General features: G+C 36.8%; 111 protein-coding genes (2 of these 111 cut by a window edge). 59 read left to right on the top strand and 52 right to left on the bottom strand.

All coding sequences use genetic code 11. The annotated features are described in order from the left end of the window. On the bottom strand, window positions 1-568 hold the 5' portion of the coding sequence (locus ABDJ41_RS00805; RefSeq protein ID WP_349783829.1) for an Mrp/NBP35 family ATP-binding protein. Its footprint begins 524 nt before the window's first position; the window shows 568 of its 1092 coding nt (coding positions 1-568); the start codon lies at window positions 566-568; its stop codon lies beyond the left edge, outside the window. Window positions 569-683: 115 nt separating this feature from the next. Here ABDJ41_RS00805 and ABDJ41_RS00800 point away from each other — a divergent pair, with 115 nt between their 5' ends. Genes ABDJ41_RS00800 through ABDJ41_RS00790 form a run of 3 tightly spaced genes read left to right on the top strand, consistent with a single transcriptional unit; the run spans window position 684 to window position 4122 of the window. Further along, a complete protein-coding gene (locus ABDJ41_RS00800; protein WP_349783828.1) occupies window positions 684-2840 on the top strand; it encodes a transglycosylase domain-containing protein in 2157 nt (718 codons plus the stop codon). 9 nt (window positions 2841-2849) lie between these two features. Continuing rightward, entirely contained in the window at window positions 2850-3410 is a 561-nt protein-coding gene (gene hpt / locus ABDJ41_RS00795; protein ID WP_349783827.1) for a hypoxanthine phosphoribosyltransferase, read from the top strand. Window positions 3411-3462: 52 nt separating this feature from the next. Next, the gene (locus ABDJ41_RS00790; RefSeq protein ID WP_349783826.1) at window positions 3463-4122 is read left to right on the top strand and encodes a phosphatidylserine decarboxylase family protein; all 660 of its coding nucleotides are present in this window, start codon (window positions 3463-3465) and stop codon (window positions 4120-4122) included. 86 nt (window positions 4123-4208) lie between these two features. On the opposite strand, the gene ABDJ41_RS00785 is transcribed toward ABDJ41_RS00790, so the two are convergent. The 8 genes from ABDJ41_RS00785 to ABDJ41_RS00750 form a co-directional block, all read right to left on the bottom strand. Beyond that, window positions 4209-5312, bottom strand: a complete 1104-nt coding sequence (locus ABDJ41_RS00785; protein WP_349783825.1) for a mechanosensitive ion channel family protein — start codon at window positions 5310-5312, stop codon at window positions 4209-4211. A gap of 7 nt (window positions 5313-5319) precedes the next feature. Continuing rightward, window positions 5320-6546, bottom strand: a complete 1227-nt coding sequence (locus tag ABDJ41_RS00780; protein ID WP_349783824.1) for a Glu/Leu/Phe/Val dehydrogenase dimerization domain-containing protein — start codon at window positions 6544-6546, stop codon at window positions 5320-5322. Between the two features lie 90 nt (window positions 6547-6636). Further along, window positions 6637-6984: a 50S ribosomal protein L19 gene (gene rplS / locus ABDJ41_RS00775; protein WP_349783823.1), complete on the bottom strand. Its 348-nt coding sequence runs from the start codon at window positions 6982-6984 to the stop codon at window positions 6637-6639. 198 nt (window positions 6985-7182) lie between these two features. After that, window positions 7183-7464, bottom strand: coding sequence for a hypothetical protein (locus tag ABDJ41_RS00770; protein WP_349783822.1), 282 nt, complete (start codon window positions 7462-7464; stop codon window positions 7183-7185). Continuing rightward, window positions 7452-7736, bottom strand: coding sequence for a hypothetical protein (locus tag ABDJ41_RS00765; protein WP_349783821.1), 285 nt, complete (start codon window positions 7734-7736; stop codon window positions 7452-7454). Before ABDJ41_RS00765 ends, ABDJ41_RS00770 begins: the two co-directional genes overlap by 13 nt. Window positions 7737-7882: 146 nt before the next feature. Continuing rightward, window positions 7883-8560, bottom strand: coding sequence for a tRNA (guanosine(37)-N1)-methyltransferase TrmD (gene trmD / locus ABDJ41_RS00760; RefSeq protein WP_349783820.1), 678 nt, complete (start codon window positions 8558-8560; stop codon window positions 7883-7885). A 14-nt stretch (window positions 8561-8574) separates the two neighbouring features. After that, window positions 8575-9102: a ribosome maturation factor RimM gene (gene rimM, locus ABDJ41_RS00755; RefSeq protein WP_349783819.1), complete on the bottom strand. Its 528-nt coding sequence runs from the start codon at window positions 9100-9102 to the stop codon at window positions 8575-8577. Between the two features lie 71 nt (window positions 9103-9173). Next, on the bottom strand, window positions 9174-9743 hold the full coding sequence (locus ABDJ41_RS00750) for a 30S ribosomal protein S16 (protein WP_349783818.1): 570 nt from the start codon (window positions 9741-9743) through the stop codon (window positions 9174-9176). A 171-nt stretch (window positions 9744-9914) separates the two neighbouring features. Here ABDJ41_RS00750 and ABDJ41_RS00745 point away from each other — a divergent pair, with 171 nt between their 5' ends. Then, window positions 9915-10238, top strand: coding sequence for a YbjQ family protein (locus ABDJ41_RS00745; protein WP_349783817.1), 324 nt, complete (start codon window positions 9915-9917; stop codon window positions 10236-10238). Between the two features lie 44 nt (window positions 10239-10282). Here ABDJ41_RS00745 and pfkA read toward each other — a convergent pair whose 3' ends face one another. After that, window positions 10283-11263 carry a 6-phosphofructokinase gene (gene pfkA / locus ABDJ41_RS00740; protein WP_349783816.1) on the bottom strand — a complete coding sequence of 327 codons (981 nt, stop codon included), beginning with the start codon at window positions 11261-11263 and terminating at the stop codon, window positions 10283-10285. 59 nt (window positions 11264-11322) lie between these two features. After that, window positions 11323-12057, bottom strand: a complete 735-nt coding sequence (locus ABDJ41_RS00735; protein WP_349783815.1) for a biotin--[acetyl-CoA-carboxylase] ligase — start codon at window positions 12055-12057, stop codon at window positions 11323-11325. Between the two features lie 81 nt (window positions 12058-12138). Between ABDJ41_RS00735 and rsfS the strand changes: the two genes are divergently transcribed. Genes rsfS through ABDJ41_RS00715 form a run of 4 tightly spaced genes read left to right on the top strand, consistent with a single transcriptional unit; the run spans window position 12139 to window position 16473 of the window. Beyond that, entirely contained in the window at window positions 12139-12513 is a 375-nt protein-coding gene (rsfS, locus tag ABDJ41_RS00730) for a ribosome silencing factor (protein WP_349783814.1), read from the top strand. Window positions 12514-12540: 27 nt separating this feature from the next. After that, window positions 12541-14628 (top strand): ATP-dependent zinc metalloprotease FtsH, encoded by a 2088-nt coding sequence (gene ftsH, locus ABDJ41_RS00725; protein WP_349783813.1) that lies wholly within the window; start codon window positions 12541-12543, stop codon window positions 14626-14628. Between the two features lie 53 nt (window positions 14629-14681). Continuing rightward, a complete protein-coding gene (locus ABDJ41_RS00720) occupies window positions 14682-15335 on the top strand; it encodes a LutC/YkgG family protein (protein ID WP_349783812.1) in 654 nt (217 codons plus the stop codon). 55 nt (window positions 15336-15390) lie between these two features. Beyond that, window positions 15391-16473 (top strand): 3-oxoacyl-ACP synthase III family protein, encoded by a 1083-nt coding sequence (locus tag ABDJ41_RS00715; RefSeq protein ID WP_349783811.1) that lies wholly within the window; start codon window positions 15391-15393, stop codon window positions 16471-16473. Here the strand turns inward: ABDJ41_RS00715 and ABDJ41_RS00710 are convergent. From ABDJ41_RS00710 to ABDJ41_RS00690, 5 genes are all read right to left on the bottom strand, one after another. Further along, complete coding sequence (locus ABDJ41_RS00710) at window positions 16470-17963, bottom strand: tetratricopeptide repeat protein (RefSeq protein WP_349783810.1); 1494 nt, start codon at window positions 17961-17963, stop codon at window positions 16470-16472. The two genes, ABDJ41_RS00715 and ABDJ41_RS00710, sit on opposite strands and share 4 nt — an antisense overlap. Window positions 17964-18056: 93 nt before the next feature. Next, complete coding sequence (locus ABDJ41_RS00705; RefSeq protein WP_349783809.1) at window positions 18057-18800, bottom strand: zinc ribbon domain-containing protein; 744 nt, start codon at window positions 18798-18800, stop codon at window positions 18057-18059. Next, on the bottom strand, window positions 18800-19897 hold the full coding sequence (locus tag ABDJ41_RS00700) for a Nif3-like dinuclear metal center hexameric protein (RefSeq protein ID WP_349783808.1): 1098 nt from the start codon (window positions 19895-19897) through the stop codon (window positions 18800-18802). Before ABDJ41_RS00700 ends, ABDJ41_RS00705 begins: the two co-directional genes overlap by 1 nt. 26 nt (window positions 19898-19923) lie before the next feature. Further along, window positions 19924-20265 carry a TM2 domain-containing protein gene (locus tag ABDJ41_RS00695; protein WP_349783807.1) on the bottom strand — a complete coding sequence of 114 codons (342 nt, stop codon included), beginning with the start codon at window positions 20263-20265 and terminating at the stop codon, window positions 19924-19926. Between the two features lie 10 nt (window positions 20266-20275). Further along, entirely contained in the window at window positions 20276-20608 is a 333-nt protein-coding gene (locus ABDJ41_RS00690) for a DUF2752 domain-containing protein (RefSeq protein ID WP_349783806.1), read from the bottom strand. 130 nt (window positions 20609-20738) lie between these two features. Here ABDJ41_RS00690 and mfd point away from each other — a divergent pair, with 130 nt between their 5' ends. Then, window positions 20739-24080: a transcription-repair coupling factor gene (gene mfd / locus ABDJ41_RS00685; protein WP_349783805.1), complete on the top strand. Its 3342-nt coding sequence runs from the start codon at window positions 20739-20741 to the stop codon at window positions 24078-24080. Window positions 24081-24089: 9 nt separating this feature from the next. Then, window positions 24090-24308 (top strand): DUF3820 family protein, encoded by a 219-nt coding sequence (locus tag ABDJ41_RS00680; RefSeq protein WP_349783804.1) that lies wholly within the window; start codon window positions 24090-24092, stop codon window positions 24306-24308. Window positions 24309-24565: 257 nt separating this feature from the next. On the opposite strand, the gene ABDJ41_RS00675 is transcribed toward ABDJ41_RS00680, so the two are convergent. Beyond that, window positions 24566-25375 carry a phosphatidate cytidylyltransferase gene (locus tag ABDJ41_RS00675; protein WP_349783803.1) on the bottom strand — a complete coding sequence of 270 codons (810 nt, stop codon included), beginning with the start codon at window positions 25373-25375 and terminating at the stop codon, window positions 24566-24568. Further along, window positions 25372-26271, bottom strand: a complete 900-nt coding sequence (locus ABDJ41_RS00670; protein ID WP_349783802.1) for a CPBP family intramembrane glutamic endopeptidase — start codon at window positions 26269-26271, stop codon at window positions 25372-25374. Before ABDJ41_RS00670 ends, ABDJ41_RS00675 begins: the two co-directional genes overlap by 4 nt. A gap of 62 nt (window positions 26272-26333) precedes the next feature. Here ABDJ41_RS00670 and dusB point away from each other — a divergent pair, with 62 nt between their 5' ends. Further along, on the top strand, window positions 26334-27341 hold the full coding sequence (dusB, locus tag ABDJ41_RS00665; RefSeq protein WP_349783801.1) for a tRNA dihydrouridine synthase DusB: 1008 nt from the start codon (window positions 26334-26336) through the stop codon (window positions 27339-27341). Window positions 27342-27377: 36 nt separating this feature from the next. Further along, entirely contained in the window at window positions 27378-27764 is a 387-nt protein-coding gene (apaG, locus tag ABDJ41_RS00660; RefSeq protein WP_349783800.1) for a Co2+/Mg2+ efflux facilitator ApaG/CorD, read from the top strand. Window position 27765: 1 nt separating this feature from the next. Here apaG and ABDJ41_RS00655 read toward each other — a convergent pair whose 3' ends face one another. Further along, window positions 27766-28458: a zinc metallopeptidase gene (locus ABDJ41_RS00655; RefSeq protein ID WP_349784721.1), complete on the bottom strand. Its 693-nt coding sequence runs from the start codon at window positions 28456-28458 to the stop codon at window positions 27766-27768. A gap of 221 nt (window positions 28459-28679) precedes the next feature. Between ABDJ41_RS00655 and ABDJ41_RS00650 the strand changes: the two genes are divergently transcribed. Next, window positions 28680-29999, top strand: a complete 1320-nt coding sequence (locus ABDJ41_RS00650) for a DNA recombination protein RmuC (RefSeq protein WP_349783799.1) — start codon at window positions 28680-28682, stop codon at window positions 29997-29999. Window positions 30000-30013: 14 nt separating this feature from the next. Here ABDJ41_RS00650 and thiL read toward each other — a convergent pair whose 3' ends face one another. Further along, the gene (gene thiL / locus ABDJ41_RS00645) at window positions 30014-31054 is read right to left on the bottom strand and encodes a thiamine-phosphate kinase (protein WP_349783798.1); all 1041 of its coding nucleotides are present in this window, start codon (window positions 31052-31054) and stop codon (window positions 30014-30016) included. 43 nt (window positions 31055-31097) lie between these two features. Further along, window positions 31098-32090, bottom strand: coding sequence for a quinolinate synthase NadA (gene nadA, locus ABDJ41_RS00640; RefSeq protein ID WP_349783797.1), 993 nt, complete (start codon window positions 32088-32090; stop codon window positions 31098-31100). A gap of 600 nt (window positions 32091-32690) precedes the next feature. Between nadA and nadB the strand changes: the two genes are divergently transcribed. Together nadB and ABDJ41_RS00630 are read left to right on the top strand one after the other, a co-directional pair. Further along, the gene (gene nadB, locus ABDJ41_RS00635) at window positions 32691-34277 is read left to right on the top strand and encodes an L-aspartate oxidase (RefSeq protein WP_349783796.1); all 1587 of its coding nucleotides are present in this window, start codon (window positions 32691-32693) and stop codon (window positions 34275-34277) included. Between the two features lie 3 nt (window positions 34278-34280). Then, window positions 34281-34790, top strand: coding sequence for a gamma carbonic anhydrase family protein (locus ABDJ41_RS00630; protein WP_349783795.1), 510 nt, complete (start codon window positions 34281-34283; stop codon window positions 34788-34790). On the opposite strand, the gene ABDJ41_RS00625 is transcribed toward ABDJ41_RS00630, so the two are convergent. The 5 genes from ABDJ41_RS00625 to ABDJ41_RS00605 form a co-directional block, all read right to left on the bottom strand. Further along, entirely contained in the window at window positions 34791-36419 is a 1629-nt protein-coding gene (locus tag ABDJ41_RS00625; protein ID WP_349783794.1) for an Ig-like domain-containing protein, read from the bottom strand. It lies immediately after the preceding gene. A gap of 164 nt (window positions 36420-36583) precedes the next feature. Continuing rightward, window positions 36584-38446 carry a tRNA uridine-5-carboxymethylaminomethyl(34) synthesis enzyme MnmG gene (gene mnmG, locus ABDJ41_RS00620; RefSeq protein WP_349783793.1) on the bottom strand — a complete coding sequence of 621 codons (1863 nt, stop codon included), beginning with the start codon at window positions 38444-38446 and terminating at the stop codon, window positions 36584-36586. A gap of 144 nt (window positions 38447-38590) precedes the next feature. Then, complete coding sequence (locus ABDJ41_RS00615; protein WP_349783792.1) at window positions 38591-40453, bottom strand: ABC-F family ATP-binding cassette domain-containing protein; 1863 nt, start codon at window positions 40451-40453, stop codon at window positions 38591-38593. A gap of 568 nt (window positions 40454-41021) precedes the next feature. Next, window positions 41022-41456, bottom strand: coding sequence for an rRNA maturation RNase YbeY (ybeY, locus tag ABDJ41_RS00610; protein WP_349783791.1), 435 nt, complete (start codon window positions 41454-41456; stop codon window positions 41022-41024). Between the two features lie 10 nt (window positions 41457-41466). Continuing rightward, complete coding sequence (locus ABDJ41_RS00605; RefSeq protein WP_349783790.1) at window positions 41467-44781, bottom strand: hypothetical protein; 3315 nt, start codon at window positions 44779-44781, stop codon at window positions 41467-41469. Between the two features lie 148 nt (window positions 44782-44929). Here ABDJ41_RS00605 and ABDJ41_RS00600 point away from each other — a divergent pair, with 148 nt between their 5' ends. Further along, window positions 44930-45727 (top strand): glycerophosphodiester phosphodiesterase, encoded by a 798-nt coding sequence (locus tag ABDJ41_RS00600; RefSeq protein WP_349783789.1) that lies wholly within the window; start codon window positions 44930-44932, stop codon window positions 45725-45727. Between the two features lie 66 nt (window positions 45728-45793). Here ABDJ41_RS00600 and ABDJ41_RS00595 read toward each other — a convergent pair whose 3' ends face one another. From ABDJ41_RS00595 to ABDJ41_RS00585, 3 genes are all read right to left on the bottom strand, one after another. Further along, entirely contained in the window at window positions 45794-45985 is a 192-nt protein-coding gene (locus ABDJ41_RS00595; protein WP_008241764.1) for a cold-shock protein, read from the bottom strand. A gap of 98 nt (window positions 45986-46083) precedes the next feature. After that, a complete protein-coding gene (locus ABDJ41_RS00590; protein WP_349783788.1) occupies window positions 46084-47022 on the bottom strand; it encodes a hypothetical protein in 939 nt (312 codons plus the stop codon). Window positions 47023-47066: 44 nt separating this feature from the next. Beyond that, window positions 47067-48260, bottom strand: a complete 1194-nt coding sequence (locus ABDJ41_RS00585; protein WP_349783787.1) for an aspartyl protease family protein — start codon at window positions 48258-48260, stop codon at window positions 47067-47069. An 88-nt stretch (window positions 48261-48348) separates the two neighbouring features. Here ABDJ41_RS00585 and ABDJ41_RS00580 point away from each other — a divergent pair, with 88 nt between their 5' ends. Continuing rightward, the gene (locus ABDJ41_RS00580) at window positions 48349-49662 is read left to right on the top strand and encodes a D-alanyl-D-alanine carboxypeptidase/D-alanyl-D-alanine-endopeptidase (RefSeq protein WP_349783786.1); all 1314 of its coding nucleotides are present in this window, start codon (window positions 48349-48351) and stop codon (window positions 49660-49662) included. Window positions 49663-49673: 11 nt separating this feature from the next. Here the strand turns inward: ABDJ41_RS00580 and ABDJ41_RS00575 are convergent, their stop codons facing one another. Genes ABDJ41_RS00575 through porX form a run of 4 tightly spaced genes read right to left on the bottom strand, consistent with a single transcriptional unit; the run spans window position 49674 to window position 53682 of the window. After that, window positions 49674-50357 (bottom strand): M15 family metallopeptidase, encoded by a 684-nt coding sequence (locus tag ABDJ41_RS00575; RefSeq protein WP_349783785.1) that lies wholly within the window; start codon window positions 50355-50357, stop codon window positions 49674-49676. Between the two features lie 12 nt (window positions 50358-50369). Then, the gene (locus ABDJ41_RS00570) at window positions 50370-51596 is read right to left on the bottom strand and encodes an alanine dehydrogenase (protein WP_349783784.1); all 1227 of its coding nucleotides are present in this window, start codon (window positions 51594-51596) and stop codon (window positions 50370-50372) included. Between the two features lie 60 nt (window positions 51597-51656). Further along, entirely contained in the window at window positions 51657-52082 is a 426-nt protein-coding gene (gene tsaE / locus ABDJ41_RS00565; protein WP_349783783.1) for a tRNA (adenosine(37)-N6)-threonylcarbamoyltransferase complex ATPase subunit type 1 TsaE, read from the bottom strand. Between the two features lie 46 nt (window positions 52083-52128). Next, complete coding sequence (gene porX / locus ABDJ41_RS00560; RefSeq protein ID WP_349784720.1) at window positions 52129-53682, bottom strand: T9SS response regulator signal transducer PorX; 1554 nt, start codon at window positions 53680-53682, stop codon at window positions 52129-52131. A 105-nt stretch (window positions 53683-53787) separates the two neighbouring features. On the opposite strand from porX, the gene ABDJ41_RS00555 reads away from it, so the two are divergent. From ABDJ41_RS00555 to ABDJ41_RS00520, 8 genes are all read left to right on the top strand, one after another. Next, window positions 53788-55011 carry an HD domain-containing protein gene (locus tag ABDJ41_RS00555; RefSeq protein ID WP_349783782.1) on the top strand — a complete coding sequence of 408 codons (1224 nt, stop codon included), beginning with the start codon at window positions 53788-53790 and terminating at the stop codon, window positions 55009-55011. Between the two features lie 119 nt (window positions 55012-55130). Further along, window positions 55131-56204, top strand: a complete 1074-nt coding sequence (gene lpxD / locus ABDJ41_RS00550; protein WP_349783781.1) for a UDP-3-O-(3-hydroxymyristoyl)glucosamine N-acyltransferase — start codon at window positions 55131-55133, stop codon at window positions 56202-56204. A 2-nt stretch (window positions 56205-56206) separates the two neighbouring features. Further along, window positions 56207-57616, top strand: coding sequence for a bifunctional UDP-3-O-[3-hydroxymyristoyl] N-acetylglucosamine deacetylase/3-hydroxyacyl-ACP dehydratase (locus tag ABDJ41_RS00545; RefSeq protein ID WP_349783780.1), 1410 nt, complete (start codon window positions 56207-56209; stop codon window positions 57614-57616). After that, window positions 57613-58398: an acyl-ACP--UDP-N-acetylglucosamine O-acyltransferase gene (lpxA, locus tag ABDJ41_RS00540; RefSeq protein ID WP_074611404.1), complete on the top strand. Its 786-nt coding sequence runs from the start codon at window positions 57613-57615 to the stop codon at window positions 58396-58398. Before ABDJ41_RS00545 ends, lpxA begins: the two co-directional genes overlap by 4 nt. 12 nt (window positions 58399-58410) lie before the next feature. Next, entirely contained in the window at window positions 58411-59025 is a 615-nt protein-coding gene (locus ABDJ41_RS00535) for an ABC transporter ATP-binding protein (protein WP_349783779.1), read from the top strand. A gap of 157 nt (window positions 59026-59182) precedes the next feature. After that, on the top strand, window positions 59183-59743 hold the full coding sequence (efp, locus tag ABDJ41_RS00530; RefSeq protein ID WP_349783778.1) for an elongation factor P: 561 nt from the start codon (window positions 59183-59185) through the stop codon (window positions 59741-59743). A 323-nt stretch (window positions 59744-60066) separates the two neighbouring features. Continuing rightward, on the top strand, window positions 60067-60627 hold the full coding sequence (locus tag ABDJ41_RS00525) for a 5-formyltetrahydrofolate cyclo-ligase (protein ID WP_349783777.1): 561 nt from the start codon (window positions 60067-60069) through the stop codon (window positions 60625-60627). A 106-nt stretch (window positions 60628-60733) separates the two neighbouring features. Further along, window positions 60734-62521 (top strand): OmpA family protein, encoded by a 1788-nt coding sequence (locus ABDJ41_RS00520; protein ID WP_349783776.1) that lies wholly within the window; start codon window positions 60734-60736, stop codon window positions 62519-62521. 61 nt (window positions 62522-62582) lie between these two features. Here the strand turns inward: ABDJ41_RS00520 and ABDJ41_RS00515 are convergent, their stop codons facing one another. The 4 genes from ABDJ41_RS00515 to ABDJ41_RS00500 are packed head-to-tail and all read right to left on the bottom strand — an operon-like array spanning window position 62583 to window position 66315. Then, window positions 62583-63563 (bottom strand): formimidoylglutamase, encoded by a 981-nt coding sequence (locus ABDJ41_RS00515; RefSeq protein WP_349783775.1) that lies wholly within the window; start codon window positions 63561-63563, stop codon window positions 62583-62585. After that, complete coding sequence (hutI, locus tag ABDJ41_RS00510; protein ID WP_349783774.1) at window positions 63563-64807, bottom strand: imidazolonepropionase; 1245 nt, start codon at window positions 64805-64807, stop codon at window positions 63563-63565. Before hutI ends, ABDJ41_RS00515 begins: the two co-directional genes overlap by 1 nt. A gap of 2 nt (window positions 64808-64809) precedes the next feature. Next, complete coding sequence (locus ABDJ41_RS00505) at window positions 64810-65580, bottom strand: exodeoxyribonuclease III (protein WP_349783773.1); 771 nt, start codon at window positions 65578-65580, stop codon at window positions 64810-64812. Window positions 65581-65592: 12 nt separating this feature from the next. Next, window positions 65593-66315: a peptidylprolyl isomerase gene (locus tag ABDJ41_RS00500; protein WP_349783772.1), complete on the bottom strand. Its 723-nt coding sequence runs from the start codon at window positions 66313-66315 to the stop codon at window positions 65593-65595. Between the two features lie 144 nt (window positions 66316-66459). On the opposite strand from ABDJ41_RS00500, the gene ABDJ41_RS00495 reads away from it, so the two are divergent. Together ABDJ41_RS00495 and ygiD are read left to right on the top strand one after the other, a co-directional pair. Continuing rightward, a complete protein-coding gene (locus ABDJ41_RS00495) occupies window positions 66460-67032 on the top strand; it encodes a YceI family protein (protein WP_349783771.1) in 573 nt (190 codons plus the stop codon). A 133-nt stretch (window positions 67033-67165) separates the two neighbouring features. Then, complete coding sequence (gene ygiD / locus ABDJ41_RS00490) at window positions 67166-67993, top strand: 4,5-DOPA-extradiol-dioxygenase (protein ID WP_349783770.1); 828 nt, start codon at window positions 67166-67168, stop codon at window positions 67991-67993. Between the two features lie 2 nt (window positions 67994-67995). Here the strand turns inward: ygiD and ABDJ41_RS00485 are convergent, their stop codons facing one another. After that, window positions 67996-69396: an aldehyde dehydrogenase family protein gene (locus ABDJ41_RS00485; RefSeq protein WP_349783769.1), complete on the bottom strand. Its 1401-nt coding sequence runs from the start codon at window positions 69394-69396 to the stop codon at window positions 67996-67998. Window positions 69397-69455: 59 nt separating this feature from the next. On the opposite strand from ABDJ41_RS00485, the gene ABDJ41_RS00480 reads away from it, so the two are divergent. The 5 genes from ABDJ41_RS00480 (at window position 69456) to ABDJ41_RS00460 (ending at window position 74351) form a co-directional block, all read left to right on the top strand. Then, the gene (locus ABDJ41_RS00480) at window positions 69456-70643 is read left to right on the top strand and encodes an FAD-dependent oxidoreductase (protein WP_349783767.1); all 1188 of its coding nucleotides are present in this window, start codon (window positions 69456-69458) and stop codon (window positions 70641-70643) included. A gap of 95 nt (window positions 70644-70738) precedes the next feature. Next, window positions 70739-72994, top strand: a complete 2256-nt coding sequence (locus tag ABDJ41_RS00475) for a S9 family peptidase (protein ID WP_349783765.1) — start codon at window positions 70739-70741, stop codon at window positions 72992-72994. A gap of 152 nt (window positions 72995-73146) precedes the next feature. Further along, a complete protein-coding gene (locus ABDJ41_RS00470; protein WP_349783763.1) occupies window positions 73147-73779 on the top strand; it encodes a peroxiredoxin in 633 nt (210 codons plus the stop codon). A gap of 15 nt (window positions 73780-73794) precedes the next feature. Beyond that, the gene (locus tag ABDJ41_RS00465; protein ID WP_349783761.1) at window positions 73795-74103 is read left to right on the top strand and encodes a thioredoxin family protein; all 309 of its coding nucleotides are present in this window, start codon (window positions 73795-73797) and stop codon (window positions 74101-74103) included. Beyond that, complete coding sequence (locus tag ABDJ41_RS00460; RefSeq protein ID WP_349783759.1) at window positions 74103-74351, top strand: DUF6952 family protein; 249 nt, start codon at window positions 74103-74105, stop codon at window positions 74349-74351. The genes ABDJ41_RS00465 and ABDJ41_RS00460 overlap by 1 nt, the downstream gene beginning before the upstream one ends. Before the next feature lie 87 nt (window positions 74352-74438). Here ABDJ41_RS00460 and ABDJ41_RS00455 read toward each other — a convergent pair whose 3' ends face one another. The 5 genes from ABDJ41_RS00455 to ABDJ41_RS00435 form a co-directional block, all read right to left on the bottom strand. After that, on the bottom strand, window positions 74439-77027 hold the full coding sequence (locus ABDJ41_RS00455; protein ID WP_349783757.1) for a phosphoenolpyruvate carboxylase: 2589 nt from the start codon (window positions 77025-77027) through the stop codon (window positions 74439-74441). Window positions 77028-77260: 233 nt separating this feature from the next. After that, window positions 77261-78808, bottom strand: coding sequence for a DHA2 family efflux MFS transporter permease subunit (locus tag ABDJ41_RS00450; protein WP_349783755.1), 1548 nt, complete (start codon window positions 78806-78808; stop codon window positions 77261-77263). A 3-nt stretch (window positions 78809-78811) separates the two neighbouring features. Then, complete coding sequence (locus tag ABDJ41_RS00445; RefSeq protein WP_349783753.1) at window positions 78812-79855, bottom strand: HlyD family secretion protein; 1044 nt, start codon at window positions 79853-79855, stop codon at window positions 78812-78814. Between the two features lie 19 nt (window positions 79856-79874). Then, window positions 79875-81191, bottom strand: coding sequence for a TolC family protein (locus ABDJ41_RS00440; protein ID WP_349783751.1), 1317 nt, complete (start codon window positions 81189-81191; stop codon window positions 79875-79877). Further along, the gene (locus ABDJ41_RS00435) at window positions 81181-81807 is read right to left on the bottom strand and encodes a TetR/AcrR family transcriptional regulator (protein ID WP_349783749.1); all 627 of its coding nucleotides are present in this window, start codon (window positions 81805-81807) and stop codon (window positions 81181-81183) included. Before ABDJ41_RS00435 ends, ABDJ41_RS00440 begins: the two co-directional genes overlap by 11 nt. Window positions 81808-81954: 147 nt before the next feature. Here ABDJ41_RS00435 and ABDJ41_RS00430 point away from each other — a divergent pair, with 147 nt between their 5' ends. Together ABDJ41_RS00430 and ABDJ41_RS00425 are read left to right on the top strand one after the other, a co-directional pair. Further along, window positions 81955-82137, top strand: a complete 183-nt coding sequence (locus tag ABDJ41_RS00430) for a hypothetical protein (protein WP_349783747.1) — start codon at window positions 81955-81957, stop codon at window positions 82135-82137. 29 nt (window positions 82138-82166) lie between these two features. Continuing rightward, window positions 82167-82724 carry a DUF2911 domain-containing protein gene (locus tag ABDJ41_RS00425; RefSeq protein WP_349783746.1) on the top strand — a complete coding sequence of 186 codons (558 nt, stop codon included), beginning with the start codon at window positions 82167-82169 and terminating at the stop codon, window positions 82722-82724. A gap of 29 nt (window positions 82725-82753) precedes the next feature. Here the strand turns inward: ABDJ41_RS00425 and ABDJ41_RS00420 are convergent, their stop codons facing one another. From ABDJ41_RS00420 to ABDJ41_RS00410, 3 genes are read right to left on the bottom strand one after another with little or no spacing between them, the layout of a single operon-like run. Then, window positions 82754-83176 (bottom strand): hotdog fold thioesterase, encoded by a 423-nt coding sequence (locus ABDJ41_RS00420; protein ID WP_349783744.1) that lies wholly within the window; start codon window positions 83174-83176, stop codon window positions 82754-82756. Beyond that, window positions 83173-83676, bottom strand: coding sequence for a DinB family protein (locus tag ABDJ41_RS00415; protein ID WP_349783742.1), 504 nt, complete (start codon window positions 83674-83676; stop codon window positions 83173-83175). The genes ABDJ41_RS00420 and ABDJ41_RS00415 overlap by 4 nt, the downstream gene beginning before the upstream one ends. Beyond that, the gene (locus ABDJ41_RS00410) at window positions 83654-84871 is read right to left on the bottom strand and encodes a sensor histidine kinase (protein WP_349783740.1); all 1218 of its coding nucleotides are present in this window, start codon (window positions 84869-84871) and stop codon (window positions 83654-83656) included. Before ABDJ41_RS00410 ends, ABDJ41_RS00415 begins: the two co-directional genes overlap by 23 nt. A gap of 307 nt (window positions 84872-85178) precedes the next feature. Between ABDJ41_RS00410 and gltX the strand changes: the two genes are divergently transcribed. The 8 genes from gltX to ABDJ41_RS00370 all read left to right on the top strand — a co-directional run bounded on the left by gltX (window position 85179) and on the right by ABDJ41_RS00370 (window position 94609). Then, window positions 85179-86687 (top strand): glutamate--tRNA ligase, encoded by a 1509-nt coding sequence (gene gltX / locus ABDJ41_RS00405; RefSeq protein WP_349783738.1) that lies wholly within the window; start codon window positions 85179-85181, stop codon window positions 86685-86687. A gap of 71 nt (window positions 86688-86758) precedes the next feature. Beyond that, window positions 86759-87598, top strand: a complete 840-nt coding sequence (ypfJ, locus tag ABDJ41_RS00400) for a KPN_02809 family neutral zinc metallopeptidase (protein ID WP_349783736.1) — start codon at window positions 86759-86761, stop codon at window positions 87596-87598. Window positions 87599-87703: 105 nt separating this feature from the next. Next, on the top strand, window positions 87704-88849 hold the full coding sequence (locus ABDJ41_RS00395; RefSeq protein ID WP_349783734.1) for a hybrid sensor histidine kinase/response regulator: 1146 nt from the start codon (window positions 87704-87706) through the stop codon (window positions 88847-88849). Continuing rightward, the gene (locus ABDJ41_RS00390) at window positions 88842-92444 is read left to right on the top strand and encodes a response regulator (protein WP_349783732.1); all 3603 of its coding nucleotides are present in this window, start codon (window positions 88842-88844) and stop codon (window positions 92442-92444) included. Before ABDJ41_RS00395 ends, ABDJ41_RS00390 begins: the two co-directional genes overlap by 8 nt. A gap of 7 nt (window positions 92445-92451) precedes the next feature. After that, window positions 92452-92844 (top strand): response regulator, encoded by a 393-nt coding sequence (locus tag ABDJ41_RS00385; RefSeq protein WP_349783730.1) that lies wholly within the window; start codon window positions 92452-92454, stop codon window positions 92842-92844. A gap of 3 nt (window positions 92845-92847) precedes the next feature. After that, entirely contained in the window at window positions 92848-93669 is an 822-nt protein-coding gene (locus tag ABDJ41_RS00380; protein WP_349783728.1) for a CheR family methyltransferase, read from the top strand. Beyond that, window positions 93651-94232 carry a chemotaxis protein CheB gene (locus tag ABDJ41_RS00375; protein ID WP_349783727.1) on the top strand — a complete coding sequence of 194 codons (582 nt, stop codon included), beginning with the start codon at window positions 93651-93653 and terminating at the stop codon, window positions 94230-94232. The genes ABDJ41_RS00380 and ABDJ41_RS00375 overlap by 19 nt, the downstream gene beginning before the upstream one ends. Window positions 94233-94243: 11 nt before the next feature. Continuing rightward, window positions 94244-94609, top strand: coding sequence for a response regulator (locus ABDJ41_RS00370; RefSeq protein WP_349783726.1), 366 nt, complete (start codon window positions 94244-94246; stop codon window positions 94607-94609). Here ABDJ41_RS00370 and ABDJ41_RS00365 read toward each other — a convergent pair. Further along, the gene (locus tag ABDJ41_RS00365) at window positions 94602-96278 is read right to left on the bottom strand and encodes a DUF8614 domain-containing protein (RefSeq protein ID WP_349783724.1); all 1677 of its coding nucleotides are present in this window, start codon (window positions 96276-96278) and stop codon (window positions 94602-94604) included. The genes ABDJ41_RS00370 and ABDJ41_RS00365 overlap by 8 nt on opposite strands. 117 nt (window positions 96279-96395) lie before the next feature. Here ABDJ41_RS00365 and ABDJ41_RS00360 point away from each other — a divergent pair, with 117 nt between their 5' ends. Then, window positions 96396-97232 carry an N-acetylmuramoyl-L-alanine amidase gene (locus ABDJ41_RS00360; RefSeq protein WP_349783722.1) on the top strand — a complete coding sequence of 279 codons (837 nt, stop codon included), beginning with the start codon at window positions 96396-96398 and terminating at the stop codon, window positions 97230-97232. A 45-nt stretch (window positions 97233-97277) separates the two neighbouring features. Here the strand turns inward: ABDJ41_RS00360 and ABDJ41_RS00355 are convergent, their stop codons facing one another. Then, on the bottom strand, window positions 97278-98939 hold the full coding sequence (locus ABDJ41_RS00355) for a glutamine--tRNA ligase/YqeY domain fusion protein (protein ID WP_349783720.1): 1662 nt from the start codon (window positions 98937-98939) through the stop codon (window positions 97278-97280). Between the two features lie 80 nt (window positions 98940-99019). Here ABDJ41_RS00355 and ABDJ41_RS00350 point away from each other — a divergent pair, with 80 nt between their 5' ends. From ABDJ41_RS00350 to ABDJ41_RS00325, 6 genes are all read left to right on the top strand, one after another. Continuing rightward, window positions 99020-99439, top strand: a complete 420-nt coding sequence (locus tag ABDJ41_RS00350; RefSeq protein WP_349783718.1) for a cobalamin B12-binding domain-containing protein — start codon at window positions 99020-99022, stop codon at window positions 99437-99439. Window positions 99440-99442: 3 nt separating this feature from the next. Continuing rightward, window positions 99443-100225: an enoyl-CoA hydratase/isomerase family protein gene (locus ABDJ41_RS00345; protein ID WP_349783716.1), complete on the top strand. Its 783-nt coding sequence runs from the start codon at window positions 99443-99445 to the stop codon at window positions 100223-100225. 160 nt (window positions 100226-100385) lie between these two features. Further along, entirely contained in the window at window positions 100386-101786 is a 1401-nt protein-coding gene (locus tag ABDJ41_RS00340) for a sigma-54-dependent transcriptional regulator (protein WP_349783714.1), read from the top strand. 251 nt (window positions 101787-102037) lie between these two features. Further along, window positions 102038-102307, top strand: a complete 270-nt coding sequence (locus ABDJ41_RS00335) for a YtxH domain-containing protein (RefSeq protein WP_349783712.1) — start codon at window positions 102038-102040, stop codon at window positions 102305-102307. A 21-nt stretch (window positions 102308-102328) separates the two neighbouring features. Continuing rightward, window positions 102329-102718, top strand: a complete 390-nt coding sequence (locus ABDJ41_RS00330; protein ID WP_349783710.1) for a phage holin family protein — start codon at window positions 102329-102331, stop codon at window positions 102716-102718. After that, complete coding sequence (locus ABDJ41_RS00325) at window positions 102702-103148, top strand: hypothetical protein (RefSeq protein ID WP_349783708.1); 447 nt, start codon at window positions 102702-102704, stop codon at window positions 103146-103148. The genes ABDJ41_RS00330 and ABDJ41_RS00325 overlap by 17 nt, the downstream gene beginning before the upstream one ends. Window positions 103149-103214: 66 nt before the next feature. Here ABDJ41_RS00325 and aspS read toward each other — a convergent pair whose 3' ends face one another. Beyond that, window positions 103215-104960: an aspartate--tRNA ligase gene (gene aspS, locus ABDJ41_RS00320; RefSeq protein ID WP_349783706.1), complete on the bottom strand. Its 1746-nt coding sequence runs from the start codon at window positions 104958-104960 to the stop codon at window positions 103215-103217. Window positions 104961-105150: 190 nt separating this feature from the next. On the opposite strand from aspS, the gene ABDJ41_RS00315 reads away from it, so the two are divergent. From ABDJ41_RS00315 to ABDJ41_RS00300, 4 genes are all read left to right on the top strand, one after another. Continuing rightward, complete coding sequence (locus ABDJ41_RS00315) at window positions 105151-105942, top strand: TerC family protein (protein ID WP_349783704.1); 792 nt, start codon at window positions 105151-105153, stop codon at window positions 105940-105942. 9 nt (window positions 105943-105951) lie between these two features. Then, window positions 105952-107001: a nucleoid-associated protein gene (locus ABDJ41_RS00310; RefSeq protein WP_349783702.1), complete on the top strand. Its 1050-nt coding sequence runs from the start codon at window positions 105952-105954 to the stop codon at window positions 106999-107001. Window positions 107002-107182: 181 nt separating this feature from the next. After that, entirely contained in the window at window positions 107183-108727 is a 1545-nt protein-coding gene (locus ABDJ41_RS00305; protein ID WP_349783700.1) for an MFS transporter, read from the top strand. Between the two features lie 11 nt (window positions 108728-108738). Continuing rightward, window positions 108739-108987, top strand: a complete 249-nt coding sequence (locus ABDJ41_RS00300; protein ID WP_349783698.1) for a DUF6814 family protein — start codon at window positions 108739-108741, stop codon at window positions 108985-108987. A 59-nt stretch (window positions 108988-109046) separates the two neighbouring features. On the opposite strand, the gene ABDJ41_RS00295 is transcribed toward ABDJ41_RS00300, so the two are convergent. Beyond that, window positions 109047-110231: a class I SAM-dependent rRNA methyltransferase gene (locus tag ABDJ41_RS00295; RefSeq protein ID WP_349783696.1), complete on the bottom strand. Its 1185-nt coding sequence runs from the start codon at window positions 110229-110231 to the stop codon at window positions 109047-109049. A gap of 189 nt (window positions 110232-110420) precedes the next feature. On the opposite strand from ABDJ41_RS00295, the gene ABDJ41_RS00290 reads away from it, so the two are divergent. From ABDJ41_RS00290 to ABDJ41_RS00280, 3 genes are all read left to right on the top strand, one after another. Next, window positions 110421-110756, top strand: coding sequence for a tRNA-binding protein (locus ABDJ41_RS00290; protein WP_349783694.1), 336 nt, complete (start codon window positions 110421-110423; stop codon window positions 110754-110756). 15 nt (window positions 110757-110771) lie between these two features. Continuing rightward, window positions 110772-111245: a nucleoside deaminase gene (locus ABDJ41_RS00285; RefSeq protein WP_349783692.1), complete on the top strand. Its 474-nt coding sequence runs from the start codon at window positions 110772-110774 to the stop codon at window positions 111243-111245. A gap of 119 nt (window positions 111246-111364) precedes the next feature. Further along, window positions 111365-111970 (top strand): superoxide dismutase, encoded by a 606-nt coding sequence (locus ABDJ41_RS00280; protein WP_349783690.1) that lies wholly within the window; start codon window positions 111365-111367, stop codon window positions 111968-111970. Window positions 111971-112040: 70 nt separating this feature from the next. Here the strand turns inward: ABDJ41_RS00280 and ABDJ41_RS00275 are convergent, their stop codons facing one another. Both ABDJ41_RS00275 and fcl read right to left on the bottom strand, forming a co-directional pair. Further along, on the bottom strand, window positions 112041-112973 hold the full coding sequence (locus ABDJ41_RS00275) for a hydrogen peroxide-inducible genes activator (RefSeq protein WP_349783688.1): 933 nt from the start codon (window positions 112971-112973) through the stop codon (window positions 112041-112043). A gap of 39 nt (window positions 112974-113012) precedes the next feature. Next, window positions 113013-113942, bottom strand: a complete 930-nt coding sequence (fcl, locus tag ABDJ41_RS00270; RefSeq protein WP_349783686.1) for a GDP-L-fucose synthase — start codon at window positions 113940-113942, stop codon at window positions 113013-113015. Between the two features lie 184 nt (window positions 113943-114126). Between fcl and trmB the strand changes: the two genes are divergently transcribed. The 3 genes in view from trmB to ABDJ41_RS00255 are tightly spaced (at most 51 nt apart) and all read left to right on the top strand, a layout consistent with a single transcriptional unit that may run on beyond the window. Next, window positions 114127-114777 (top strand): tRNA (guanosine(46)-N7)-methyltransferase TrmB, encoded by a 651-nt coding sequence (gene trmB, locus ABDJ41_RS00265; RefSeq protein WP_349783684.1) that lies wholly within the window; start codon window positions 114127-114129, stop codon window positions 114775-114777. A gap of 14 nt (window positions 114778-114791) precedes the next feature. Then, window positions 114792-115118 carry an MGMT family protein gene (locus ABDJ41_RS00260; RefSeq protein ID WP_349783682.1) on the top strand — a complete coding sequence of 109 codons (327 nt, stop codon included), beginning with the start codon at window positions 114792-114794 and terminating at the stop codon, window positions 115116-115118. Window positions 115119-115169: 51 nt separating this feature from the next. Further along, on the top strand, window positions 115170-115343 hold the start of the coding sequence (locus tag ABDJ41_RS00255) for a DNA-3-methyladenine glycosylase I (protein WP_349783680.1). 387 nt of this gene lie beyond the right edge of the window; the window shows 174 of its 561 coding nt (coding positions 1-174); its start codon is at window positions 115170-115172; its stop codon lies beyond the right edge, outside the window.

Below are 115343 nucleotides of genomic sequence, written 5' to 3'. Positions count from 1 at the left end.
CACGCCATGGTACGGCCTGATCTGGATCCGCAAAAAAACCAAGTGAAAGTAATTTAATGCCATATTTTTCAATAGGCATAATCAAAGTTTTACCGTCTTCAGTTTCCCTCGCCGAGGGTTTTGCTCCAACCAGGTCAAACATAATCGGTACTGAAGGCCCATAAATATCTGCATCTATCAATCCAACTTTCGCACCGTCGGCAGCGAGTGTAATCGCCAGGTTACTGGCAACCGTAGATTTGCCTACACCGCCTTTCCCTGAAGAGACCAGAACAATATTCCTGATAGCTTTCAGTTGGGTTGTATCCATCGGCTTAGTCACTCTTGAAGTAATATTGATATCTATTTCGGCCTCCTGACTCACAAAATGCTTAACAGCATTCATACATGCATTTTTCAGCATATCTTTCATCGGACAGGCAGGAGTAGTCAATTCCAGAGTAAAACTTACTTGTTTTCCGGATATTTTTAAATCTTTGATCATGTTCAAAGTCACTAGATCTTTTTTAAGGTCAGGGTCCTCAACATTTCGCAAAGCTGCTAAAACTTGTTCTGGGCTAATAATCATTAGCCAAATTTAACAAAAGACCACCACAATAAATTTTAAATGCCCCTTTTTATTGTAATTTTAACACGAAATAAACATTTGAGTTTAACGTTAGCAATAAAATCTATTTTATAGCATGCATCTTCCTAAAATAAACATCCCTAAAAAGTACATTAAAGCCGGAGCGTGGGTATTGGGGATATTTCTTCTTTTGCTGACCATTACCGGCATTATTGCCTATAATAAGAGGGAAGCCCTCTTGAAAAAAATGATGGCTAAAGCCATAAATAAAGCAGATAAGGATTACGGACTGGAAGTGAAAATTGCTGAATATGGGTTTAACGGACTTAGCACCGTTCACATGAAAAACGTCTCTGTAGTCCCTAAAGATAGAGATACGCTTAGTACAATCTCTGACATGACTATTGGTGTTAAACTGTTTCCTTTAATTTTTGGTGATGTTAAACTATCAAAGATAGATTTACACACAGGAAAGTTAAATATTGTTTTCCGTGATACCCTAAGCAACCTGGATTTTTTCCTGAAAAGGAAAAAGAAGGATGATACGGAAAAGAAAACAAAAGCAGATCTATCTAATCTTGCACATGACCTGCTCAACCAGGTGTTGTATAAGATTCCTGACAATATGACTATTAAAGATTTTTTGTTGAATATAAATGATAATGACACAGCAAAACTTACTTTCCTAACGACTCGAGCGACTATTGATGATGGCGAATTAAATTCAACCATTTTAGTGAACGACAGGGAGTCGACCTGGCATGTCAATGGGATTGTCAAACCCGGAAAGAAACAAATGGACATTATGCTTTTTGCAGATAATAAAAAAGTAGAGCTTCCTTATCTAGAAAGAAAGTTACGTGCAAAATTTAGTTTCGATACAGTACGGACAGAAATGAAAAATGCAGATTATAGTGGTAATGATTTTAAAATATCGGGCTCCTGGTCAATTAAAAACTTATTGATCAATCATCCAAAAATCGCCTCTAATGATATCGTAATTGCTGATGCTAAAATTGATGCAGATATGCTGATTGGGAAAAATTATGTTGCATTGGATAGTACGTCTACGATATTTCTAAAGAAAGCTGCAATTCATCCCTATTTGAAATATACAATCTCACCTAATAAAATTTATGAGGTCAAACTTCATGCACCAGAACAAGATGCACAAGAGATTTTGAGCGCATTTCCACAGGGGCTGTTCGAATCACTCGATGGCATGCAGGTGAAAGGAAAAATCCGCTACGACCTTAATTTTTACCTTGATAGTTCCTTGCCTGATAGTGTAAAGTTTACTTCTGCACTTACGCCAACAAATTTTAAAATCCTAAAATGGGGCAAAACAGACCTGCAAAAAATAAATAAAGATTTTATTTACACTCCATATGAAAGAGGTAAGCCAATGCGTGATATTTTAATTGGCCCTGCTAACCCAAACTACGTTTCGCTTTCTGAGGTATCAAGCAATTTTAAAAATGCCATTCTCACTTCCGAAGACCCCTCGTTCTTTAGTCATAAAGGATTTGTACAGGAATCAATCAGAAAATCCATTGCAGTAAATTTTAAGGCAAAGAAATTTGTTCGGGGCGGCAGTACCATTTCTATGCAGCTGGTAAAAAATATCTTCCTGAGCCGACAAAAAACACTTTCCCGTAAAGCTGAAGAAATTCTAATAGTATGGTTAATAGAAAATAACAATTTAGTTAGCAAAAACCGTATGCTGGAAGTGTATTTCAATATCATCGAAATGGGCCAGAATATTTACGGAATTGGAGAGGCAACAAGATATTACTTTGGCAAACGACCTTCCGACCTTAATATTGGAGAAGGTATCTTCCTGGCCAATATCGTTCCCAGACCTAAAATTGCTTTATACAAATTTAAAGATGATGGAGGCCTTAAAGACTACCTTTATCCTTACTTTAAATTTATTGGAAAGATTATGGCAGGTAGAGGCCTGACCCCTGTAGACAGCAATGGTTACGGCTTTTATAATGTTCATTTACGCGAAGGCTTAAGGAAATACATATTACCAGACTCCACCAGCATTGATACCAATGAATTAGATAGTGATGACCCACTACCTGCTATCGAAACCCAGGATGCCTCAAAAAACTTATTCGACCGGCTATTTGGCCGCCATAAAAAAGACACCACCAACGTGCACCCCGCTAAAGCAGATACAACCAAATCAAGAAAGGAATTGAGGCAAGAGCGTAGGGAGCAACGAAAAAAAGAAAAAGAGCAGGAGAAAAACCCTCCGTTTTAGCATTAAAGTATGACCAATCAAATTCAAATAGAGGATAAGACCTTTGAAATCCTTTTAGAAAAGCACAATATTAGTAAGCGTACGCGACTAATCGGCATACAAATGAATGTGGACTATGAGAACAAGTGCCCCATATTTATTGGCGTGTTAAATGGCAGCTTTCTCTTCATGGCAGACCTATTAAGAGAAATCGAGATCCCCTGCGAAATTGGCTTTATAAAAGTGTCGTCCTATGAAGGAACCGCTAGCAAAGGAATCGTTAAACAAGCTTTCGGCCTTCCAGGCAACCTTCACAACCGTGATGTAATTATTGTAGAAGACATTGTAGATACAGGCCTGACACTTAATTATGTCCTGGATGAGGTACGTAAGCAAGGTCCTGCATCAATAAAAGCCTGCACACTATTATTAAAACCAGAAGCCCTGATTGCTCCAATAAAAGAACTGGAATATACCGCTTTTGAAATCCCTAATGAGTTTGTAGTAGGCTATGGTTTGGACTATGATGGACTTGGAAGAAACCTCAAAGATATCTACCGGGAAAAAACTGTTCCCTCTCATTTACTATAAATGTAGTTTTTTTTTCACAATTTTGTTGCAAATAAATATTTAAGCAATACCAATGACCATACACAAAGAAGGTTACACCACCATCGCATTATCAGTTCTATTTATTTTTATCCTGAATGCATTTATTGATTACAGATATGCAGACATAACCTGGTTAAAGTGGTTAATCTATATCCTCTCATTCGCATTATTCATTATTGTACTTCAATTTTTCAGAAACCCTTCACGCACTTTTACCAATGGGGAAAACCTGGTAATCTGCCCGGCAGATGGTAAAGTTGTGGTTATTGAAGAAACTGAAGAAGGGGAATACTTTAAAGACAAAAGACTACAGGTATCTATATTCATGTCGCCAGTAAATGTGCATATCAATAGAAACCCCATTTCTGGCGTAGTTAAATTTTTCAAATATCACCCTGGAAAATATTTAGCTGCCTGGAATCCAAAATCATCAACCGAAAACGAAAGAACAACAGTAGTTGTTGAACATAAAAATGGAACTCCTGTTTTATTCAGACAAATTGCTGGAGCATTGGCCAGGAGAATAGTATGGTATGTGAAAGAAGGTGATCAAGTAGAACAAACCAAAGAATTTGGATTTATCAAATTCGGCTCCAGAGTCGACATCTTTTTGCCTGTGGGCACCAAGGTTAACCTAGAGCTTAATCAGATCGTAAAAGGCGGGATTACCGTGCTAGCGGAGCTTTCGTAAGATACAACCAAAATCCTATATAAAAAGGCTGGTAAAAATAATTTACCAGCCTTTTTTAATGCGTTAATATTCTTCTGATCTAGAATTTAATGATCCGAAATTGATCTTTGTGTTGGATAAGCAAAGTCAGACCTGTACATTTTGACGATTTCAATCAGCTTGAAATTGATCTCTTCCTTTATCCTTACATATTTATTAAAGTCCATGTTATTTACCAGGTAAACCACCTGAATATTTAAAGCAGAATCTCCAAAGCTATCAAATGTAGCATAACCATCCTTTGTATCTGGATGAGCCGTCAGGAAGTCTCCTATAGCTTTAATGATCTTTTTAATATCAGCACTATCAGTTTCATAAACAATTCCAACATGAAAGTTTACCCTTCTATAGTTCCTTAATGTAACGTTTTCAAGTACACCATCAATCATTGCCCTATTTGGGATAACAATCGTTGTTTTATCCGGACTAATCAGCCAAGTACTTCTGAAACCGACCTTTTCAATTGTCCCTTCTATACCATCCACCTTTACCACATCGCCAACAGTAAATGGTTTATCCAAGAATATTGTAAATGAACCAATTAGATTTTCCAGACTCTCCTTTGCAGCAAGCGCAATTGCAATACCACCAATGCCCAGACCAGTAATCAATGTCAATACATTTACCTCGAAAACAAATCCAAGCAGTACAAAAAAACCTAAAAAACAGATTAATGTTTTAGTTAATTCCTTTAAAAAAGGTACCAATTGATCATCAGCTTTATTATTCGTAATTGAAGCTTTATGCTTAAGTACAAAAGCTATAAAATCTATAATCCTTAAGATGATCCAGAAAATAGAAAGAATAATTAGGAACAGAAAGATCTTATCCAAAAAATCACCAATAGTTACGGCCGCTTTCGTTTTAGACCTATGCCATAATACATGATTCAGCGGATGAGTCAGATTGTTAATTGCAATGTATATCGTACAAAATGTAATAAACGACTCTATCGGCTTTATAAGCAAAGAAACAAATGTTTCCCCTCTTATGTCTTCTGCAAACTTTTTAAAAACCTTAAAAAGAGCAAGACTAAAAAACCTGGAAACTAATCTTTTGAACAGCAGTCCAAGTAAAATAACTACAACAAAAATGCAATATTGCTTAATGGTATTACCCCAGAAAATTTGTTCAAAAAATTGATTATCCACTTTATATCTATATTAATTGTTTCAACGCAATTTCGAATGCTGTTTTGGAAAGCTGTGTTTTCGCATCAGATTCATCATATACCGCTTTCATAGCAGTAAAAATCACATTAGAAGCATCTGTAAAAATAGCATCATCACTCATTTCTACATTCTTTTGCATCAAATAAGCAAAAACCCTTGCCATACCACAATTCGCAATAAAATCAGGAATTACAGCAACATGGTCATCAACATGCTCCATAATACTTCCAAAGAAGATTTCCTTATCTGCAAAAGGAACATTCGCACCGCATGCAATCACCTCCAGCCCGCCAGCAATCAACTGGTCAACTTCAGCTTGTTGTACAAGCCTTGATGCCGCTGCAGGAACAAATATTTCAGCTCCTACATTCCATATCTGCTTACTCGCTTCTTCAAATGAAATAAGGTCCGAAGAAACCAGGGTATTGCCAGCCCTGTTGTTGAACAACTCTAAGATTTCTTCTTTACTAAATCCATCTGTCTTAATTAAACCTCCAACACGGTCTATAATACCAACAATTTTCACACCATTTTGTGCCAGATAATAACCAGCAGCAGCGGCAACATTTCCCCAGCCTTGAATAACAGCTCTCTTACCAGATAATTCACCTCCCCAGATGCCGTAAAAATGTGCTATTGATGCAGCGACACCAAAGCCTGTAATCATATCAGCAACTTTGTATTTTCTTTTTACATCCGGAGTATAATTTAAATCTTCAAGTACTTTTGATACACCATAACGCAATTGTCCAATCTGATGGATCCGTTCATTCTCCCTGGCATGATAATGACCATTAATTACACCTTCCTGAGGATGCCATAAGCCATAATTCTCCGTAATAGGAATAACTTCATGAATCTCATCAATATTCAAATCTCCACCTGTGCCATAGTAGTTTTTCAACAGAGGCATTACTGCCTTATACCAACGCTCTAGTACTTCTTTCTTTCTTGGATCAGCAGGATCAAAGTTTATTCCTGATTTTGCACCTCCTATAGGCGGACCAGATACTGTAAACTTAACCTCCATCGTTTTTGCTAAAGATTCTACTTCTCTTTTATCCAAACCTTTACGCATCCTGGTTCCACCTCCGGCGGCGCCACCACGAAGAGAGTTGATCACTACCCAGCCTTCAGCCTCAGATTCCTTGTCTTTCCATTCAAAAACAATTTCAGGACGCTTCTCCTCAAATTTTTTTAACAGTTCTTTCATTATATATTTAAGTTAGTTGGCGCAAATATATACAAACAAAAAAACCTCACCGACATGATCGGTGAGGTTATATATCTTTTGTTAAAAAAATTAAATTCTTTTAGATTTGATACGAGCGGCTTTACCAGTTAATTCGCGCAAATAGAATAGTTTTGCTCTGCGAACCTTACCATGGCTGTTCACTTCGATTTTAGCGATATTAGGAGAGTTAATAGGGAATATACGCTCTACACCTACGCCGTTAGACATTTTACGAACGGTAAACGTTTCGCTTGCACCAACACTATTACGTTGTAATACTACGCCTTGGTAAATTTGAATACGTTCTTTATTACCTTCGCGAATTTTATAGTGAACACTCACTGTATCTCCTGATTTGAAGGCAGGAAACTCATTTTTTGCGATTACCTGCTCTTCAACAAATTTTACTAAATCCATGATTTTAAGCTATTAAGCCGACTTTTTGTTGTTTGAAAATCGGACTGCAATATTAGGAAATATATTTTAAAAATAAAAGCCTTTTTTATTTTTTTCCACATTCTTTGACATTTCCACAATTCAAAATAAAAGACATCTTCAATCAATTTTATTAAAAAAATAACATATAGGCCTAAAAAAGCCATATTGCGCTTACTATTAACCTTGATCTTCGTAAATTAATGTTTTTAATTTTTTTCCCGTGATCACAGAATTCTCTAATCCCCCTCTTTTCATACTAAATAGAATTTCCATTTTTCTCACGATCTCATAAGGAATGTCAGTTGCGGAACCAAGCTTAATACTCCGGTAATTATGAAAAGTATTCAAAGAGATATCCAACTCTTTTGGTATAATCCTCCTTGCAGCAGAATACTCGTAAACATTTAAACCATATAAGTATTCATTTATCCTATATTTATACTTATTTATCTGGTCCATTCTTCCTGTTGTAAAAGCTCAGTTAATGTTTTACACTTTAACTCTTTATTAATCAGACCTCCCGCCTTCAGATCAAATAACTTCTCAAATAGAATCACCTTTTCATGCGGAATGTCCTGAATATCATTAATCAGGATATTTCTGTAATTATGAAAGGTATTGGTAGAAACCCCTAAAACACCAGGAATAATTTTTACAGCCTCCCTATATAATGGGACAGGCAATCGTAACAAAAAATCATTGATCTTATACTTTCTAGCTTTATTATGCATAAAATGTTCTCGTTAGTTCACACTATGTTTTTTAGTGTGAACTTACTAAAAACAAACTCAATAACCAAAATATTTTATAAAAATAAGCGCAAAAAACTAAAAATACTTAGTGAATTTTGCTAAATATTTTACATCAATTATTCCGATTAATCTTCCAGAAGATCCGGTCTGCGATTTTGAGTGCGGATTACCGCCTGTTCATGTCGCCATTCATTTATTTTAGCTTCATGTCCACTCAGCAAAACATCTGGAACTTTATGACCTCTCCAATCAGCAGGCCTTGTATAAACTGGAGCATCGAGCAATCCCCCTTGAAAACTATCAGACAAAGCAGATGTTTCATCATTTAGCACCCCTGGAATTAAACGTATTATTGCATCAACAAGTACTGCAGCAGGCAATTCTCCCCCTGACAAAACATAATCACCAATGGAGATCTCACGTGTAACAAACAGATCACGAATCCGCTGATCAATGCCCTTATAATGCCCACACAGAATTATAATATTTCCTTTACCAGAAAGCTCATTTGCAATAGTCTGATTGAACGTTTCTCCATCAGGACTCATAAAGATCACTTCATCATACTCACGCTCTTGCTTAAGCGCTTCGATACAGCGAGCAAACGGATCAATAGACATCACCATGCCACTTCCACCTCCATAAGGATAGTCGTCTACACTTTTTTGCTTATTTGTAGCATAATCTCTTAAATTATGAACAACAATTTCAGCAATTCCTTTCTTTTGAGCCCGCTGGAGTATAGAGTGAGCAAATGGACTAACCAATAGATCAGGTAAAACAGATATAATGTCGAAACGCATTTTGTAAAGTTATATTAATTTGACAGATATATATCCAATAAGCCTTCGGGTAAATCGACCAGCAAAGTTTCTTCATCTTCGTCAATCTCCACAATCATATCTTCGTTTAAAGGAAACATAACTTCAGTTCCTTTATATAATACTGTAGCAACAAATTGTTGAGGGTATTCATTCACATCAATGATTTCACCTAACTCTCCCTGCGTTTCATCCGAAACAGTAAAGCCTTTTAAATCAAAGTAATGGAATTCATCATCAGAACGGTCTGGCATTTTAGTTAATGGCAGATAAATCTTCTTTTTAACTAATACCTGTGCTTTATCTATATGATCAACGTCATCGAAATAAAGATTTCCTGTGTTGTTGTTTTGCAGCTTGCAGGCCGACACAAAAAACGGCACCATTTTACCATTTATCTCAGCAAAAACCACATCCAAATCCAGCAACTCCGGCTCATCATATTCAAAAAATAACTGAACCTCTCCTTTTAACCCTTTTGTTTTGGTTATATACCCTATGTAAAACGCTTCTTCTTGTATCATATACTTTAAATAAAAATAGCGAAGAAATTCATAAGAATGAATCCTTCGCTATCCAGTCAGCATAAAAAATACTATGCTTCTTCTTTGTTTTCTTCAGCAGCAGGAGCAGCTTCTTCAGTAGCAACCTCAGCAGCAGGAGCCTCATCAGCCACTTCTTCTTCAGCTACAACTTCTTCAACTACAGGTGCATTTTTAATTGCAAGAGCAGCAGCACGATCAGCATTTTTCTTAGCTTCAGCAGCTAAAGCCGCTTTTTTAACTTCTTCTTTCGATTTAGTTAAGCCATCTTTTTTACCTTCGATACGACCTTCTTTTGCACTTAACCACTCAGCGAATTTAACTTCAGCCTGTTCAGCAGTTAATGCTCCTTTTTTAACACCACCTTCTAAGTGTTTTTTGTATAAAACACCTTTGTAAGAAAGAATAGCACGACAAGTATCCGTAGGCTCAGCACCTTTGTTTACCCAGTCTAAAGTTTTGTCAAAATTAATTTCGATAGTTGCAGGATTGGTGTTTGGGTTGTAAGAACCTAAACGCTCAATAAATTTACCATCTCTTGGTGAACGGGAATCCGCTACCACTACGTGGAAAAAAGGTTTCCCTTTTTTACCGAATCTTTGCAATCTGATTTTAGTTGCCATTTCTTCTTTTTGTTTATGTATTCAACATAGTTCCCGGAGCTCCATGCTTGCGGGGATGCAAAAGTAAGTAAAATACTAATGATTAACAAGATGCAGCAATTTAAAAATCTTTTTCCCTAAATTGAGTGTAACATTAAATCACTAAGGACGTCAAAATTAAAAAGAATCACTATGCTAATTACAACAACAAATGCCATTGAAGGTAAAAAAGTAGTTAAATATATCGGCCTTGTCAGTGGGGAAACCATAATAGGCGCAAACATATTCAAAGACCTGTTCGCAGGTATCCGCGATATAGTAGGTGGAAGATCCGGTTCTTATGAACAAGTATTAAGAGAAGGAAAACAAACCGCGGTTAATGAAATGCAACAGCATGCAGCAGCACTGGGCGCCAATGCTATTATTGGTGTGGACCTGGATTATGAAACCGTAGGTAGCGGTGGAAGTATGTTAATGGTTGCAGCAACCGGTACGGCTGTAATCATAGAAGATTAAAAAAGAGAATAAATATAAGAGGGTGCCTTTTGACACCCTCTTTGTTATAAAGATAAAATCTCAACCAGTTTTAACCAGGCCGGACTCACTTCCTGTGCATCAATATGCTTTATAGCATGATCAAATGGAGTAAATACTAATTCTCTGTTTACTTGTCCAATCATCACGCCAGAGTGACCGCTAACCAATCCTTCAACAGCTGCAACCCCTAAACGACTAGCTAATACCCGATCCATACAGCTTGGTCTTCCACCACGCTGAATATGACCCAGAATAGAAACCCTGATATCATAATTAGGAAATCTCTTTTTTAAAACCTCTCCAACATTGAATGCACCCATTTCATCTCCTTCAGCAACAACAATAATTTTTGAAGCCTTATCCTTACGCCCGTTCTCCAACCGGTTAATTAAGCCATCAACTCCAATATTTGTTTCGGGAATAAGAATTGCTTCAGCACCTACTCCTATTCCACTTCTTAATGCAATCAGACCTGAATCCCTTCCCATCACTTCAACGATAAATAAACGATCGTGAGATTCTGCAGTATCTCTGATTTTATCAACAGCATTAATAACAGTATTGATCGCCGTATCGTAGCCAATTGTAAAATCTGTACCCTGCAAGTCATTATCTATAGTGCCCGGTAACCCTACAATTGGGAAATTAAACTCAGTAGAAAAAAGATTTGCACCAGTAAAAGTACCATCACCACCAATTACTATTAATCCATCTATATTATGTTTCAACAATTGCTGATAAGCCTGCTCTCTTCCTTCCGGAGTACGGAAAGCATCACTACGTGCAGTTTTTAAGATTGTTCCTCCACGCTGAATAATATTGGCAACCGACTTACGGTCCATATCAATGAAATCACCATGAACCAACCCTTCGAATCCTCTTAAAACTCCTGTAACTTTTAAGTCGTAGTAAATTGCCGCTCTAACAACTGCCCTAATGGCAGCATTCATTCCGGGAGCATCACCCCCTGAAGTTAATACTCCAATATTTTTAATCTTGTTCATTTATTTTAAAGACGATTTAAGCTTCTTGAATTACAAGGCCGTGAAAATAGTTATAATCTTTATATGTTGTTCAAAAATTCCACTTCTTTAAAATTATATTGCTTTTCAATGCCATTGCTTTTGATGACCAGTAACCCTCCGGGGGCAATGGCAGTAATTACCCCTTCAAAGATTCTGTTCTCATGCTGGTAAAGTCCATTTTCATTAAATCTGTATAAGCCTTTAAGGTAATTTTCCTGTAAAAGATTAAAGCCTCCAGATTTTAATTTTAGGTACTGACTCTCAACATGGCTACATATTTCTTTTAAAAGCTCCATTAAATTAACATCCCGTTGTAAAATTTTGCAGACAGAAGTAGCTCTGTTTTTGAGTGCTGGTTCAAAAATTAACTGGTTTACATTGATTCCGATCCCAATAATACTTGCTTTAAAATTAACTCCAGACAATATATTTTCTATTAAAATTCCACCAGTCTTTTGCTGATCATAATACAGATCATTAGGCCATTTCACTTTTAACAAAGGACCTAAAAATACCCTTAATGCATCTCTAATCCCTACGCTTACAGCCATATTGAGCATAAACTGATCCTTTATCTGCAAGAATGTGGGACATAAATATATGCTAAAAGTAAGGTTCATTCCGGGCTCTGTATACCATGTGTTGTCCTGTTGCCCTCTACCGGCAAACTGATAGTCTGCCATAATAACAGTCCCTTCGGGTAATGGCTCGGAATTTGACACCCTATCCTTTAAAAAGTTATTGGTAGAATCAACCTCAGATAATCTAATCAAATTTTGACCAACAAATAATGTTGAAAAAGTGTTATTTTGCAAGTTGATTGTATATTTGTTTATCAAAATTAAAACATTTTAATGGTAAAAAAGAAAATTGGAAACCTTTCTACATTCCTCTCAGAGATCGCTGTACATGGCATACAGGAAAAAAAAGGAAACGACATTGTAAGGTTAGACTTAAGGGGGCTAAACAGTTCTGTTTCTGATTATTTTATCATCTGCAATGCAGATTCCGCAACACAAGTAAAAGCAATTGCCGACAGCGTAGAAAAAGAAATCTATAAAAATACGCAAACGAATCCCTGGAGAAAAGAAGGTCAGGATCATGCTGACTGGATTATCCTTGATTATTTTGACATAGTAGTACATATATTTAAAACTGAAAAGCGCGAATTTTATGGAATTGAAGACCTTTGGGGTGATGCCTTGTCTACTTCCTATCAAAGCGCATAATCATTCAACCCCATTTTTTGACTTATAATGAAAGAGAATCCAAATACGAAGCCCAAGTTGATTAAGAGAATTCCTAATATTCCTAAAAAACCTCAAAAAGGTTCAAAATTCAACATATTCTGGGTATATGCAGCTATTATTTTAGGCCTGATCATGCTACAGGTGATGTTTAGTGGTGATACCGCTAAAACCATTTCGTACCACACATTTGAGAAAGAAATGTTGATCCCTGGTGATGTAGAAAAAATCATTGCTTACAAGCATGAGGATGTAATTAAAGCTGAAGTCTTTATTAAAAAGGACAAATTAAAGCAAGAAAAATACAAACAATATCTGAGCAAAAATAACTTTGGTGCCGCAGAGGGACCAACCGTTTATTTTAACGCCGGGTCAATGGATGGATTAGATGCCGATTTAAAAGAATCTCAAAAAAACATTCCTCCGGATCAGCAAATCCGTGCAGAAAAGCAAACAAGACAGAGTTCATTTAACTCCTGGTTCTTAACCATTATCCTACCTGTATTGTTATTTATAGGTTTCTGGATATTTATTATGCGCCGTATGGGCGGTGGTGCCGGCGGTGGTGGCGGACAAATTTTTAATATCGGAAAATCTAAAGCCACTCTATTTGATAAGGAAAGCCAGGTAAACGTTACATTTAATGATGTAGCAGGCCTTGAAGAAGCTAAAACAGAGGTAATGGAAATTGTTGATTTCCTCAAAAACCCAAAAAAATACACCAATCTGGGAGGTAAAATCCCTAAAGGAGCGTTATTAGTAGGCTCACCTGGTACTGGTAAAACACTTTTAGCAAAAGCCGTTGCAGGTGAAGCACAAGTGCCATTCTTCTCTCTATCCGGATCTGATTTCGTAGAGATGTTTGTTGGTGTCGGAGCATCACGTGTGCGTGATTTGTTTAAACAAGCCAAAGATAAAGCACCTTGTATCATCTTTATTGATGAGGTGGATGCTATTGGTCGTGCTCGTGGTAAAAACAGCATGATGGGCGGTAATGACGAACGAGAGAATACATTAAACCAGTTATTGGTTGAAATGGATGGTTTCGGTACAGATTCTGGAATTATTATTCTTGCAGCAACCAACCGTCCTGACGTTCTTGATGCGGCATTACTTAGACCCGGACGTTTTGACAGGCAGATTTCTATTGATAAACCAGATTTAGTTGGCCGTGAACAAATCTTTAAAGTTCACCTTAAGCCCATTAAAACAGATGAAATTGTTGACGCCAAAAAACTTTCAGCACAAACACCTGGATTTGCAGGTGCGGAAATTGCGAATGTTTGTAATGAAGCAGCTTTAATTGCTGCTCGCCGTAACAAAGAATTTGTAGATATGCAAGATTTCCAGGATGCAATTGACCGTGTAATTGGTGGTTTAGAAAAGAAAAATAAAATCATCTCTCCAGAAGAGAAACGAATAGTAGCTTACCACGAAGCAGGTCATGCTATTGCAGGTTGGTTCCTTGAACATGCTGATCCATTGGTAAAAGTATCTATCGTTCCCCGCGGTGTTGCAGCCCTTGGTTATGCGCAATATTTACCAAAAGAACAATTCTTATATACTACAGAGCAGCTAACTGACGGCATGTGTATGACGATGGGTGGACGTGTAGCAGAAGATATTGTTTTCGGTAAAATATCTACCGGAGCACAAAATGACCTGGAAAGAATTACCAAACTTTCATACGCTATGGTTACCATTTATGGTATGAACAGCACAATAGGGAACGTTTCTTTCCATGATCCGCAAAACGAATACAATTTCAATAAGCCATACTCTGAAAAAACATCAGAAATGATTGACCATGAAGTACGTACGATTATTGAAGGGGTATACACAAGAACAAAAGACTTGTTAACAGAAAAAAGAGAGGGTTTAGAAAAACTAGCTCAGAAATTAATAGAAAAGGAGATTCTTTTCCAGGCCGATTTAGAAGAAATTCTTGGCAAACGTCCTTTCGACAATCGCACTACATACGATGAGTTTGTGAATGGAACAGGTGATCAAAAACCTGCCGCAGAAGGATTGGTGCATGATGGTGTAAGTCAAGCCGACCCTGCAACACCAATAAACCCGGCACAAACAGAATCTTAATTACAATATTTATGGGGCTGCCGTTTAAAAAACGGCAGCAAATCCATTTTTTTATGCAGGAAAACATTTCTTCAAAAGAGCTCATGCTAAAAAAGATAAGAAAAGCCCTTCTGGAAAGAAGAGACAACCCTTATCCTAATTTAGAAGATACCCCTCTTTATTCTGAAAATGAAGACCATAGGGAGTACCCCGAAATCTTATTTGCAGAGCAGCTTACAGCAGTTTCAGGAAATTTCATTTACTGCGAAAACGGAATAGAATTTATTGAGAATATACTTCAGCTGGCCGAAAGGTTTAACTGGAGAAAAATTTATTGCTGGGAGCCTGAATTGCAAGACCTGCTTGCTACCTACGAATTCCCTTTTTATCAGACCGATAAAGACTTTGAAATGGCTGAGGTTGGAATAACACTTTGTGAAGCGTTAATTGCCCGCAGCGGCTCTATCATGGTCTCTAATCAGAATGCAGCAGGAAGAAGGTTAAGCATATTTCCTCATCATCATATTGTAATTGCCCGGACGGGTCAAATGGTCATGGATCTGAAAGACGCATTTAAACTCATCAAAAATAAATATGGTACAGAAATCCCTTCAATGATCAGTACCATAACAGGTCCAAGCAGAACAGCTGATATTGAGAAAACTTTAGTTCTCGGTGCACATGGCCCTAAAGAATTATTCGTATTTTTAATTGACGATTTTTCTTAATCTAATAAATTAATCTTAATTTTATACTGTACACCAAAACAGTATATGGTTCAAAATGGGCATTAAAACAACGTTAAACTCGGTTATAACGGGTACAGGAAGCTATATTCCGAAAAACATTATCTCTGGAAATGCCTTTTTAAACGCTTCGTTTTACGACAATGGCGTAAAACTGGAAAAAGAAAACACTGAGATTATCAGCAAATTTTCAGAAATCACGGAAATCAATGAGCGTCGTTATATTGATGAAGATCAAGTTAGCAGCACCATTGCCGCGATTGCCGCACAAAGGGCAATTGATGACGCTAAAATCGATAAAGAAACACTTGATCACATCATATTCTGTCACAACTTTGGTGATGTTAAAAGCGGCAGCAACCGTATGGATATTCTGCCATCACTTGCCGCAAAGATAAAACAGGCCTTACAAATAGAAAACCCGGATTGTGTTGCTTACGATCTTATTTTTGGTTGTCCGGGATGGGTACAAGGAGCAATTCAGGCCAATTATCTGATCCAAAGTGGGGATGCTAAACGAGTAATGGTAATCGGTGCAGAAACACTATCCAGGATTATTGATCCGCATGATCGTGACAGCATGATATTTTCTGATGGTGCTGCAGCTGTTATTTTTGAAGCACAGGAAGACGAAGAGCCTTTAGGAATCATTGCACATAAAACTCAGACTTATGCTGCCAGTCATGGCTCATTACTGGTTATGGGTAAGAGCAATAATCCTGAAGAACAAAATGGCAACGCCTATCTGAAAATGAATGGCAGAAAGCTTTATGAATTTGCAGTAACGACTGTTCCTCATGTAGTAAAAAAAGCGATAGATAAAGCGGGAATCAGTATAGAAGATATTAAAATTGTCTTCATTCATCAGGCAAATGGTAAAATGGATCATGCTATTATGAAGCGTGTATTTAAGTTATACGGGCTTGATACTGTTCCTGAAAACTTAGTTCCTATGACCATTTCATGGCTTGGAAATAGCTCGGTAGCGACTATCCCTACCTTATTGGACCTGGTAAGAAAAGGTAAAGTCGAAGGATACAAAATAACCAAAGGTGAATATGCTATATTTACGTCTGTAGGCGCAGGAATGCACATCAATGCCTTTGTATATCGCTTCTAATTTATCAATTTTAAGCTATCTCTTGCCTCGCTTTCAATACTGTTTTCATATTGATGCCCTTTCATATTGATTGCCGTATTGAAGCTGGCTTTGGCTTGATTATAATTTCGCATCTTCATATAAATCTTACCCATAAATAATGCAGAATTCGCAGCGAAGTATGCTTTAAGCCCCTTCCCATAATTAACGGCCTTCTGGTAATTTTCAATGGCAGCATCTTTTTTCCCCAGTTCATCATTGTTCCTGCCTAGCCGGTAAAAATACTCTGTTCTATCTTTAACCAGATTCAAATCCGTTTCTTTAATGCCTGAAAGCACCTCTAGTGACTTCGTGTAATATCCACCATCAAACAGTAGCCGGGCCTTTAACAAAGCCGTATTTGGGATCGGAGACCCTACTTCATTCATTGCCTGCTTATCTCGTTCATTAAATGTATACCCAGAGCTCTTTACTTTTGCAGCATACTGATTATATCCTTTTAAATCACCAGAAATCAATTCGATCCAACCCAAATGCAGGTAAGCATCTTTTATATAATTTACTCCTTTATTGTTCTGTAAAAACCTATTAAAATAACTAGCAGCATTTAAATCCAGTTTATTTAGCTTCGCAATGCCCATTAAATAATCCAGATAAGGGAAAGGCTGGTACTGCTGCCCCGATGGCCTGTTTGCTAATGTAGTGATTGCTTCTTCATTATGCCCTCTTTTAGTGCTTACATAAGCTTTAAGATAAGATTTCAATAAACTGGAATCAGACACCCTCTCAAGGTATTTCGTCGTTTCTGCGTACGCATTTGAGCTATGAGCAACGTCTACTAAAACAAATGAATAGTAAAATACTACTTCCTCATAAAATGGCTCATAAACAGACTTAGGTAAACCTGCTGCCAATCTTTGCATTATGGTCACTCCTGTTTTAACATCTCCTTTAATCCCGAAAGTAGAAAGTGTACGCTTCATGAACCCCTCAGGCAAACTTCCAAGCACAGCATTAACTATACCCAAACCTTTTGCATTTAAGGGAAACCCCGGATATTTCTTAGCATTATCATGCAGATATGAGTTCGCTTTTTTGATTTCCAGGGCTGCATTAAACTGCTCACCAAACCGTGCCCTTATTAATGCCCACTGGAGATTAATTTCTGCCTGTGCATATAAACTATAGGGAGACTGCTCTGTATCATCTTCTATTTGATTTAGACGTATACTTTTATTGCCTTTTAAACGATCGAAATCAGTCTTACTGGCCATAGTCAGCAGTTGAAAAAAATCTATATAATTTTCTAGCAAGGGCACAAAAGAATTGTCCGGATTAGCTTTCTTTTCGGTACCAACTAATTGTCTGGCAGCATTTAGTTTCAGCTCAAATATAAATCCGTAAGCTTTCTGACAGTTCGCATTAAAATCAAATTTAGCAAACAATGCTCCGGGTAAAATCAATAGGAAAACCGTTAAATAAATATTCTTTCGTAAAAATGGTCTTTGCATATTTAAGTACTGATAAATGAACTGTGGTTAAATATAGACACAAAAAAAGGTCAGATGGAATTTCTGACCTTTTTTATATATTTTGAATACTTCTTATGCCGAAGCTACTTCTTGTGTTAATGCCTCATCAACTAAAATCCTTCCGCAATGCTCACAAACGATTATTTTTTTGCGTTGACGAATATCTAACTGACGTTGAGGTGGAATCTGGTTAAAACATCCCGAACATGAATCACGATCGATAGTAACAACAGCCAATCCATTATTAGCATTACCTCTTAATCTTGTGTACGCTACCAACAGCCTTTCATCAATCTGATTCTCAGCCTTTTCTACTTTCTTAAGTAAAGCTTGCTCATCTTTTTCAGTCTCTGCTGTAATAGTTTCCAACTCACCTTTTTTAATCTCAAGGTCTTTTTTTCTTGATTCTAAATCAGCTAAAGCTTTATCATAAATTTCAGTTTTTGATGTAATTTCAAATCCGAACTCTCTGATTTTCTTCTCACAAACCTGAATTTCTAACGTTTGTATCTCAACCTCTTTAGTTAAAGCATCATATTCACGATTGTTTTTAACATCTTTTAATTGAGTTTCATATTTTTTGATCAGGCCTTGAGCATCCTTGATCATATTTTTACGCGTTACAATTGCATCTTCCGTATCATCCAATTCACCTTTGAATTTTTGAATCCGGGTTTCCAGACCTGCAACATCATCTTCTAAATCGGACACTTCCATTGGAAGTTCACCACGAATCTGAAGTATTTTATCAATTTGGGTATGCAGGGTTTGTAACTCGTATAATGCTTTTAGCTTTTGCTCTACAGTTTGTTCCATTAAATGAAATAATTTATTGGGTTTGTGTTATGCTCCGTTAAACGGATTGCAAAGTTAGGAAATTTTTCTTGAATAATATCTATCAACAAATCTGATGTAAATTGTTCACTTTCAAAGTGTCCGATATCTGCGACCATTAGTTTTTCATCAGCATCAAAAAACTCATGGTATTTAAAATCAGCAGTAACAAAAGCATCTGCCCCCGCAGCAATGGCTTCTTTAAGTAAAAAGCTGCCAGAACCACCACATACCGCCACTTTACGTATCTTTTTAGGTAAAATACGAGTATGCCTGATTACAGTTGCATCCATGTTATCTTTTACCATTCTTAAAAAGTCATGCCCATCGAGGCTTTCATCCAACCATCCAATCATCCCTGCACCAACATTATCCAATTTATTATCTAATGGATAAATATCATAAGCAACTTCTTCATAAGGGTGATGCTCAAATAGGGCAAGCATTACTTTTCTTTCATCCTGAACCTTAAAAATGGTTTCAATTCTAACTTCTTGTTCCTGGTGCTGTATACCTACCTCACCAACAAACGGGTCTGTTCCCTCTCCCCCTTTAAATGTCCCGAATCCTTCGGCATTAAAACTACATTCGCTGTAATTGGAAATATTCCCAGCCCCGGCAGCAAAAAGAGCATCTCTTAGAACTTCAGATTGAGGAACAGGGCAAAAAGTGACTAATTTCTTTAAGACTGTAGTTTTCGGACTTAAAATCTTTGTGTTTTTTAAACCCAGTCGGCCACTAATTACACCATTTACTCCATATGCAACATGATCCAGATTGGTATGTATAGCATATAAAGCAATATTATTTTTTATAGCCTTCAGCACCACCCGCTCAACATAATTTTTCCCGGTAATCTTTTTCAGCCCCTTAAAAACAATTGGATGATGCGTAATGATCAAATTACAATTGTGTAAAATTGCTTCATCAACAATACTTTCTATACAATCTAAAGCAACAAGTGCAGCATGAATTTCCTCATTTGGATCTCCTACAATCAAGCCTGAGTTGTCATAATCCTCCTGATAGTTTAATGGAGCAAAGGCCTCCAGATGCTTTATTAAAACAGATAACCTCATAATCTGTAAATATACAATAGATTTAATTATTGCAGGTTACCCATTCTTACCAATTGCATACTTTCAAACACCATTTTCTGATTGTATTCGTAAGCCAGACTTTTGTGATTGATCAGATCTATAATTGTACCAATAAAACACAATCCTGCAGTACAAAAGTATAAAATACCCATACCAATCTGACCTACCAAAAATCTGGATAAGCCAAAAACGAAGAAGCCAAGAATACAATACAAGATCATATCATCCGGGTTTCTTCTTTTCCCACTATAAACCATCAAAAAAGCCCTTAATTGTTGTTCACTAAATCCTGTAGTTGCACTTTGCAAATAAGAAAACTCCTGTGGCGAGATGCCTGGTAGTGACATAAACGGTGAATCAAACATATCCTTCCTCCTTATATTTTAAGTTTAATACCTTTCGGTTATTCAATTTTATTTTAATCAGAACCATTATCCGGTTCAAAATGATAAGCAATGCAGGAATTCCAAACCAATGCTCATTCAGGCTTGCCTGAAAATTACCCTGGAGTAAATACCCTATCGACTTGCCTATTCCACAACCAGGACACCAACTAATGCCCATATTTGACAATGGACAAAGGGTAAAATGCTGATCGCCTTCATGCACATGCAAGTCTGCAGTTCCAAGTAACAATAATGCTGTTATCCAGAAAAGAAGTTCAAAAGGAAGACATATTAATATTTTCATCTTATGCCGTTAAAAATTTAAAGGTATGTACTTCTTTCAAATATCTATCTTCCCCACTCCTTTTATCCTTTGATCAAGGAGTTGAAATATTGTTACATTTAAAGACCATCATAAATCCTACATTTGTATTGTGAATATTCGCGACCTGATTAACAGATACAAAACAGACGAGCGTATTGTAGCATTGGCGAAAGCTCTTAATGCGGGCAAAGGCTCTAAAATTCAGCTGAAAGGCTTGGTAGGCTCTGCCGATGCAACAATTGCAATTGCGTCGTATTTTTTATTACATAAACCTCAGCTATTTATTCTTCCTGACAGAGAAGAGGCTTCTTATTTTCTGGCCGACCTTGAAAGTATACTGGATAAGGAGGTATTACTTTTCCCATCTTCATTCCGTAAAGCTTTTGATTTTACTCAGGTAGATACGGCAAATGTCCTGGCAAGAGCAGAGGTATTGAATGAACTGAACCATCAGTCTGAATACGGAAAAATCGTTGTTTCATATCCAGAGGCTATTGCTGAAAAGGTAATAGACCGGGCGGTATTAGAGAAAAACACCCTTGAAATCAGCCTGAACGCTAAATTAGGTATCGATTTCATTAACGAATTTCTGATTGATTACGACTTCAACAGGACTGAGTTTGTTTATGAACCCGGACAGTTTTCCATCCGAGGGGGTATCGTTGATATATTTTCATTCTCCCATGATCTTCCTTATCGAATTGAGTTCTTTGGGGATATCGTGGAAAGCATCCGCACATTTGAAATTGAAAGTCAGCTTTCTGTTGAGGATGTAAAAACACTGACTATCATTCCTAATGTACAGTCCAAATACCTTACAGAAAACAACATCAGTATCCTTGATTATATTGAAAAAGATACCCAGTTATGGTTTAAAGATGTAGAATTCACTTTAGACATTGTAAAAAGCGGCTATAAAAAAGCAGTCGAACTTTGGAAAGCACTTCCTGCAAAAGACAAAGAAGAAAATCAGGATTGGATAGATCCTAAATTTGCCTTTACTGACGAGAAAATGATGGGGGATATGTTCCATGATTTTGCATTGGTCGAATTCGGAAAACAGTTTTTCTATAAAACTGAGCATGTTTTTCAGTTCGAAACCAAACCTCAACCTTCTTTTAATAAGGATTTTAATCTACTTATTCATAACCTTAAAGAGAATGAAAAAGAGGGTATACACAACTTTATTTTCAGTTCTTCCGTTAAGCAAACAGAACGTTTATACGCCATATTAGATGATATTGATAAAACCGCAAAATTTACTCCGGTAAATATTCCTTTGAGGGAAGGTTTTATTGATGCACAGCAGCAACTGGCTTTCTATACTGATCATCAGATTTTTGATCGCTTTTACAAGTATAAACTCAAAAGAGGTTATCAACGTAGCCAAGCCATTACCTTAAAGGAATTAAGAGATCTGAAACCAGGTGATTTTGTAACACATATTGACCATGGAATAGGGAAGTATGCAGGCCTTGAAAAGGTAGAGGTAAATGGTAAAACGCAGGAAATGATCAGGTTGGTATATGCAGACAACGATCTCCTGTATGTAAATATCAACTCATTAAACAGGATTGCAAAATACAGTGGTAAGGAGGGAACAGCTCCAAAAATGAACAAACTAGGTACTGAAGCCTGGGATAAACTCAAAAAAACCACTAAAAAAAAAGTTAAAGACATTGCTCGTGATCTGATTAAGCTTTATGCTTTAAGAAAATCCCAGGTAGGTACAGCTTTTAGTCCGGATGGTTATCTGGAAACTGAATTAGAGGCTTCTTTTATTTATGAAGATACCCCTGACCAGGAAAAAGCCACTGCTGATGTTAAAAAAGATATGGAAGCGCCACATCCGATGGATAGGCTGGTTTGTGGTGATGTTGGTTTTGGTAAGACAGAAATAGCTATCAGAGCTGCTTTTAAAGCAGTTGCAAATGGTAAACAAGCTGCTGTTCTGGTTCCAACAACCATTCTTGCACTACAACATTTTAAGACATTTTCAGGCCGCTTAAAGGAGTTTCCATGTACTGTAGACTACATAAACCGTTTTAAAACCAATAAGCAGATAAAAGAAACTTTAGCTAAACTAGCTGAAGGTAAAGTAGATATCGTCATTGGTACTCATAGGCTGCTCAGTAAAGATGTAAAATTCAAAGATCTGGGCATTATGATTATTGATGAGGAACAGAAATTTGGAGTAAGCTCAAAAGAAAAATTAAGAGCCCTTCGTGTAAATGTAGATACATTAACCCTTACGGCAACACCGATTCCAAGGACATTACATTTTTCTTTAATGGGAGCCAGGGATTTATCCATCATGAGTACACCACCCCCAAATAGGCAGGCTGTAAATACAGAATTGCATGTCTTTAACGACAAACTTATACAGGAAGCAGTACAGCATGAACTAGATAGGGGCGGACAGGTATTTTTTATTCATAACCGGGTTAATGATTTACCACAATTGGGTGGCTTGATTAAAACATTGGTACCTAAAGCACGTATTGGTATAGCGCACGGACAATTAGACGGCGATCAGCTGGAAGATGTAATGCTGGATTTCATTAACGGTGAAAAGGATGTATTAGTAGCTACAACCATTATTGAAGCAGGCTTAGATATCCCAAATGCCAATACCATTATCATCAACCATGCTCATATGTTTGGTCTGAGCGATCTTCACCAGATGAGGGGCAGGGTAGGCCGATCGAATAAAAAAGCTTTTTGTTATTTATTGAGCCCGCCATTATCAACCTTAACTTCTGAAGCCCGTAAAAGACTTAGCGCAATTGAAGAGTTTTCAGACCTTGGGAGCGGTTTTAATATTGCTATGAGGGATTTGGATATCCGTGGTAGTGGAAATCTGTTAGGTGCAGAACAAAGTGGCTTTATCGCTGAAATAGGTTTCGAAATGTATCATAAAATTCTGGATGAAGCCATTCAGGAACTTAAAACGGATGAGTTCAAAGATCTTTTCAAAGAAGAACCTCTTCGTCCATTCGTTAATTTTACACAAATTGATACTGATCTGGAGCTTTATATTCCAGATGATTATGTCACCAATATTACAGAAAGATATAATCTCTATACAGAACTTTCAAAAATTGAAGATGAAACACAATTAAAAGCTTTTGAACGCTCTTTAAAAGATCGTTTTGGACCAGTGCCAAAGCCAGTAAAAACGATGCTCAATGTATTAAGGTTACAGTGGGTAGCTAAAAAACTAGCTTTTGAAAAGATAACCTTCAAAAAAGGGGTTTTACGTGGGTATTTTATCTCTGATAAACAATCGGCATTTTTTGATTCAATAATGTTCAATAAAATATTGCACTTTGCGCAAATGCATCCCCGTATATGTAATCTTAAAGAAGTCAAAGATTCATTGCGTATTGCTTTTGATAACCTTAATACGGTTGATGAAGCTGTAGAAATGCTGCAAATGGTAGTCAACTAAACTGTTAAAATGAATCCTAAGCTATTACAAGACCTGGTTACCATGCAAATGCCTTTTGGCAAATATAAGGGACGTATCATGTGCGATTTACCTGAATCTTATCTCGTATGGTTTCAACAAGAAGGCTTTCCTCCGGGAAAGCTTGGAGAGATGATTGCTACATTATATGAAATCAAATTGAATGGCTTAGAATACCTATTAGAGCCTTTAAAAAAGAAGAGATATTAATTAATATCTCGAAAATTCTGCAATTTTATCAATATTTAAACCGACGTAACCACTTAACAGTTAAGTAATTACATATGTATGCATAATAGTAAGTCCATAGTAGGTCCATAGTAACTCCATGTTAGGTCCATGTTTTACTATATAAACATGGATTTAGTATAATATTATCATTGAGTTTTTATGGATTTGGAACGGACCAAGACAAAGCCTTATTACTGTTTCATCCCAATTTTAATATAAAACTGAAATAAAGAGCTCTAGTGAAGAATTAGATACAGATATACATAAACGATAGGTGCAGCAATTAAAAGACCGTCAAAACGATCTAAAAAGCCTCCATGGCCTGGCAGTATGTTTCCTGAATCCTTTACATCCAGACTACGCTTCAGCATAGATTCAACCAAATCTCCAAGTGTTCCAAATGAGACAATCAAAACTGCCATTCCTCCTAATACAAAAGGACTCAGTTCTGTAAAGAAAAATGAAATAATATAAGATACCAATACACTGGTCAAAACCCCACCAAAAAAACCTTCCCATGACTTTTTAGGTGAATGTCTTTCAAATAATTTTGTCTTTCCCATCTTCATTCCAAACAAATATGCACCAGTATCACTAGCCCAGAGCATCAGTAAGAAAGATAGTGGCAAATGATAATTATAAGTTGCATGGTTCTGTATAAATCCTAAAGAATAAAAAAAACAAAATGGAATAATTACATAAATAATACCCACATAGGTATAAGCAATATTTGTAAATGGAGATTTATCTCTTTTATATAATTCTGCAATAAATACAGAGAAAATAACAGGTATAATTAACAGCATAAACTTGATTTCAAGCTGTAACAACTGATAACTAGCCGTAATTAAGAATATTAGTGCCGATAAAAATAAAGCAAAGTATTTATGTGGTTTGATCCCGGCAGTCTTAATCATATTGAAAAATTCAAACAGTGCAGCCAGGCTTAAAATAAGGTAAAAAAAAGTAAAGGTATAACCACCTAAAAAAATGGAACCTAACATTACAATTGTAAAAAAGAAAGCAGTTATTGCTCTTGTTTTCATTCAGTTTTTGTTTTAAAATATCTAAACAGCAGAAAAGTTAATATGGCACTGATGATGTAACCATACCAGGCAATATTCAAAGTTTTATCAGCTTCCGACAAAGGTATATTGTTTTTTTGCATATACCATGCTGCACATACAGCATAAGCGTTATTTACAAAATGTCCAAACATGGCATACCATAAACTGCCACTCCAGAAATACAAATATCCAAAAGTTGCTCCCAGCAAAAGACGTGGTATAAATCCATAAAACTGCATATGAATAGCACTGAATATGAATGCAGAAAACCAAATAGCTACATGCGGATTGCTAAACATACGTCCAAAAGCACGTTGCAAACCTCCTCTAAACATCAGTTCCTCAGCTATGGCAGGCAATAAAGCAATCATTCCAATATTGATGATAAAAACTCCAATATTTTCCATTTTTAACAATGCCAGAGTAGTTTTCATAGCTTGATCTTCGGCATTTTTCATCCATAGTTCCACTCCTTTTAAAGACTCGGGAAATACCATATTCTTATTGAACCGAGTTACCAATTCCAAAAGAGGAACAGCGCAAATCATCAATACAACAACCAGCAGTAATAATTCAATTTTAGGCTTTTTAAAACCGTAAAATACATTGGTCTTCTGTCCCTCTGTTTTAGCTAATAAAAGAGCCGGTACAAGAAACAAACCTATCTGTTGCGTAGAAAGTAATATCCTTTGAGCAGCAATATAATAAGCTTCACCACTTGATAACCAGGCCATATCAGTTAAAATACTGCCACCGTATTGTAAATATACAAGGCCAAAACCTATGATAGAAAATACAATCATGCCTAAAATTGCATAAATAACCAACATCATTATCTGTACCAGAGGTCCGTTTTCTTCCCTTGTATTTTGCATAGAGTTCATTATTCCTATAATTTGTACCTTTGTACCGAAAAATTTGGCTTGAAGATAGAGAAATGTCCGTAAAGATAGGAAATATTGATTTGGGAGAATTCCCTTTATTACTCGCACCTATGGAAGATGTGAGTGACCCTCCATTTCGTTTTGTTTGTAAACAAAGTGGGGTGGATATGATGTATACGGAATTTATTTCTTCAGAAGGATTGATCAGAGATGCTGCAAAAAGCAGGGCCAAACTTGATATTTTCGAATACGAAAGACCTATAGGTATCCAGATATTTGGAAGTGAAATAGATCACATGCGTGAAGCAACTGAAATAGCTACACTTGCAGGTCCGGATCTGATGGATATCAATTATGGTTGCCCGGTGAAACAGGTAGCCTGTAAAGGAGCTGGTTCGGCATTGTTACAGGATATAGATAAGATGGTAAAGATGACAGAAGCTGTTGTTAAAGCAACTCATTTACCTGTAACTGTTAAAACCAGACTAGGTTGGGACGATACTACTAAAAATGTAGAAGAGGTAGCTGAACGCTTACAGGACATTGGTATACAAGGACTTACAATTCATGGACGTACACGTGCTCAATTGTATAAAGGTCAGGCAGATTGGACATTAATACGTGAAATTAAACGTAACCCAAGAATTAAAATTCCAATTTTTGGTAATGGTGATGTAGACAGTATTCAAAAAGCAGCTGACTGGAGATTGGAATATGAGGTGGATGGAATTATGATTGGTAGAGCTGCTATTGGTTATCCATGGATATTCAGAGAAATAAGACACTTTTTTAACACAGGGGAGATACTGGCAGGACCAACTATTGAAGAACGGGTAGCGGTCTGCAGAACCCATTTTGATAAATCCATTGTATGGAAAGGGCCAAGGGTTGGTATTTTTGAAATGAGAAGACACTATGCCAATTATTTTAAGGGAATGCCTGACTTCAAATCCTACAGAATGCAATTAGTTAAGGAAGAGAACATTGAAACAATACATAGTATTTTAGACGAAATAGCTGATAAATATCAACATCTTTGCCCGAATGGCGAAATGGCCTGATTTTTGAAAACTATTATTAAATAAACAAGCGTTAAAATGGTAACAGCTATCACCTTAGGTGTAAAAATATCGGTTGAAACAACTTACCAGGAAGATCATTCTGATCCGGTAAATAACCATTTTTTATTTGGTTATCGTATTACTATAGAAAACTTAACAGACTATACTGTTCAACTTAAAAGAAGACAATGGTTCATTTTTGATTCCAATGGCAACCAAAGAGAAGTTGAAGGTGAAGGTGTGGTAGGAGAACAGCCTGTTATTGAACCTGGAGAAAGACATTCTTATGTATCTGCATGTAATTTAAACACAGATATAGGCAGCATGAGTGGTAATTATTTAATGCAAAGGTTGGCCGACAACAAAGAATTTATAGTTGCTATTCCTGAATTTGAATTAATTGTTCCTTACCGATTAAATTAACCTATTTATTTCTTCCAAATAGGATAGAAGCATAGTAAAACAAGTTTGCAAGCGATCCTAAAGCAGCGACTACATAGGTCATTGCTGCCCACCATAAAGCATCTTTTGCTTGTACATGTTCTTCATTGGTATACAATACTTCTCTATTATTTTTGAGCCATATTAAAGCTCTTTTACTGGCATCAAACTCAACAGGAAGAGTTATTATACTAAATATAGTAATTAACGTAAGGCCAATAACCCCAATCCCCAAAACAATAGGATTAAATGTAAAAGCAATTAATAAAACACCTATAATTAATACCCACTGTAGAAGATTAGAAGTAATGCTAACCACAGGAACCATATTAGACCGTAATTGTAACCAGTGGTATGATTTAGCATGCTGAACAGCATGTCCACATTCATGAGCAGCAACTGCAGCAGCTGCAACACTACGTCCGTAAAAAACATCAGTACTTAAATTCACTGTTTTATCTTCAGGATTATAATGATCAGATAAAGCTTTATCTGTGCTCATTACTTTCACATCAAATATTCCATTATCGTATAGCATTTTTTCTGCTATCTCTTTCCCCGAAAAACCTGAATTTAACTGCATTTCGGCATATTTCGAAAACCTGTTTCTAAATCTCCACTGCACAAACATGCTAATAATCAGTATCGGGATAATCAATACAATATATGCTCCCATTTTATATAACAAATCATTCCCTTTATAATTTATATCAAAAAGTATTCCCATTTCATTTAAAATGAATATAAATCACTTATAACTATCCATTTATAGTCTCTGCTCATACTCAGTCCACTATTTTTATTTTATTTATTGAATTTCATAAATGAAGATAATTGAGAAATAGTACACATTTGATAATCCCATATAATTTAATCACTTTTGATAAAAATATTAGTATGGAAGCAATTTTAACACTTATATTGATCATAATATTAGTACTTATTATAGTATTATTTTTCAAAAAACCTGCTGTAAACAATAACATTGATGCTTTACTTTTATTAAAAGAGCAAGAACATCAGAAAGCTTTAAACTATCTAAAGGAAGAAAAACAAAGAACTGAAGATGAACTTAATGACCTTCGTTTAACTTTTATGACCGAACGTAGTAAAGCCATAAAAGCAGAAGAAAATTTAATGGCCCAGCAACAAAAACACAACGAGCAGGAAAAATATATTGCCGAATTGCAACAACGTTTTAAACTGGAATTTGAAAATATAGCAAATAAAGTTCTGGAGGATAAAACAGATAAATTTACCTTACAGAATAAGACTAATCTGGACATCATATTAAATCCTTTAAAAGAAAACATAAAAGCGTTTGAGGAAAAGGTAGACAAAGTATACAAAGCTGAATCAGATGAAAGAAATATACTAAAAGGTGTAATATCTCAGCTGATGAATCAAAGTAAGCAGATTCAGGAAGATGCTAATAATTTAACCAAAGCACTGAAAGGCGATCAGAAAAAACAGGGAAACTGGGGAGAAGTTATTCTTGAACGTATTTTAGAAAGATCAGGTTTAACTAAAGATAGAGAGTATAGGATTCAAACCAGTTTAAGCTCATCAGAGGGTAGTAGAATGCAACCAGATGTAATTATTGACCTTCCGGATGATAAACATATTGTAGTCGATTCTAAGGTCTCTTTAATAGCTTATGAGCGATTTGTAAATTCTGATACAGATGAGGAAAGGGAATTGTACATCAAACAGCATATTATTTCGATAAAAACTCATATTCAAGGCTTATCTGGTAAAAACTATCAGCAACTATATCAAATCAATTCTCCTGACTTTGTATTGCTGTTCATTCCTATCGAATCATCTTTTGGTATCGCTGTTCAAAAAGATGCCGAACTTTTTAATTATGCCTGGGATAGAAAAGTAGTAATCGTTAGTCCATCTACACTACTCGCTACTTTACGTACCATTTCAAGTATATGGAAACAGGAAAGACAAAATAGAAATGTCCTTGAGATAGCTCGCTTAAGTGGGAGTATGTACGATAAGTTTGTCGGATTTCTGGCTGATATGGAAGGTATAGGTCGTAATATTAAGTTGAGTCAAGATGCTTATGATAAAGCAATTAACAAGTTATCCACAGGCTCAGGAAACCTTTCTACTACTTCAGAGAAAATCAAAAAATTAGGTGCCAAAGCAACTAAGCAAATTGACACCAAATTTTTAGATCCTGTTTTATCTTCTGATGAAGAATAAAATTATACTAAAGATTATGCTTTAAAAGCATTCCAACCCTGAGCTTTTATTTCATGTACGATATTTGATTTAGAAATCATCTTGTAACCTTCATTTTTCTCAGTAATATGGCCAATGATACTGATGTCAACATCATGTTTCAATTTATCGTAATCCGCTTGCTTTATGGTAAATAGCAATTCATAATCTTCTCCACCGTTTAGCGCACAAACTGTAGGATCAAGTCCTAATTCCCTTGCAGTTTCGTAAGTCATCGGATCAATAGGAATCTTTTCTTCATACAAAGTAACACCCTTTTCTGATTGCTCACATATATGCAAAACTTCAGATGCTAAACCATCTGAAACATCAATCATAGAAGTTGGAATAATATCCATTTGTGCTAATAAATCTACAATATCACGTCTGCCTTCGGGTTTTAATTGTCGCTCAATAATGTAATCCTTTCCTTCCAGATCTGGTTGAATATTAGGATTTTCGAGGAAAATCTGCTTTTCTCTTTCCAGAATTTGCAGCCCAACATAAGCACCTCCCAGATCTCCTGAAACGCATAAAAGATCACCTTCCTGTGCACCATTTCTGTAGCAAACACTTCCTTTTTCGGCATAACCAATACTAGTAACACTAATTACAAGTCCTTGTTTACTGGTTGAAGTATCACCACCAATCAAGTCAATATTGAAGCGGTCACATGCAAGCTGAATTCCTTTGTATATTTCTTCAACAGCTTCCAATGGAAATTTGCTGGATAAGCCTATGGAAACAGTAACCTGGGTAGCAATTCCATTCATTGCATAAATATCACTTAAATTAACCTGTACAGCCTTGTACCCCAAATGAATAAGAGGAACATAAGCCAGGTCAAAATGAATACCTTCAAGCAATAAATCCGTCGAAATCAGGACTTGTTTATCATTAAAATTTAGAACTGCTGCATCATCACCAATTCCTTTGATGCTACTTTCGTGTTTTACTTTAAAAGTTTCTGTAAGGTGTTTGATCAATCCAAATTCCCCTAATTCAGCAATATCTGTACGTTCTTTATTTTCAAACATTATCTTATTATATTACAGCAAATTAACACTTTATCCACATAGTTTATAAGCCCAAACTAGCAGATATTTCTAACATTCTTTCAATTGGTTTACGTGCCTGTACAATGATATCTGAAGGCACTGTTACTTCTGGCAAACCATTTTTTATACATAAATACAGCTTTTCAAGTGTATTTCTTTTCATATATGGACAATCATTGCAGGCACAACTGTTGTTTGGAGGTGCAGGAATGAAAGTTTTGAGTGGATTAGCTTTCTCCATTTGGTGAATGATTCCACTTTCTGTTGCTACAATGAATTCCTGAGCATCATTATTGATAGAATATTTTAATAATCCTGTAGTTGAGCCGATGTAATCAGCCATTTGTAATACAGATTCCTCACATTCCGGATGCGCAATAAACTTAGCATTAGGATGACGTTCCTTTAACTTAGTAATTTTTTCTCTTGAGAAAATTTCGTGAACCATACAGGCACCATTCCACAAAACTAAATCTCTGCCTGTCTTTTTTGCAACCCAGGCACCTAAATTTTTATCCGGACCAAAAATAATTTTTTGATCTTTTGGTAAACTTTCTACAATCTGAACAGCATTTGTGGAGGTACAAACGATATCACTCAACGCTTTTAATTCAGCTGTACAGTTCACATAGGTGATTACCAGGTGATCTGGATATTTTTCTTTAAATTTCTTGAATAAATGCGGTGGACAGCTATCAGCTAATGAACATCCAGCTTTTAAATCTGGTAATAGAACCTTTTTTTCTGGAGAAAGTATTTTAGCAGTTTCAGCCATAAAATGTACTCCAGCAAAAACAATTACGTCAGCTTCTGTTTTAGCTGCTTCCTGAGAAAGCCCTAAACTGTCTCCAATATAATCTGCAATATCCTGTATATCAGGTTCCTGATAATAATGCGCCAGGATAATAGCATTTTTTTCCTTTTTTAGTTTCTCAATCTCATCAAAGAGATCCAATGTTGGATCAATATGCTCTTCGATATATCCTTTTCTATTTAATTCGGCTAAGGTGTCCATTTTATCTTGATATAATATTCAATTTTTTAATGTCTACTCCACATTCTATTTCAGTTTATCAACGTTTCAGTTTTCAATTTTAAAACAAAAAAAGTTTTTTTCTGATTTTGTAAAGGTACGGAGTTTAAACACTTCAATAAATTATAATTATTTTAATATAAATAGATTTCTATTGTTTATTAGTCTGTTGATATTGTTTGTAAATATCATTTTTTTATGCTGATAATTGAGTTATTAGCAATTTACTAACATTTAGATTACATTTTCTTTTAAAATATCCGCTGATTTTCAATGAGATATTTATACGATCATTTTTTTATCAATATGAATATGTTTATTGTTAGTTTGTGTGTAAAACGTTAATAAACTAAAGGATCATGACGAAAAGTAGTTGAAATATTGTGGCAAATTATGTTTTTAGCTTAGCTTTAAACATTCAAATATATTTGTTCTGTTTCTATAGACAAGTAATCAACATTAATATCAACGTTGTTAACAAATATGAATTATAGGGTTGATTTTACTGATTTTAGAGTAGATATAGAGATTTGAAAAGGTATATAGATTCCTTATAATAAATTGAAATACAATAGTATAAGAATGAGAGAAGTAGATTTTTTGGTTATTGGATCAGGTATTGCCGGTCTTAGTTTCGCTTTAAAAGCAGCTCAGCATGGTAAAGTTTTAATTGTTACTAAATCAAATGAGGACGAGTCTAATACAAAATATGCTCAGGGTGGGGTAGCAGTTGTTGTTGATAAAGATGATTCATTTGAAAAGCATATAGAAGATACATTGATTGCGGGTGATGGTTTGTGTGATGAGAAGATAGTGGAAATAGTTGTAAAAGAGGGACCTCAGCGTATAGAAGAGATTATAGAATATGGGATTAACTTCGATAAAAATGGTACAGGAGTATATGATCTGGCTAAAGAAGGAGGGCATTCTGAACATAGGGTATTACACTATAAAGATGTTACCGGATACGAAATTGAGAGTGTTTTATTAAGGCAGATTCATCAGAATAAGAACATAGAGATATTAACACATTACTTTTGTCTGGAGTTAATTACGCAACATCATATGGGGCAGCATGTGGATAAGAGTTCTGAAGATATCAACTGTTATGGCATATATGCTTTTAATACAGAGCTTAACGATGTGGAAAAGATCTTAGCACGTGTGACTATCATGGCCTCTGGTGGTGCTGGTCATGTATATTCTAGTACTACTAATCCTGTAATTGCTACTGGTGATGGGATGGCGATGGTTTATCGTGCGAAAGGAAAAGTAAGAAATATGGAGTTCATTCAGTTCCATCCAACGGCTTTATATAACCCTGGAGAGTACCCTGCATTCTTAATTTCTGAAGCTGTGAGAGGTTTTGGAGGTGTACTGAGGAGGAAAAATGGTGATGAATTTATGTATGAATATGATAAACGTGGTTCGTTAGCGCCACGTGATATTGTAGCTCGTGCAATTGATGCTGAAATGAAGAAATCAGGTGAGGACTTTGTTTATCTGGATATAAGGAACCGCAGGAAATCAGATATTTTAGCGCATTTCCCTAATATATATGCTAAATGCTTATCAATTGGTATTGATATGACTAAGGATTTAATACCAGTTACGCCTGCAGCGCATTATATGTGTGGGGGAATTATGGTTGATGAGCATGGTAGATCATCTATAAAGAACCTTTATGCTTGCGGTGAATGTTCCTCTACCGGTCTTCATGGAGCAAATAGATTAGCTTCAAATTCACTTCTTGAAGCTCCTGTATTTGCACATCGTATATATGAAGATGCAATTAAAGTATTTAAAAATAATATCATACCTAATGATATTCCTGACTGGAATGCAAATGGTGTTACGCAGTCAGATGAGGATATTCTGGTAACGCATAATTTGCGTGAAACGCAAAAATTAATGAGCGATTATGTAGGTATTGTTCGTTCAGATTTCAGATTGGAAAGGGCTATGCGCAGGTTAGCTTTACTTCATGGAGAAACAGAGGAATTTTATAAGAAAAATAAGGTTTCTGTTAAGCTTTGTGAGCTTCGTAATGTGATACAGGTGGCTTTTTTAGTGATAAAAGCAGCAATGGTTAGGAAAGAAAGCAGAGGATTACATTATACAACAGATTATCCGGAACATTCTTCACAATTAACAGATACAATTTTTTAAGATATGGCGTTGATATTACCGGTTAAGGATAAGAATCCCAAATGGGGAAGTGATTGTTTTATAGCACCAAATGCTACAATTGTTGGTGATGTTTTGATGGGGAATAATTGCTCAGTATGGTTTAATGCTGTAATCAGGGGCGATGTAAATAGTATTACTATTGGAAATGAAACCAATATACAAGACGGTGCTGTAATTCATGCTACGTACCTTAAAGCCTCTACAATTATAGGAAACAGGGTGTCTATAGGTCATAATGCTATAGTACATGGTTGTATACTTAAAGATCATATTCTGGTTGGAATGGGAGCTATTATTATGGATAATGCACTGGTTGATGAGTATTGTATCATAGCAGCTGGCTCAGTAGTTTTAGAGAATACACGTTGTGAAAGTGGATTTATTTATGCAGGAACTCCAGCAAAAAAAATAAAGCCCATTACTGAAGAGCAACGGGCTTTATTGAATAAGCTACCAGATAATTATATGATGTATTCAGACTGGTTCAGGTAATTATTCCTTAGGAATAGTTACCGTTTCATTTCGTTCCCAGTTGGCTCTGATAGAAAGCTCTTTAGGTTCATTCCATATCTTTTCTGGCTGCAGACCAAGGGTTACATTACCAGTATCCCATTTACCATTTTTGTTGGTATCATAGCTTATTCTAAGCCAGTATTTTGCTGCTTTATAGTTGGCAAACCGAACAGTGGTATCCTTTTTCACTATCAAGGTATTTACTACACCTTTAGCCTCATTAAGTACTTCAAGAATATAACTTTTATTGGGTTCTGGTGGAACAATTTTAACGATAAGTGTTCCGTAATCATCCTTGCTCGCTAATGTGAATGTTTTATTAAATTCTTTGTTTTTAGTATTAAAAATAGCTGTGAATGCGCCATCTGCGAATTTAATATCATAGGTCTTTTTTGGTTTCCACGGATATGTTAAATAATAAGAAAGGAAGTCTGATGTATCTTTTACCAGCGTAAAGTTTTTTCGATCAATGGAGTCTTCCAATAGCGTTATTTTTGTTATATCTGTACTTTCAATCGGGAAATTGAAGCTCAGTTTTAACGGTTTATTAGGGTTTAATAATCGCCCTTCTATATTATCAGTTGCACTTAATACCCTTGTATAAGTTTCTTTTTTGCCCCTGGTAAAATTAGCAGTTTGTAATACTTTACCATCCTCTTTAATAGCAACTTTAGTTGAATCAAAGCTCAGATCCTTGAGCCAGACCTTTAATGAATCATTGTTTTTGCTGAATTTTATCAGTTTTGCAGCATCTAAATTTGGTGGGTCGGTAACTACTACCTCAGGTTTTTTGAGTTTTTGGTTAAAGGATAAACTGATACTTCCATCGGCATTAAGTCTTCTGTCAACGATTCTGAATGTGCTTGCATCTTCTTTAAAAAGGGCAAGATTAACATTTGATTTAACAGAATCAAGTACTATTGAATCTTTAATAAAAGCTATTTCATCTGAAGCTTGCTGATAGATACGATCTCCATTCTTTTCCTTAAGTGCATATATCTTATAAGTATCCTTTCTAAGGTTATTTAATGAATAATTACCACTGCTATCAGTTGTAGTAAAGATTGATGGTTTTTGTTTTCCAAAAAGGGTATCTCTGTTTAATGGAAATATAAATACAACAGCATCTAATTCGGGTAATCCTGTAACTGAATTGATTACCTGTCCTTTTATACTTAGCGAATCAAGTTGTGGCCCCGTTGAAAATACATAAGTAAAGTTTTTAACTACATTACTTTCATTTACATCCACTATGGCTTTACCAAAATTGAGTGTGTATGTTGTATTTTTTTCCAGAGTATCCTGAATACTTATTTCGAGTTTTTTTCCTTTTGTTTTTAAAATAGGAGGGCGCTCCATTTCAGGAGATACACTAAACTCTTTGAATTCATTTTGGATTTTAAAATACTCATCAAATTCTACTACAATTTTAGTAGAGGTAAAATTTACGCTAAGATCTTTTGGTGTGATTTTCAAAACCTTGGGAGGTTCAGTATCTCTAGGCCCTCCCTGGGGTTGCTGAATACTGGCACAAGCATAAAATACTATGCTTATCGAAAAAAGGGTAATAAAATTCCTTAAGTTTTCTATAATTCGTTTTTTAGCCATTTATCTGCGCTGTATTTAATTTTATTATGTTTTTGATGAATATCATTCAGAGTTTCTAAAACTTCCTTATATCGCATATATTGAAGCCTGTTTTAAAGATATCTAATTTTTATTTAATTAACTATAAATCAACCGTTTATGTGATTATTACTTATTTTTATCTATTATCTGCTGATATGAACCATTAAAACTGATATATCAGATGGAGTAACACCAGAAATTCTGGAAGCCTGACCCAAAGTTCTTGGTTTTATTTTTAATAATTTCTCGCGGGCTTCTTTTGATAAAGATACCAATTGTGAATAATCAAAATCTGGATTGATGTCTTTATCTTCCATCTTTTGCATTTTGTTTATAATTTCCTGCTCTTTCTCAAAATAGCTTTCATATTTTATTTTGATTTCCGCTTGTTCAATAGTTTCTTTATCGAAATCCTGAAGCAGATTATCTAAAGCAGTACTTACTTTTCTTACATCATTTATACCTACTTGTGGTCTGCCCAGTAAGCTGATTATTTTCACATTTTGATTTAAAGGAGTAGTGCCGAGACTTTCCAGCATGTCATTGGCTATACTCATATCTACACTTTGTTTTTTGGCAAAGGCAACAATTGCATCAGAGTTTTCAATTTTTTTATTGACAATTTCCATGCGTTCGTCATTGATTAATCCTAAGGAATGTGCAATAGGGGATAGCCTGATATCAGCATTATCCTGACGTAACAATAAACGATGTTCAGCTCTTGAAGTAAACATCCTATAAGGTTCCTCTGTACCTTTTGTAACAAGGTCATCTATTAAAACACCTATATAAGATTCCGATCTTTTCAGGATCAGCTCATGATTGTCATTTATTTTCTGATGAGCATTGATTCCTGCTATAAAACCCTGACTAGCAGCTTCTTCGTATCCTGTAGTGCCGTTTATCTGACCTGCAAAGTATAGATTACTGATTAATTTGGTTTCAAGGGTTAATTGTAGCTGTGTAGGTGGGAAAAAGTCATATTCTATAGCATATCCAGGTCTGAACATCCTGGCATTTTCGAATCCTGGTATCTGAATCAATGCACGGTATTGTACATCTTCAGGCAGTGATGTAGAAAAACCATTAACATAGATTTCGCAAGTATTCCAGCCTTCTGGTTCAACAAATATCTGGTGTCTTTCGCGTTCTGCAAATCGATTAATTTTGTCTTCTATTGATGGACAATACCTGGGACCAAGTCCTTTTATACGACCAGTAAACATAGGAGATTTTTCAAATCCTTCTTTTAAAGTTTCATGTACTTTTGCATTGGTATAAGTAATCCAGCAGCAACGTTGTTCGGTTGGGCGAGCTACGTTTGTATAAGAAAACCTGCTTGGATTTTCATCACCCCATTGCTCTTCCATCACAGAATAATTTAATGAGCGGCCATCAATACGGGGTGGGGTACCGGTCTTCATTCTGCCTGCCTCGAAGCCTAGTTCTGTAAGTTGTTCAGTTAAACCGGTTGCAGCTTTTTCACCTGTTCTGCCACCACCAAATTTCTTTTCTCCGATATGGATTAATCCATTAAGGAAGGTGCCATTTGTTAATACAACACTCTTTGCTTTTATCTCAACACCAATTGAAGTTTTAACACCAACAACAGTATTATTTTTAATAATCAGACTACTCACCATGTCTTGCCAGAAGTCTACATTAGGTGTACGCTCTAGTGCAAGTCTCCATTCTTCCGCAAATCTTTTCCTGTCATTTTGCGCTCTTGGACTCCACATTGCAGGACCTTTAGATAGGTTGAGCATTCTAAATTGCAATGTAGTTTTATCACTTATAATACCGGAGTAACCACCCATGGCATCTATTTCACGTACAATCTGACCTTTTGCGACTCCGCCCATTGCTGGGTTGCAACTCATTTGCGCAATGGTTTCCATGTTCATTGTGATGAGTAGGACGGAAGAACCAAGGTTAGCCGCTGCTGCCGCTGCCTCACAACCTGCGTGGCCTGCGCCTACTACGATTACATCATATTCTTTAAACATTTCGTTTTTTTATTTTAAGTGTTTCACGTGGAACGTATAGAGTCTATGCTTGAAATTTAAGGTCCGTTCCACGTGGAACATTTGATTTTCTAAAATTATTTTATTAGTTTTTATTCTTTAAACGATCAGGAATATTAGTTATTACTATTGTTCCGAAAGGGTCAGCCAACGCTCTGTTATTTGTTCCAGTTCGGTATTTAATTTTTCTATTTCTTCTGTTTTATTTTGAAGCTCTATATAATTTGCACTATCAATATTTGAAAGAGATAATGTTAAATCTTTAATTTGATTTTCAACTTCAGAGATTCTTGATTCCAGTTCAATGATTTCTTGCTGCTCTTTATAACTCAATTTTTTTACCGGGGCAACAGTGGTAGAAGGAGTAGAATTTTGTTTTGGTTTTTGTTCAGGTTTTTCTTTTGCCGTATCCAAACTAATTCTATACTCTGAATAGTTTCCATTGTAAATTGCTACATCACCATTCCCTTCCATGATAAATAATTGCTCACTCATTTTATCAAGTAAATATCTATCGTGAGAAACTAAAATCAGGACACCAGGAAAATTTTCAAGGAATTCTTCTAACACATTTAGTGTATCAATATCTAAATCATTGGTTGGCTCATCCAGAATCAGAAAGTTTGGATTTTGCATCAAAACTTTCATCAGGTGTAAACGTTTCTTTTCACCACCACTTAATTTCTCAACCATCCCATGTTGTTTTTTAGGAGGGAATAAGAATAAGGTTAAAAGTTGTGAAGCAGATATCGTCTGGCCATCTGCCATTTTTATATACTCGGCATCCGATTTTACAATATCAATTACGCGTTCTTTTTCATTGAAAGCTAAACCGCCCTGTTTGTAATATCCATATACTGTGGTTTCGCCTGTGCTTACCTTTCCTTTTTCTGGTGATAAAAATCCGGTTATGATATTTAGCAAAGTAGATTTACCTGTTCCATTTTTGCCGGCTAAACCAATACGATCTGCACGTTTAAATGTATAACTGAAATCATTAATGATCTTTTTACCATCAAAAGATTGTCCGATATGATCTAGTTCAAGGATTTTATTTCCTTGCCTGGACATCTTTACATTTAAAGTAACCTTTTGATTGTCAGATCTTTGCTTTGTTTTTGCGTCTAGATCATAAAAGGCATCAATTCTGGATTGTGATTTTGTTGTACGCGCTGCAGGCATCCTTCTCATCCATTCCAACTCCTTTTTAAGTAAGTTTTTATTTTTCTGGAATGTACTTTCGTCAGCAGCTTCTCTTTCTGATTTCTTTTCCAGGAAGTAAGCATAGTTTCCATTATAATTGTAAATCTTGCCTCTGTCAAGCTCTACGATAGTATTACATACATTGTCCAGAAAGTAACGATCATGAGTAACCAGCAATATGGTTTTGTTACCTGAGGTCAACAGTTTCTCCAGCCATTCTATGGTATCAATATCTAAATGGTTGGTCGGCTCATCCAATACATAGATTTCAGGATCTTCGATCAGTAGTTTAGCTAATGCCAGACGCTTCTTTTGTCCGCCAGATAGGGTAGATATCTTTTGTTGTAAATGAGTGATACCCATCCTGCTCAGAATAGTTTTTATTTCATGCTCATATTCCCAGGCGTTATGTTCGCTAAGTTCTTCATACAAGCGGTTTAATTTTTTCTCATCAGGGTTAGGGTCTTCAATTAATTCCTCATATTCTTTAATCAGCTGTTGTTGTTTATTTTCCAGTGAAAAGATGAAATCACTAATGGAATAACCGTCTGGAAAACTAGGTTCCTGATCTAGAAAACCTATTTTAACAGATTTATTCTTTACAATTTTTCCTTCCAGAGGAGTAAACCTTTCGGCAAGAAGTTTTAATAAGGTGCTTTTTCCGGCTCCGTTAATACCTACCAACGCTACGCGTTGCCCGGTTTGGATGCCCAGTGTTAAGTTTTTGAATAGCCATTCATCGTGATAGGCGTGGCCTAAGTTTTCGGCTGCAATAAGTGTGCTCAAAGTCTGTGTTTAACGATATTATGATAAGAAATTACCACAAAAGTAAGCAATAATTATTTGTGGTATATATCCGGTACTTTTGAATCTACGATATGTGAATTTCATTATTTTATCCCTCGGAGTAATTGTGTTTAATTTGTCTGCATTTTTAACTATATCTAAGCAGCGTGCAACCTAAAATGATATGGCTCTTTTTGCAGATCTGGAAAATTTTTAAAAAACTCACTGAATGAATGTAACAGAAATGTTATGTTTAATGCAGAAGATTTCCAACCCCGATTTTGGAGGTAATTTGGGCCGAAAAACGGCTTTATTAGAAGGTGTCTGAGTAAAGAACCCAGCGTAGTCCAGTGTCTTTGTCATAAAACGATGTGATTGCGTTAAAACGGCTAAAAACAACAAGTATGAGCTTGCGTGTTTTTTAAAATTGAAAGATTTTTTTAGTTGCTGAAATCCTTAAAAAACCTGCGGTTTTTATTGGAAATTAATTTAGGGATGCTTATACTTTCGCACGTGATCCTTCTCTGTCTTTTTTAGAGCTCCGGTCTTTGTTCTTAATCTCGGCTTCTTAATATTTCAATAAAAGTTCGAGATAGTAATCTTCCTTTTCGGTCATCTTTAACTTTTCTGCTTTGCTTTTATCTCTGTATCCAAGAAGATGAAGTGTGCCATGGATAATAACCCTGCATAATTCCTGAGTAACGGTATGTTTAAAGGTATCAGCATTTTCTTTTATTCGCTCAATGCTGATAAATATATCCCCCACAATGGTTTTAAGCACCTCAGAGTTATCAAAAGTTATAACGTCGGTATAAGTGTCATGATCAAGGTATTCCTGGTTTATACGCAGTAAATACTCGTCTGAACAAAGAATGAAGTTTAGCTCCTGTAAAATATATCCTTCTTCAGCAATTGCTGAAGCTACCCAATCTTTGATTGCTCTTTTATTTTTTAGGAGATAATTGGTTTCTTCATTAAAGAAATTAATACTTGCTTTGCTCATCAGATGTAAATTATTGCCCCGAATTTAGCAATTTAAAATATTCGGTGATTTTATTTTTGTAATAATGGTTTAGGTTTGGTGGTAATTTTTGCAACCATTCTGTTTCATTCTTTTCATTGGATTTAAATTTTTCCAGCATTTTCTGATAGGATGGTGGAAAGTCTTTTCCTGCTTTACTTTCTCTTTTTGCATCTTGATCCTGTTCCCGCATGGCATTTTCAGCTTCTAATAGTTTGGTCAGCAATTCTTTTTGACGATTCATTGTTTGCTGTTCCAGTCTTTTATTAACTAGCTCCGCTTCGGTGGCTTTCATATCCTGGATCATCTGATTGAGGTTACCCAACCCACCTTTTCCATCTTTATTTTCTTCTCTATTTATTTTTTGTAGTGCTTCACGGATCATCTGCTGCTGCTGAGCCATTTTTGCAAACTCCTCGCTCATTGTACCTTTTGGCACAGTTCCTTTGTTGCCATTTTTTTGCATCTGTTCCCGGGCTTTTTGCATATTATTGTTCAGTTGTTGCTGCATTTGCTGCAATTGCTTCATGCTTTGCTTCTTTTTTCCCTTGCCGCCGCTTTTACTGTTTTTCATCATGTCCTGTAACTGATTGAGCGCTTCACTAAGCATCAATGAGAGATTATTTACAGAGGTCATGGTATACTGTTGGTTTTTATTTGCTCCGGAAGTATTTCTTTCACCCAGATTTTCTAAACTTTTGTCGATGTTAAAGTTGATTTTTTGCATCTCCTCATTTACCGTACTTTCTATTTGAGGAACACGTTTGCTTAAAGAATAAAGACTATCTGCAATCACTTTCATATTGTCTTTTATTTCCCTTTGCTTCTGGACATTGCTGGTATACTGTGGATCGGAGCTATTCAGTCGTCTTAAGTTGAGCATTACTTTTTCCTGGTCAAACGAGGTTTTTAGAAGATTCTCCAGTAATCTGCGTAATTCCTGTGCATTCAGATTGTTTTCCATTTCTGCAGAGTCGTCCTGCATTTTTTTCAATTTTTCTGCTTGCTGTTCCATTTTTTCAGCTGCTTTTTGCTGACTTTCAGCTGCTTTTTTTCTGTCTTTTTTATCGAGTTGTTCTTCACTATTTTTCTGTTCCTGAGCGATATCATTCATTTCTTTTTCAGGAGCACTAAAAGAATTGGGGCGGTCTAACTCCTGGTTTTTTTCATCAAGTTTTTTAAGTTCCTTTTGAATTTCATTAAGTGATTTCGACAGCTCTTTTTGTTTCGATTTTAAATCATCAGGAGCTGAGTTCTTTTCTAAGCTCTGCTTTGCCAGATCCTTTTGCTGTTTGGCAAGGTCATTTAACCGATCTATATTATTCTGCAGGTTTTGTTCAAACTCTAACTGTTTATATAATTCTAAAATGCGATCAAGCTCATTCTTTAGCGATTTATTATCCATTTGCATTTTAGACAATTCCTGTCTTGTCTGATCCTTATTGTTCTGGTCCATCAGATTTTGCAATTTTTCCAGCAATGCTTTGGTTTTTTCGTCCAACACATTTTTAAACAGATCATCGATCTGCTTTTGTTTGTCTGCAAGCTCTTGTTTAATCAGGTTGTTTTCTTCTTTTTCGACTGTATTTTTTTTGTTCAGATCATTGATCTCTTTCACAGCTTGTTCTAATTGTTTTTGCTTCTCCAGCAATTGCTCAATCTGTTTTTTGTCATCAAAAGAAATCTCTTTTTTATCTAATAATGTTTCTCCTAGTTTTTTACTTTCCTTCTCAACCTGTCCAGCCAGTTTAATGGTTTTTTCCATTTTTTGCTTTAGTGCCAGGCTGTTTTCGTTTATTTTTTCAGCTATTTTTCCAGAGCCTGGAATTTCATATACCTTAAGATCTGATTTTGTAGTTTTTGGGCCGTTTATGGCATCATTATCGGAAACTTCAAAATAGTACTCCAGGCTTTGACCTGGTTTGATCAGCGGGTCATTCAGATCCCATAGAAAAAAGAAAGCACCTTCTTGCCTGTTCTTTTTTACCGGGATAGCTTTACTTACCGTCATCTTTATTTTGTTATTTTCTTTGATGATATATTTGAATTTTAGTGAAGTAAATCCATGGTCGTCTGTAATGTTTCCAGTAAAATATCGTGCTTTACCGCTTAAAGAATCAGGTGTTTCGGTTACTGTAATTCTTGGGAAATCATCTTTAATCACATTAATCTGATGATTAAGGGAGTCTCTGTTATTAACAAATTGATTTTGAGGAATGATACCGTATCTGGCGCTTTCCCTTATTGTACCACTATAAGAAAACGAATTGTTTAAAGCAGTTAAGATCAGTTTTTTATTGCCAATGTTAAAATTCAGCCGATTGCTGTTTTTGGTTTCCATTTTCCAGCTTACACGGGTTCCTTCAGGGATTAACAGATCTCCTGCATTTTTAATACTTTCATTTTTTTTATTAAGATACGCCGGGTAGGCCAAATCTGCAGTAATATTAATAACTGAAGGACGAGGTTTTACTTCAATTGTAAAAGGGGGAGAATTAAAGCCTCCTGCCTGGAACATTATTTTGTGATTTTTTTGCAGGTTTTTAAATGTATAATTAAATCTGGTTGTGCTCTCTTTTTCCAGCTTGTAGGTATTAGCCCCATCATTAACATACACTTCCTGTGGGATTTCATTGCCGTTTAGCTTTAATTTTAAAGCGATATCATCCCCTTGTGCTACCACAAGCTTATTTGTTAGCAATTGGAAATCGAACGGCGCTTTAGGTAAAATTTGTTTATTATACTGTACAAAGCTGCTTGTTCCTTCTTTTAAAATGACCGGGGCAATGATTGCAATCAATAATATTATGGTTGCCGGAGCGAGAAAATACTTGATGTATTTCTTGTTTTCTGTCAACTTTATGGCACTTGAAAATGGGATTGGGTTGAGTTCTGCTATTTTCTGGTCCAGGCCTGCGAGAATGAGCAGACTGTTGCCAGGGGATTCATCTGCCATAGCTTTCAGTTGCAAAGTGTTTAGCAGTTTGTCTTTTACATTAAAAAAGTGATTGCCAATGATAGCAGAAGCTTCTTCTATACTTAGGTTTTTGCTGAGTTTGAAATAAGCTAATGCAGGTTTAAGGACCAGAAAAGAGATAATGAATGCCGCCAGGGCCAATGATCCAAAAAACAAACTGGTTTTTATTATTGCTCCGGGCTGGAAATAGTAGACTAACACAAATATGAGCAGATACAGGGCTAATAGTAATGCCAGGGCATAAATGCTCCCACGTAAAAGTTTATTGAGGTAAAACTTTTGTGTAAACTCGTTAATTTTAGAAACTAAAAGTTCGTAGTTACTGCTCATTTATTTTTTCCTATAGCTTTGCTCAAGGCAGTTTTTTGATAAAAATAGAGATATAATCTATGTTTTAATTAATGTTTATCGATTTATTAACTTTATGAAAGCTGGATTATTATTTATTAAATGATATTTTAGTAAAAAAAACACGCACATGAAACATTTATTATTTGGACTCATCCTTACTTCAATAGGACTAAATGGCGCTTTTGCGCAAAAAAAAATGAAAACAATTAATACCTGGAGCAAAAATGAAGTGATTGCACACAGGGGTGCTTTTAAAGCAAAATCACTTCCTGAGAACTCCATTGCTGCATTAAACGAGGCGGTTCGTATTGGTTGCCATGGTTCTGAGTTTGACGTACATATGACTGCTGATGGCGTTTTGGTCGTAAACCATGATCATGACTTTTTAGGTATTCATATTGAAAAATCTACTTACAAAGAATTGCAGGCAAAAAAACTTTCAAATGGAGAGTATATTCCTACTTTAGAAAATTATTTGAAGACAGGATTGAAACAAAAAACGACCAGATTGATTCTGGAAATTAAACCATCTAAATCCGGGGCAGAATATGATAAGGTTTTAACAGCTAAAGTTGTGGCAATGGTACATAAGCTTAAAGCTCGTCCCTGGGTTGATTACATTAGCTTCAGCTATCAGATTCTGCAGCAGGTAAAACAGCTGGATCCAGAAGCAAATGTATCTTATCTGGCTGGAAACGTATCTTTAGAGAAACTAAAGCAAGATGGTTTTTATGGTGCTGATTACCATTATTCCGTTTATAAAAAAGGGGAATGGTTTGCTAAGGCAAAAGAATTAGGATTAACAATAAACGCATGGACTGTAAATGATGCCGCTGATATGAAATGGCTATTAGACAATAAAGTTGAGTTTATTACTACTAATGAACCTGAAATGCTTTTAGAGCTTATTAAAAGCCGTAAATAAAAGCATATAAAACAAAAAAGCATCGCGGGTTATCCGCGATGCTGTACAATTTATGTTTTTAATAATCTAGATTACTTTAACATTAATCGCATTCAACCCTTTTTTGCCGCTTTCTACGTCATACTCAACTTTATCGTTTTCACGAATTTCGTCGATAAGGCCTGTTGAATGTACAAAGATTTCGCTATCACCGTTTGCAGGGATAATAAATCCGAAACCTTTAGTTACATTAAAAAATTTTACTGTTCCTTCTTGCATTGTATTATTTATTAAAAATTAAGTGTGCAAGGTACATATTATTTTTTTATAATGTGCAAACGCTTCATTTTTTGATAAATATAAAAAATAATGTGATGTTAAGCTTTATTTTTACGGCCTGTAACGATCAGATTAATTTCGCTTGAGTGCTGAATTCCAAGGGTTTCACCCGGAATTGTTTTTAAAAGATTTTGCAGGTAAACGTTAATTATGGCCTCCAGAGTTTTCTTTCTGGGCTCATAATTTTCAGGTTGATTTACCCTGAATTTACCCAGATATATCTTTCCTTTTTCATCTACAACTGCAGAGAATTCGTAACCGAAATCATCATAAGCTTTTACGATGTCAATGCGATATTTAGGGAAGAGATAGTCGTATGATTCTGTTTTGCCATTCAATTTATCAACACTGCTGATTTTCTTTACGCTGATCATGTCGCTTAGCGGGATAAACCGGACTGGTTGTCGGCCCGCAAAGGCACTATCAAGATTGTTTGGGTTTCTGTTAGACTTTTCTGAAAGTTCTTTTATGTATAGTGTATCGGCCTTAGTTGGTTTTTGTAATTCTCCTACTGTTGTTTTAAGTACATTATTAATGTAATTTTCTGAGTACCAGGTAATGTTTACATCCGAGCGAATGTCTTTTGATATTTCCCGTCCTGTTAAATGGAGCCTTTGAAATACCAGGCTGTCTTTACTGATTTTTTTTATTCTGAACCATTCCTTGGCAAAATTGTACACATCGCCATGATCATAATGGAAATAAAAGCTCTGCATACGCTTTTTCTGTGGGCTATAAGCTTGTATTGTATCGGGGTCTTTAAACTGAATAATCCAGGTAGGTTCTTGCTGAAACCCTAATTCATTAAAAGAAAGGCCGGTACTAAACCGACGTTTTACCTCATAAAATTTTATCCCCATAATAGAGTCAAAAGATATGCGCCCTCTGAATTTCGAAGGCTCTTTAGAATTACTGGTACAACTGCTGATCAACAGTAAAATGCCTGCTGCGATAGTTAAGGTGCCGGATTTCGTCATGTAATGGTAAAGGTATTCGTTTAAGGCAAAGGTATAACAATCCTTTAAATTCTTTGTTTAAGCTTAAACACCCTGATAATTAATTCATTGTTTCTATAGATAGTGAGAATGATGTTTTTGCCGTCAGCAGATTTAAAAAGGGTATTTATTTCGTTTAATTTATAACTGGCAACAGGGACGAAATTAATGGAAACGATCTCATCATCAACCATTACACCTGCGATTTCAGCTGGTGAACCCGGCTCTATTCTACTTACAAAGTAATGCAAAGATTTGTTTTCCTGGGCATACACTTCTAATCCCGACATATCATGTTCAAAAGGGCGGTTAAATTGTCTGCCTTTCCTTAGATACATAGACTTGTTCCCATAATCCAATATAATGTTGAAGCGGCTTAACACATCCGCACCCAGATTGCCATTTCTATCCTTAAGTAAGATCTTTGCAGCAACGTCATCATATACCGGATAAGATGCCAACACGTTTTTTAGTTTAAAACTCCCGATTTTTAAGGAGGATAAACGCCCGACGCTTCCATCAATGGGGCCGCTCATACCAACCCCCAGGTTCGCTTTTATTGCATTTGTGGGAACGGGGAATGGTTTCTCGTTTAATCTCTCCAATGAAATTGCATGACTGGCGCCGTTGTCAACTAATGTTTTTATGCTTATTTCTCCATAATCAGGACTTTCAATACTTATGTTTATATAGGGCTTATTTCCAATGAGTTCAATTGGGATTCTTTCTCCTTTATTTTTTCCACCAGCAACTGGGTTTTTGAATAGCAATCTCTTTGAAGTGTATTTTATTTCAACGATAAAGCTATTAAAGAAATAATAGCCTAATAGGCCATAAATTTTCATGCCGATATAATTGGAGAGTCCAAATATATCCTTTTTAAGGATCGCTGTAGGGATGTTATTAATGGTAGCTTTTCCTATTTGAGCAGAGACATCATTTGAAACATACGCATCAATTTCATTGCCTTTACCTAGCCCGGAGATTTTGATGGATCTGGATATTTTAATGCCAATGCTGTCAATTAAAGTAGGGTCTGTGATGATCAGAGGGCCTACACCAGTATCTAGAATAAAATTGAAAGGGCCTTTATTGTTAATATAAAGGGGGACTATAATCAGGTTTTTAACCAGGACAAACGAGATCGCGTCTTTATTTTTATCTCCTTTGAAATGAAACTGCTGGCCTTTGGCGATTAAGACTGTGCAAATTTGTATCATCAGGAGACATACATACACCCTGAGTTTATTAAAATTAATGTTGCACATTAACAATTTCATTAAACTAAATTAATAAATTAGTAGCAGTATGATTAGATCTGCAAGTAAATATCTTGCTGTATTCGGACTTATTTTTTTAATAAGTTGTTCTACCGAAAGACAGGTTTCAAAGAGTTTAAAAAAAGCTTTTACACGTTCAGAAGTGTTGAAGCAGTATTATGTGGGCTTTGCATTATACGATATGTCTGCCAGAAAAATGCTGTTTGAACAACATGCAGACCAGTACTTTACTCCTGCCTCCAATACAAAGCTTTTTACCTTTTATGCAGGTTTAAAAATGATTCCTGATTCGATTCCTTCACTCAGATATATAGAAGAAGGGGATTCTTTGATCTTTTGGGGAACAGGAGATCCTTCATTTTTGCAAAGTAAGCTGAAAGGGACTAGGGCTGCTGATTTTTTGAGGCTTTCTAACAAAAAAATTTTCTATGCTCCTGGTAGATACACAGGTCATTTTTATGGAAGCGGCTGGCAATGGGATGATTATAATGACTATTATCAGGCTGAAATAAACGAATTGCCAATCATGGATAATCTGGTCAGTGTGACGAGCCGGAATGGTAAACCAATGGTTTTTCCAGATCTGTTTAAAGATTGTTTTGAAGCAGATTCGTTATCAAAGAAGAATGTCTTTTCAGTAACGCGCGATTTTATAGGCAATCAATTTAAATATCCCAATGTTTCTGTAAAGGAAGGATACCGGCAGCAAATACCTTATAAGGTTAGTCTTCCGATTACGCTGTCTCTGCTGTCGGACACGTTGAATAAACAGGTGACTGTGATCAATAGAAAAATGCCCCTCAATGCAAAAACAATTTATAATTTAAAGAGAGATTCAGTGCTGAAGGAACTGATGTTGCCAAGTGATAATTTTATTGCTGAACAGTTGTTGTTAGTCTATGGAAATCAGCTTGGTGAAGAGTTGAATGCAGATAAGGTTATTAATCATGTTTTGAAGAGTTATTTATCAGAGCTTCCGGATAAGCCAGTCTGGGTAGATGGTTCTGGTCTTTCACGATACAATTTGTTTACACCCAGAGATATGGTTAAGGTGTTAGAGCTGATTTATACAGAGGTAAATAATCCAGAAAGACTGTATGATCTGCTTCCTGCAGGAGGTGAGAGTGGTACGTTAAGGAATGCTTACCCAAAGACGAATCAACCATTTATTTTTGGGAAAACAGGGACACTTTCCGGAGTACACAATCAGAGTGGTTATGTAATTACAAAAAGGGGTAAAACCTATATCTTCTCATTTATGAATAACAATTTTGTTGTACCAACGATTGAGGTGAGAAAAGAAATGGCAAGGATTATGACCTATATCCACGATAAATATTAATGCTTCTGAATCTATAATTTTTGAAAGGGAATGTCCATCAGGTTATAAGTCTGCCAGCCAATAAAGTCGTAATGCCACCATTCATTTTTTAATACACGGAACCCAAACTTCCTCATGGTTTGGATAAGAAATTCCCTGTTTTTTATAACCTGAGGAGGTAACTTATTATAGGTTACTGAAGCTTGTTCTGCAAAACTGTCATAAGCCGTAGGCATCTTAAGCTCCTTGCCTGTTTTTAGGTCAATTAAAGTAAGATCTACTGCGCATCCACGGTTATGTCTGGACCCTTTATTTGGATTGGCTACAAAAGCTTTATTTGAAGCCTCTCTATAAAAGGCAACTGTAATTCTGTAAGGACGGTAGGCGTCAAAAACCTTTAGTCCATAACCCTTCTTCTTAAGTTCCGCCTGTACTTTTTGCAATTGTAACACTACAGGTTTTCGGGCAAATGCACGAGCCTGGGGGTACATTCTGCGCTTCATAAAGTTATCTGTGGTTGCATATTTGATATCTAGTACAAGCCCAGGGATATGCTTTTTGAGTTCCAGCAATTGATGATTGGTATTCTCTTTGCAGGATTTTAGATAATCTGCATGCGATTCTATCTTTAACCCATGAGGATTTGGCTCTTTTTTTTGTGCATAAACAGAAACATAACAGGCGACGAATAAAAGTAGCAAGATTTTTTTCATCATGCCGATAAGGGGTTACTGATTTGCAGCTACGAGTAATTCTATGTCTTTATATGGCAAATTAAACATGTTCGACAGATCTTTGCTGGTTAGATGTCCCTGATAAATGTATAGTGCTTCCCTAATGCCAGGTTTGCTCCATACAAGATTCATCAGGCCGCCCATATCGCCTATATCTACCAGGATGGGAGTAAAGATATTAGTTAATGCGTAAGAGGCCGTTCTTGGCACTCTGGATGCAATATTAGGAACGCAGTAGTGAATGACATCATGCTTTCTGAAAACAGGGTCTTTATGATTTGTAACTTCAGAGGTTTCAAAACAACCACCCTGATCAATACTGATATCAATAACTACAGAATTCGGTTTCATGCGGGCCACGGTTTCTTCCATTACAATACATGGGCTTCTGCCATGTGATGCACGAATGGCACCAATTACTACGTCACAGGTGGTAATGGCTTTATCTAGTACGATGGGCTGCATAACGGATGTAAACACACGGGTTCCAAGGTTGTTTTGCAATCTTCTGAGACGATAAAGAGAGCTGTCAAATACTTTCACCTCCGCGCCAAGAGCTATTGCGGTACGCGCAGCGTATTCACCTACGGTTCCTGCACCTAGAATAACAATTTCAGTTGGGGGGACACCTGTAAAGCCACCAAGCATAAGGCCTTTTCCTCCAGTTACATTACTCAGATACTCTGCAGCTATAAGAATTGAAGTTGCACCAACAATTTCGCTCATTGAGCGCACTACACTTAATATACTGCCCTCGTCTCTCAGATTTTCAAAACAAAGTGCATTGATCTTTTTGCTTAATAAGGCTTTTAGATAGGATTCCTTAAGATTTCCCATTTGCAAGGCAGAAATAAGGGTCTGTCCTTTGTGCATTAATGCTATTTCTTCAATTGTTGGAGGGGCTATTTTGACTATAATATCGGCATCGAAGACTTCCTTTTTATTGAAAGTGATGATCGCTCCCTGTTCACTATAATTATTGTCTGAAAAGTTTGCACCATTCCCTGCGCCAGCTTCAATAATTACTTTATGACCATTGTTTACCAAAAGGGCTACCGAAAGAGGAGTTAACGCAATCCTGTTTTCCTGGAATGAAATCTCTTTTGGGATGCCAATATACAAACTGTTATTCTTCTCATCTATTTTTGCCATTGCCTCTTTTGGTTGTATCAAACCTTTTTGAGCAATAGAGGCCATACCTTCGCGTAATCCTGTAGCCATTATTAGTTATAATTTGGACTGAAATTTAAGCAAAATACCTGAAATTAAGCATGTTTGATTTTAATTTTTCGAAACAGACAATAAACGGGTATTCTCATTTATTACATTGATTTCAATTTTTATATAGTGTTCTGGTATTAGAGACTCTATTTTGGCAGGCCATTCTATGAAACATTTATTTCCAGAATAAAAATACTCCTCGTAGCCGATGTCATACGCTTCCTGAAGATTTTTAATTCTATAAAAATCAAAATGATAGATAATATATCCGTTTGCTTCATATTCATTAACAATAGAAAATGTAGGACTCGTTACTACTTCAGTTACACCAAGTGCTTTTGCAAGTGACTTGATTAATGTCGTTTTCCCAGCACCCATTTCCCCATCGAAGATGAATATCTGTTCTTCACCTGCAAAGGTGACAATCTGTTTTGCAGCCTTTTCTAGCTCTGGAAGTCCGTTAACTTCAATTTTTATACTATTCATGCTACAGCAAATTTAAATATTTCGGTTAAAAGTTACTGGAAATCCTTTACTTTGAACTGTATGTAGCAATAGGTATAATCATTTCTTCAAGTGATATCCCCCCATGTTGGAAGGTCTCATTATAATAGTTTACAAACTGATTGTAGTTGTTTTGATAAACAAAATATTTGTCCTCTTTGGCGAAGATATAGTTAGAGCTGATATTGATCTTTGGCAGCTGTGCTTCGTGTGGATTCTTAATCAGAAATACTTCTTTTGCGTTATAATTCAGGTTTCTACCTTGCTTATATCGTAGGTTGGTATTGGTATTTCTATCCCCGATTACCTTGCTCGGGTTTTTAACTCTTATTGTACCGTGATCTGTTGTGATTACAAGTTTCACTTTCTTCTGAGAGATCTTTTTAAGCAAGTCCATTAAGGGAGAATGCTCGAACCATGAAAGTGTTAATGATCGATATGCCGCATCATCATTAGCCAGCTCTCTGATCATCTGCATATCTGTGCGGGCATGTGAAAGCATATCTACAAAGTTGTATACAATAGCATTAAATTCATTTTGTAGTAGATTATTTACCTGCTCATTTAATGCTTTTCCATCATCATAAGTCAGAATTTTGTTGTAGCTGAACTTGCAGTCCTTACGCAGGCTACGTTTAATCTGGTCAGCAAGGAAAGTTCCTTCATGCATATTCTTACCCCCTTCGTCATCATCATTTTGCCATAGTCCCGGGAATCTTTTTTCCATTTCCAATGGCATCAATCCTGAAAAAATAGAGTTTCTTGCATATTGTGTTGCTGTAGGCAAGATGCTTGAATAAGTGTCTTCTTCATCCATTCTAAAGAATTCTGTAATTAATGGATTGATAATTCGCCATTGGTCATAACGTAGGTTGTCAATCAAAATAAAGAAAACGGGAGTAGTGCTGTTGATCAGTGGAAATACTTTCTTCTTTAATAGGTCGTTAGACAGCAATGGGGCAGTCTCTTTTCTGTTTACCCATCCAAGGTAATGGTCTTCAACAAATTTCGAAAACTGAGTATTGGCTTCAGATTTTTGCATCGTTAAGATTTCATGCATCTGAGGATCATCCAGCTTCTCTAGTTCCAATTCCCAGAACACAAGCTTTTTGTAAACATCTACCCATTCTTCATAACTTAGTTTGTCGTTAAGCGTCATGCCCAAACGTCTGAAGTCTTGCTGATAAGCCATAGAAGTTTTTTCACTTACCAATCTTTTGTTGTCAATGATCTTTTTAATGGTCAGTAAAACCTGTTTAGGGTTCACTGGTTTAATTAAGTAATCATCTATTTTGGAACCGATGGCATCTTCCATCAGGTTTTCTTCTTCACTTTTAGTAATGAGTACTACAGGGACATCATTTCTAATGTTTTTAATGGCCGTCAAGGTTTCCAGCCCACTTAAGCCTGGCATGTTTTCATCAAGAAAAACCAAGTCGAAATGTTCCTTCCCAAATGCTTCAAGGGCATCATTACCATTTGTAAAAGTGGTCACATGATATCCTTTTTCGTTCAATAATAATATATGTGGTTTTAATAAGTTGATCTCATCGTCGGCCCAAAGAATCTTTGTTTCTTGCATCATAGTATGTGTATACTGTAAAAATAATTCCTCAAAAAGAGTCATCTCTTTCTTAGTTGTGGATAAAAATAGCAATTTTTGTACCGTATAATTTATTTTTAAGTCTTGAACAAAAAGAAAATCATCAATGATCCGGTATACGGCTTCATAAATATTCCTTCTGAAGTTGTATTTGATCTGATTTCACATCCATATTTTCAAAGACTAAGGTATATCAAGCAGTTAGGGATGACCCATCTTGTATATCCGGGAGCTTTGCACACCAGGTTTCATCATGCTTTAGGCGCGATGCACCTGATGAGCCTTGCTATTGAAGTCCTAAGAGGAAAAGGGCATGAGATTACCGTTGAAGAAGAAGAGGCTGCTACGATTGCGATTTTGTTGCATGACATTGGGCATGGGCCTTTTTCTCATGCGCTGGAGCACACCTTGGTGAATGGGATCAAACATGAGGATATTTCCATGTTTATGATGGAAAAGCTAAATGTGGAGTTCGAGGGGCGCCTGACTCTTGCTATTAACATTTTTAAAGGGGATTATCATAAACACTTTCTTCCTCAGCTGGTTTCCAGTCAGCTGGATTTGGATAGAATGGATTATCTGAACCGTGATAGTTTCTTTACCGGAGTTAGTGAGGGGGTAATTAGCTTTGATCGTATCATTAAGATGTTTAATGTACTGGATAATCAACTTGTGATTGAAGAAAAGGGGATTTACTCGATTGAGAAGTTTCTTATTGCCAGAAGATTGATGTACTGGCAGGTTTATTTACATAAAACGGTAATTGCTGGTGAGATGTTGCTGGTAAAGATTTTGGAACGGGCGAAAAAACTTGCATCAAATGGTGAAATTCTATTTGCTACTCCGGCGTTGCAACATTTTTTAAAAAACGATATTGCTGAAATTGATTTTTTCTCGACAGAAGATCATTTATTGCAATTCTCAAAATTAGATGATCAGGATATTTTTGCTTCCGTAAAAGTATGGGTTGATCATTCTGATAATATTTTATCGAAACTTTGTGCAATGCTTACACAAAGGAATCTTTATAAGGTAGAAATTAGCAATAATGAACCTTATGAAAACCGTGTGAGAGATTTGCGTGAGCGAATGGCTGCATTTTTGAATTTAAATGAAACGGATGTTTGCTATTTTGTGTTTACTGATATAATTAGAAATCGAGCGTACAATGCTGGAATTGGCAATATTAATATTCTGTTGAAAAACAATACGATCATAGATATTGCAAAGGCCTCGGATTTATCTAACTTAGAATCTTTAGACAAAACTGTAAAGAAACATATACTGTGCTATCCGAGAATTATTTAGCACTTTTTAACAAAATAACTGGCATTTAATCCCGTTTTTTATACTGTTGACTATAAAAAGTAGTCAATAACCTAAATAGGTTTATTTGTTCATATCAATTTAACATATAACTTTGTAAAATGCAATTTACTGCCAAGCAGATAAGTGAGTTTATAGATGGTACCATTGAAGGGGATGAAAACGTTCAGGTTGGTGAGCTTTCCAAAATAGAAAATGGTAAGAAAGGTTCTTTATGCTTTTTATCTAACCCTAAGTACGAGAACTATTTATATCTGACAAATGCGTCAGTTGTAATTGTAAGAAAGGATTTTTCTCCTTCTCAGCCTGTCAGCAGCACAATGATCCGTGTTGCAGATCCCTATAGTGCTTTCTCTGTTTTATTGGAGAAGTATAATGAGGTAATGAACCAAAATAATTCACAGGTTGGTATAGAACAACCTTCTTTTATTCATCCATCAGCAAAAATAGGTAAAAATGTATTTATCGGAGCGTTTAGTTATGTTTCCGAAAATGCACAGATTGGGGATGGTTCAAAGATTTCTGCTCAGGTATTTATCGGTGCCGATAGCATTATTGGAAAAAAATGCTGTATACATCCTGGGGTAAAAATTTACAATCGTTCAGTTTTAGGTAACAATGTAATTATTCATTCGAATACAGTAATTGGTAGTGATGGTTTTGGATTTGCCCCTCAGGCTGACAGGACTTATTCTAAAATTGCCCAAATTGGGAATGTTGTGATTGAGGATGATGTAGAAATTGGTGCAAATACAGCTGTTGATAGGGCCACAATGGGTTCTACTTTTATCAGGAAAGGTGTTAAACTAGATAATTTAATTCAGATTGCACATAATGTTGATTTGGGAGAACATAGCGCTGTAGCAGCACAAACTGGAATTTCGGGCAGTACAAAAGTAGGCGAGAATGCGCTTATTGGCGGACAAGTTGGAATTGCCGGTCACCTTACACTGGCTAAGGGCACACAGATTGGTGCACAAGCAGGAATAAACTTTAATACAACCGAAGAAAATAAACAATGGCATGGCAGCCCTGCCCAGCCTTTAAGAGATTGGATGCGTGCATCTGTGATCTTTAAGCAATTGCCAAACGTTGAAAAAAGAATAGCCAGCCTTGAGTCCAAAATTAAGGAGCTTAACTTGATCATCGAACAAAACAGTACAATATCAAAATAATAATGAACGTTAAACAAAAGACCATAAAGAACGAAGTTTCGGTACAAGGCGTTGGCCTGCATACCGGAGCAAATGTTACGCTTACATTTTGTCCGGCTCCGGAAAATCACGGGTTCAAATTTCAAAGAATTGACCTTCCTGGAAGTCCGATTATAGATGCGGATTGCGATAATGTTACTGATACTGCCAGAGGAACTACAATTTCTCAAAATGGAGCCAGCGTAAGTACAGTAGAGCATGTTATGGCTTCTTTGGTAGGGATGGATTTGGATAACGTATTGATGAAGCTTGATGGGCCTGAAACTCCTATTATGGATGGCAGTGCTATTCAGTTTCTTGATGCTTTGGAAAGCGCCGGGGTTCATTTACAGAGTCAGGACAGAGAGTATTTCCAAATTCCTCACAATATAACTTATACTGAGCCTGATAGAAAGGTTGAGATTGTTGCAATGCCTTTAGATGATTACAGGTTCACTTGTATGATTGACTATAATTCACCTGTATTGGGTAGTCAACATGCTGGAATTTCTAGTATTGCAGAGTTTAAGAAAGAAATTGCTTCTTGCAGAACATTTTGTTTTTTGCATGAATTAGAATATCAATTGCAAAATAACCTGATTAAAGGAGGTGATTTGAATAATGCAATTGTAATTGTAGATAAAGAAGTTACTAAGGAAGAGCTAGATCACCTTGCTAAAATATTCAAACGTAAAGCAATCGAAGTTGCTCCTCAGGGCATTTTGAATAATATGGAATTGAGGCATCAGAATGAGCCTGCAAGACATAAATTGCTGGATATGATTGGTGACCTTGCACTTGTTGGTGTTCATTTAAAAGGCCATATTATGGCGGCAAGACCTGGTCATGCCGCAAACGTGGCTTTTGCAAAAAAAATCAAAGCAGCTATCAAAAAGGAGAAGAACAAAAAGGTTCAGCATGTGTATGATACTAATGTTAAGCCGCTATACGATATTGTTCAGATTATGGACATTCTTCCTCATCGTCAGCCATTTTTGTTTATTGACAAAATTTTGGAATTAAGTAAAACCCACGTTGTGGGTTTGAAAAATGTGACGATGAATGAGGAATTTTTTAAGGGGCATTTCCCTGGTGCACCAGTTTTTCCTGGTGTTATCCAGATTGAAGCAATGGCTCAAACAGGTGGGATATTGGTGCTTAGCACGGTTCCTGATCCAAGAAATTATTTAACCTTGTTCCTTAAAATTGATAATGTCCGTTTTAGAGCACAGGTTTCTCCGGGTGACACTATAGTTTTCAGATGCGACTTAATGGAGCCGATCAGACGTGGAATTGCACAAATGAAAGGTGTCGGAATGGTAGGTGGAAAAGTTGTGGTTGAAGCAGAAATGATGGCCCAAATCATAAAAGTAAAAGAAAACGAAACTACATGATACAACCCTTAGCGTATATACATCCTCAGGCAAAAATAGCCGATAATGTAGTTATTGAACCTTTTGCTGTAATTCATAAAGATGTTGAGATAGGTGAGGGTACCTGGATTGGCTCTAATGTGGTGATTATGGACGGTGCCAGGATAGGTAAGAACTGCAGGGTTTTTCCTGGATCGGTAATTTCGGGTGTGCCACAAGATTTAAAATTTGCCGGTGAAGTGACTACTGCTGAAATTGGTGACAATACAACAATCAGAGAGTGCGTTACGATTAATCGTGGGACAAAGGATAAGTGGAAGACTGTTATTGGCAGTAACTGTCTTATTCAGGCTTATTCGCACATCGCTCATGATTGTGAGGTGGGAGATTATTGTATTTTCTCAAACAGTACAACGCTGGCTGGTCACATTACAATTGGGAACTACGTGGTTCTTGCAGGATTAGTTGCAATACATCAGTTTGTAAAGGTCGGTTCACACGCATTTGTTACTGGTGGTTCATTGGTTCGAAAAGACGTTCCTCCTTATGTTAAGGCAGCCAGAGAGCCTTTGTCTTACGCTGGAATTAACTCTGTTGGTTTAAGAAGAAGAGGTTTTTCTTCTGAAAAAATTAATGAGATACAGGAGATTTACAGGGTTTTATTTGTGAAGCATAACAATGTGACCAAGGCTCTGGATATGATAGAAGCTGAATTTGCCCCTACGGAAATCCGGGATGAGATCGTAGATTTCATCAGGAACTCAAACCGTGGTGTAATGAAAGGCTTTGGCTCTGGAAGTTAAGGTGTTTATTAAATGACAATCAGCTTAGGGAACGTTGGACGGCGGTTTAATCAGGAATGGATTTTCAGGAATGTAAACTATGAATTTCTTGCTGGAGAGAAATATGCTGTTTTAGGGCCTAATGGTTCTGGGAAGTCAACATTACTAAGTGTTTTACATGGCAATCTATCCCCATCTGAGGGGTCAATAAGTTATAAGGCTGATGCTGATATCCCGGTAGAAGAGATTTATCGGGATATTAGTTTTGCGGCACCTTATCTGGATCTGATCGAAGAATTCACACTTCAGGAAACTATTCGTTTCCATTTTAAATTTAAAGCTTTCTACAAAGGGATGGATGACGCTGCGGTGTTAGACCTTCTTGGATTGGAGAAATCGCAGGACAAAGCTTTAAAATACTTCTCATCGGGCATGAAGCAGCGTACTAAGTTAGTGCTTGCTTGCTGTTCAGATACTCCTGTTCTTTTATTAGATGAACCGACCTCTAATCTGGATAAACAGGGAATGGCTTGGTATCTTCAGCTAATTGAACAATTTTCGAAAGAAAGAATGCTGATTATCGGATCAAATCAAGAATCTGAGTATTCCTTTTGTAACCATTTTGTTCATTTGACGAATTATAAATAAGTAATTTTATATTTGAAATGGGGTGTGAAAGAGGCTTTTCAGAGCTTAAAATACCTTTATAAAAATATTTTAAAATTACTATTGTGTAATTAAAAAATAGTCTTTACCTTTGCGGCACGAAAAAAGGCCGAAAGTTTAGGCTAAATTTCAAAATGAAATGGCAAAAGCATCAGAAGTAAAAAGTGGTAATATCCTTCGTTTTAACGGAGAATTGGTACAAGTGGAAGAGTTTTTACACCGTACGCCAGGAAATTTACGGGCTTTTTATCAAGCTAAAATGCGGAATGTTAAAACCGGTAAATTGGTTGAATATAGATTCCGAGTTGATGAAGAAGTTGAGATTTGCCGTGTTGAAACTAGCGATTACCAGTATTTATATGAAGATGGGGAGGCGTTAGTTGTAATGGATAACAATACTTTTGAACAGTTTAATATTCCTAAATTGTTGTTTGGTAAAAGTATTCGCTTTTTGAAAGAAGGAATGAATGTTATCGTGGCATTTGAAAGTGAAGAGCCGATTATGGCACAGACACCTTCGCATGTTGAATTAGAAGTTACGTACTCGGAGCCTGCAGTTAAAGGTGATACTTCTACAAACGCATTGAAATATGCAACTGTAGAGACAGGAGTTGAAATAAAAGTCCCAATGTTTATCAATCAGGGCGATAAAGTTAAGATTGATACACGCAATGGTGACTATGTTGAAAGAGTAAAATAAGAATTTTCATAGTTTAGTTTTAGGTTTAGGTTGATTGTGGCTTCGGAGTGGTTCCCGAAGCCATCTTTTTTTTATGCCTTTTTTTGCGGGAAAACTCAATATGTGCCTCTGAGGCTGGAATCTTTTGCCTCGCTGCGCTCTTGTGGCAAAATTTTCCTATGCCTCTTCAGCACAATATTGAATTTTCTCGGGTGCAAAAATTAGGTGCAAAAAACATTTTGCTTCGGGTGGTTATTATTTTACTTTATTTAATATTGTAATGGGACTTTGTGTAGGAAGAATTTTAAAATATTGCAGTCTAAGACTTACGATTTAAAACTAAAATGACAAAAGCAGAGATTAGAAAAATAGCAGGATTACGTAGAAAGACACTTTTTGAAGAAGATGTTGATGCTTATAGTAAGCGTTTACTGGATCTTTTTTCTTCTTTAGATCTTTCTTCAATTAAAGTTATTCATGTTTTTCTTCCAATTGCTGATAAAAATGAGCCGAATACTTTTTTGATTATTGATTGGCTAACGATTTATCATCCTGAGATACGTATTATAGTGCCCAAAGCGGACTTTAATAGTTCTTTGATGATAAATTATGTGTATAAGGGGAGAAAGGGGCTTGTAAAGAGTCTTTATGGCATTCTGGAGCCTGAAATGGGGGAGCTTCATTCCGGGGGTGTAGATATGGTGCTAATACCGATGCTGGCTTTTGATTTACAAGGTTATCGTGTTGGTTATGGGAAGGGCTTTTATGACCGATTTTTACAAGATATCGACGTGTTTAAAATAGGGCTTTCATTTTTTGATCCCGTTGATCGGATAGATGATATAAATGAACATGACGTGAGAATGGATTCCTGTATTACCCCTGATCGGATTTATCGGTTTTAAGGACCACTAATAGGTCTTTTTTTATTTGTACTGTCAGGGGGTAACAAATAATGAATCTTTCTGATATATCTCCAAATAGTTTGATTTTAAACTAAAGGAGAACATTATGAAAAAGATAATATTTATGGTATTTGCGGTTTTATTAACTGGACTTACGTGGGCACAAACTAAGCAGGAGACTTCTACTGACAATAGGGGGCGATTACAAATCGCTGCATTTGGAGGTTTTAGTATGCCAATGGGCAATTACAAAAATGAGATCGGAAGAGCTAAGAATGGTTATTTTGGTGGATTAGCGATTGATCAGTATTTTAAAGGGAATAAGTGGGGAATAGGTATTGATGCACGCTTTTTAAACCATGATATCAGAAAATTCGATAGTGTCTTTTTTGACAATGGGTATATCGCTACCGATTATATTAATCATGCCTCTTTTCAACATATAGGGGTTAGTATTGGACCTACTTACAAATCTAAGTTTGGTAAGTTAGACCTTGAGGCTTTTCTTCGAGGAGGAGTGCTGTTCCAGGGATTCCCTCAATACAAGCAGTCTATTTATATTAATCAGGCTGTAGGACCAGCATTGAACATGTTTGATACTTACTATACTGATAACCCTAAGCGGATCACAAAAGCCTTTATGGGCTTGGGTGGATTACGTTTATCTTATGCGCTGAATGATAATTGGGGCCTTTTTGCACAAGCAGATTATTTAAGAACCTTTGGAAAAAAATTAGGTAGCGATTCCAGCGAATTTCATATCACAAAGTATGAAGTAAAACAAGCACTGACAACTTCTGACGTGCTGATAGAAAAAGCAGGAGCAATTACAAACATAAATACATATTATGAAGAAATACCTACTACACAAAAAACATTTATACAGGCAGTTAATATAGGACTTGGAGTTAAATATACATTTGGATCTAAACGGAAAGCTACGCCTGTAATTCCTGTTACCAAGACCGTAGCCCCTGTAATTCTGGTCCCTAAAGATATAATGGTGGTGGTTAAGGATAAGCAAACAGGGCAGGCATTAAGTGGTGTTACTGTGAAAATATCACACAATAGTATTGATCATACATCGATTAGTAATGTTGATGGACAGGCGGAACGGATAAAGGCTGCAGAGAAAGGTGTTTATCAGGTTACAGCTGTAAAAAATGGAATTGCGGCTGAACCTGTAACAATTGGTATTCCTGATTTCGATAGGTCTGATAATTTGATTTATAAGGAGATATATCATGATGATCCAAGGTTTACATTGATTGGAGAAACGGTTAAGGCAAATGATAATTCTAAGCTGCCAGGTATTGGTACCGTATTAACCAATACTTCTAACAGTAAGAATATGACACAAATCTCTGATGCAGAAGCAAAGTTTGTTTATCAGCTTGAGCAGCAGTCTGATTATAATATTGTAGCCAATCAGGCTGGTAAGTTTTCACAAACGGAAAGTGTAACAACTAAAGGATTGGACAGGAGTAAAACGTTATATGTTACTTTGAAACTGGGTGTAAATAACCTGGATGCAGGGGCTGTTTTTGTACTTAAAAATATTCATTACGATTTCGACCAGTCATTTATTAGGGAAGAGGCTGGAAGAATATTAGATAATCTGGTAAATGTAATGTCGCAAAACCCGACACTGAGAATTGAGCTTTCTTCTCACACTGATAGTCGCGGTAAAGATTCTTACAACTTACGTCTTTCTCAGCAAAGAGCTGAGGCTGCAGTAAATTACCTGGTTAATAAAGGAATAGAACGTAGCAGGATGGTCGCCAAGGGATATGGGGAGGCTCGCTTACTGAATCATTGTGGGAATGGTGTTAAGTGTAGTGAGGATGAGCATCAGGCAAACAGACGCACAGAGATTAAAGTATTGAAGTACTAAGCTAACTGTACGGAGATTGTAAGAGCAAAGCTGCTGGTCATTTGATCAGCAGCTTTTGCTTTTAGTGCATACTATTTTGTGACTTGATAAAATCGCTTACAAGGTAAGCGACTGTTTTTGCGACACTTTGATCGTGTCTTCCATCAATTAAGGTAACAGCACCCTCACAAATGTGTAAATAAGCAAATTTTTTACTCGTTGTTAAGATGATCTTTCGGATTTCGTTTAAATGGAAGCCTGATGGAGTCATTGCGCTTGATAACACATTTTCTATGCAATCAAGATCGAGCTCCATGCCTGTAACTAGTCCTGTTTTTTTTAAAAGATCATTCCATGAAGAAAGAATTGGTTGATCACTTTTTAACAAGTCATCAAAAAACACCGGATAAATGTGATGGTTTAAACGAATCGCTTGTAATATAAAGTTGTTGTTATAGTTCTGATGCAGTCCAAAAATCGCATATCTGCTTAAAAAACCATCCTTTATTGCATAGCTGAACCCATTGCCGCTATGTCTTCCATTGGTTGGCCGTAAATCCGCATGCGCATCGATGTTAATGACATCGATTGAAGTTTTTGTTGCTAGTGATGTCCCCTTAATAATCGGATAAGCATTGTTGTGCCCACCTCCAATAACAATAGGGGTTTTACCGGCTTCAATTATTTTTTGAATAACAGGAAATACGGTATCATCTATTTCTGAAACCGTTTGTTGTAAGTGGTCTAAGGTGTCGGTTTCAGGATCTGGAAACTCAAAATGACCAAGTACAAGTAACTCTTCTCCAGTGAAAAAAGAGGTGCTTTGTATATTTAATAGCGCTTTAAGGGCTATTTTCCAGGCCGAAGCAGCACCTGCAATACCATGATTTGCACGAACGCCAATATCTTCAGGGATTCCAATCAGAACAAATGGAGCATTGGAATGGGGTATTTCATCTAATGAGCGGATGTATTGTACCTTTTCGCCGATTTTAACCTCTCCTTCGCGACAATTTGTTATAGAAGCAATATCCGATGCGGTATATATTTTAAGGGCTTTCATTAGCTTATTTTCCCATTTAAAACGATCGTCTGTATTTGCGACTGACCGAAACTATAAGGTAAAAAGGCAAGTGAAGACATTGGCCTGGTGATAAACAGGTTGGCCGTTTTACCCTTTGCAATGCTTCCTGTTGTTTCGCTTAATTCCATGGCGGCGGCTCCATTTAAAGTTGCGGCATTAACGGCTTCTTCTGGGCGCATTCTGAGCTTAATACAGGCCAGGGATACAACGAGGTTCATATTACCAGATGGGGTAGATCCTGGGTTATAATCGGTCGCTACTGCAACCGGAATGTTCGCATTCATCAGCCCTCTGGCATTGGCGAAAGGGATATTTAGATAAAAAGAACAAGAGGGTAATAACGTAGCAATAGTATTGCTGGACTGCAGACTTTCAATTACTGCATGATCAGTAGCTTCTAAATGATCAACAGATACAGCATGGTTTTTTACTCCAATCTGAACTCCACCTGATACGGCAAGTTGATTGGCATGTATTTTTGGTTTTAATCCATATTTTGCCCCCGCTTGTAGTAATCGATCTGTATCATCAACAGAAAAGAACCCTTGTTCACAAAAGGCATCCATGTAATCAGCCAGACCCTCAGCTGCTATTTTTGGGAGCATTTCGTCGATAATTAGCTTAATATATCCATCGTGATCATTTTTGTATTCTGGAGGATAGGCATGAGCAGCAAGGAATGACGCCTTTATGGGGATATTAAAATTGTTTTTTAATCTTTGGATAACCCTTAGCATTTTAAGTTCGCTATCGGTACTTAATCCATAACCGCTTTTAATTTCTACAGCTCCGGTTCCCTGATTAATCATATCAGAAAGGCGCTGTGCGGCAGATTGGTAGAGTGCATCTTCTGATTCAGACTGCATTTTTTTTGCAGAGTTTAATATCCCACCTCCTGCAGCAGCGATATCTTCATAACTTTTACCATCTATTTTCATCACAAATTCCTCTTCTCGAGATGCCGCAAATACAATATGTGTATGGGAATCACACCAGGAAGGAAATACGAAGCCTTTTTTCGCATCGTGGGTAGAAATGTGATTAGGCAGCTGTTCAGGCAATTGCTCCATCTTTCCGAAATCAGAAATCTTTCCGTCCTCACATAAAATCCAGGCATCTTCAAGTGTAGGAAGCTGTTGCATTTGCTGTCCCCTTAACATCAATGTATCCTGTGGGTGTATACCCACTAAGGTTCCAATATTGGTAATAAGTAATGCAGACATGGTTATACGTTTAGTTCTAGTAAAACAGGGCAGTGGTCGGAATGAATCGCATCGGCAAGAATGGTTACTTTTTTAAGTCTTTCTAACATTGGTTGTGTAGCAAGATGGTAATCTATACGCCAACCCAGGTTCTTTGATCTTGAATTGGCCCTGAAGCTCCACCATGTATAATGATGTGGATCTTTATTAAAATGCCTGAAAGTATCAATGAAGCCATTATTTAAAAACAATTCCATCCATTCACGTTCTTCTGGCAGGAAGCCTGAAGAGTTGGCATTGGATTTCGGATTATGAATATCTATAGCGGTATGACAGATGTTATAATCGCCTGAAATGATCAGGTTTGGTAATTCACTACGTAATTCTGCAATGTAAGTATCGAAGAAGCGCATGAACTCATATTTTTTCACCTGTCTTTCATCACCGCTTGACCCTGAAGGCATGTAAAGACTCATCAGAGAGAAATCATCAAAATCTGCTCTTAGAATTCTTCCTTCTTTATCAATCCATTCTTCCCCGCAACCGTATTCCACGTGATTAGGTTTGATGCGAGTAAGGATGGCAACACCACTGTAACCTTTTTTTTCTGCAGGAAACCAGTAATGATGGTATCCAAGTTGCTCTATTAAGCCAATGATTTCCGGGATTTGTGAAGGCAGTGCTTTTACTTCTTGTAAGCAGATCATGTCGGCGTCAGTAGCTTGCAGCCATCCGAAAAAGTTTTTAGTAGAGGCAGAGCGAATGCCATTAACGTTATAAGATATAATCTTCATCTGTAATAGTTTTTATGCGGTTTTAGACTTGGTTTTAATAATTTCTGCGTGTTTGTTCAGTTCTTTTTCAAGCTTTTTTGCTTCACGACGTTTTATGACTGTAATGTTCATCTTTACATCGGTCTGAGGCCTGTTATTGCTATCTGTTTCCAGAACAGCAATCTTGTCAATCATTTCGATTCCCTTTACCACTTCGCCATAGACAGTATAATTGCGGTCTAAATGAGGTGTGCCTCCCAGGGTTTTATAAACCGCTCTCTGCCATTCAGGGATTTTAAATTTCAGACGTTTTGCCTCTAACGCATCGAGCTGTTCATCTGTGAATTTTTTGCCCTTTACCAGATAAAACTGGCTGCCACTAGAGGCTTTCTCCGGATTATCATCTCTGGCAGCAGCAAGGACACCCTTTTTATGAAAAAGACTGTCATTAAATTCCGCAGGGACAGTATAGCCTACGGTTCCTTCGCCAAGCAGACTTCCTTTTGTAGCTGTTTTTGAGTCGGGATCGCCACCTTGTATCATAAAATCTTTAATTACCCTATGGAAAAGCAGCCCATTGTAAGAGCCTTTTTTAGTGAGCTTAAGAAAGTTGTCGCGATGTTTAGGTGTTTCATTATAGAGACGAATGATACATTCGCCCTGTTCTGTTTTAATTTTTACGTATTGATGCTTTGGCTTTGCTGAAAAGGCTGAAATAAAGCATAGGCAAAGCATTATGGTTAAATAATTCTTCATTTTCAGTTTAATTACACGGCTAAGTTAAGGTTAATCTGCTTTATTAGGTAGCTGAAATAAAGCGCTAAGCTTACAATTTCTTATCATAGATCAACAATTGCCCAAGAAATTCGTTATAGCTTTGTAACTTAATTATTCAAGATTATGAAGAAAGTATTTTTATTCCTGGTTGCATTGTCAATCAGTGTTGCGTCATTCGCACAAACTAAATGGACTGTAGATCCAATGCACTCATTTGTGAACTTTTCTGTAAAACACACAGGGATTTCATTTGTTGAGGGAGGATTTAAAAAATTTGATGGTTCATTTGTTGCAGCTAAAGAAGATTTAACAGATGCTAAAATTGATTTTACAGTTGATGTAAACAGTATTAGTACAAATGTTGAAATGAGAGATAATCACCTTAAAACGGATGATTTCTTTAACGCGGAAAAATATCCAAAAATGACTTTTGAAAGTACTGCTTTCAAAAAAATCAAAGGTAATACTTATGCATTAGCTGGAAAATTGACTATCCGTGACGTGACTAAAAACGTTGTATTTGCGGTAACTCATGGAGGTACTATTAAAGATGATAAAGGAAACACTAAAGCCGGTTTTACTGCAACAACAAACATTAACCGCATGGATTATAACATTAAATACGATCCAACAGGAGCGGGTATTGCTAAGGATATTAAAATTACTGTAAACCTGCAATTTGTTCAGGCTAAGTAATTATTTTTAAAAGAGCGAAGACACGTAACAAATTCTGCCTTGTTTTTAAAGCAAGGGAGGCAAGGATCTCGCATTTGTCAGGTGGATGATGATGCGAGATTTTTGTTTTTCAAAGATTTTAATTTTTAAAGAGATGTCAAATTTATCACAGTTCAATAATTTTACCAGCGCACTTCCTTTACAGGATACATTAATGCCTGTTTTGTTTATTGGTCATGGATCCCCTATGAACGGAATTGAAGACAATGAATTTAGTTCAAAATGGGCTGGTGTTGCAAAAGATATTCCACAGCCAAAGGCAGTTCTTGTTGTTTCTGCTCACTGGTTTACCCATGGAACACATATAACGGCAATGGACTTCCCAAAAACTATTCATGATTTCGGTGGATTCCCAGAAGCTTTGTTTGATGTACAATATCCCGCACCAGGAGACCCTGCTCTGGCATTGGAAACTGCAGAACTTGTGTATAGTGCTACTGTTGAGCTTGATCAAGATTGGGGGCTTGATCACGGTGCCTGGACGGTTGTAAGGCATATGTATCCTGAGGCTAATATTCCAGTATTGCAATTGAGCATTGATTATACAAAAGACGCTAACTATCATTATAATCTGGCGAAGGAGCTATATCAATTACGTAAAAAAGGGGTTTTGATTTTGGGGAGTGGGAATATGGTGCATAACCTGCGTATGATGAGCTGGGAAATGATCAATGGGGGTGGATATGATTGGGCCTTGGAAATGAATGATAAATTCAAGAGTCTGATCTTGAACAAAGAGCACCAGCAGCTTTCAAACTATAAGAATTTAGGCGCTGCGGCTATGCTTGCTATTCCAACACCGGAGCACTACCTTCCTTTAATGTATGCACTTGGTTTGCAGAATGTTAAGGAAGATGTTTCCTTGTTTAATGACAAAGCTGTAGGAGGTTCTTTGACAATGACTTCTGTAAGGATTGGCTAGCCTTACATGATTTTCTTTAATAGTTTTAAGATCCAGGATTTACCATCATATGGAGGATAAATCATGCTGCTCATATTCATTGCTGACTGGAAAACTACAGATCTCTCATGAGAAAATGTTTTAAAGCCAAAAATGCCGTGGCAACTTCCCATACCGCTACTATTTACCCCTCCAAATGGGAGTTTTGGATTGGAAATATGGATGAGGACATCATTTATACAAGTCCCCCCGGCAGAGGTATTTTTGATAATGTGATGGGTGTTTTTACCATTGTCGCTAAATATATATAAAGCGAGTGGTTTACTCTTGCTGTTCACTATTTCAATTGCTTCATCAAGTAGATTATAGGTTATAAGGGGTAAAACAGGGCCAAATATTTCTTCTTCCATAATATTGGCATTTGCCGGCAGCTTTGTAAGTACTGTTGGATTTATGGTTTGAACTTCCTCCTGATATTGCCCCCCTAAAGATACTTTTGCTCCTTTAGCGCTCGCATCGTCTATAAGAGCGATTATCCTCTTAAAATGTTTGTGATTAATGATTTTTGCATAAATATCTTCATTAATCTCCTGTGGGTTCTTAAAGAACATTCGCTGGGTTGCAATATTGTATTCCCTGATAAACTCTTCCTGTCTGTTTTCTGGGATCAATACGTAATCGGGAGCAATACAAGTCTGCCCGGCATTGACCAGTTTACCCCATGCGATTTTTTCTGCTGCATTTTTAAGATTAGCTTCCTGATCGATTATTGTAGGTGATTTGCCTCCCAGCTCTAGTGTTACCGATGTTAAATTTTTGGCAGCAGCTTCCATCACAATTCTACCTATAGCCGGACTTCCGGTAAAGAAGATATGATCAAATGGCAATTTAAGCAGCGCTGTAGATACAGATACGTCGCCTTCAAAGCAACAGATTTCCTGTTCATCAAAGCATTCCTTTATTATTTTGCCTATAATGTTGCTTGTTGCAGGGCTTAACTCAGACGGTTTTAATATGGCACAGTTACCCGCTGCAATTGCTGAAAGCAAAGGAGACATCATGAGCTGAAAAGGATAATTCCAGGGTGAAATAATCAGACAAACACCTTTTGGTTCATAGTAAATTCTATTTTTTGCCATCAAGCTGACCATGCTTTTTCCTGCATGCTTTGGCTTCATCCATTTACCCAGATTTTTTATAGCAAAATCAATTTCACCATAAATAAATATCACTTCTGTTACCGCTGCTTCGAACTGACTTTTTCTTAAATCACTTTGCAGTGCATCATAAATATGAGGCTCATTTTTTTCAATAGCGGCTTTTAAAGATTTTAATTTTTGAATTCTTTGCGCAGCATTGGTGTTTCTAAGCGTATATTTATGTCTTTGCTGTGCTTCAAAAACGGAGTCGAAGATTTGGGCCATAGCGAGCTTATTAAATTCATTAAATTGATCTGACAGATTATAAAGACTTAAATATACAGATGAAAAAGGGATTATTTATTGTTTTGTTGGTTTCGGTGTTTACACAGATTGCAGTAGGACAAACCATTAAAACCGGAGTGCTGGTCATAGGTAATGGGAGTAATGCCATTGGAGCCGGCTTTCAATCGGCAATATCAGGGGTTAAAACATTAATGTTGATTCAGAAATCGGGATTGAATGTTTCAATCTCAGGCAAAAGTATGAGCACAGGTCTTGAGGCTCAGTTCTTGAAAAGAATGCCTGTTTCAAAAGCAATTACAGATAATAATGGTAAAATTCTAATTGATCAGGTCAGAGCAAATGAAGTGCTTAAAGTATGGGTAGATAGTCTTAAAAATCTTACTGTAATACGAAGTGTAAAGCCCTCCCGAATTAAGCGTTCCGGAAATAACTGGAATGTTTTACTTGCTGATGGGAGGACGATTAAAGCTGAGGTTTTGGTGAATGCAGACGGTACAAACCTGCCTGACATAGAGCAAAAATTATGGAGGCCATTTAATTACAATGATAATCTTTATAGAATGAGTCTTAGTGCAGGATATGAATTAGGGGATTCAAATGCGAATATTATTCCTTTATCCAATTTTCAGATTCCCGAACAAGAAAATCTGATTATGCTGGATAGAAAGCATGAGAGTCTTGCCGCCGGGCAGGCAGGAGGTGCAACTGCAGCTTATGTGGTTTTTTTTAAAACAAAAACCTCTCTTGCCGATCTTAAAATTGTTCAGAAAGAACTGTTGAATTATAAACTTGCAATAGTTCCTTTTGCAGATATTGAATTTGGTGACCCAAATTGGACTGCAATTCAGTATGTTGGCTTGTCGGGTTTTTTGAAAGCCGGATTTGCGAACCGACAGGCTAATTTTATGCCAGATCAGGAAGTGACGACTGCAGAGGTGAAGGAACCTATAAAAGAATTTTATTATAAGGCTCAGATTTGGTTTGACGACTATAAGGAGGAAAAGATGACTATAGGCTCTACAATTAGTTTGGTTTCTATGGTCGGAAATAAGTCTCCTGAAAGCACGAAGGAGCTTGTCAAAAAGAAATGGGAGAAGCAATACCATTTTAAGGGTAATTATGATTTGAACAGACCGATCTCCAGAAGGGAGTTTGCTGTTTTGATTGAGGAGTATTTGAATCCATTTACCGTGAGTATTGACAAAACAGGAAGGGTTATCAGATAAAGAGTTTATTGATGAGGTATTTAACGGTCTTTTTATGTTTTATATTTTCCTCTGCTGGCGCTCAGCAGCTGGGCCCGCTATCCGTTGAGAAAATTATGAGAGACCAGAAGTGGATTGGCCCTTCTCCATCAGGTTACCGTTGGTCATCTGATAGCAAAACCGTTTTTTTTGAGTGGAATCCAGAAAGAAAAGATACAGCTGAATGTTATGCATTGGATGTTTCATCTGGTAAAGTTAAAAAAGCAGATAAAAAGTCTGCTGAAAGGGCTGTCGGAATGGATTACGAGTATAATTCAGGTCGTTCCTGGGGTATTGCAGAAAAGGGAGGCGATATTTACGCTTATGATGTAAAAAACAAAAAAGGGGTACGACTAACCAGTACCCTGGAGTATGAAAGTAATCCCCGTTTTTTGCGCAATGGACATATAGTTTTCCAGAAGAATGAAAATGTTTTTGAGCTTAATATTAAAACCGCGGAATTAAAGCAGCTGACTAATTTTGTCAAGGCTGAAGATAAGTCTGCAGAAAAAGCTTCAGGTGAGCAGGGAAGCTGGTTAAATCAGCAGCAAAAATCCCTTTTTGAAGTAATCAGAACAGAAAATAAGGAGAAATCTAGGCGGAGAGCTCAACGTGACTCTACCAGCAGGTTGAAGCCCGTTTATATTGGGGAAAAAGGGATTCAGAATATTGTGGTTAGTCCGGATGCATCTTATATTTCTTATCAGCTCAGTATTGGTCCTCGGGGAGAGAAAAATACAATTGTACCCAATTATGTTACAGCGTCTGGTTATACTGAAGACCTTGTTGCTAGAACAAAGGTCGGAAGTCTTCTGCCATCATCGGAAAATTATGTGTATGATGTTAATAACGATACGACTTACAAAATTAAAATACGAGGGATTCCGGGGATAAAGGACCTCCCTGATTATCTAAAGGATTATCCATCAGAGCTAGAGGAGCGTAAAGAAAGAAATGTAGATCGAAGCATTGACTTAAAGGGGCCGTATTGGAATGAGAAAGCCTCTGCTGCTGTAATGATTGCTCTAGCTCAGGATAATAAGGATTTGTGGTTGCTAAAGCTGGACGCGAGCACAGGAAAGCTTGAGAATATTGATAGACAGCGTGATGAAGCCTGGATAGGTGGGCCGGGAGTTGGAGAGGTTTCATGGTTAGATGAAGATCGGATTTATTACAGAAGTGAAGCAAGTGGATATGCTCATATCTATGTTGCCAACGTACACTCCGGGGAGAAAAAGCAACTTACCTCGGGTAAATGGGAGGTACAGGAATTACAACTTTCAAAAGACAAGAAGTACTTTTATTTTAAAGCAAATAAAGAGCATCCGGGAATTACCCATTTCTATAAGTTGAGTACTGATGGTGGAAAAATGGAGCAGTTAACTAGTATGAAAGGTGGGAATGAGGTGCTGCTATCTCCGGATGAAAAATGGCTGGCTATTAATTACTCCTACATGAATAAGCCTTGGGAGTTGTATTTACAACCTAATAAAGCTGGAGCAAAAGCGGTAAGGATGACCAGATCTACAACGGCAGAATTTGATTCTTATCCATGGCGTACACCGGATCTCGTTGTTTTTAAAAACAGATACGGAGATGATGTGTATGCCAGAGTTTATCCCGCAAAGATCCCTCACCCTAACCGCCCTGCAGTTGTTTTTGTGCATGGCGCCGGGTATTTACAAAACGTACATTATTGGTGGAGCCAATATTCAAGGGAGTATATGTTTAATAATATGCTTGCAGACAACGGGTACACTGTAATTGATATTGATTATACAGCAAGTGCTGGTTATGGAAGAAATCATAGGACAGGTATTTACAGGCATATGGGAGGAAAGGATCTGACTGATCAGGTGGATGGTGTTAAGATGCTTGTTGATAATTACGGGGTGAATCCTAAGCATGTGGGGTTATATGGAGGCTCATACGGAGGTTTTATCACTTTGATGGGGTTATTTAAAGAGGGAGATGTTTTTTCAAGTGGAGCGGCTTTAAGGTCGGTTACGGATTGGGCACATTATAGCCAGGGTTATACTTCGAATATTTTAAATGAGCCTTTTAATGACGAAAAGGCATATAAACAAAGTTCTCCAATCTATTTTGCTGAAGGACTTAGGGGGCATTTACTCATGTGTCACGGGATGGTTGATGTAAATGTACATTTTCAGGATGTGGTAAGACTTTCGCAGCGGTTGATTGAATTGGGAAAAAACAATTGGGAGCTTGCGGTTTATCCTGTTGAAGATCATGGCTTTGTGATTCCCAGTAGCTGGACTGATGAATACAAAAGGGTATTTAAACTCTTCGAACAAACGCTTAAAAATCAATAGTATTAAACTAATTTGTTGTTCTAAGATATAGTTTTCATCTATATGCGTATCAAGATTAAGTATGTGTTATATCTGTGATCTGGTTGTTTTTGACTAAGGATAGCTTTACCTTTGCGCTATCAAAAAATCAACAATAAAAACAAAATATAATTATGGCAATAGTAGGTAAAAAATTCCCAAGTGTTAGTATCGATGCAATGTCCGAAATGGGCGATGATTTAAAAATCAATATATTTGAAGAGGCTGTAAGCAAAGGGAAAAAAGTTTTATTATTCTGGTATCCAAAAGATTTTACTTTTGTTTGCCCGACAGAATTACATGCATTTCAGGCTGCTCTTCCTGACTTCGAAAAAAGAAATACAATTGTAATTGGTGCTTCATGCGATACAAATGAAGTTCACTTTGCCTGGTTAAACACAGCAAAGGATAATGGTGGTATTGAAGGTGTTACTTATCCAATCTTAGCGGATACTCACAGGCATTTAGCTAACATTTTGGGTATTGTAGAACAAGAAGTTGAATATGATGAAGAAGGAAATGAGTCGTTCACAGGTTCAAATGTAACTTACAGAGCAACTTATCTGGTTGATGAGACTGGTAAAGTATTCCACGAAAGTGTTAATGATATGCCTGTAGGTAGAAATGTAAAAGAATATTTGCGCTTAATTGATGCTTATGCTCACGTTCAGAAACATGGCGAAGTATGTCCTGCAAACTGGGAAGAAGGTAAAGAAGCAATGAGCGCTAACAGAACTGGCGTTGCAGAATACCTGAGCGCTAATTAATAAAAAAGGAGAAATATGTTTTTAGAATTAACAGAAGATAATCTTCAACAATATGTTGCTGAAAACAACAAAGTAATGGTTCAGTATGCCGCATCATGGTGTGGAAACTGCAGAATCATGAAACCAAAATTCAAGAAACTAGCTGCTGAAAACGAAGATGTTACCTTCTTAATTGTGGACGCGGAAAAACTTCCGGGTTCTCGTAAGCTTGCTAATGTTGACAATTTACCAACGTTTGCAGCTTTTGAAGGAGGAGCATTGGTAGATCAGGTGCAAACCAACAAAGCAGAAGTTTTAGGCGAACTATTTAATAAGATAAAATAATGAAGATTCCAGTTATTAGACAATTATTCCAAAATACTACGTCTGAAGACCTTCAAGCAACACTAAATGTGTTAGAAGCTTTTTGTGAGTTCAGAGGTGTGAGTGAGGAAGAAGTTGATGTAGCGGGTGAAATGATCACCAATATCTGCGGTGCACTGGAAGTACATGAAAGTGTAAAAGCGGGTGCTCTTGAAAAAGATGCATTAAATGCCTTTGGTCAGAAGGTAATGGGCTCAATCGATAGATAGACATTAATTTTAGTTATTAAGACAATAAAAAAAGCGAACCATATTGGTTCGCTTTTTTTATGATCAGGTACTGCTATGCCGAGTTGATTATGCAAGGTTCCGGCCAGCATTTACAATACCATATACCGTCCTAATTGCTAATTTTTCGTATGATTGTTGTTCTTCGTCAGTTATTTCATTTTGTAGTTGCTCCAAAGCATAATGCTGGATTAATACAAGAGGTAAAACAATCTTCTCTCTCACTGCAATAGAGGTCTTTTCAACGGGGTAATTCTCCATTAGAGTAGTGTGGCCCGATAGTTTCAATAACATTGTTTTAGAGAGCTTAAATTCTTCATAAAGCGTTTTCCAAAATGCACCATATTCTTTATCATTTGCAAAATGTGCAGTGATAGAGAAGTCAGATTTGCTCATAGACATCATACAGTTGTCGATAATGGTTTTGAAGTAGCCTGACTCCTCATATGTTTTTACTACTTTATCCCAATTACCTTGATCTTCCTGGTTTTTTAAAGCCGTTCCCATTCCATAGAAACCTGGAATGTTTTGTTTTAACTGGCTCCATGCTGTTACAAAGCCAATTGCTCTAAGGTCTTCTAGTTTCAATGAGCCGCCAGAGTTACGTTTTACCGGTCTGCTGCTAATGGTTATTTTAGATAGAAGTGGGAGAGGAGAGAATTTCTCCAGATAAGTTAAAAACAATGGGTGTTGACGTAGGGAAACATAAGCTTCATAACTGTCTTCGGCCATTGTATCAAGTAATCCTTTGTGCAGGGGATCTAAAAGAATGTTGTGTGTTTCTTTAATACCTGCAGATATTCCAGCATTAATTAATTGTTCAATGTTAAACTCTGCACTATCAATTGATCCAAATTGAGAACTGATGGTTTGGCCCTGTACAGTTAGTTGTATGTTTTTGTTGGCAATTTCTTTACCCATAGAGGCATAGAAACGGTGTGTTTTACCACCACCACGAGAAGGAGGGCCTCCGCGTCCGTCAAAAAATGCAAGTTGTATGTTATGCTCGTTTGCTGTTTTTGTAAGGGAAACTTTTGCGTTAAAAATTGACCAGTTAGCCATTAAATAACCTCCGTCTTTGGTGCTGTCGGAAAAGCCCAACATAATATGCTGTTTATTTCCTCTTCTTTTCAGATGTTTCTTGTAGAAAGGATGTGCATATAGTGTATTCATGATTTCTGCAGCGTCAGCAAGATCATGTACGGTTTCAAACAATGGAACAAAGTCAATTGAAAGATCATTTTCTTCCCAGCCACTCCAAAGAAATAACTCGACCAGTTGAAGGATGTCACTTGCTTGCTGACAATTACTAATTATGAAGCGGTGACAGGCCAATTCTCCACTACTTTCCTGAATTTGTTTGATTTCTGCTATGGTCTGTAACGTATCATCAATCAATGGATCATTCGCATCGGAGTAATTTAATTTAGCGCTTTTGAAGGATAGATTTTTAATTTTTTCAGCTTCAGGAAGGCTATTATAATTCTCTGGGAAAAGAGAAACAATTGGCTTGCTTTGGCGGCAGAATGTATGAACGTTTCTTAACACACGGCTATCCTGTCTGATGTCTAATGATGCGAAGTGGCTACCATAAAGTTCTACTTTTCTGATTAGGTCTGTCACCAAATCAGCAAATAAACCATCATGATTTTCAGTTAATGTAGTCAGGATTTTATTGAGGTTTTCAATCAGGAAATCCGCAATGTTCTCCATTGCAATGTTCGGATCGAAGGCATTTTTATATAAAACGTCTTGTATGATTGCAATTGGTTCTTCAACACCTCTAAATGTAATTCGGCGTTTAAGGTTTCTGAAATCGCGGTAATAGCAACGGAATAGGATTTGGCGTAACATTTTAGAAACCTGTATTGTGGAATCTGTATGTACATTTGGATTGCCATCTCTATCTCCTCCAGGCCAGAATCCAAGTTCGACGATCTTTTTCGACTCAAGGTTATAATCATTCAGGCTTTTATCAATCTCTGATTGAATATTTGCTGCGGCAAAATAAAATACGTTTTCTAAATACCAGGCAAGACTTAGTGCCTCATCAACCGGAGTTGGTGATTTCTTATTAAAGAAAGGTGTTTTTCCTAACTGGTGCAACAAGAGGTTAATGGTTGTAATATCATTGGTCTTGATAGCCGTAGTAAGGTCGGTTATGATTGAAAGAACACTTCCAGGATAGAATTGAGTTGGGTGTGCAGTCAATACCAGACGAAGAGAAAACTCGTCGATAAGCTTTTCAATCTTATCATTAAGCGCTTTATTGTCTACACCCTTTTTTAGGTAAGATAACAAAGCATTATGCTCATCAGCTGCATTTAACTTATTGAAGGAAGCATCCTCTACCGCATCAAATAGTACAACCTGGCGCTCTATATATTGAATAAAGCGGAAAAGGAGGTCGATAATGTCTTTGTTTGAGTGGTTCTGTGTATACTTCTTAAAAAATGCATTAATAATATCTGCAGGAGTATCGTGGTTATTCACTCCATCTTCGCAGTATTTGATAAATAGGGGTAATAAAGTACCGGTGTCTTTAACTTTGTAGAACGGAAGGGTAAGGAAAAGGCTATTATAAAGTTCGAACCGGGATACGACTTCATTATTAAATATAGACTCTCTCTGACCTTTTGCTCGTTGTTTTTGCATCATAATTTAGGCGAAATATTTTCGCGCTTAATCTAGCAAAAATGTTCCAAATAACGCCTTTTTTAGGCAATAAATTATTTTGATTTGATGATAAAAACTGGTAACTTAGATGAATAGAGATTCAATAAAGTCTTTTAAGGATATGCAGATTTTTAGTGGAGGCACTGATTTTTGCAGTTTAATTGTTAATTTTTTTGAGGTAAAACGGCCGTTAGTTGTCTAACGGCCGTTTTTTATTAATGAAGATCGGCAGGGACTGCAACGTTCTTTTTAAACTTTTGTAAATAAAGTAAAGGAATCGAACATAATAAAATGAGTCCTGCAACCCAATAAGCATCACTATAAGTAAGTAAGAGTGATTGTTTTGTCACTGTGCCTTCAATTGCTTTAATTGCCAGTGTTTTGGCGTCCAGATAGGTATAGCCTTTAGCCATAAAACTGTTTACAAATCCGTTGAACCGTTCATTAAAGGCTGGATTGTATTCATTTACGTTAACTAAAAGGTTGCTTCTGTGAAAGCCTTGGCGTACATGTATCAATGTTGTCAAAGCTGCAATACCAAATGATCCTCCAAGTTGTCGCATCATATTATTTAATCCGGAACCCTGACCTATTTCAGCCCCTTTTAAATCCTGGATAGCCAGAGTTGTTAATGGAACAAATAACAGGGCCATTCCAATACCACGAATAATCAAAGGAAGAAAGAAATCGCCCGTTCCTGATTGCAAGGTTGATTTGCTTAGCATAGAGCAGAATACGAAGAATAAGAACATCCCTATCGTTGCCATGAACTGTGCCGGGATGTTTTTCTTCAACATAATACCTATAAAGGGCATCATGACAATGGTACATAATCCCCCTGGAAATAAGAGTTCTCCGGTCTGTAGAGGAGAAAAGCCCAATAGATTCTGACAAAATACAGGGAATACGAATACCGAGCCATATAATCCAAATCCTAATATAAATGAAGTAAACATTCCCACCGAAAAACTCCTGTGGCGCATGATTTTAAAGTTTACAATCGGGTGGTCAGTGCTCAGTTCCCTCCAAATGAATAGTAGTAAGCCCAGGACTGAAGTTACTGCCAGTGCTGTAATGTAGGGTGTGGCAAACCAATCTTCACTTTCCCCTTTTTCCAGTACGGTTTGTAAACTACCCACAGCTATGGCGAGTAAAATGATACCCCACCAGTCTACGGGCATTCCTTTTCCATCTTTTGGAGTCTCCCTGACAAACATATATGTACAATATGCTGCAAGAATTCCGACCGGAATATTTACATAAAAGATTAGTGGCCAGGAGCTGATTTCGAGTAAATAACCGCCAATAGTAGGGCCAACAGTTGGCCCTACTACGGCTCCAAGTCCAAATAAGGCTGTGGCGATACCTACATCTTCTCTTGGCCAGGTCTCGATTAGTATAGCCTGGGCTGTTGAAATCAGGCCTCCTCCTGCAAGTCCCTGCAGGATTCTGAAGGCTATAAGTTCTTCAAGATTGGTCGCATTTCCACAAAGGAATGATGCTACGGTAAACAGAATAATTGAAAAAAGGAAGTAGTTTTTACGGCCAAAACGGCTGCCGAGCCATCCTGACATCGGCAATATTATTACATTGGCAACTGCATAGCCCGTAGATAACCAGGCTACATCTTCAAGTGTTGCTCCCAGGTTACCTTGTATTTGAGGGATCGCTACGTTTACAATCGTGGTGTCAATCAGCTCCAGTAATGAAGCCGTAATCACGGTAAAAGTAATAATCCATTTTTTTAAACCTTGCTCGGCCATCGGTTAGCTTTTTATCGAAACAGAAACCTTAACGCTCATACCAGGACGAAGCTTTTCAAGGACTGCCTTTTGAGCTTTTGTGATTTTTATTTTTACAGGAACTCGCTGCACTACTTTAACAAAGTTTCCAGTAGCATTATCGGGAGGGAGTAAAGATCCTTTTGCACCGGTAATAGGTGCGAAATTGTAGACCTCACCCTCAACAGATTCTGTAGGATAGGCATCTACCTCTATTTTAACTTTAGAACCGACTTTTATATCCTCCAATTGCGTTTCTTTAAAGTTTGCAGTAACATAAATGCTATTGTCGTTTACTATTGCAAACAACGATTGACCAGGTTGTATCAATTGACCTTTCTGTATATTTTTTTTAGAGACGATACCAGTAGTTGGAGCTTTGATTTCTGTATAAGATAATTGTAGTTTCGCAAAATCTACATCTGCTTGACGCTGAGTAACACCAGTGTTGCTTACTGCAAGTTGAGATTGTGTGGTGCCCACTTGCTTTACAGCAGCGTGGTACTGATCATTTGCAGCAGTAAATGCAGCCTGGGCAGATTCTTTCTGGGCTTTTACCTGATCAAATTGTTGCTGAGTAACGGATCCATCTTTTACCAGATTCAGATATCGTTCATAATCTTTTTGAGCAAGATTTAATTTAACTTTTGCAGCTTCAATATTGGCTTTTGCAGTGCTTGTATTAGCTGCGGTAGCTACAATCTGAGATTGAGAAACATCAACTCCTGCATTTGCACCTTTTTGACCTGCAATTGCCTGTTCCAATTTTATTTTATAGTCCCTGTCATCCAGCGTAACAAGCACATCACCCTCATTAACCTTTGTATTCTCTTCGAATTTAATGTCTTTTATATATCCGCCAACACGAGCTACAACCGGACTGATATCTCCATCAATCTGCGCATCATCCGTATCAACGTGCTTGCTGTAATAGATATATTCTTTAATGCCAAATATGGCACCAAAAAGGATGAGCACTCCTAATATGATTGGAATTATTTTATTCTTTTTTTTCTTTTCAGTTGTCATTGCCTGATTTGTTTTGGTGTTAATGAGAAATTTTTCCAGTAGATTTAAGTAGGCTATAATATGCTAAGCCAGCATCAGCTTTGGCAATTTCTAAATTGATTTTTGCCTGGTATAACAAAGTTTCTGCATCAATCCGATCAATAGCTGAGGCAACATTGTTTTTGTATTTTGATGCCAGTAACTTATCATTTTCAGTGGCTTGAGTAATTGCAGTTTCAAGGACTTTAATCTTTTTTAAAGACAATTGATAATTCTGATAGTTTCTGTTGACTTCTGTTTTTAATTGATCAGAGACAATACTCCTCTGCAGATCAATTTCCTTTTGATGAATTCTCGCTTCAGTAACTTTGTTTTTATTTGTCCATAAATTTCCTATATTCCATGATACATTGGCACCTAATGTAAAAGGCATAACGAACTGATCTGTTGGGGGAATGAATTTTCCACTTGGGTTGATATAATATAAGTTTGCGCCAACACCAACTGTTGGTAATGTATTGGCTTTAACTGACTTTATATTCACATCTGCCACTTTGTTCTGCAAGTCAAGTTGTTTAAGCTCTTGTCTGTCGGAGAAAGCTAATTCTAGATAGGAATTCAATGGGGCATTAGTTTTAAGTGCAGCATCGGGTTCGGCAATTTCAATTTCTGTGTTTTCATTTAATCCAAGCAGTATATCTAGATTGTAATTAATTATTCTTCTGTTGTTTTCTGCTTCCAGGTCTGTAAGGGACACATTTGCTTGTTGAAGTTGAAACCGTAATACATCATTCTTAGTAACAATCCCCTGTTCAAAAAAGCGCTGCGACTGTTTTAGCTGACTATCTATTGATTCAAGATTTTGAGCAATGACTTTTTTGCTCTGAATAACTTTAAATAGGGAGTAATAAGTGTTAATAACAGCATAGCTGATTTCTTCCTGGTTTTTGTCAGCATCAAGCTTTGCCGCTTCAGCAAGGAGTCGAGTAGATTCCTCTGCATATCTCAATTTTCCGCCGCCATAAATGAGTTCTTCGACAGCAGCAGTTCCTACGAATGCATCTGCACGTTTGGGTAAATGAATAGGGTTGCCCCCACCAATACTTAATGTATTTGTGGGAATTTCTGCATGATTGTAGAGAAAAGATGCCTTTGCTGTAGGCAGTGCATTATCTTTTACTGTATTTAATTTTGCAATAGCTTGATCAATTTTATTCTGTGAAAGCCTTAAATTTTTGCTGTTTTCTATTCCGAGAGCTATAGCTTCAGGCAGACTTAATTTTTTGATATCCTGAGCATAAAGGAGCCCGGGGATGAGAGAAGTTATAAAGCCTAGTCGAATTGATTTACGTGTCATTTTTAGGGGTTAAAAAGGTGACAATAAGGTCTTTTAAATGAGCGATTAATCTGTCCGTAATGAGTTTCTTATCCTCGATTCTGTTAATGTCCAACGTTGTACCATAGGTGATTTTTGCAGGAGAGACAGCAACATTACTTATTGTGCCCATGATTGTTGCAATCAGCATTCTTACATCTACCTGTTTGAAACTCCCTTCTGTGATGCCAGCATTGATGATCTGTTCAATTATTGTCAGGTTTGCCCCCATAGCATTCTTTATCTTTAAGAACATTTCGGGCCTATGTGGAAGAGAGAATTCCCGGTGCATCATTTTGTGAAAGCTATGATTGGACATTATTCTTGTTGCATAGCCTTCGATTACTTTTAAGAGTTTTTCCATGCATGGAAGTTTCTCTTCGTTTATACTGTTAAGTTGTGAGCCAAAGTCTGCAACTCTTTTGGACATAATTTCCATGAAAACGCCTTCTTTTGAGCCGAAGTAATAGTTAATCATAGACATATTTGCCGAGGCTTCTTTCGCGATCTGGCGGGTTGATGTAGCTTCGTAACCTAGCTCAGAGAAAAGCCTTTCTGCTGCTTCAAGGATACTTGCTTTTTTGTCTGTCTTTTCCATTAAAAGAATTATGGGGAACAAAACTAATCAATCGATTGATTAGTTTTTGTGAATGAAGATTGTTTTTTTAATTAATTGACGAAAAGCTGACATGTAATCCTCCTTTATAAAATAAATCAATATCTTTGGAGCCTAAGTATTACTATAATGATTAAAGAAGAGAACAACAATAGTTTAGACTGGGTTTACTATGTTTTAGGCCTGTTTTTTGGTATTTTGACTGCTGCAATTATAACTTGTAGTTTCGGTTGGTCTATTTTAGGTGGAATTATCGGATTTATATTCGGTGCAGTTTTCTTGAACGGCATTGTTAAAGGACGTGAGTATTAGTCTTAGTTCTTAATCATTTAAGGCAATTTATGATGAAAGGAATAAATTTTATCGGAGTATTTATACTTTTCGTCTTTACGGCGAAAGCTCAGGATCTGAAGTTTTCGCCGATTGATTCCAGTCCTGCTGATATCGTTTATTTTCCACTCAATGTAGCAAAAGCTAAAGATGGCTCTTTGCCTTTGATTAAAGTAATTTATTCCAGACCAGCGAAAAAAGGACGTGAGGTTTTTGGCGTATTAGAGCAGTATGGAAAAGTGTGGCGATTAGGAGCCAATGAGAATACTGAGATTAAATTTTATAAGCGGGTAAAAATAGGAGGCAAGACTGTTAAGCCGGGCACTTATAGCTTATTTGCTTTTCCAAATAAGGATAAATGGACTCTGATTGTCAATAAACAGATAGATCGTTGGGGCGCATTTACTTACGACGAGACTAAGGACGTTTTGAGAACGGAAGTTCCTGTAAAATCTTTGGATAAGACCTTAGAAAACTTCTCTATAACTTTTACGTCGAATGCTCGAGGAGCTAACCTGATTTTGGGATGGGATAAAACATTAATCGAGCTTCCAATTGAAATAAAATAGTCGATTGAAATCCGGCGTAAACTTATTTATTAAGCCTTTTTAATAATAGCTACTGTTAGTCGGCTTATGCAATTCATTTTTCCCTTATCACTGTAAATTTTAATTTCCCAAACATGGGTTTTTGCACCGATATGAAGTGGTTTGCATATTCCGGTAACAAGGCCTGACTTAACAGGACGTAAGTGGTTTGCATTGATTTCAAGGCCTACGGCCTGATACTTCTCCGGATCTATACACATATAAGAAGCCACACTTCCAAGTGTTTCAGCGAGTACAACAGAAGCTCCCCCGTGCAATATTCCTGCTGGCTGGTGTGTGCGCTCATCTACGGGCATAGTTGCTGTTAATGTATCATTCTCGACTTGAGTAAATTTAATATCAAGAAAAGCGCCCATGTGGTTTTTTGGACGGTCATTTAGTTGTTCCGGACTAAATTCATTGAACCAGATCATAAGTAACGGCTTTTGATAATTTGTGTATGATGAATAATATGGCCAGCGATCACATAAAGTAGCGCCCTCACTGTAATTTGCCTTTCAGAAGCAGTTCCGCTTCTGTTAAGCTCTTTTTCTGAAAGTGAATCGAACAAATAAATATTTGCTTTTCTCAATAAAGCAAACTCTTCTGATAAACTAAGTAAGCTTCTGTCCTGAAAATGAGCATTAACAACATAATCATCTTCTTCAAAGCCGGGTAAAGCATGGTTTTCTCCTCTGGCAAAACAAGTCAGACGATATACAAGAATCCGCTCAGTATCTATAATATGACCAATTAATTGCTTAATTGTCCATTTCCCGGGTGCGTAGGCATAATCGGCCTTTTCAATCAGACTATTTATAAAATCCGAAAACTCGGAGGCCTGTTTTTTTAATAATTCCATTACATCTCCTTCTACAAGGCTAATGTATTGCTCTGCCCATACGGGATACTCATGTGTTTGTGGTCGGTTCATAAGTAATACTGCTTTTTAAAATGATACGAAAGGTAGTTCCTTTGCCAAGTTCTGAATCTTTTACAAAGATTTGTCCATTATGGTAATTTTCGATAATTCTTTTTGTTAATGATAAGCCAAGGCCCCATCCACGTTTGCGTGTTGTGTATCCCGGTTGGAAAACAGCATCAAACTTTGATCGTGTAATCCCTTTTCCGGTATCAGTAACATCAATGAAGACCTCTTCCTTGGCCAGGTTTTCAATAATGTCTATAGTTATGTGCCCTTCATTTTCAATCGCATTTGCTGCATTTTTTAGTAGGTTTTCAATCACCCAGTCAAATAAGGGTACATTTAACAGTGCACGGACTTGTTCATCACCTGCAATTTTAAAAATGATTTTATCCGAAATTCGGAGTTTAAAATACTCTACAAAATTATAAATAACAGTATAAACCACATGGTCCTCTACAATAGGCTTTGAACCTATTTTAGAGAATCGATCGGTGATCACCTCCAGCCGCTTAATATCATTCTCCATTTCTGCTATCAATGGGTCTTCTTCTGCGTCAAACCTTGATTTGATCAATTCAACCCAGGCCATCAGAGAAGATATTGGTGTTCCCAACTGATGAGCAGTTTCTTTGGCCATACCTACCCAAACCTGATCTTGTTCCGCTTTTCTTGCTGAACTAAAAGCTACATAGGCAGTAATTAAAAATAAACCAATCACAGCTAATTGTATATAAGGGAAATAGCGAAGTTGGGTTAAGGTTGCCGAATCTTTATAATAAATATACCAGCGTGTTCCATCTAGACCAATGATTGGAGTAGGAGGATGCTGAGTTTTCATTTTGTTAAGTTCCCTTGCAAAATATCCTGGATCATAGGTTTTATTGGGCTGTTTTTCTACTTCATAATTTGTTTTAGTTGAATCAAGGCCCTGATAGGCTAAAATGGCTCCTTCTGAATCAATCATTATAACAGGTAACTTTGTATTTGTTCTGATTAGATCAATCAAACTTGTATAACGATCGTCATCGTACATGGCTAAAGATTGTTCCGTCACTTTTACGTATAATTGGAATTGAAGCTGCTCCTCACGCTCCATTTTTTTTACAAAAAAGTCGCTGTAAAAAACAGAAGCAGTGCCAATCACAATGGCAAAGATGAGCAGAAAGAATTTCCAGCGGCGTTTTTTTTCGTATGGATTCATGTTAATATATGGGCAAATTACAAAATAGCATTTGAAAATGCAGTGAAACGAGTTAAATAATAAAAGGCATTAAAGGCACCTTTAAGTGTGTTTTAAAGGCGTCTAACCCATAAATACCCATATGAGACTCATTGCAGAGTCATACAAGACTCATATAAATCATAGGTTGTTTATTGGTAACCATTTGTCTATAAGGTGTTTGGGTGTGTTTTTTTGCTAAAAGTAAGGCCTTTTAATTGTTTGCATTACAAAATTTGTTCAATGGAATACTAAAGCACTAAAAAATATATCTTTGTAGTTCGTAATCATGGAAAAGAAAGTAAGAGTAAGATTTGCCCCTAGTCCAACAGGGGGACTACATTTGGGTGGTGTGCGTACCGCGTTGTTTAATTATCTGTTTGCAAAAAAGCACAACGGAAAGTTTATTTTACGTATTGAGGATACTGATCAGACCCGCTTTGTGGAAGGAGCAGAGGAGTATATTGCTTCTTGCCTGGACTGGTGTGGAATTGTTCCTGATGAAAGTCCTGCAAAAGAAGGTGCATTTGGTCCATATCGTCAAAGCGAGCGTAAAGCTACTTATAAGCAGTATGCAGATCAGTTAATTGCTGATGGATATGCTTATTATGCTTTTGATACCCCTGAGGACCTGGATATTAAAAGAAAAGAAATTCCAAATTTTACATATGGATTAGCAACCCGTGGAAGGATGCGAAATTCACTTACACTTACTGAAGCAGAAGTGGCGAATCTATTGGCTAATAACACGCCTTATGTTGTGCGCATTAAAATGCCTGAAAATGAAACGGTGTCTTTTACGGACATGATTCGAGGACATGTTAGTTTCGATACGAACTTGGTTGATGATAAAGTTTTACTGAAAGCAGATGGGATGCCTACTTACCACCTTGCTGTAGTGGCAGATGATAAGGCTATGGAAATCAGTCATATCTTCAGAGGCGAAGAATGGCTTCCTTCAGCACCAATTCATATTCTTTTATGGAGATATCTAGGGTGGGAAGATGATATGCCAGCATGGGTACATTTACCACTAATCTTAAAACCAGATGGAAATGGTAAATTGAGCAAAAGAGATGGTGATAGGTTAGGCTTTCCTGTATATGCACAAAACTGGACGGATCCTAAAACTGGGGACCTGACTAAGGGGTTTAGAGAGCTGGGCTTTATGCCGGAGGCATTTGTTAATCTATTAGCCATGCTTGGTTGGAATGATGGTACGGATCAGGAGATCTTCTCATTGAATGAACTTATAGAAAAATTCTCATTAGAAAGAATTAGTAAGGCAGGAGCAAAGTTTGATTTTGAAAAAGCCAAATGGTATAACCATGAGTGGATTAAAAAGGCGAATGCAGAAATATTGCTTCCAGTTGTGAAACAAGCTTTTGTAGAACAAGGTACAGTATTGACTGATGACCAGTATTTAAAGAAAATTATTGACCTAATTAAAGACCGCTGTAACCTTTTAACTGATTTTGTACCACAAAGCCTTTACTTTTTTGTTGAGCCTGAATCATATGATTTAGATGCAGTTAAGCCAAAGTGGAGTATTGAAAAAGCTAAGTTTTTTGAAGCTTATGCACTAGAAATAGCAGATGGACTTAGAGGGCCAGAATTGGAAGAGCAGTTTAAAACACTTGCTACAGCACATAATTTTAAACCTGGAGAACTAATGTTGCCATTTAGGATTATGCTTGTTGGAGGGAAGTTTGGACCAGGTGTCTTTGATATTGCTGTTGCGCTTGGTGCGGTGGAAACGATAAAAAGAATTCATAAAGCGATAGTAGCGTTCAGTTAAATATTATTTCTTCTGGTTTTGGTATAACAATTGCCGCAAAGTTTAATTCACCTAATTAAAAATGAATTTCTATGCAATGGTTTGGTAAAGGAAGTGGCAATATTGATGACAGGAGAGGAATGAGTGGAGGAAAAGTACTTGGCGGCGGTGCAGCTATTGTCGTTGTGGTACTCGGTCTTATTTTTGGACAGGACTTTTCCGGTCTGGTTAATCAGCTCCCTATCGGACAGCAGGCAAGTGTAGAAGGGACTCGCGGGGTGCCACAGGATGCCGAGGGCAAGTTTGTAGCGGGGGTGTTGGAGTCTACCGATTCAGTTTGGATTGAGCAATTTAAAGGATTAGGAAGAGAATATGAACCGCCGGTTCTTACACTGTTCGACAATAGTGTTCAGTCGGCATGTGGTAATGCCAGTTCTGCGGTTGGCCCTTTTTATTGTCCTGCAGACCATAAAGTATACATTGATTTAACTTTCTATAAAGATTTAAAGGATCGCTTTGGTGCTGCCGGTGATTTTGCACAAGCTTATGTCATTGCACATGAGGTGGGACATCATGTACAAAATCTGCTCGGTATATCAGAAAAAGTACAGCGCGCAAGAGCACAAATGAGTGAAGTAGAATATAACAAATTGTCGGTCAAACTAGAGTTACAGGCTGATTTCTTTGCTGGTTTGTGGGCGCATCATGCACAAAACCTGGCTAACTTTAAATTAGATCAGGGAGATATTGAAGAAGCATTAACTGCTGCAAATGCAATTGGGGATGATAAACTCCAGCAACAGTCGCAAGGTGAAGTAGTGCCGGATGCATTTACCCATGGTACCTCTGCTCAGAGGATGTACTGGTTCAAAAAGGGCTTTGACACAGGCGATTTCAATCAAGGTGATACATTTAATACGGGACGGTTATAATTTTTTTGCGAGAATTAGGTTGTTTATATGTTTAAACTTGTATAGATTTAACATAAACAAATAACCAGGCTCGGTTCTGATTTCAACGCCTATTTATCTTTAATAATGATATTAATTGTAGACGATACTCCTGAGAACCTCATTTCTTTAAAGAAGGTTCTGGAACGACATAATTTTGAAGTTGATACAGCATCCTCTGGTGAGGAAGCACTTAAAAAGGTGCTTAAAAATGAGTATGTATTAATTATTTTAGATGTACAAATGCCGGGAATGGATGGTTTTGAAGTTGCGGAGGCAATTTCAGGCTATAGTAAGGCGAAGGAAACAGCAATTATATTCTTATCAGCGGCAAACACTGAACTTAAATTTATTACTAAAGGGTATTCATCGGGGGGATTGGATTATATAACCAAGCCCGTGGATATGGATATTCTGTTATTAAAAGTGAAAACATTTTATCGCATCTATGAACAAAGCAGAAAACTCATTGAAGTTCAAAAGGCCTTGTTGGATGAGATAGAATTCCGGAAAAAAGCAGAAAGAAAAAAAGACGAGTTTATTAGTATTGCCAGCCATGAATTAAAAACACCTCTTACTAGTGTAAAGGGATATGTCCAGCTATTGGCTAGAAGTATTGAGAAAGGGGATCTTGCAACAGTAAAAAAACACTTGATAAAAGCGCAATTACAGCTAGATAAATTGAATGATCTTATTGCAGAACTTCTGGATATTTCTAAAATAGAAAGTGGGAAGCTAGAGTTTAATAAAAAGTATTTTGAGCTGGATCAAATGCTAGAGGGAGTACTTGAAGTCATTCATCAGGCAAATCCAGAATTCAAAATTGTTATAAACGGAGCCTTTCCTCAACAGATTTATGCTGATGAGATGAGGATCGAGCAGGTAATTGTTAATTTCCTCACCAATGCAATAAAGTATTCACCCGGCACAAATGAAATACAGATCAATGTACATGTGAATGATGGAGATCTATATCTTGGTGTACGTGATTTTGGGATTGGAATTGTACCGGAGCTGCAACAAACAGTATTTGAAAAATTTTATAGAGTAGAAGAGACAGCAATTCATTTTCAGGGATTGGGAATCGGATTATATATATCGGCCGAAATTATTAATAGGCATGGGGGGCAAATTGGTGTAAAAAGCAAATTAGGGGAGGGCTCTGAGTTTTATTTTACACTACCTATGGATATGATTAGTGATGTTGATAAAATTAAAGAATCTTATGAGTAAAAAACATATAAGGAATAATCTGCGAATTGGCCTTGGCTTATCATTGTTAATACTTTTTATTACTTCTCTGGCTTCGTATTTAAGCATTAATAATCTGATTAAAAGTGCAGAAATGGTTAAGCATAGTAATCAGGTGATGGCGAAGCTTGAAAATGTTGTGTCTGCTTTGACTGACGCTGAAACAGGGCAAAGAGGATTTCTTTTAACAAGTGATAAAGATTTCCTTGAGCCATATACAGGAGCGAAACAAAGAGCCTTGGGTTTATTGGATGAGATTAGGACAGAGACCCGTGATAATGAATTTCAACAAAGGAATGTTCAGAAGCTGAAAGAGATTATTAATGGCAGATTGGATATTATAAAGCGGACTATTGAAGATAAGGAGCGGGGGAGAGCGATAGGAGTTTCTGAACTGATCAACGGAAAGTCTTATATGGATTCTGCAAGAGATCTGATTAAAGTGATGAAGGGGGAGGAAGAACGATTGCTGGATTTACGCACCGCTAACATGAACAAACTGGCGGGCTATACTCCTTCTCTTATTATTCTAGCGGCTTTGCTTGCTATTATTATTACGATCTTCTTTTATAGGAAAGTTTCCTATGATTTCGATACCCGTACCCGGCTACAGAAAGAGTTGCAGGATCAAAAAGAAGAAATGGAGAACCGGATTGCTACAATTCAAGGTGTCGCAAACAGAATTTCTGAAGGAGATTATCAAATCCGGTTAGATGAGAATGAAAAGGATGAATTGGGAAGTTTGGCCATCTCTTTAAATACGATGGCAGAATCGTTGCAATATTCCTTTACATTATTGGCGGATAAAGAATGGTTGCAATCTGGAATTGCGGCATTAAATGATAAAATGGTTGGTGAAAAGACTGTAAAAGAACTTTCAACTGATATCATAGAAGAAATTGTAGAGCGGACGCATAGTCAGGTTGCGGCATTATACCTTAATGAGGAGGATGCTGAAACACTTCAATTAACAGGAGGGTATGCGCTAATGGAGGATGAAAAGCGGAAACGATTGAAAATTGGAGAGGGCTTGATTGGGCAGTGTATCAAGTCCAGAAAATCAATCTTAATTAATGATATTCCAGAAGGAGAATTAACGATTAGTTACACCATAGGTAGCACAAAGCCACGGAATGTGATTGCTGTACCGATTTTTAGAGATGGAGAGATCATTGGTGGAATGGAATTTGGTTCTTTGCAAACCTATACCCCGTTGCAGATTGACTTTCTGAATAGTATTTCCAATAATATTGGAGTTGCTATTCACGTATCTCAAAACCGGAGTAAACTGCAGGAATTTTTAGAAGAGACACAGGCGCAGGCAGAAGAATTGCAGGCACAACATCGCGAACTTGAGGGGTTAAATGCTGAACTTGAGGCTCAAACTCAAAGAATTCAGACTTCAGAAGAGGAATTGAGAGTTCAACAAGAAGAACTTTTGCAAAGCAATCAGGAGCTTGAGGAACGTACAAGTTTGCTAGAAGAAAAGAACCAGTTGATTCGGGAAAGAAATATCGATATACAGCAGAAGGCAGAACAATTGGAGCAGAGTACCAAGTATAAATCTGAGTTTCTGGCAAATATGTCTCATGAGTTGAGGACTCCATTAAATTCTATTTTATTGCTGTCAAAATTAATGTCAGAAAATAAAGAGCTTGACAAGGAATATATTGAATATGCAGAAGTTATACAAAGCTCTGGACAAGGATTACTTGGTTTGATCGATGAAATACTGGATCTTTCGAAAATTGAGGCAGGTAAGATGAAGCTTGAATTCAGAGATGTTAGTATTGCAGAGATTGCAACTGATATGCGATCTCTGTTTAATCCATTAGCTAAGAATAAACATCTTCAGTTGATTATTGATGTAGAGGAGTCATTGCAAAACTTCAATACTGATAAAATGAGGTTAGAGCAGATACTTAAAAATCTACTTTCAAACGCGATTAAGTTTACTTCAACAGGTAAAGTAACTTTAACAATAGCGAAGGACGAATCGGGCAAACATATTCTATTTAAGGTTACAGATACTGGAATTGGGATTTCTCCGGATAAACAGGGGCTCATTTTCGAAGCATTTCAGCAAGCGGATGGGTCCACCAGACGTAAGTTTGGTGGAACGGGATTAGGCCTTTCGATAAGTAGAGAGCTGGCAAAGCTTTTAGATGGTGATATTGAATTGACCAGTAAGGAACATGTAGGTAGTGAATTTATACTTTCATTGCCCTTTGTCCGTAAAATGGTTGATGAACAGTCCAAACCTGATCAAAAAACAGAAGATATTGTTCAACCGATTTATGTAGATAGGGTAGAGAAAGTTGTGGCTGAGCGATTTACTGTGGATCATATCCCAAATGAAATCGAAGACGACAGGAATGATATTCAGCCTGGTGATAGGGTGATTCTCATTATTGAGGATGATACTAATTTTGCGAAAACACTATTAAGTTTTACGCGTAAAAAGAACTATAAGGGCCTTGTCGCGGTACGTGGAGACATGGGTGTTGAAATGGCGAATCTTTATCAGCCATTAGCCATCCTACTGGATATACAGTTGCCGATTAAAGATGGCTGGCAGGTAATGGAAGAATTGAAATCTAATCCTGCAACCCGACCAATACCCGTCCATATTATGTCTTCCATGGAGGTTAAAAAAGAAAGTTTATTGAAAGGAGCAATTGATTTTATCAATAAGCCAGTTGCATTAGAACACATTAAACAGATTTTTGAAAAACTTGAGGAAGCGTTTAGCAGGCATCCCCGAAAGGTATTGATTGTTGAAGAAAATAAGCAACATGCGGAGGCTTTAAGTTATTTTTTGAGTAATTACAATATCCATACAGAAGTCGCAGATAATGTAAAACAAAGCATTGGGGCACTAAATAAAAATGAAGTGGATTGTGTAATCCTGGATATGGGGATACCAGATAAAAATGCCTACGAGACTTTAGATGTGATAAAAAAGAGTCCGGGTCTAGAGAATCTGCCCATTATTATATTTACAGGGAAAAACCTGTCAAAAGGTGAGGAGATAAGAATTAAGCAGTATGCTGATTCAATTGTTATTAAGACGGCACATTCTTATCAGAGGATTTTAGATGAGGCAGGGCTTTTTCTTCATTTGGTAGAAGAAAGTGAGGTCGAAAAGAAACATAAAAAGCCTGATTCAGAAAAACTTGGTGGATTGTATGATGTGTTGAGTAAGAAGACTGTTTTGATTGCAGATGATGATGTTCGTAATATCTTTTCCTTAACAAAGGCATTGGAACAACATAAGATGACGGTTCTTGCAGCGGTTGATGGAAAAGAAGCCCTTCAGATGCTTAAAAATAATCCAATGGTGGATATTGTACTCATGGACATGATGATGCCTGAGATGGACGGATATGAGACAACAAAAGAAATTAGAAAGAACCCTGCATACAAGCAATTGCCAATTTTGGCTGTTACAGCGAAAGCAATGATGGGGGATAGAGAAAAGTGCATAGCTGCAGGGGCTTCTGATTACATTTCAAAACCTGTAGATGTAGATCAGTTGATTTCGTTACTAAGAGTCTGGCTTTACAATAAGGTTTAATCATAAAATGCTGGGAAAGAATATGGTTGAAAATAAGATTTTAATAATTGATGACGATCACAGAAATATTTTTGCACTAAGTGCTGTCCTGAAAGCAAAGGGATACCAATGTCTTTCAGCAATGGGTGCAGAAGAGGGCCTTGAAATGCTGGCAAATGATCGGGATATAGTCGTGGTACTTATGGATATGATGATGCCAGGGATGGATGGATATGAAGCAATTTCTAAAATGAAAAATAGTACTCAGTTTAAAGACATTCCTGTAATTGCGGTTACTGCTCAGGCAATGCTTGGCGACAAGGAAAGGTGTTTGAATGCGGGTGCTGTTGGATATGTTGCAAAGCCAATAAATGTAGAAGAATTACTTAAATTGTTAGCGATTTACGTTTTAACAGAATAGACATTGGATAGCTTTTTAATTACAGATGATTATGTAGAACTATTGCTTTCTGATCTTTTGGAACAGTATGGCTATGATTTTACAGGTTATTCAAGGGCATCCTTAAAGAGACGTATTTCAAGGCTTTATTCTTTGGATAAATTATTGAGTTTTGCTGAATTCAGATATAAGGTGCTGAATGATCAGGTTTACTTTAAACGATTTGTAGAGCAGCTTACAGTTAATGTAACGGAAATGTTTAGAGATCCTTCTTTTTTTAGGACTTTAAGAGAGGTGGTGTTACCGAAACTTGGTACTTATCCATTTATACGAATATGGCTAGCTGGCTGTTCAACAGGTGAGGAAGCATATTCTATTTCAATTATCTTAAAAGAATTAAACCTGTTACATAAGTCTCTGATTTATGCAACTGATCTTAATCCAGCTGTCCTTGAAATAGCGGCACAAAGTATGTTCGCAATGAGTCAGATGAAGCAATATTCTGAAAATTATATATTGTCTGGAGGAACTGATGATTTTTCAAAGTATTATACCGCGAGTTATTCTTTAGCAAAATTTGATGATGAATTAAAGAAGAAAATCATATTTTCGACACATAATTTAGTATCTGATCACTCATTTAATGAATTCCAATTGATTCTTTGTAGAAATGTATTAATTTATTTTAACCGTGACTTGCAACATAATGTGTTGGACTTATTTGATGAAAGTCTGGAAGATTTGGGGTATCTGGCATTAGGATCAAAAGAGACTGTTGAGTTTTCGAGGGTTTCCTCTAAGTATAAGCGCTTAAAGGGAGAAAAAATATGGAGGAAAGTGGGGTAATGAGAAAATGTAAAGCACTTATTTTTGGAGGGTCTGCAGGTAGTCTGGAGGTATTATTGAAAGTGCTGCCAGATGTAAATGTAAATATCACATTTCCGATTATTATTGTGGTGCATAGAAAGCACGGTGCAGATTCTTTATTACCTGTATTGCTTTCTACCCGGACGAAACTCATTGTTAAGGAAGTAGATGAAAAAGAGAAGATCATGGCTGGCAATGTGTATATTGCGCCTTCTGACTATCATTTACTTGTTGAGCAGGATGAAACATTCTCTTTGGATTACTCTGAAAAAATAAACTATTCAAGGCCATCGATAGATGCTACTTTTCAAACTGCTGCAGAAGTATATAAAACGAATCTTGCATGTATATTGTTATCCGGTTCTAATTCAGACGGAGTTAATGGTTTGAAAAGTGTAAAAGCATGGGGTGGGAAAGCTGTAATTCAAGATCCTGAATCTGCCCAGGTTGCATATATGCCTGAGCAGGCGAGGTTAAATGTAAAGATAGATCGGATTCTGCCAATAAATGAGATGGCAGAATTTATTAATTTGATGTGCTAATTTGATTGTAAATGGAGAATAAAAAGGTATTCGTATTTGATGATAATACTGACATTCTGGATTTATGTACTATTATATTGGAGGATGCAGGTTATGATATTAAGACCTCATCTACTTCCAATAATATTGTAGATCAGGTAATGGCTTATATGCCAGATATTATATTTATGGATAACTGGTTGCCAGATATAGGGGGAATGGATGCAACTAAAGCTTTGAAGGCTGATCCTTTATTGAAGAACATACCTGTGATCTATTTTTCTGCAAATAATGATGTAAAATCGCTAGCTGATCAGGCTGGAGCGGATGGATATTTATCCAAGCCCTTCGATATTGAAGAGCTTGAAATAATTATCCAAAAACATTTAACTATTTAACCCCTAAAACATCTACTCCTTGTTCAAATACAATGTCAACAGGGATACCTTTTTTGGTTAACTTGTCTAGGTCAGTTTGTAATTCTGTAGTGATGATGGCTTTTTCACGGAGCACTTTTTCAACTGCCGCTTTATCTCCATTTCCCTGTAAGGTAATAATTAGTCCACTTAGCTTGTTCATTGCAGTTTCAAATTTTGCAAAGTCAACCTGATAAGTGCCATTTTCATTTCTAATGAAAGCTCCATTCTCTTTAAAGAAGTTGAAGCATTGCATATTTGCTTTTCCATGTGCACTGGCAGCTCCGAATCTTACAGAACGTAATATACCCGCCATGTAGGTAGTATAAAATTGTTTTATATCCCCCTCAAGCTCTCCTTTTTTAAGTAGGTATGTAACCATATAAAGGCCTAAAACATCAGCTTTACCTTCTTCTAGCCATGAATATTGCTCCTGAAGAGCTTCTTTAACAAAGCCTTTACCGGTGATTGTATTTTTAATACCCAGACCATGGGCAACTTCATGGAACATCACATTAGCAAAGAAAGCATCAAAGTTTATGTATTGAAGCTGATCTTTGTCTATTAACTCTTTAGCTATAGGAACCAGGATTTTATCAAATTTAGCCTTCATAGCATTTTTTAACTGTGAACGTCTGGTCCCTTTTTTCTGTTGAATAACCTCGTCATTTGGAAGGTTAACTGCAATTGTTTTAGAACCTGCATTACAATCACCAGCATAATAAACTACATCATAAGCGTTTAGTTCAGAGTCGGTCCCAGGCTTTTCTGTTTTATATTTAGCCTCTACAGGTAGCCCTTGTTGTAATTGAGGCAGCATGCTTACGTACTTTGCTAACTTTTTACTCCAAACCTTGTCTTTTACTAATACATAAGCTTCATACGACGCGCGTGCATTAAAAAGTTTGTCTTCATAATTTTCAATTGGGCCAATAATAATATCAAGGTTATTGGTTTTCATATCTAACCAGGCATAATCACTCGCTGTATAATTGTCGGTAACTAAGGCATCAGCACGTAGATTCAGATACTTTTTTAAGCCAGGATCTTCAGAAAGAATTGCCGCTTGCTTTAATAAGCTTGAGGCCTGTTGTAACTCTGTAGCATATAAAACATGATATGGAACTGATGAAAGTTTCCCGGTGCTGTCCTTTTTGATGACAGAGTACAATCCATATTTATCCTTCACATCAGATTTTTTTAATTCTTCTTTTGTCATACCAGTAGGATAAAACGTGGCAGCATCTGGTTTAGGGCCAATGCCATGAATAAATGGCTTATCTCCATTTAATCTGTCCCAGGGTCCATAATTGATCATCAGGAAAGCTTTTGTTTTTTCATCCTTAATCGTGCTTAGCAGGCTGTCACGTTGTGGATAAGCCTGTTTCCAAAACAAGTCATCCATAATTTGAGCAGCTTGAATCAGGAGGGGCAATATCTTTCTTTCATTAGGCGTTAGGTCATTGATGTTTGTGGTTAACTTCACTTTTTCATAAATGCCTAATCGTTCATTAACATAGTTTTGAAGGCTGTCTTCTGCCGAATTGTGAGTAGCTGTTTGGCTTGTAGACTGGGGGTTAGTGCAGGAGGCTATTCCCATAATAATTGAGCAGCCGGCAATAAAAGCAGTTGCTTTGTTAATGTGTTTCATATATTGTATTTTTTCCTGGTTATGAAGTCGTAATAAGATAATACGGGATTCATGTATCGAATTATTTGCGACTAAAATAGTAAAAAATAGTAATTTCACATCTTCTATATATTCAATATGGCTCATTATAAGAAATTTAGAAAAATTGGATTGGCAGTTGTTTCTTCCTTTTTATTTGTGGCGTGTTCTACAAGTAAGTATGCTGCTACCGAGAAAATATATAAAAACAAGGCTAAAGTTTTTTCTGAGATTATAAAGACAGTGCCACCTCCTGCACAGCAAGTACCAGGATTAGATCCCTCCATTCAATCTTGGGTTGGATCTGTAAATTTTGGGATTCGTAAACCTAATTTTGTAATTATACATCATACAGCTCAAAACTCAACACAACAAACCATCAATACTTTTTTGGTGAAAGGGAAAAGCGAAGTAAGTTCACATTACATTGTAGGTAAGGATGGTGTGGTTGTACAAATGGTAAATGATTATCTTCGTGCAAATCATGCAGGAATAGGCAAATGGGGCAATACAAGCGACCTGAATTCATCATCTATCGGGATCGAATTAGATAACAATGGGGTTGATCAACCTTTTACGGATGCTCAGATAAAAAGTTTGTTGGTACTGCTCGATGCCCTAAAAAAACGTTATAATATCCCTGTTGCTAACTTTATTGGACATGCTGATATTGCCCCGGGAAGAAAGAATGATCCAAGAAATTTTCCTTGGAAAGTGCTGGCAAAGAATGGCTTTGGATTCTGGTATGATGATGTTTTAAATCTGCCTCCTGATGATTTTAATGCAGAACTTGCGTTGAGAATTATTGGATATGATACTCGTAATTTACCTGCAGCAATAACTGCATTTAAGCTGCACTTTGTGCAGACAGATACAAGTCAGGTACTTACCCCTGCAGATAAGTTGATCTTGTTTAACCTTTACAAGAAGTATTAGTTTTAAGTGGTAGGGATTAAATTCTTTAATCCCTACCACTTAAAACTATTTTTTTGCTTTTGCCCAGGCATCTTTTAAAGATACTGTACGGTTAAATATCAAGTGTTCCGGTGTTGAGTCCTTATCCAGACAGTAGTAACCTTTTCTGATGAACTGATACCTTGCATCTTTATCAGCTGTAGCCAGAGAAGGCTCGATATAAGCTTCTTTAATTACCTCCATGCTGTTTGGGTTCAGATAATCCTTAAAGTCGCCCTCTTCACCATCCGGAGATTCTACAGAGAACAAACGATCATACATTCTGATCTCTGCCCGTTTAGCGTGCTTAGTACTTACCCAATGGATCGTTCCTTTCACATTAATTCCGCTAGTATCCTCCCCGCTTTTCGATTCTGGAATATAAGTACAACGTATTTCTGTTACATTACCATCAGCGTCTTTCACAAAGTCTTCACATTTAACAATATATGCGTGTTTAAGTCTAACCATTGCACCTGGAGCCAGCCTGAACCATTTTTTTGCAGGTTCTTCCATGAAGTCTTCACGTTCAATCCATAATTCATTGCAGAAAGGGATTTCCCGTGTTCCTCCTTTATCTTCTGCCTCGGGGTTATTCTCGCCAATTAATACCTCTTCTTTTCCCTCAGGATAATTTTTAATGACCAACTTTATAGGGTCTAATACCGCCATTACGCGATTAGCAATTTTATTCAAATGTTCGCGAACACAGAATTCCAATAAGCTTAGCTCAATTAGATTTTCACGTTTTGCAATACCGATCCGTTCACAAAACTCACGAATGCTTTCAGGAGTGTAGCCACGTCTTCTCAATCCACTTATTGTCGGCATTCTTGGATCATCCCATCCGATTACCACGCCTTCATTAACCAATTGTAGCAATTTACGCTTGCTCATTACTGTATACGAAAGATTTAAACGGGCAAATTCATATTGTTTTGATGGATAAATCTCTAGTTTTTCTATACACCAGTCATATAGCTCTCTGTGAGAAACATATTCTAATGTGCAAATAGAGTGTGTAATGGTTTCAATGCTATCGCTTTGACCGTGTGCAAAATCATACATTGGATAGATGCACCATCTGTTGCCTGTACGGTGGTGTTCAGCATGTTTTATTCTGTAAATAACTGGATCGCGCATGATCATATTTGGGCTGCCCATATCGATTTTTGCCCTTAGAGTACAGGTGCCGTCCTCAAATTCGCCATTTTTCATCTGTGTAAACAAATCCAGATTTTCTTGAATGCTACGGTTTCGGTAAGGACTGTCTTTTCCAGCTTCTGTAGGTGTGCCTTTTAAGGTGGCCATCTCTTCTGCAGTACTGTGGTCAACATAGGCTAAACCCTTTTCAATCAACTTAACTGCATAGCCATAAAGCGTATCGAAATAATCAGAAGTATAAAGTTCGTTTTTCCATTCATAGCCAAGCCATTTAATGTCGGCCTGTTGGCTGTCCACATATTCAGTTTTCTCGGTTATAGGGTTTGTATCATCAAACCTCAGATTGGTATAGCCTCCGTATTTTTGTGTTAAACCGAAGTTTAAGCAAATCGCTTTGGCGTGACCGATATGTAAATATCCATTCGGTTCAGGTGGAAAACGGGTAATTAACGTTTTGTATTTTCCGCTATTCAAATCGTTCTCAATGATCTCTTCAATAAAGTTCAATGATCTTTCCTCACTCATATAAGCTGTAAATTTTTAGCCAAAGTTAACATAAAACCGCTAATTTACTTACATTTACAGCCTACTTATTAGCATAAAATATGAGCAATGCATTAAAAAGACCTATTCGGGTTTTAGTGGCAAAGGTTGGATTAGATGGCCATGATAGAGGGGCAAAAGTAATCGCTACCTCTTTAAGGGACGCTGGTATGGAGGTGATTTATACTGGATTGCGCCAGACCCCTGAAATGGTAGTAAATGCTGCATTACAAGAAGATGTGGATGCCATTGGGGTTTCCATTTTATCTGGAGCACACATGACTGTTTTCCCAAAGATCATAGCGATAATGAAGCAAAAAAACGTGACTGATGTTTTGTTAACGGGAGGGGGGATTATACCTGAAGGAGATATGGAGAAGCTAAAAGAGATTGGTGTAGGAGAGCTATTTGCCCCAGGAACAACGATGGAATCTATTGTGAATTATATTAAAAATTGGGTTGCTGAACATAGAAATTTTTAGAACATGGCCTATCAGAATATTTTATCAGAAGTAAGAGAGCAGATTTTATACATTACTATTAACAGAGAACAAAAGCTAAACGCATTAAATAAAGCGACTCTAGCTGAATTGTCGGATGTTATTTCATTTGGAACAATGCAAGATCAGGTTAGGGGAATTCTTTTAACCGGTGCGGGAGGAAAAGCTTTTGTCGCTGGCGCAGATATTTCTGAATTCTCAGGCTATGATGCTGAGCAGGGAGAGGCATTGGCAAGAACTGGTCAGGAAAAGGTTTTTAACGCTATCGAAAATTGCCCTAAACCTATCGTTGCTGCCATTAATGGTTTTGCGCTGGGAGGTGGATTGGAACTTGCTTTAGCATGTCATATACGTGTAGCATCAGCAAATGCAAAATTAGGTCTTCCAGAAGTGTCTTTAGGATTGATCCCTGGTTATGGTGGTACACAGCGACTTACCCAAGTTGTTGGTAGAGGGAAGGCTATAGAAATGATTGCAACTGCTGATATGATTTCTGCTGATGAAGCAAAAGAAATAGGATTAGTTAACTATGTTGTGCCTCAGACTGACCTGATTACAAAAGCGGAAGAAATCTTAAATAAGATTAAGCAACGTGCTCCTTTAGCTATTGCAGCTGCTATAAAATCTGTCAATTCTACCTTTGCTTATGATGTAAATGGATTTGAAACAGAAATCAAAGAATTTGGCAAGTGTTTTAATACAGAAGATTTTAAAGAAGGTACAACAGCATTTTTAGAAAAAAGAAAGCCAACTTTTTCTGGTAAATAGGCCTTTTTATAGCTTTAATCATAGTTTTTGGTGGCGTTTTTTTATTATTGTATGACATTTTCAGTATTAATTGGGGGTGAGATTTGCAAAATGTGTAGAGAATATTTCCCATAACAAAAAAACTAGTATATTTATCTCAACAATATTCAGTAAAATATCTATGAGAAAAATATTAATCGTTGACGATGAAATAAATATTGGAATCCTGTTATCTAAATTTTTAACTCGAAATTCATTTAGTGTCTCGACAGCCACAAGCGGTGTTTCGGCGATGGAATATCTATCCAAAGAATATTATGACCTGGTATTATGTGATTACCGTTTAGAAGATACTGATGGTAAGGAAATGCTCATCAAAATTAAGGAAAAATACCCTCGAACAGGTGTAATTATTATAACAGGATATTCAGATATTAAGCTTGCAGTGGAGTTAATTAAGCTAGGGGCATACGATTATATTACAAAGCCTTTATATCCTGATGAAATTCTGAATACGATTAATAAATCAATAGAAACACAAATAGCGCTGAATGCCGGCCCAACAGTAGATACATCTGAGGTACCTAAAAATAGAATTCAAAAACAGATATATAATCAGTCAGACAATTTCGTGGCTGGTCAAAGTAGTGCTTCAAAGCATTTGTTAAAACAGATTGAATTGGTCGCACCAACTTCTTATAGTGTAATTTTAACTGGTGAAAGTGGGACAGGGAAGGAATCGGTTGCAAAAGCAATTCATTTAAATAGTCCGAGACGGGATATGCCTTTTGTTGCGATGGATTGTGGCTCGTTAACGAAAGAGCTTGCCGGCAGTGAGTTTTTTGGGCATGAGAAAGGCTCCTTTACTGGTGCATTGTATACCAAGATTGGACATTTTGAAATGGCTAATGGAGGTACTCTTTTTCTGGACGAGGTGGGTAATCTTTCATACGACATTCAGGCTGCCTTACTTAGAACTGTTCAGGAACGTAAAATTAAGCGTATTGGAAGCACCAAAGAGATTGATCTTGATGTTCGGATTATTGTCGCAACTAATGAAAATCTTGCTCATGCCATTCAAAAAGGAAAATTCAGGGAGGATTTGTATCATCGATTTAATGAGTTTTCCATTGATCTACCACCTTTAAGTCAACGTGGAAGAGATATCTTGATTTTTGCGAACACCTTTCTGGAGGTTGCAAATCAAGAACTCGGGCGGAGCGTACTTGGCTTCTCGCAAGAGGTTGAAGAGTGTTTTTTAACGTACAACTGGCCTGGGAATGTTAGGGAGTTAAAAAATGTGATTCGAAGAGCTACTTTGTTAACGGAGTCACAGGAAATCCAACTTAAAGCACTTCCTCTGGAAATTTCAACTTATGCAAAAGCTAATGCAATAGAAACAACTATATCGCGTGCAGAAAGGCCAAGAGATCTTAAAAATGCTGCTCTTGAAGCTGAGTATGAAGCGATCTTAAAGGTTTTGAGAGAGGTCAATTTCAATAAAACCAAAGCCGCTAAAATTCTAAATATAGATCGTAAAACACTTTATAATAAAATGAGAGCCATCAATCTTGAAAAATAACAATTAGGTGATGGTTTTTACTTCAACAAGCAGGGAATTGGCGTAGTTATTGGTATAATTGAATTTGGAATACCAATGCTTATACATTCTGTACGATTGTCCTTCCTATTATTAATAGGATAGGAATCAAGTCCTGGGCTTTGCAATTGAGGAGAAGTTGGAGAAATTAAAAACAATTTCTTGACACATGAAGTTATAAGAGTGGTGTTGTGAAGTATTAATATATTATTAAACCAAAAAAATTAAAAGTTATGAATGATAATTCAAAAGTATTAGTTGGACTATTGGTAGGTTTGGCTGCCGGCACCGCATTGGGATTACTTTTTGCACCTGAAAAGGGAAGTGAAACCAGAGATAGATTAAGTCAGTCTTTAAAAGATCTTGGAGATTCTATTAAAGATAAAGCTATAGATGAAATCAATAACCTTAGTAATTTAAAGGATAAAGTCGTTACTTCTGTTAAAAACAAACTTCATCAGACAGAAGAAGAATTTGTTGATGATGATTTAGAACATGCTTAATGCCTAAGTTAAAGCTACTTAATGATGCAGGAAAATAAAGAAAAGAATATTGAGGATTTAATCAAAGATGCCAAGGACTATATAGAAATCAGGACAGAGTATACCAGGCTTTATTTGGTAGAAAAGGTCTCTAAGATTTTTGCAGATGTTGTAACGAATACTTTGGTTATTGTATGTTTTGTCTTAGCTTTTTTATTCGGAACTTTTACATTAGCCCTGTTTCTATCCGATGTTCTCGGTAGCTTTACCCGTGGTTTTGGTTGCGTCGCTTTAATTTATCTGGTATTAGCTATCGTTGTGTACTATACTAAAGAGAAATATATTGAAAAGGCGATAGTTAACTTTACTATCAGAAACTATTTTAACAAACTGGCTGATAAGGAAGAAGAAGAAAATGATCAGAAGATATAACATAAATAACATTGATGAATTGCATGCAATGGTGAATAGCTTAAAATTAGAGCACCAGGCAAAAGGAGAGTTATTGTTGAAAGACAGTAAGGCTTACATTAATCAGTTTACACTGGGGAGCTTAATAAAAAAGTATGCTACTCCTTCGGCTTTTCTTAAAATAGATGATAAACTAAATATTAGTAGTAGTATCATGTCTATGTTTCTACCTTTTTTAATGAATAGTACGGTATTTAAGGGCTCTGGTTTTTTAACTAAAACGCTGGTTGGCCTGGCTTCAAATAAGTTTGGAAAAGCGTTGGATGCCGAGCATCTATCAGCGATATTCAATTCTGTGAAATCGTGGTTTGGAAGCTCTAAAAAGACTAAAAAATCTCAACTCCCTCAACATGTTGATTATGGGATACCGCCAGATAGTGAAACATATTAGAATTAAATAAAAAAATGCCAGGCAATTTGTCTGGCATTTTTTATTTATAATTCTTAGTCTAGGAGACTAAATGGTTGATTTTATTTTCAATTCATTCATTTGCTTTTCATCAATTGTGGAAGGGCTATCGATCATAACATCTCTTCCTGAGTTGTTTTTAGGGAACGCAATTACGTCACGGATTGTATCTAATTCTGCAAAAATAGAACACAACCTATCAAAGCCGAAAGCAATTCCACCGTGTGGAGGTGCCCCAAACTCAAAAGCGTCCATTAAGAAGCCAAACTGTTTTTGAGCTTCTTCTGCAGAGAATCCTAAGTGTTTAAACATTAATGATTGAAGTGTCCTATCATGGATACGTATCGAACCTCCGCCTATTTCAGTTCCATTTACCACCATGTCATACGCATTAGCTCTTACATTTCCTGGCGCAGTGTCAAGTAAAGTAATGTCTTCTGGTTTTGGAGAAGTGAAAGGGTGGTGCATGGCATGGTAACGCTCTGACTCCTCATCCCATTCCAATAGTGGAAAATCTAGTACCCATAATGCACTGAATTTGCTCTTGTCACGTAGACCTAAACGAGTACCCATTTCAAGACGTAATTCGCTTAATTGCTTACGAACCTTGTCTGTTGTGCCGGCCATTACCAATACTAAATCGCCAGGCTTCGTATTTAAAGCTGCAGACCATTTTTGAAGTTCTTCTTCATTGTAAAACTTATCTACCGAGGATTTTAAAGAGCCATCTTCATTATGTCTCATGTAAATCAGGCCTGTACCACCAATTTGAGGGCGCTTAATGAAATCAGTCAACTCGTCCATCTGCTTTCGGGTATAACCAGCGCATCCGTTGGCATTTATGCCTATTACCAATTCAGCACTATCAAATACCGGGAAGTCTTTTCCTTTAACTACTTCATTCAGTTCCACAAACTGCATTTCAAAACGTGTATCAGGTTTATCTGAACCATATAAACGCATAGCATCAGCATATTGCATTCTTTGAACCTCTGGCAAATCAAAGTCTTTCAATTCCTTGAATAATGTACGGATCAATCCTTCAAAGGTATTTAGAATGTCTTCCTGCTCTATAAACGACATTTCGCAGTCAATCTGTGTGAATTCAGGCTGTCTGTCAGCACGTAAATCCTCGTCTCTAAAACACTTCACGATTTGGAAATAACGATCAAATCCTGAAACCATTAATAGTTGTTTAAAGGTTTGAGGTGATTGAGGAAGGGCGTAAAACTGACCTTCGTTCATTCTGCTTGGTACTACAAAATCTCGAGCTCCTTCTGGAGTAGATTTGATCAATACAGGAGTTTCTACCTCTATAAAATCGAGTTTATCTAAATAACGACGAACTGCCTGAGCCATTTTATGACGCAAAATCATATTGTTACGAACCGGATTTCTACGTAAATCTAGGTAGCGGTATTTCATTCGCAAATCATCTCCACCATCCGTTTCATCCTCAATCATGAATGGAGGTAGTTTGGCTGCATTTAGGATTTCTAATGCAGTAATTTTAATTTCTACCTCACCTGTTGGTATTTTAAGGTTTTTGTTAGACCGTTCTACTACTTGTCCTATTGCTTTGATTACAAATTCACGCCCTAGATTACGGGCAGATTCACACAATTCACGGTTATCATCCATATTGAAAACCAATTGGGTAATGCCATATCTATCACGAAGATCGATAAAAGTCATTCCTCCTAAATCTCTTGATTTCTGTACCCAGCCACACAGGGTTACATTTTCTCCCAGGTTCTTAATAGTTAAAGCGCCGCAAGTTGTTGTTCTTAACATTCTTATTAAAGTATTAGGTGGCAAAAATATTCATTTTGAGCCACATATTTCAAACGTTAACGAATTTAAGCTGTTATATTAGAAATATTTCAAGGAAGACATGATATTTTAAAAATATTGTAATGTTTGTGTGCTAACATTCCCCTATTTTATAATATTGTTTTTTATCTTCGTACACATAAATTTGAATATGGAACTTTTAAGCAGCCCTGAGGCCTGGATCTCATTATTAACCCTAACCGTTCTTGAGATCGTTTTAGGAATAGATAACATTATATTTATCTCTATTTTATCAGGGAAATTGCCTGAGCATCAACAAAAGAAAGGTCGTCAGATAGGTTTGGCTTTGGCTATGATTACTCGTGTATTATTGCTGCTATCGCTTACCTGGGTAATGTCGCTAACCGCTCCCTTATTTAACCTGGGAGGAATCTTAAATATCGAGGATTCAGAATGGTTGGAAAAACTTGCAATTTCTGGCCGTGATTTAATCCTGATTATAGGAGGTTTGTTCCTGATCTATAAAAGTACCCACGAGATCCATGATAAACTGGAAAGTGAAGAAGAAAAGCAAATCAAGGGTAAAGTATATTCTTTTAGTGGAGTGATTGTGCAAATCCTTTTATTAGATATTGTGTTCTCATTAGACTCTGTAATTACAGCCGTTGGTATGGCGGACCATGTCGAAATTATGATTGCAGCTGTTGTTATCGCTGTAATTATTATGATGGTTTCTGCTAGTGCCATCAGTAACTTTGTAAATAACCACCCTACAGTAAAAATGCTGGCTTTATCTTTCCTTTTACTAATTGGTGTTTCGCTATTAGCAGAAGGTTTTGATCAGCACATACCAAAAGGATATATCTATTTTGCAATGGCTTTCTCTATATTAGTAGAAATGTTGAACCTGAAGATGAAGAAAAATGCGAAGAAACCGGTTGAACTTCGCAATACACCCAATAGTAACGAAACCAACGCGTAAATTTTCTGAATGATTTCTTTTTTTGAGGCCTCGTTGGCCGAATTGTCTATACACCGTATCGGAAACAAGTCCGAGGATGAGTTTTATGTATTGTCTGAAAAATCAATTGCGATCAGAGATATTACTTTGAGCAATTTATTACAACAGTACTTTTTAAGTCCTTATGAGAAGGTAAATGAAGTATACCGATTTATCCATCCAAATGGAGATTTGAATTTGAACGAAGCTTACCATTTTGCCTCAGAGATATTTGCCAATGGCGAGACTTTTCATGAGAACAGTAAACAACTTGCTAAATATCTTTATGATGTCTCAGGGCATCCAAAAATTAAGCCAGGAGAGCTTTATGTAGCCTATTTTGAGAATGTTCAGATTGAAGGAGAGCTTCATGATGCTATTGGTGTTTTTAAATCAGAAACAAAGGAAAGTTACCTGAAGGTTTTTCCGGAACAAGATGGTTTTGGATTAAGTTATGAGCAAGAAGCGATCAATATTAATAAACTTGACAAAGGATGTTTAATCTTCAATACAGATAAGGAAGAAGGATTTAAAGTCGCGGTAATTGATCAAAGAAGTGCAGATGCTATATACTGGAAAGATGAGTTTTTGAAACTCAAAATCAGGAATGATAGCTTTAACCAGACGGCAAGTGTTTTAGGGGTATATAAAAACTTTGTAACAGAGAAACTGGACGAAGAGTTTGATATTTCAAAAGCTGATAAAATAGATTTACTGAATAAATCCATGAAGTATTTTAAAGAAAAGGAAAGCTTTGATCTGGATGAATTTTCTAATGAAGTTATTGGTAATGCTGAAGGTATTGAGTCTTTCAAGAATTATAAGAAAAACTTCGAAGATGAGTTTGATCAGCCTATTCCAGATAATTTTGATATTTCAGGAGCTGCAGTAAAAAAGCAGACAAGAGCATATAAAAGTGTTTTAAAATTAGATAAGAACTTTCATATTTATATTCATGGTGATAAGGAATTAATTGAAAAAGGCTTTGATGATGATAAATCTATGAACTATTACAAAGTCTTTTTTAGAGAAGAAGAATAGAAATAAGGGTATAATATCAACGAAATTCTTATAATAATACGAAATTGTTAAAGAAATAGGACTATTATTTCGACAATCTGAAAAATAATTCAATAACTTTAATACTTTTATGAAAATGCTATGCTTATCATTGGTGAATAAATTGTAGATTTATTTTTTTAGTAAACCTTTTAAACCAAGTATGAGCCAAGAACCACAACAAAGCAGTATTTTTAAAGTTATTGGTGCCTCCTCACTGGGGACGCTAATTGAATGGTATGATTTTTACATTTTTGGAAGTCTTGCCCTTATTATCGGATCACAATTATTTCCCGCAGATGCCGGAGCATCTGCATTAATTAACACCTTAGCCATTTTCGCCGCCGGATTTATTGTACGGCCATTTGGCGCATTATTTTTCGGTCGATTAGGAGATCTTATTGGTAGAAAATATACTTTTTTACTCACGCTGGTATTGATGGGCGGATCTACATTTTTGATCGGATTAATTCCTTCTTATTCAAGTATTGGATATGCAGCACCTATTCTTGTGCTTATCCTTAGGTTAGTACAAGGACTTGCTTTGGGGGGAGAGTACGGTGGTGCAGCAACATATGTTGCTGAACATGCGCCTGCTAATAAGCGAGGCTTTTTTACTAGTTGGATTCAAACAACAGCAACTGGTGGATTATTTTTGTCTCTTGGAGTTATTGTATTAACAAAAAATATTGTCGGTGCTGAGAACTTTGCCGACTGGGGGTGGAGAATTCCTTTCTTACTTTCTATTGCATTGGTTGGGGTCTCTATATACATCCGGATGAAAATGCACGAATCTCCTGCTTTCAGTAAATTAAAATCTGAAGGGAAAGTATCTAAAAACCCACTAAAAGAGAGTTTTAATAATAAAGCGAATTTTAAAATGGTACTGCTTGCACTCTTTGGTGCTACTATGGGGCAGGGAGTGATTTGGTACACTGGCCAGTTTTATGCGCAATCCTTTATTGAAAACACCTGTCATGTCGATTTTAATGATTCCAGATACATTCTGTTATGGGGGATCGCATTTGCAACGCCTTTCTTTGTGATCTTTGGCTCCTGGAGTGATAAGGTAGGTAGAAAGTGGATTATGCTCATCGGTATGCTACTGGGCGTTATATTTTACCGTCCAATTTATCAGATATTCCTTGATGATACAGATTTCACTAAGATCGAACAAAGAGATATTGCAGAAGTAACGAATCCTATAGTAACGCGTACTGTTGTTGCGGGAACTGCCGACAGTTTAATTACAACAACTTCAACTGTAACATTGTTAAATGGCGCATCATTTCAAAAGGTACAATCTCATACTAAATTTGCAGATCAGACTAAGGCAGCAGTTGAGTTACCTGAAGTACACAAAGATAAGAAGCTTTCATCGCCTGTTTTTTGGAAATTCGTTTTCCTGATATTCTTCCAGATTTTGTTGGTAACAATGGTTTATGGCCCAATAGCAGCATTTTTGGTGGAATTATTCCCTACAAAGATCAGATATACATCTATGTCGTTACCTTATCATATTGGTAATGGTGTATTTGGTGGACTTGTTCCATTCATAGCCACGCTTATCGCCAGTTTCTCAGGATCTACACCTTTATCTGGCTTATGGTACCCTATTGGTATTGCCGCATTAAGCTTAGTGATTGGTGCAGTATATTTATCTAATAAAAGGCCTGATCATAATGAGGCTGATTCAGAAAACCATTAAACATTCAGCTCATGAACGCATTAAAAAAAGCATTAGGATTAGTTTGGATCATACTTGGTCCAGTATCAATTATATTTTTATTTATTCAGGCCTTCGAAAAAATAGGATTGGCAGAAGAGGGAGTACATAAAACCAATACGGCATTACAATGGGGGATTATTCTTTTTATCTTCATTCCAATTTGTGCTGGAATCGTGATATTTGGCTATTATGCCTTAAAAGGTGAATATGACAAGTTGCCTGACGATGAGAGTTTATAGAACTTCAATGAAAAATCCCTTTATCATTAGATAAAGGGATTTTTCATGAATATTGTAACTTACAATACTCTTAATAGTAATCCTTTCAAGTATTCACCCTCTGGAAAGGAAATTCTTACAGGGTGATCTTCGGGTTGGTGAAATTGCTTTATAATCTGAACTTCTCTGCCGGCATCCAGTGCTGCCCAGGCGAGAACTTGTTTAAAGGTTTCCAGATCTACGGCACCAGAGCAAGAGAATATAGCAAGTATACCTCCTTTTTTAAGTAAATGCATACCTAATCTATTTAAGTCTTTATAGGCTCTAGCAGCGCGATCTAAGGCTGATCTTGAAGGTGCGTATTTAGGTGGATCTAATACCAGGACATCAAAAGTTTTCCCTTCTTCCTTAAACACACGAAGTTGTTTGTTTACATCAGATTGAATACATTCTTGTTTTTCCTTATTAAAGCCATTTAGCTCAAGGTTATGTTGTAATGTTTCAATAGCCAGAGCAGAACTGTCTACACTAGTTACATGCGACGCCTCATATTTTAAGCTATTTAAACTGAAGCCCCCACTATAGCAGAAACAATCAAGAACTGTTTTGCCTTTTGTGTAGGCTGCCAGGATTTGCCTGTTTTCACGTTGATCACAATAAAAACCGGATTTTTGTCCACCAGCGATGTTGATGTGATAAAGAATCCCATTTTCTTTTACTTCAATAAATTCAGGAGGATTTTCTCCCCATAATAAGCCTTGCAAAGGCTCGAGATTTTCATGTTTACGAGCTCCAGCATCGCTCTTATCGAATATTCCTTTAGGGTTTAGTTCTTGTATTAAAATGTCAATAATATCATCTTGAATGGCTTCTATCCCAGCGCTCAACACTTGTAAGGATAAAAAGTCTGCATATTTATCTACAATAAGTCCAGGTAGAAAATCAGCTTCGCTAAAAACTAATCTGCAGGTATTTGTTTGAAAGTCCAATATATGGGAACGAGCTGCAATTGCATCTTTTATTTTTTGTTCATACCACGTCTTGTCTATTGTAGCATTTTCATCCCATTCCAATAAGCGTAAGGCAACTCTTGATTGATCGTTGTAATAAGCATAGGCAAGGAATTCTCTTTCTGCCGATCTTACTGTCACAATTTCACCGTTAACTGGTTTCCCTTTAATTCTATCAATAGCACCAGAAAAAATCCATGGGTGGCGCAGTACGGCAGCTTTCTCTTTGCCTTTTTTTAGTATTACATCGATCATGGAGCAAAAGTAATAGAAAAAATTAGTATTCTCTTCGGAGTCTGGCATCTGTTGCTGAGGGGCAAAAGTGCCTAGGTCTCCTCTGAGAAACTAATTTTTTGAAAAAGAAAATAACTGGTATCAGGTAGCGTTATGTTCCTTTCGGCTTTGAGCCTAGGTTAATTGCTTTTGCATTTGTAATTTTAGCTCATGGATGAAATAACATGGAATGATTTTGAGAAGGTCGAACTAAGAGCAGGTACAATTTTAGAAGTTTTAGACTATCCGGAAGCACGTAAACCGGCTTATAAAGTAAAGGTTGATTTTGGAGATTTTGGTATTAAAATGAGTAGTGCGCAGATTACCGCATTATACACAAAAGAAGAATTGATAGGAAGGCAGATTGTAGGAGTGGTAAATTTCCCTAAAAAGCAGATTGGTAAATTCATGTCAGAGTTTTTGGTTACCGGTTTCGCAGACGAAAATGGAGATATCGTTTTGACTACCTTAAATGGTAAAGTGCCTAATGGGAGTAAAATGATATAATGCTATCTTTGGAGCATGAGTTTTTACAATTTTTCAGAGGAAGAGAATCCTGGTGCAGAAGATGAACATTACATGCGATTGGCTCTGCAAGAAGCACAAAAGGCGTTTGATGCCGAGGAAATTCCAATAGGCGCGATAGTGGTATGTAAAGGTCGTATTGTAGGCCGTGGGTTCAATTTGACCGAACAGTTAAATGATGTAACTGCTCATGCAGAAATGCAGGCTTTTACAGCGGCGGCACAAACCCTTGGAGGGAAATATTTGAAAGAATGTACTTTGTATGTGACCATTGAGCCTTGCGTGATGTGTGCTGGTGCAAGTTACTGGACTCAGATTGGGAAAATAGTTTATGGTGCACCCGAACCTAAAAGAGGGTTTACTACAAAAAATGCTAGTCTGCTGCATCCTAAGACCGTATTGCGGAGTGGGGTTTTGGCACAGGAATGTGGAACTTTAATGAAAAAGTTTTTCGAAAATAAAAGAAGCTAAACTTGACAAAGGATTGAACAAAACTTAACTCTCGTTTGTTATATTTGCTGTTGAAGCCTTGTGGGGGAAAATCTACAAGACATAAATTAAATAAATATTTAAACTTAAATCATAATAATATGGCTTTTGAATTACCTGCGTTACCATACGCTACAGACGCATTAGAACCGCATATCGATAAACAAACTATGGAAATTCACCATGGTAAACATCACCAGGCTTATGTTACAAATCTAAATAAAGCTTTAGAAGGTAAGCCAGAGGCAACTCAGAGCATTGAAGAAATCATCAAAAATATTTCTAAGTTTCCGGCTGCAGTAAGAAATAATGGTGGTGGTCATTATAACCACTCTTTATTCTGGGAAGTTATTGGTCCAAACAAAGGAGGTGAGCCTAAAGGTGAACTTGCTGATGCGATAAATGCTGCATTTGGTTCATTCGCTGATTTCAAAACTAAATTTGCCGAAGCCGGAGTAACTCGTTTTGGTTCAGGATGGGCTTGGTTAAGTGTTGGTGCCGATAAAAAATTAGTGGTTTCTTCAACTCCTAACCAGGACAATCCTTTGATGGATATCGCTGAGGTTAAAGGAACGCCAATTTTAGGGATGGACGTATGGGAGCATGCTTATTACCTGAAATATCAAAACAGACGTCCTGATTATATCGCTGCTTTCTGGAGCGTAGTAAACTGGGATGCTGTCGCTGAGCGTTTCAAAAAAGCTTAATTTATTGCCTGTTTAATGCAGGAATATTATAAGCAAGAAGGGGGATGTAATTTTACATCCCCCTTCTTGCTTATATGCCTACTATATCTTTTTTCTTTTTCTGCTTCATAGCTTTTGGAATAACGGCCAGAATTTCCTCTTTTAAAGCGTTCAGCATCCGTTTCTTAATGAAGTTCTTATGAGTGGCAAGGCTAATTTCCCTGACAGGCTCTGGGGCTTTAAAATGCCTCACTTTGCTCAATTGTTTGCTGCTCAATTCCTCTAATGCTAATTCAGGTAATAGTGTAGCTCCATTGTTTACATCAACCATTCTAATTAGGGTTTCTACACTGCCTGTATTGTAAGTTAAGCCTTGAAGCCTATTTTGTTTAGTAGAGCGACAAATATTCAAGACTTGTGAGCGCATACAGTGACCTTCATTTAACAACCAGATATTTTCACTTTCAAGGTCGTCGGCATCAATGGCTTTTTTCTTATATAATTTGCTGATTTTGCTTATATAAGTAACAAAGTTTTCATAATAGAGGGGTAGTTCGTCAAGTGCATTGTCTCCCAATGGTGTTGCCATAATCCCACAATCCAGAACTCCGGTTTTTAGATGATGAATAATATCTTCTGTAGTATATTCCCAAATGTCGAGCTTCAAATCAGGATATTTCTCCATCATGGCCGCGATAACTTTTGGCAATAAATAAGGAGCAACGGTAGGTATAATTCCAACCTTAAGTTCACCTGTAACCTCCTGTTGCTGGTCGCTGATGATTTCTTTTACCTTTTGACTTTCCTGAAGTACAATACGTGCCTGTTCTATAATTTGGCTGCCGATCTCCGTAGGAATTACAGGTTGTTTGCTGCGGTCAAAAATCTTGACGTTCAGCATTTCTTCCAGTTTTTGCACCTGCATGCTGAGCGTCGGTTGGGTCACAAAACACTTTTCTGCAGCACCTACAAAACTACGATAGGTGTCTACTGCCACAATATATTCTAGTTGAACTAATGTCATATAGCTAAAGTTTATTCGTCTTTAGCAAATGTATCAATTTTAACTATGTTTAGCCAGAAAATCTGCGTAAGCTAGTTTAATTCCCTCTTCTAATTCAACTTTATGTTTCCAGCCTAGCTCATGTAGCTTAGATACATCCATTAATTTACGAGGAGTGCCATCTGGTTTACTGCTGTCAAAAGTTAATGCACCTTCAAATCCTACAACTTTTTTGATCAAAAGCGCGAGATCTTTAATGGTTAAATCTTCTCCCGTTCCAATATTGATTAAGCCGGCTTCGCTATAATTCTGCATTAAAAAATAACATGCTTCAGCAAGGTCATCTGCGAATAAAAACTCACGCATTGGTGTCCCTGATCCCCATATATTGACCTCATTGCTACAGCTTACTTTAGCCTCATGGAATTTACGAATTAATGCTGGTAATACATGTGAATTTTGAGGATGATAATTATCGTTGTAACCATATAGGTTAGTTGGCATTACGGAAATGAAGTCACAATTATATTGAGCACGATAAGCATCTGCCATCTTAATTCCTGCAATTTTAGCGATGGCATAAGGCTCATTGGTTTCTTCTAATGGTCCTGTGAGTAAATATTCCTCCTTTAAAGGTTGAGGCGCCAATTTAGGATAAATACAGCTGGAGCCAAGAAACATCAACTTTTTAACTCCTGTTTTATAGGCTTCGTGAATTACATTGTTTTGGATACATAAATTTTCATATAGAAAGTCGGCACGGTAGGTATTATTTGCTATAATCCCTCCAACTTTTGCTGCTGCCAGAAAAACATATTCAGGAAGTTCTCTATTAAAAAAATCGGTAACTGCCAGTTGGTCGCGTAAATCAAGTTCGGCTGAAGTTTTTACAATCAGGTTGTTATATCCTTCTTTTTGCAGCTTCCTGTAAATTGCAGATCCAACCATTCCACGGTGTCCTGCGATATAAATTTTTGCGTTTTTTTCCACGTATGCCTTAATAATAATACAAAAATACTAAATCCTAACGTCATCCTATGATCTGTTCGTTAAAAAGACATATTAGCAACTATTGAACCTAAAAATGAACAAGCGTGATTAGTAATGAAATAAATTAATGATGACGAGGTGTATAAAAGAGTTATTGTCTAAGTTTGTATAAAAATTATTAGTAGTGGGTAAAGACAAATTAAGAAAGTTTGCCGAAATAGATACTTTCCCTAATGTTTACCAGTTGGAAGCTGGGAAAGAACTAAAGGGTAAATGGGCATCACAACATTTTAAAAATGACCATCCAATTGTATTGGAACTGGCATGTGGTAAGGGGGAATACTCCGTTAATCTTGCGAAGATGTTTCCGGAGAAAAACTTTATTGGTGTAGACCTGAAAGGGAACCGGATTTGGAGGGGTGCAAAAACAGGGGTGGATGAAGGAATTGCCAACTTGGCCTTTTTAAGAATTCAGATTGAAGATATTATGGATTATTTTGGTGAAAATGAAGTTGATGAGATCTGGATTACCTTTCCTGATCCTCAACCTCAGGAGAGCCGTGAGAAGAAACGTTTAACTTTCCCTGGATTTTTAGATAAGTATAAGACCTTTTTAAAGCCTGGAGGTAAAATAAATTTGAAAACTGATAATGATGGTTTGTATCTTTATACAGTAGAGAAAGTTGAAGAATTAGGGTTAAAATGCCATAAGAAAACAAATCAATTATATCATTCAGAGTTTTATGATGCAGTTCTTTCCATTAAGACGCATTATGAACGGATTTATTTAAAACACGACAAAAGCATCAATTATATACAGTTCTCTTTAGATTAATAATCGTAAAAGAAATGGAACAATCATTTTATGACCAGGTTTTTGAGGTAGTAAGGCTGATTCCCAAAGGGCGGGTAACGTCATATGGGGCCATCGCTAAAAGCCTGGGTGCAGGGGGGTCAGCCCGTATGGTTGGATATGCAATGAGTAATGCTCCGTTAGCTCATCCTCCTATCCCGGCCCACAGAGTCGTAAACAGCGCAGGGCTGCTCACTGGGAAGTTCCATTTTAAAACCCCTGATCTGATGCAAGAGCTATTGGAAAAAGAGGGGATTATGGTTAAAGGAGATAAAATACAGAATTTTAAAAAGTACTTCTGGGATCCGTTGATTGAAATATAAAGAATTGAAGAAGTATAATTTATTAAAGTAATACCAGAAAGCATAAAAAATATGAAGCAGGAAATCAGATGTGGCTGGTGTGGAACAGACCCAATGTATATCAAATATCATGATGAGGAGTGGGGCAAACCGGTTTATGATGATAAGACTTTATTTGAATTCATAATTCTTGAAGGTGCACAAGCGGGCTTAAGCTGGATTAATATTTTAAAAAGAAGAGATGGT

Origin of the sequence: Pedobacter sp. ASV1-7 (genome assembly GCF_040203335.1) — a bacterium.
Taxonomy (GTDB): Bacteria; Bacteroidota; Bacteroidia; order Sphingobacteriales; family Sphingobacteriaceae; genus Pedobacter.
Note: the sequence above shows the minus strand (reverse complement) of the source record. Positions and strands in the feature narration are given on the sequence as shown.

Bases quoted from the DNA above. Each gene is read 5' to 3' on its own strand.
- ABDJ41_RS00800 (WP_349783828.1), top strand. From the start codon at position 684: ATGCATCTTCCTAAAATAAACATCCCTAAAAAGTACATTAAAGCCGGA.
- hpt (WP_349783827.1), top strand. From the start codon at position 2,850: ATGACCAATCAAATTCAAATAGAGGATAAGACCTTTGAAATCCTTTTA.
- ABDJ41_RS00790 (WP_349783826.1), top strand. From the start codon at position 3,463: ATGACCATACACAAAGAAGGTTACACCACCATCGCATTATCAGTTCTA.
- ABDJ41_RS00780 (WP_349783824.1), bottom strand. From the start codon at position 6,546: ATGAAAGAACTGTTAAAAAAATTTGAGGAGAAGCGTCCTGAAATTGTT.
- rplS (WP_349783823.1), bottom strand. From the start codon at position 6,984: ATGGATTTAGTAAAATTTGTTGAAGAGCAGGTAATCGCAAAAAATGAG.
- ABDJ41_RS00770 (WP_349783822.1), bottom strand. From the start codon at position 7,464: ATGGACCAGATAAATAAGTATAAATATAGGATAAATGAATACTTATAT.
- ABDJ41_RS00765 (WP_349783821.1), bottom strand. From the start codon at position 7,736: ATGCATAATAAAGCTAGAAAGTATAAGATCAATGATTTTTTGTTACGA.
- trmD (WP_349783820.1), bottom strand. From the start codon at position 8,560: ATGCGTTTCGACATTATATCTGTTTTACCTGATCTATTGGTTAGTCCA.
- rimM (WP_349783819.1), bottom strand. From the start codon at position 9,102: ATGATACAAGAAGAAGCGTTTTACATAGGGTATATAACCAAAACAAAA.
- ABDJ41_RS00750 (WP_349783818.1), bottom strand. From the start codon at position 9,743: ATGGCAACTAAAATCAGATTGCAAAGATTCGGTAAAAAAGGGAAACCT.
- ABDJ41_RS00745 (WP_349783817.1), top strand. From the start codon at position 9,915: ATGCTAATTACAACAACAAATGCCATTGAAGGTAAAAAAGTAGTTAAA.
- pfkA (WP_349783816.1), bottom strand. From the start codon at position 11,263: ATGAACAAGATTAAAAATATTGGAGTATTAACTTCAGGGGGTGATGCT.
- rsfS (WP_349783814.1), top strand. From the start codon at position 12,139: ATGGTAAAAAAGAAAATTGGAAACCTTTCTACATTCCTCTCAGAGATC.
- ftsH (WP_349783813.1), top strand. From the start codon at position 12,541: ATGAAAGAGAATCCAAATACGAAGCCCAAGTTGATTAAGAGAATTCCT.
- ABDJ41_RS00720 (WP_349783812.1), top strand. From the start codon at position 14,682: ATGCAGGAAAACATTTCTTCAAAAGAGCTCATGCTAAAAAAGATAAGA.
- ABDJ41_RS00715 (WP_349783811.1), top strand. From the start codon at position 15,391: ATGGGCATTAAAACAACGTTAAACTCGGTTATAACGGGTACAGGAAGC.
- ABDJ41_RS00710 (WP_349783810.1), bottom strand. From the start codon at position 17,963: ATGCAAAGACCATTTTTACGAAAGAATATTTATTTAACGGTTTTCCTA.
- ABDJ41_RS00705 (WP_349783809.1), bottom strand. From the start codon at position 18,800: ATGGAACAAACTGTAGAGCAAAAGCTAAAAGCATTATACGAGTTACAA.
- ABDJ41_RS00700 (WP_349783808.1), bottom strand. From the start codon at position 19,897: ATGAGGTTATCTGTTTTAATAAAGCATCTGGAGGCCTTTGCTCCATTA.
- ABDJ41_RS00695 (WP_349783807.1), bottom strand. From the start codon at position 20,265: ATGTCACTACCAGGCATCTCGCCACAGGAGTTTTCTTATTTGCAAAGT.
- ABDJ41_RS00690 (WP_349783806.1), bottom strand. From the start codon at position 20,608: ATGAAAATATTAATATGTCTTCCTTTTGAACTTCTTTTCTGGATAACA.
- ABDJ41_RS00680 (WP_349783804.1), top strand. From the start codon at position 24,090: ATGAATCCTAAGCTATTACAAGACCTGGTTACCATGCAAATGCCTTTT.
- ABDJ41_RS00675 (WP_349783803.1), bottom strand. From the start codon at position 25,375: ATGAAAACAAGAGCAATAACTGCTTTCTTTTTTACAATTGTAATGTTA.
- ABDJ41_RS00670 (WP_349783802.1), bottom strand. From the start codon at position 26,271: ATGCAAAATACAAGGGAAGAAAACGGACCTCTGGTACAGATAATGATG.
- dusB (WP_349783801.1), top strand. From the start codon at position 26,334: ATGTCCGTAAAGATAGGAAATATTGATTTGGGAGAATTCCCTTTATTA.
- apaG (WP_349783800.1), top strand. From the start codon at position 27,378: ATGGTAACAGCTATCACCTTAGGTGTAAAAATATCGGTTGAAACAACT.
- ABDJ41_RS00655 (WP_349784721.1), bottom strand. From the start codon at position 28,458: ATGGGAGCATATATTGTATTGATTATCCCGATACTGATTATTAGCATG.
- ABDJ41_RS00650 (WP_349783799.1), top strand. From the start codon at position 28,680: ATGGAAGCAATTTTAACACTTATATTGATCATAATATTAGTACTTATT.
- thiL (WP_349783798.1), bottom strand. From the start codon at position 31,054: ATGTTTGAAAATAAAGAACGTACAGATATTGCTGAATTAGGGGAATTT.
- nadA (WP_349783797.1), bottom strand. From the start codon at position 32,090: ATGGACACCTTAGCCGAATTAAATAGAAAAGGATATATCGAAGAGCAT.
- nadB (WP_349783796.1), top strand. From the start codon at position 32,691: ATGAGAGAAGTAGATTTTTTGGTTATTGGATCAGGTATTGCCGGTCTT.
- ABDJ41_RS00630 (WP_349783795.1), top strand. From the start codon at position 34,281: ATGGCGTTGATATTACCGGTTAAGGATAAGAATCCCAAATGGGGAAGT.
- ABDJ41_RS00625 (WP_349783794.1), bottom strand. From the start codon at position 36,419: ATGGCTAAAAAACGAATTATAGAAAACTTAAGGAATTTTATTACCCTT.
- mnmG (WP_349783793.1), bottom strand. From the start codon at position 38,446: ATGTTTAAAGAATATGATGTAATCGTAGTAGGCGCAGGCCACGCAGGT.
- ybeY (WP_349783791.1), bottom strand. From the start codon at position 41,456: ATGAGCAAAGCAAGTATTAATTTCTTTAATGAAGAAACCAATTATCTC.
- ABDJ41_RS00605 (WP_349783790.1), bottom strand. From the start codon at position 44,781: ATGAGCAGTAACTACGAACTTTTAGTTTCTAAAATTAACGAGTTTACA.
- ABDJ41_RS00600 (WP_349783789.1), top strand. From the start codon at position 44,930: ATGAAACATTTATTATTTGGACTCATCCTTACTTCAATAGGACTAAAT.
- ABDJ41_RS00595 (WP_008241764.1), bottom strand. From the start codon at position 45,985: ATGCAAGAAGGAACAGTAAAATTTTTTAATGTAACTAAAGGTTTCGGA.
- ABDJ41_RS00590 (WP_349783788.1), bottom strand. From the start codon at position 47,022: ATGACGAAATCCGGCACCTTAACTATCGCAGCAGGCATTTTACTGTTG.
- ABDJ41_RS00585 (WP_349783787.1), bottom strand. From the start codon at position 48,260: ATGATACAAATTTGCACAGTCTTAATCGCCAAAGGCCAGCAGTTTCAT.
- ABDJ41_RS00580 (WP_349783786.1), top strand. From the start codon at position 48,349: ATGATTAGATCTGCAAGTAAATATCTTGCTGTATTCGGACTTATTTTT.
- ABDJ41_RS00575 (WP_349783785.1), bottom strand. From the start codon at position 50,357: ATGATGAAAAAAATCTTGCTACTTTTATTCGTCGCCTGTTATGTTTCT.
- ABDJ41_RS00570 (WP_349783784.1), bottom strand. From the start codon at position 51,596: ATGGCTACAGGATTACGCGAAGGTATGGCCTCTATTGCTCAAAAAGGT.
- tsaE (WP_349783783.1), bottom strand. From the start codon at position 52,082: ATGAATAGTATAAAAATTGAAGTTAACGGACTTCCAGAGCTAGAAAAG.
- porX (WP_349784720.1), bottom strand. From the start codon at position 53,682: ATGCAAGAAACAAAGATTCTTTGGGCCGACGATGAGATCAACTTATTA.
- lpxD (WP_349783781.1), top strand. From the start codon at position 55,131: ATGCAATTTACTGCCAAGCAGATAAGTGAGTTTATAGATGGTACCATT.
- ABDJ41_RS00545 (WP_349783780.1), top strand. From the start codon at position 56,207: ATGAACGTTAAACAAAAGACCATAAAGAACGAAGTTTCGGTACAAGGC.
- lpxA (WP_074611404.1), top strand. From the start codon at position 57,613: ATGATACAACCCTTAGCGTATATACATCCTCAGGCAAAAATAGCCGAT.
- ABDJ41_RS00535 (WP_349783779.1), top strand. From the start codon at position 58,411: ATGACAATCAGCTTAGGGAACGTTGGACGGCGGTTTAATCAGGAATGG.
- efp (WP_349783778.1), top strand. From the start codon at position 59,183: ATGGCAAAAGCATCAGAAGTAAAAAGTGGTAATATCCTTCGTTTTAAC.
- ABDJ41_RS00525 (WP_349783777.1), top strand. From the start codon at position 60,067: ATGACAAAAGCAGAGATTAGAAAAATAGCAGGATTACGTAGAAAGACA.
- ABDJ41_RS00520 (WP_349783776.1), top strand. From the start codon at position 60,734: ATGAAAAAGATAATATTTATGGTATTTGCGGTTTTATTAACTGGACTT.
- ABDJ41_RS00515 (WP_349783775.1), bottom strand. From the start codon at position 63,563: ATGAAAGCCCTTAAAATATATACCGCATCGGATATTGCTTCTATAACA.
- hutI (WP_349783774.1), bottom strand. From the start codon at position 64,807: ATGTCTGCATTACTTATTACCAATATTGGAACCTTAGTGGGTATACAC.
- ABDJ41_RS00505 (WP_349783773.1), bottom strand. From the start codon at position 65,580: ATGAAGATTATATCTTATAACGTTAATGGCATTCGCTCTGCCTCTACT.
- ABDJ41_RS00500 (WP_349783772.1), bottom strand. From the start codon at position 66,315: ATGAAGAATTATTTAACCATAATGCTTTGCCTATGCTTTATTTCAGCC.
- ABDJ41_RS00495 (WP_349783771.1), top strand. From the start codon at position 66,460: ATGAAGAAAGTATTTTTATTCCTGGTTGCATTGTCAATCAGTGTTGCG.
- ygiD (WP_349783770.1), top strand. From the start codon at position 67,166: ATGTCAAATTTATCACAGTTCAATAATTTTACCAGCGCACTTCCTTTA.
- ABDJ41_RS00485 (WP_349783769.1), bottom strand. From the start codon at position 69,396: ATGGCCCAAATCTTCGACTCCGTTTTTGAAGCACAGCAAAGACATAAA.
- ABDJ41_RS00480 (WP_349783767.1), top strand. From the start codon at position 69,456: ATGAAAAAGGGATTATTTATTGTTTTGTTGGTTTCGGTGTTTACACAG.
- ABDJ41_RS00475 (WP_349783765.1), top strand. From the start codon at position 70,739: ATGAGAGACCAGAAGTGGATTGGCCCTTCTCCATCAGGTTACCGTTGG.
- ABDJ41_RS00470 (WP_349783763.1), top strand. From the start codon at position 73,147: ATGGCAATAGTAGGTAAAAAATTCCCAAGTGTTAGTATCGATGCAATG.
- ABDJ41_RS00465 (WP_349783761.1), top strand. From the start codon at position 73,795: ATGTTTTTAGAATTAACAGAAGATAATCTTCAACAATATGTTGCTGAA.
- ABDJ41_RS00460 (WP_349783759.1), top strand. From the start codon at position 74,103: ATGAAGATTCCAGTTATTAGACAATTATTCCAAAATACTACGTCTGAA.
- ABDJ41_RS00455 (WP_349783757.1), bottom strand. From the start codon at position 77,027: ATGATGCAAAAACAACGAGCAAAAGGTCAGAGAGAGTCTATATTTAAT.
- ABDJ41_RS00450 (WP_349783755.1), bottom strand. From the start codon at position 78,808: ATGGCCGAGCAAGGTTTAAAAAAATGGATTATTACTTTTACCGTGATT.
- ABDJ41_RS00445 (WP_349783753.1), bottom strand. From the start codon at position 79,855: ATGACAACTGAAAAGAAAAAAAAGAATAAAATAATTCCAATCATATTA.
- ABDJ41_RS00440 (WP_349783751.1), bottom strand. From the start codon at position 81,191: ATGACACGTAAATCAATTCGACTAGGCTTTATAACTTCTCTCATCCCC.
- ABDJ41_RS00435 (WP_349783749.1), bottom strand. From the start codon at position 81,807: ATGGAAAAGACAGACAAAAAAGCAAGTATCCTTGAAGCAGCAGAAAGG.
- ABDJ41_RS00430 (WP_349783747.1), top strand. From the start codon at position 81,955: ATGATTAAAGAAGAGAACAACAATAGTTTAGACTGGGTTTACTATGTT.
- ABDJ41_RS00425 (WP_349783746.1), top strand. From the start codon at position 82,167: ATGATGAAAGGAATAAATTTTATCGGAGTATTTATACTTTTCGTCTTT.
- ABDJ41_RS00420 (WP_349783744.1), bottom strand. From the start codon at position 83,176: ATGATCTGGTTCAATGAATTTAGTCCGGAACAACTAAATGACCGTCCA.
- ABDJ41_RS00415 (WP_349783742.1), bottom strand. From the start codon at position 83,676: ATGAACCGACCACAAACACATGAGTATCCCGTATGGGCAGAGCAATAC.
- ABDJ41_RS00410 (WP_349783740.1), bottom strand. From the start codon at position 84,871: ATGAATCCATACGAAAAAAAACGCCGCTGGAAATTCTTTCTGCTCATC.
- gltX (WP_349783738.1), top strand. From the start codon at position 85,179: ATGGAAAAGAAAGTAAGAGTAAGATTTGCCCCTAGTCCAACAGGGGGA.
- ypfJ (WP_349783736.1), top strand. From the start codon at position 86,759: ATGCAATGGTTTGGTAAAGGAAGTGGCAATATTGATGACAGGAGAGGA.
- ABDJ41_RS00395 (WP_349783734.1), top strand. From the start codon at position 87,704: ATGATATTAATTGTAGACGATACTCCTGAGAACCTCATTTCTTTAAAG.
- ABDJ41_RS00390 (WP_349783732.1), top strand. From the start codon at position 88,842: ATGAGTAAAAAACATATAAGGAATAATCTGCGAATTGGCCTTGGCTTA.
- ABDJ41_RS00385 (WP_349783730.1), top strand. From the start codon at position 92,452: ATGCTGGGAAAGAATATGGTTGAAAATAAGATTTTAATAATTGATGAC.
- ABDJ41_RS00375 (WP_349783727.1), top strand. From the start codon at position 93,651: ATGGAGGAAAGTGGGGTAATGAGAAAATGTAAAGCACTTATTTTTGGA.
- ABDJ41_RS00370 (WP_349783726.1), top strand. From the start codon at position 94,244: ATGGAGAATAAAAAGGTATTCGTATTTGATGATAATACTGACATTCTG.
- ABDJ41_RS00365 (WP_349783724.1), bottom strand. From the start codon at position 96,278: ATGAAACACATTAACAAAGCAACTGCTTTTATTGCCGGCTGCTCAATT.
- ABDJ41_RS00360 (WP_349783722.1), top strand. From the start codon at position 96,396: ATGGCTCATTATAAGAAATTTAGAAAAATTGGATTGGCAGTTGTTTCT.
- ABDJ41_RS00355 (WP_349783720.1), bottom strand. From the start codon at position 98,939: ATGAGTGAGGAAAGATCATTGAACTTTATTGAAGAGATCATTGAGAAC.
- ABDJ41_RS00350 (WP_349783718.1), top strand. From the start codon at position 99,020: ATGAGCAATGCATTAAAAAGACCTATTCGGGTTTTAGTGGCAAAGGTT.
- ABDJ41_RS00345 (WP_349783716.1), top strand. From the start codon at position 99,443: ATGGCCTATCAGAATATTTTATCAGAAGTAAGAGAGCAGATTTTATAC.
- ABDJ41_RS00340 (WP_349783714.1), top strand. From the start codon at position 100,386: ATGAGAAAAATATTAATCGTTGACGATGAAATAAATATTGGAATCCTG.
- ABDJ41_RS00335 (WP_349783712.1), top strand. From the start codon at position 102,038: ATGAATGATAATTCAAAAGTATTAGTTGGACTATTGGTAGGTTTGGCT.
- ABDJ41_RS00330 (WP_349783710.1), top strand. From the start codon at position 102,329: ATGATGCAGGAAAATAAAGAAAAGAATATTGAGGATTTAATCAAAGAT.
- ABDJ41_RS00325 (WP_349783708.1), top strand. From the start codon at position 102,702: ATGATCAGAAGATATAACATAAATAACATTGATGAATTGCATGCAATG.
- aspS (WP_349783706.1), bottom strand. From the start codon at position 104,960: ATGTTAAGAACAACAACTTGCGGCGCTTTAACTATTAAGAACCTGGGA.
- ABDJ41_RS00315 (WP_349783704.1), top strand. From the start codon at position 105,151: ATGGAACTTTTAAGCAGCCCTGAGGCCTGGATCTCATTATTAACCCTA.
- ABDJ41_RS00310 (WP_349783702.1), top strand. From the start codon at position 105,952: ATGATTTCTTTTTTTGAGGCCTCGTTGGCCGAATTGTCTATACACCGT.
- ABDJ41_RS00305 (WP_349783700.1), top strand. From the start codon at position 107,183: ATGAGCCAAGAACCACAACAAAGCAGTATTTTTAAAGTTATTGGTGCC.
- ABDJ41_RS00300 (WP_349783698.1), top strand. From the start codon at position 108,739: ATGAACGCATTAAAAAAAGCATTAGGATTAGTTTGGATCATACTTGGT.
- ABDJ41_RS00295 (WP_349783696.1), bottom strand. From the start codon at position 110,231: ATGATCGATGTAATACTAAAAAAAGGCAAAGAGAAAGCTGCCGTACTG.
- ABDJ41_RS00290 (WP_349783694.1), top strand. From the start codon at position 110,421: ATGGATGAAATAACATGGAATGATTTTGAGAAGGTCGAACTAAGAGCA.
- ABDJ41_RS00285 (WP_349783692.1), top strand. From the start codon at position 110,772: ATGAGTTTTTACAATTTTTCAGAGGAAGAGAATCCTGGTGCAGAAGAT.
- ABDJ41_RS00280 (WP_349783690.1), top strand. From the start codon at position 111,365: ATGGCTTTTGAATTACCTGCGTTACCATACGCTACAGACGCATTAGAA.
- ABDJ41_RS00275 (WP_349783688.1), bottom strand. From the start codon at position 112,973: ATGACATTAGTTCAACTAGAATATATTGTGGCAGTAGACACCTATCGT.
- ABDJ41_RS00260 (WP_349783682.1), top strand. From the start codon at position 114,792: ATGGAACAATCATTTTATGACCAGGTTTTTGAGGTAGTAAGGCTGATT.